Source organism: Legionella brunensis (assembly GCF_001467025.1).
Taxonomy (GTDB): domain Bacteria; phylum Pseudomonadota; class Gammaproteobacteria; order Legionellales; family Legionellaceae; genus Tatlockia; species Tatlockia brunensis.
In genome coordinates, this window is the sequence record NZ_LNXV01000005.1 from 1 (window position 1) to 115,343 (window position 115,343).

The window sequence follows — 115,343 nt, forward strand, 5'->3', positions numbered from 1 at the left end:
GCGTCTCAGCTTCATATTTATTTTGAAGACCGTATGAACCTGAGACTTAGATAATCAATGAGGTGACACAGTTAGATGAACACTCTCAGTTATTCGATTGTTGGACCTCTATCAGAATATTGCCATCGGCCGCTAAACCTTTAAGTAGCATCGAGGTAAAATTTATTTTTCCTTGTTGGATATCAACTAACCTGTTCAAAAGCTCTTTATATTTACCAGGCATCAACTCATAGTGTTTATGTGTTTCAGAACATTTTTCCATTGATTTAATGAAAATTTCCTGTATCACCCAAAAAGGCTTTTTTTCCTCCAACCCTTGACTTGCTTTTTGCAAACACCAAGCCAGATGATTGAGCCCCTCCCCGCCTTCGATGGGTTTGGCATATTCTTTTTTGTCTTCATTTGGAAGTTTTAAAGATATTTGTATTTTCGTCATAGTTTTCCTTTTTAGTTAAGGCTGCAGTTTCTTAGGTGAGTTCGTATTTTTAACAAAAAATTATACTCTGAATCTCATTTTTGATGAACTGATTAGACTGATTCATTACTTTTAATTCAAAAAAACAATAAACTGCTCAATATATTACCTAGAGAGCAGAAAGAATAAAGGCCGATTTTCGATAAAAAGATTCAGCTTGTAGGTTCGCTACATCTAAAAGACATTAAAAAACCGATGATGTTTTCAGCTGAATTGCATGCTCTTCTTCTTTATGTTTGCATTTTCTTGCATTAAAAAATTGCGCAAAATTATAGCCTAAAGAAATCATCGGCTGTGGAGAATTAGGAATCGCGCTACCTAATATAGCTTGAAATGCATTATAATATTCAGGAGTAGAACCATACTCAAAAGAAAGGTAAGATTGTCTACCATTGTAGAAATCATCAATAATACTTCTGTTTCCAATAACCACTTGAAAAGGCTTTGGTTCATTTTTACGATTTAGCCAATCATTCATCTCTAATAATTGCGAATTCAATCCTACCCAAGAATCCCATACCCATTTCTTATTATCATTGTCAGTAACCAGTACGGCACTGTGAAACCCCCAGCTTTTATTATCGTCGAAAGCCTGCCAATCTTCATTGTTCCACAGTTTATAAATTTTTACCGAATCAATGCCATAATAAGCCAGCATAGTGCTTACAAAATGCGCTCTTATATGACAATAACCCGCTGTATTTGCGTATTGTGTACTCAGCTTATTCTTGTTGTATTTCCAAAAATTTTTGTACAAATTGCTAAGGAAATCAAAGTCGGGATAAAATTTTGCCTTTAAAATAGGATACTCACCTACCTTTACCTTTATACTACCAACTAATGCCTGACACTCTTGTTGCAAAATATCGTTATGTAATTCCACATTGGTTTTAAATGGAGCTCCTTCTGCTCCTATATCAATACCACCATTATCAATAGTTAACTTAAGACTGTTTATAGCAGACAATGTAGATTGACCATCATAAAATACCAATGGAATTCCTAAGTCAAGAACTCCTGGGGGTAAACTTTCGTCTGATACAGGAAAAAATGGGGAGCAAATCGCAGATAAATTTAAGACTTTACCCGAAAAGAAACGACACATCAAAGCAGATAGATTAACGCTCTCTATTGAAGGCCAAAAATTACCCATGAGAGAAATTGTCATTTTCCCTTTCGGCAAATAAGAGCATTTAATCTCATACGTAGAATTTTGTTGGGGTCGCTCAATTAATGATTTCTTACCCTGCATTTTGTCAATCTTGAAAAACATCATTTCTCTCATTGCTGGCGTGAGACGATCATATCAAATGCTTAATTAATAATCAAAATGCAAATTAAATATCAAATAATTTATTTTAAACAGAAATTCCTAGAAAAATAGGTCATATGATGATAAATAGAAAAGAAATATCCGAGAGAGCTCTTACCTCACTACAAAGCCCTCTCTAGAGAATAGTGCTAAGCATTTTCACGCGAAGCGCTCAACATCCACCGTGCTTTTTCATGCGCAGCAATTCTATCACCTAACAAAGTTGCTGTACCCTCATCTCTTTTTTCTTGGGCAAGGGCAAGAGCCTGATTTAAATCTTTAACCAAAGTATCATGATCATGGGCAAGTTCAGTAACCATCTCATTCGCATTTTTCCTAGAGTCACCATCCTTTATGCGTTTTAAATTTTCAAACTCTTTGAAAGTGGCAGGAGTATGATGACCTAAAGTGCGAATGCGTTCAGCAACGGTATCCACAGCCTCTGCCAATTCTTGATATTGCATCTCAAATAACTCATGCATTGCTTTGAATTGAGGTCCTGTTACATGCCAATGGTAATTTTGAGTCTTTAAGTATAAAGCATAGGTATCAGCCATGAGTATAGATAATTTTTTCATTACATCGTCCATATTTAATGCTCCTATTTTGTTATTTTATATTGTAAACATAGTTAAAAAATCATATTTTATAAAATCAATTAACTCTATAACTTTAATAGATTTATCCGATGAAACTTTGGTGCTGAAATTCTAATCATAGGTAACTTATTGAATGATCTCTATCTTAATTTTTTAAAGTTTTGCGAAAGCTATTACGTTGGATCAAAAATCCCTCTATTAAATTCATCCAATAAAATGGGTTCACGACCAATACCCATAGCATCTCGGATATAGTTAGAAGCAGTTAAAAGCTCTTCAAGATTATATTTTTTCATTTTTACCGCCTGCAGGTAAGCAATAAAAAATTCCGTTTTCAAATTACCAATACCTTTTCCCATACCTGCTAGGGATGTATCAATATATTGAACACCCGCTCGAATTGCAGCAAGTGCATTTGCTTGTGCCAAACCAAGATTATCATGAGCATGAAAACCAAATGGTATTGAATATTGTTGCGTATACTTTTGATAAATAGATTCAATTTTTTCAGGTAATATGCTCCCATTAGAGTCTGCAAAATAAATCATGTTAGGCTCATATTGCACTGCCTCTTGCACAGCTTGATCCAGTTCCAGTTCTTTATAATGAGTCATGTTCGTAAAATTAATAGCTACTTCAAAGCCAAGATCTTTGGCCATTTTCAATATTGTAGAAGCCTGTGTAAGCCTATCTTTAGGAACACAAATTCGAATTAAATTGACACCAAACTCTTTAAGCTCCAAAAGATCAGCATGTGAAACGTTGTTAGGATAAATCATGACAGCTACCTTGGCATGCTTAATCAGAGGATGGCAAAAATGAAGGTAATCTTTTTGACACAATCCCGTTCTCCCTATATTGGCGATAGGCTGTAAAGAACCGTTACGATAACCAATTTCAATGTATTCAATGCCGGAGTTATCGAGTGCAGTTAAAATATGTTGTAATTCATAATCTTCAAAGTGAAAATTGGTTCTATGTCCACCATCTCTTAGGGAGACATCCAATACGCTAATAGTCTTCATAATATTACTTCATTGGTCGCAACAAAATTTAATAATTCGTTCTTTAGATTAATTATAGCTGTCTGCAACAGCTATTCTGATACTTTACGCAACAAAAAATTTTCATGACTTTTAAAAGTATTTTGAATATTGACAAATAAATCGCGAAGTACTTAAGTAATTTTAAGTCATTTAAGACATTAAGGATGAAAGTATGAAACATCGACCCAAAGCAAAGAAAACTGATCAGGCAAATAATTATTTTGCGGATTTTGCAAAAATTACCTCTGATATCGTTGGGAACGTATGGAGCTTCATACTTGCTCTAGCAATCATCATTATTTGGATTATTATGGGGCCTGTGTTCAAATTTTCTGATACTTGGCAACTTCTCATTAATACCGGAACTACCATCATTACTTTTTTGATGGTCTTTTTAATTCAGCATACACAAAATCGCGATACTACCATATTAAATTTAAAATTGGATGAAATAATTAAAGCTACCAAAACAGCAAGTAACACTTCACTCGATTTAAGCAAATTAACAGACGAACAACTGCAGGCATTGGAAAAAGAGTACGAAAAAATATGCAACAAGAGCAATAAGAACGGTAAGTAATTGATTTAAAATGTTTTTATTTAGTGAATATTATTGACATGAAAAAAATTTGATAGGTTATTGGATTTTTTGAAGATCGACTTCTACTATTAAATTTGCTGTATTTGGAAATTCATTAAACTTTAATAAGGATATTATCATGGCCGATAGAAATGAAAAAAAACAAGGTTCTTATGATCAACAAGGACGTCGTTCCAGTGAAGCTCCCAATACAAATCGCGATAAACCTTATCACCGTGGTTCTGATGCCAATCGCCAATCCCAGGATGAACGCCGTCATTTTGACAAAGCTGACAAACACTTTTCAGAAAGATCTAATCATCCACGTACCTCAGAAAACTCACGTGATCACAGAAAATAGTAGAATTTAAAAAAATACCGTCAAAATAAAAATTTTTGACGGTATTTTTATTAGACCTCTTTCAAAACTACTGTTACCGTAGAATTGTAGAATTTCGGAAAAGTCTATTTCAATAGCTTTTGAGTTCGAACCGTCGCTAACGCCGTACCAAGCATAAATTTCGCAAAGCTCTTCACTCTTCCTTCTTTTTTCTCTGCAGCCATCTTCCCTTCTTGCCAACCTGCTATAAATGTAGGGATAAGTAGCGCCAATAAAAGATATCTATTTCGCTCTTTTAATCTCCTGAAATATAGCTGATGTTCTGTTAACCTACCTCTCTCCATTTGAATCTTAACTTCCAACTGATCAATGGATTTTCGTAGTTCTTTTCGCGAGCTCATGACTACCCTCGGACTGTTGATTACTTAATAAGGCCCTTGTTTTTTCAAAGCTCATCTGTTTAATACAAGAACTTAAGCTTATACCAACAAAAAACAAAGCCACGGCATTGAGTAGCAAGACAGTAATCATTGCTAATAAGGGCCCTATTAGAAGGGTGATTAAGTAGCCAATTAGTACCATTACCGTTAGCCATGTTGAGAGACAAAGCGCTATCAAGACTGCCAAACTAGTTAACAAAGGTACAATATTTAACCCAGCAAGTTTGGCTTCCAGCCTAAATAGAGTCAAAACTCCCCTAGCCACAGCTATCTTGCTAACAATTAAGCCTTCTAAATGCTCAATAAAATTAATCATGATCACTTTCTAAAAAGTGATGACAGAATAAAACCGATACCTCCTGCAATAAGAATGGATGTAATTGGATTTTTCTTTACATTGTTCGCGAGTTCATCCCTGTACTCTTTAAGCGTATCCTGGGCCTCTTCAAATCTTTTCTTACTCTCTTCTAGCCACTCATTAGTGCTATCTTTGAGCTGTTGATATTGCTCATCAATTCGCTCTTTTTGCACTTCACGACTTCGTTTCTTGCTAACTCTTGAACTAGGAACAGCAGAAAGACTTTCTTCCTTCTGCGAACGCTTTTCACTATTAGCTGATGATTTAGGAGGGTTTTTATTCATAATATGTCCTTATAAAATTGAATAATTAATTGGGATCTTTTTACAATTCTACTCATAGTATTTATGAATTTTAGCTGCAAATTCAGGAGCAGCAAAATCTGGCCAGTGATCCTTATCAAAACCTGGTGCATTTTTTAGACGTTCTTTATCCAAATCAATCAGAAAACAATCCCCAGTCTTGTCGTATTTAAACAAATGCCAAGGAAGAGCAAAAAATTTATTTCCGAAACCTAAAATGCCCCCGAAGTCGAGTACTAAGTAATTAACTTTCCCAAAAGCTTTGTCTATCACTACTTCACTAATGGTGCCGAGATTTTCTCCATCCATGTTTTTAACATCCACACCAGTAACTTCACTAGCTTTCACTACACTTCGTTGGCTTGTCATAATGAACACTCCTGTGTACAGATATTAGTTACCAGTTGATAATTTGTCTTCTTTGTTATTATTTTAGCCCAACTTCTTACATCTGATAGACATTACGAGCATAAAAAAACCCGCTTTAAAGCGGGTTTTCAAAAGGAAAGTGAGCTAAGGCTTACATCATGCCCATGCCACCCATTCCGCCCATGCCACCCATATCACCAGCACCTACTGCTTCTTCTTTCTTAGGAAGATCAGCGATCATGCACTCAGTGGTTAGCATTAAGCTTGCTACAGAAGCAGCGTTTTGTAAGGCAGTACGAGTAACCTTAGTTGGATCAAGAATACCCATCTCAACCATGTCACCGTATTCACCAGTTGCAGCGTTAAAACCAAAGTTATCTTTGTTTTCAGCAACTTTGTTAACAATTACAGAAGCTTCATAGCCTGCATTGGCAACGATTTGGCGTAATGGAGATTCAATGGCACGACGTAGGATGTTAATACCCATATCTTGATCTGCATTGTCGCCTTTTAGACCATCCAATGCTTTTTGAGCACGAATCAAGGCAACACCACCACCAGCAACAATACCTTCTTCAACCGCAGCGCGGGTTGCATGCAGTGCATCTTCAACACGAGCCTTTTTCTCTTTCATTTCAACTTCAGTTGCAGCACCTACTTTAATAACAGCAACACCGCCTGCTAACTTAGCAACACGCTCTTGTAACTTCTCACGATCATAATCAGAAGATGTTTCTTCCATTTGCGCACGAATTTGAGTAATACGAGCGTTAATTTCAGATTCTTTACCTTCGCCATCAATGATAGTGGTGTTTTCTTTAGTCACTACAACACGTTTTGCAGTACCTAAGTCTTCTAGTGAAGCACTTTCAAGGCTCTTGCCAACTTCTTCAGAGATAACTTGACCATTTGTTAGGATAGCAATATCTTGCAACATTGCTTTACGGCGATCACCGAATCCTGGTGCTTTTACTGCACATACTTTAACAATACCACGCATGTTGTTAACAACTAGAGTTGCTAATGCTTCACCTTCAACATCTTCGGCAACGATCAATAAAGGACGGCCAGACTTAGCAACACCCTCTAACACAGAAAGCATATCGCGAATGTTAGAAATCTTTTTATCAACTAAAAGAATAAATGGATGCTCAAGCTCAGCACTCATGTTTTGTTGGTTGTTGATGAAGTATGGAGAAATATAACCGCGATCAAACTGCATACCTTCAACCACAGATAATTCATTTTCCAAGCTATTGCCATCTTCAACAGTGATAACACCTTCTTTACCCACTTTTTCCATTGCTTCAGCAATGATATCGCCAATCGATTGATCAGAGTTTGCAGAAATGGTACCAACTTGAGCAATTGCTTTGCCATCTTTACAGGGCTTAGACATTGATTGTAAGTGCTTAGTTACTGCAGCAACTGCTTTGTCAATACCACGCTTCAGATCCATTGGGTTCATACCAGCAGCAACTGCCTTGTTACCTTCAACCATAATAGCGCGTGCTAATACGGTAGCAGTTGTAGTGCCATCGCCAGCAGCATCAGAGGTTTTAGAAGCAACTTCTTTAACCATTTGTGCGCCCATATTTTGGAAGCGATCTTCAAGTTCAATTTCTTTAGCAACAGACACACCGTCTTTAGTTACAGTTGGAGCACCAAAAGACTTTTCTAAAACAACATTGCGTCCACGTGGACCCATTGTAACTCGCACAGCATTTGCCAGAATATTCACACCAGCAATCATTTGTTGACGTGCATCATCGCCAGAACGTACTTCTTTAGCCATTATAATAATCTCCTTCAAATCTTTATGTTAGATTACTTCTCAATAACGCCCATGATGTCATCTTCACGCATCACAACCAGTTCTTGACCTGCTACTTTAACTTCTGTACCAGAGTATTTGCCAAAAAGAACAACATCACCAACTTTGACAGCCAAAGCACGAACGTCGCCATTATCTAATACTTTACCAGCACCAATAGCGATAACTTCGCCGCGCATAGGTTTTTCAGTAGCGCTATCTGGAATAACGATGCCTCCAGCTGTAGTGCGTTCTTCTTCCATACGACGAACAACAACACGATCGTGTAAAGGACGAATTTTCATACTTGTTTTCTCCTGGTTTTTTAATTATCACCTATAATTTTCAGAGTAAGCTCTGATTTTTTAGCGTTACACAATGATAAGTACTTCTATGTATCCTACGATTGTACTTCACTGATGACAGCCATATGGGGGCTCAAAAATAGCTTTCAAGGGGTGATGTAAAAAAAAATTTTGGCTTTTTTTAATACTGCTACTACAATGTTTACTATTTGACTGGTTGCAATACACCTATGAAGAAATGGTTACTATTCTCATTACTTTGTTTCGCGTCGTTTATTAACCACGCAAGCCCACTTCCAGCTGCAGAAGTATTTCAGGTTAATGTAAAACCAGTTGATCCTAATACCTTAGCCATTAATTGGCAAGTTAAGCCTGGCTATTTTATCTATGCCGATCGCATTAAATTAACAGAACAGACTAACAGTAATGTTCATTTAGGAGAATTAAGACTCCCTGAATCCTTATTAAAAACAGACAAGCAAGGAAAAAGCTACAACATTTATCGCAATGAATTATCACTTCCTGTTGCTATTTTAGGTGAACAACCAGGTGAAACATTAATTAACTTACGTTTCCAAGGATGTGCCGACGATGGTTTTTGTTATCCTCCTGAAATGCGCCAAATTAAGCTCACTATAGATAACAATTTAGCATTAACTAATGCCAGTATAGAAGAACCTCTGCAAGCAACAACCAATGCACCGTCTGCAACCAATGAAATTGAAGCTGTTTTTGCTAATCATCATTGGGCAATAGTAATTCTAAGCTTTTTTAGCTTTGGTTTATTATTATCTTTTACACCTTGTGTTTTACCAATGATCCCCGTGTTATCCGGAATTATTGTTGGGCACGGTAAAAATCTATCTACTCGAAAGGCTTTCTTCCTTTCCTTAAGTTATGTCTTAAGCATGTCAGCTACCTATGCTTTGGTGGGTGCCGTCGTTGCATCATTAGGTAGCAATCTGCAAATTGCCATGCAATCTCCTTGGGCTATTGGCTTATTTAGCTTACTTTTCGTGTTACTAGCTATTTCAATGTTCGGCTACTATGAATTACGTCTTCCTGTTTCATGGCAAGCAAAATTAGCAGGAGCAAGCCGCAATCAAGCCAGTGGCCATTATTTAGGCGCCGCTGTCATGGGAAGTTTATCAACCCTTATTTTGTCTCCTTGCGTTACAGCTCCTTTAATCGGAGCTCTCAGCTACATTGCCCATAGTCATAATATCATACTCGGCAGCCTGGCTTTATTTTTCTTAGGCTTAGGCATGGGAACCCCCTTATTATTAATTGGTACTTCTGCAGGAAAATGGCTGCCTAAAGCTGGAAAATGGATGAACGGCGTCAAAGCATTTTTCGGTATACTCTTGCTCGTTGTAGCCATCTATCTGTTGAGTCGCATCTTACCAAATATTATTGTCATGCTTTTGTGGGCAAGCTTACTGATTTTTATAGGAATTTATTGCGGCGCACTAACTAAAGCACTCTCTAATCATGCTAAATTCCGACAAGGATTTGGGCTCATCAGCTTAGTTTATGGTTTACTCATCTTAGTGGGTGCGAGTATGGGTAATAGCAATCCCTTGCAACCTCTGGCAGGATTTTCGACCACTGCAAATGCAACTCAAAGTTTTCCAGTTGAAACCGTAAGCACCATCAGTGAGGTGCAACAAGCGATTGCCAAAGCTAAAGGTAAACCTGTTCTATTGGATTTTTACGCTGACTGGTGTACTTCCTGCCAAATTATGGAAGCAACAACATTTAAAGATCCTCAAGTGGAAGCAGCACTAAAAAATTTTGTTGTTCTAAAAGTAGACATCACAGCCAATAATGCTCAAGATAAAGCGCTACTTCAACAATATGGGGTAATTGCTCCACCTACTTTTTTATTTTTCAATAAACAAGGGAATGAGCAAAGCAACTTACGTGTTGTCGGTGAGGCTTCAGCAAGTAAATTTTTAGAGCAGCTCATTCAGGCATCCGCACTCGATTAATTTGACCTTATCAAAATCTGTGGTGGATTAGACAAATTCACTGCGGAAGCGTTATAATTCGCCCACTTTTTTTACAGTTTGCAGATAGAGAATTATGAATCATAAGGTAGGCTTTGTCAGTTTAGGATGCCCTAAAGCATTAGTTGATTCCGAGCGAATCATTACCCAACTGCGTGCCCAAGGATATGATCTGGTTTCCAGTTACCAAGATGCTGGTGTTGTTGTGGTAAATACTTGTGGTTTTATTGATGCCGCGGTGACAGAATCCTTAGATACCATTAAAGAAGCCATGGCTGAAAATGGACGAGTAATCGTTACAGGTTGTTTAGGTGCTAAGGCTGACATTATTCGTGAAGCTTGTCCTGATGTTCTGCATATCAGTGGCGCTCATGCTTACGAAGAAGTTGTTCGAGCTGTACATCGACATCTGCCGCCCCCTGCTGATCCCTTCACTCAGTTGGTTCCTCCACAAGGCATCAAACTAACACCAAGACATTATGCCTACTTAAAAATTTCTGAAGGCTGCAATCAAAAATGTACTTTTTGCATTATTCCAACAATGCGTGGCAAGTTGCAAAGCTATCCTCTTACGCAAGTGCTTTCCGAAGCAAAACGCTTAAAAGATGCAGGCGTACAAGAATTATTAGTCATTTCCCAAGATACTAGTGCTTACGGTGTCGATACACGTTATCAGGCTATTGACTGGAAAGGCAAAACTATTAACACTAAATTTTATGATTTATGCGAACAACTAGGCGAGCTGGGCATTTGGGTACGCTTACATTATGTATATCCTTATCCTCATGTTGATGAAATTATTCCCCTCATGCGTGACGGTTTAATTTTACCTTATTTAGACATTCCTTTGCAGCATGCTAACTCTCGTGTACTGAAAGCAATGAAACGACCAGCAAGCAGTGAGAATACATTAGCAAGAATTGCTCAATGGCGTGATATTTGCCCCGAAATTACCTTACGCTCAACATTTATTGTCGGCTTCCCAGGCGAAACAGAGGATGAATTTGAAGAGTTATTGAGCTTTTTGCAAGAAGCACAGTTGGATCGCGTCGGATGCTTTCAATATTCACCTGTTGAAGGAGCTAAAGCCAATGAGCTTACAGATCCTGTTCCAGAAGACATTAAAGAGGAACGCTATCATCGCTTTATGCAAGTACAAGCAGAAATAAGCCGTAACAAACTAAAAGAAAAAATCGGCTCCATACAAACCGTGTTAATTGATCACATTAATGATGAACAAATTATTGCTCGTGGTAAAAGTGACGCACCCGAAATTGATGGTTTAGTATATTTACCACCTAACAACAAAGCCGTGGTGGGAAGTGTCGTTGATGTTAATATCACCAAGAGTGATGATTATGATTTATATGGAGAGTTTGCAGATTAACCTTGTGAACTGAGAGTTTCTTGATTTGATGGCCGTTAAAATAAACGGCTACCTCTCTCAACTTCCGATCCTCCTCAATAATCGCGAGGAAAGAAGCCAATTTGAGTCTATCCTATTTGCCCCCTATTTATTTATCCAGTTAAATCAGCAAGTTAATTTCCTGTATTTAATATGTCAATAAAAATAACTTAAAGATGACACCCAAGTCAATATGTAGTATTATTGAACTTTTTGCCCTTGAGTTATCCGATGAGTAAAGTATATTTTTGGCATGGTCTGATAGGCGATGTCAGTCAATTTGCCCCCTATCAAGACACGATTAATAAATTGCTGCGTGGCGATTATCAAGCAGCAGACATGGAGAAATTGCACGCTCATCGAATTTATAGTGCACGAATTAATCACAGCGACCGTTTATTGTTTACCACAATTAAGAGAGGGGGAAAGTCCTATCTGTTGTTACTGGATGTGGTATTGAACCATGACTATTACAAATCGCGTTTTCTAAAGCCCTCTGTGCTTAAGAATTATTTGGATACTAATACGGGAGTATTTGAGCACCAGGTCATTGATAAAGACAGCTTTGCGAAATCAATAGAAGAAATATTACCTGAGGAGACAACGGAAGCAATAGAGATAGATTATACCTCGTTGGAATACTACAACCAGATGTACATCGAGCTAAGTGACCAGCAAAAAGCAATACAGAGGACCCGCCTACCTGCGGTAGTCAGTGGTCCACCAGGCTCAGGAAAATCCTGTGTCGCTTTTTCCTTATTGACCCAAGTGGCCGGTCAAACGATTGATAATCTGAAAGCCCCCATTTTATACATAACGCAGTCTTTGGATTTGAAAAAAAGCCTGGAGACAATGTGGAATGAGTCGCCGCTTGCGGCGGAATTTCCTGCGGGTGCGGTACAATTTTGCACTTATCAGGAGCTTTTGGCCCAAGTTGCTCCTGAAACCAGGACACAGAAAATGGTTTCAGAATTAGATTTTCAGAATTGGATTAAAAAGTACATCAAAAAATATAAGTCAATCTACAAAGCTGGCAAAGCAGAAATGCCCGTCAGTGAAGCGTTTTTAGCGCAGCACGAAAGAATCTATCGAGAACTTCGCATACTCGCCGCCTACCAGCCGGAAAAGTACTTAAACTTAGGCGAGAAACAATCTCTCTTTTTTGATCAACAAGAACGAGCATGGCTACTGGCTATGAAGAAAGCTTATGCGGATTTTTTGGCAGCACAAAACAGTGTAGATCCCAGCCTATACCAACCCGAAGTAAAGCCTGGGTACTCATTCATTGTGGTTGACGAATCGCAAGATTTATCCCATCAACAGTTAAAGGTATTGCGTGATTTGGCAATCAACTGCCAGATTTGTTGTTGTATGGATTCTCACCAGAGCTTGAGCGATCCGGAGTCCAAACGCCCCTACCTATTCACACTGCTTGGTGAGGGAGAGCAAAAGGTAGAACATCTAGAATTAACCAAAACATACCGTTGTCCTGCCAAGGTAGTCGCTTTGGCTAATCGGGTGATCGAGATAAAAAACAGTTTGACTGGTGGTATAGCTGATAAGAATGAATTTCTGTCGATTGATTCTGTTTCAGAAGAAACAGGCGAGGGTGACGTACGTTGGATTAATGAAGCCTCTGAACAAGATATTCAAACATTGCGACAAGCAGCAAAATCGACGGGTTTTGCCGTGATTACTCTGCCTGAATTTAAAAAGGATGCTTCAAAACTATTTCAAACCCCCTTGGTGTTTACTGCAGAAGAAATTAAAGGCTTGGAATATCATACGATTGTTGCTTACCGCATATTGGAGACAGACACCTTTAGAAAAGCCAATGATATTTTGCAGCAAACGAGTGATTCAGACTTGCCAGTGCGGAAACACCGCACTAAAGATTCGCGAGGTGATGCTCAATTTGGTCCTCATTTCAATAAATTGTTTACCAGTTTTACACGGGCAAAAAACACCTTAATTGTTTATCAAGAACCTCAGGAAAAATCACAGAAGCACAAATTACAGAGACTTTCTGACTTGCTAGAGCAAGTCATTTCCAAGACAGTAAATCAGCAGATTGCTGTTACTCAAACCAGTGAACAGGATTGGGAAAAAGAAGCACAACGGCAGGTGAAACAGGGTAATTTAGATTTGGCTAAGCGAATCCACGAAGAAAAATTAAGTAAGCAAGAAATTGAGCCTGATCCCGTGGCTTCACAGCTTAAGAATGAAAAAGAAAGGGAAAATACATCTATAAAAAAAGTTGTAACGAGCAACAGTATTAAAGAAAATAATCAACCAGAAACCTCCCTGGCTAAAAAAACTAAAAATGATTCAAAAAGAAAAGATTATGTAGAAAAATTATTAGATAGAGTTTCTCCCACTAATCTCGTTAATCTATTCAATAGTGGAAGCGTTGAAACTTATCTTTATGATGATCTAATGAATGATGGAAGTTGTCTTTTCCTGAAGTTCATTTCAGACAGCACTTATATAGAAGTATTGTATTCTGTTCTCCGAGCCCCCCAATTAGCCAAACGACTCTCAACAATACCCCTGGGGAGAATTTACCCTAAGACTAAATGTTCTCTCTTATATTCCTTGATTAGCTCCCCTACGGGTCTATTAATTCTAGAAGAACTGCTAAAAAATAATCGTAATTTGGCCAAAACAATTTCAGGTGCTGATTTAGGCCGCCCAATGATAGGCGGCCAATATGAGAATGTCTCTGTTTTTTATCTCTTGTCTTGTTCTCAAGAAGGACGAGCAATCCTTATCCAACTACTAAAAATGAATCCTGCACTCGCGCAAACAATTTCAGCAGCAGATTTAGGGCGGTCTCTAATTACACAAGCAGGTATACCCCAAAACACGTCTGCTCTTTATATTTTAGCGATTACTGAAGAAGGACGAGCCATACTGATGTATTTGCTACAAAATAATCCTGGACTCGCACAAACGATTTCAGGAGCAGACTTAGGGCGACCTCATATGGAAATTTCTGCACTTTATTGTTTAACTGTTACGAAAGACGGGCAACGTATACTGTTACGCCTGTTAAAGGATAACCCTACACTCGCAAAAACAATCTCTGGAGCTGATTTGGTCCGGGCTAGAACTGATAAAGGAGGTTCAGAAGAAAATACTTCTGCTCTTTATTTTTTGGCAGCCGATATTCCAGAGGGACATATGATACTGCTTGCGTTTTTACAGCAAAATCCAACACTTGTAGAAACAATTTCCAGAGCTGACTTGGTTCGGGCTCGAACTGCCAAGGCGGGCGAAGCTGAAAATACTTCCCCTCTCTATTATTTGGCAGCTACTCCCAAGGGGCGAGCTATACTGTTACACATGCTACAGAGGAATTCTACACTTGCAGAAACCATGGTCACTGTCGATTTAGGCCAGAAATCTACCAAGAAGGATGATACTTCTGTATTTTGTAATCTAGCAGGTAGCCTTGATGGGCAATTCATCCTTGAGTATTTAATAAAGAAAAACCCTAAAATTATTTCTAACCTCCCTATCGAGTTTTTAACTGGTAGTTTATACGCCAATAAAACAGTTTTAGATGCTTTGTTGGCAACACCAAAAGGAAAGACAATCGTGCAATTGATCCATAAAGAAAATCCTGGTTTACTCACTCAGCATCCATTCTTCGTAAGCTATACTGATACTTTGGCTCAACTGCTCCCCTCAGAGGAAAATAGCGCGCCCACACAGACAGAATCAAAAATACCTCTCAATTGGAGTATCTTTGCCTCAACTGAGACTCAAAGCACTGAAACTTACAGGAAAGACGAGGCAACCAATCAGACAACAATTAACTTTAATTGAAAAAATTTTTGTTAAGTGTCAAAAATAGCTCGTTACAGCTGTGTTAATTGGCTATACGCACAAGGGCTTTCGCAAGCGAATACTCTAGCCTCCCCGTCACGCCAAGAATGGGAGTAAGATGCACGGAAACACTCGCTGCATACAATGGTCATGCCTAAATATTGAAGAAGCTTCATGAATATGGTGTTGATCTTGACCAGACTAGAACAGATGACATGACAATAGCACATATTGCAATTCAAAAAGGTTCTATTAATATTATTCAGTGACTTCTCGATGAAAAGTAAAAATTTAATGCCCGCTTTTTAGTTAACAAAATGATTTGATTAAATTTTTAGAACCCTACCATGATAAAAAATAGACCAGACACGGTCCGCAAATAGAAACTTCACTGCAACTTGGCTTTCTTTAGCTGTTCCACTTTAACTTCATTATACTGTTTCCATAGAGTGAATTTACTGCGTTCTGATTCAGGCATCTTTAATAATGTCGTTTTCATTGCACAGGGTTCTGAAAACAGAGTATCAAGAAAACTCGACCATTCTTTTTCCTGTTCTTTATTTATCCTGACCTGCTCCGTTTTATTCTGACGCTTTTTAAAAAAAGCTTGCAGTTTATTTGCGGCCTGTTCTTGTGCCATTGGTTTATTTCGTTTCAGTAAAGTTATCATTTGATTATAAAGACTATTTAATTGTGCATTTTTTTCTTTTAATGAGATGCAACTCTGGTCTTCCTCGCACAAGGCATCAATTTTTTTGAGAGTTTCTTTAGATTTGTCGGGAGAAATAATCGTAAATTCAGCTATCAATGCCTCAATTTTTGCATGCAAAGCTTTATTTTTGATTTTTCTTGCCTCAAGTAAGCGAGTTTCCAATCTGTCCATTAATTCCATTAATTCATCCAGGTCTCTACTGCAAGTAATGCGCATAAACCCTGACGCCTTTTTCGTACCAAAATAAGACAGCGGGGCAATCATTACTGAATCCTGGAATAAGAGATAATAAGCCAACTCTTCATCTGTACTTACTTTCCCTGTTTTGCCTAATGCTCGCCTGGCCTCTTTAGGTATTTCCAGACCTAACATGTCATTAAAATCAGCTAGTACATAAAAAGTGCCCTCGACTTGATAATCAGGATCAGGCATACAAGCACCCATCTCTTTCAAGCGAGAATTTACATAATCCACTTTCTTTTTATAGAATTGCTTAAGTCTCTCATGTTCCTCACCAACCAAATTTTTCATGGCTTCTGCATAGGCCATTTGCGCAGCACGAGGGGCATGTCCGATAGTGCTAATATTTTTAGCTAATAACTTACTCATCAATACGTCATCAAAGGCTAAAAGGATGGCCATACGTTCACCCGCTGCCGATAGTGCTTTAGTTGCTGAACGCATAATGCACGTTCTGGGCTTTAAATCAGGCGCAATGCTAAGAAAAGAAGGTACTTTTACATGCGACATTTCCGCATAAGCTTCATCAAAAATAATGTGTAGCTCAGGATACCTCCGTAAGACATCAGCAATTTTTTTTAGCTCTGTTTCATCAATAACAGTACCCAAAGGATTATTAGGATTGCAAAGAAGAACAGCAGCTGGAGGCTTACCATCCACCTTTGACAGTTTATAAGCTTCAAGAATGCTTTTCTCGAGAGCTTCTGCCGTAAGTTTGTATCCTTTTTCTTTCATTACATCAATAGGATGCAAAAGATGATTGGGATTAGCATACAAACTATAATGAGGGAACGGCGTAATCACACGATAACCAGAAGTATCTTTATGGAGATCGCTCAATGTTTCAAAAAGAACATTTAGAGCCCCAGCGCCCCCCCCTGTATATAAAATATGTTCTGGCTTGATTTCAATGTCATACCAAGATGACATTGCTGTAGCCATAACGGTTCTTGCCTCCTCATCCCCCTGTGGATGACCATAATCAATCGCAGCCCCTTCTTTAATTTTATCAAGATTGGTAATCGCTTCTTTAACCAACTCTTCCATTTTTTTCCAATAAGCCAAATAATAGCGTATTGTATGTATATTAATTGGGTAAGTCGGCTGCCCCATACCTGCAGTAATTATTTTTTTTAACTGTTCAACGGATTGCGACAGCTTGGCGTTTTCTTTGCGTAAGGTTTTAGCCCACATAGAGAGCAGCATGATTTTGTCCAATTTATCAGCGGATTGGCCATCTGGAGTTAACATGGTTAAATTCCTTGTTTAATGAACAAATATTAAGTTGTTTGCTAATATTTTAATTATACCCTTGTTATAGAAAGCATGACAATGCAAGAAAAAAAAACTAAATTTCAATTAACACTTGATGACGTGGGCAATTTTTTAGCCAAACTTTCTGAGCATAGCGATCAGGTCTATTGGATAAGTAGCCCTGATTTCAAGAAAATTCAATATATTAGTCCCTCTTATGAGCGGATTTGGGGGCGCTCGCGAGAAGAACTCTATGCCAATCCTGAGATTTGGATTGATTTCTTACACCCAGATGACATCGCGAACCATCATCCAATCCATCACATGGCAGAGCAAATTAAGCTTTTAGGGGAAAAGGCACGCTACTCAGAAAAGTATCGCATTATAAGACCCAATGGTGAAATTCGCTGGATAACAGATAATGGCTTCCCTCTCATTGATCATAAGGGAAACTGCTATGGTGTCACGGGTGTGGCTACTGATGTAACGGAAGAGCGTAAGCAAACTGAGGATTTACAGAAAGCAAAAGAAGCAGCCGAAATTGCTAACAAAGCTAAAACCGAGTTCATTGCTAATATGAGCCATGATATCCGAACTCCCTTAAGCGGCATCGTCGGCATTTCTAAATTATTGGAGATAGAAGCCCTAACAGAAATGGAAAAAGAATATGCTCGCTGGATCAATCAAAGTGGCGAGCAGTTGTTAGATCTACTGAACAACGTTCTGGAATTGATTGCCTTAGAGAACTTAAAAGAATTAGAACTTAAGCCAGGCTATTTTGATTTAAGACAAGAGATTTTGACTATATGTAAACTTGAATTACCGGCAATTAAAATGAAAAATCTTCAATTTAAAGTCGAAGTAGATGAGTTAATTCCAAGATTCATACAAAGTGATCATACCAAAATTCATCAAATCTTATTAAATTTATTAGGAAATGCGATCAAATTTACTGAAAAAGGGCATATAATTCTGTCCGTAAAACAAATTTCTTTTGACAAAGACAAAATTGAATTAGAGTTTAGTGTTGAAGATACAGGCATTGGTATTGCAGATGAGCAACAAATGAAAGTATTCGATCGTTTTTTTCGTATTACTCCTTCTTACCAGGGGGTTTATAAAGGGTATGGGTTAGGATTACATATTGTACAAAAATATGTTGCTCTGTTAGGTGGTGAAATAAGGTTAACAAGTATGGTTGGCAAGGGAAGTACCTTCTCCTTTAGGTTATCTGCAAAAGCAGACACAGGAAATTTATCGAAAATTCCATTTGATCTTGACAAATTAGTGAGTGAGAATACTCACGAGGATTCTTTGGTTCCTAATAAACAATTTCTAAGCGAGGATCAAATTCTTAAGCATGGAACACAGCTACCCCATCTGCTTCTAATTGAAGATAATACCATTGCCTTACGATTGCTTGAGTCTGTAACTAAACAGGTTGGATGCCAATTTACATCAACAATGGATGCTGAGGAAGCATTTGATTTAGTCAAACAAAAGCATTTTGATTTAATTATCACGGATATTGGTTTACCGGGCATGTCTGGAATCGAATTAACTATTTACATTCGTCATTGGGAACAAGCCTTAAATAAAAAACCCATCCCTATTGTGGGTTTGACAGCACATTCTCTTGGTAGCTCCGTCGATGAATGTTTGGAAGCGGGTATGAACAAAGTTTTAGCGAAACCCATCAACTTCGCTACAATGAAAGATATTGTTACTACACTCATTCCTAGTAGCAAGCTAGAAACAGTGGAAAACCTATTCGAGCAAGATACCCCGACTAACGAAGAAGAGCTTTTCACCTTACAAAAATTTCCCCTGCTCGACATACAACAAGGGCTTGGTAATCTTGGTAGTGTAGACCTATTAAGAGAACTATTAACCCTAATGAGTGCTGAGGATATTCCCAAAGATAAAGCTAAAATTCAGCAAGCTTATGAATCAAAAGATTGGCCAACCGTAGAAAAGCTTGCGCTTAAAATGAAGAGTAGTGCACTTTATTGTGGGACAACGCGACTACGATATGCTTGCCAATATCTAGAGGGTTATTATCAAAAAACGGAAGATAACCATCTTCTAGAGAAATTGTACTCTCAATTAATCCGAGTACTGGAAGAAACTAAATTTGCGATTATTGATTGGTTACAACAGCAATAATGCAGAATACTTTAAATAGCATTGTAAATTTGTTTACTGACTTCTATAACATTCTTTTGTTGAGTTTGCACCTCATCCGTTCCCGGCTTAAGTAAATTTTGATGCAGCAATTGATGATAATGTTTATAAGCTTTAGCAAGTTTTTCAAACTGATCCCGTTCAATCACCTGCTCAGAAAATAACTTTCGTAAAAGACTGAGAGTATTTGTATAAAGATAAAAATCTTTATGGGAATGTGTAAGGACTAAAAACTGCACCAAGAATTCCAAATCAATTAAACCTCCTGCTCCATACTTAACTTCATCGCCTTGAGCGTGTTTATCAATTTTTTTACGCATTCCAAGAACCTCATCGCGAATAACAGAAAGAGTTCTGGGTATTTTGAATACTGATTTTTTTAATTGTTTAAAGGATAAAAATAGACGCTTATCACCTACCAAAACCCTTGCTCGTATTAAGGCTTGATGCTCCCAAGTCCAGGCTTGATGCAGTTGATACTCTATAAACGCATCAATATGGCTCACTAGCAAACCAGCTTCGCCAGAAGGTCGTAAGCGTGTATCAACTGAATATAAAACGCCAGATTGCGAGCGGGTAGTCAGCATATGCAGGATTTTCTGCGTTAAACGGGTAACCAAAGCCTCTTCTTCCGTAGTCGCAGCATGGATAAAAACCAAATCTAAATCAGAATTGTAATTCATCTCTCGACTACCCAATTTACCATAAGCCACAATCGCAAAATGAGATTTAATCTTAGCCATTTGTTGGTAACGTTGACCTAATTGCTCGCTGGCCAGAGTAAATACCTTAGCCACAATAATTTCAGCCACATCAGCAAGGAAAGCACTTATACGTACGGCATGGTAGCGTCCATATATTTCTGCCCGTGCCGCTGAAAGCCAATTAATTAATTTAAACTGCCTTAAGATTTCCCCTTGGTGTTCTACCTCAGAGCAATGGGACAACCGCTCTTCCAGAGTTTTCTCTAATTCTTTATGAGTAGGAAGACGCCAATTTTGCTCTTGATCGAGCAATACTTCTAACAAAAAAGGCTGATTAACAATTAAAGTAGTAATGAAAGGGCTATACGCGAACCAATGCAATAATTCTTTTAATACTTGGGGATTTTCAGTAATTAACGCCAGATAAGAACTACGACCCACGATATTTTCTAATAACTGTAATACTTGTGACAATACTGCATCGGTGTCTGTAACATTTATCAACTCACTGAGTAATAACACCATAAAGCGGTCAAGACGCATTCTTGCTCCTTGCGACAAACGCCTACAGCGAGGTGAATGACGAAATGAATGAATCATCTGATAACAACGTTCTGCTTGTTGAAAACCTAAGCTTGCTAATAAATTAATGGCCATTGTATTTTCAACATGTCCTTGCCATAAGCTCGTCAATTGATTCGCAAGTAGACGCTTCTCATCTTCATACGGATCCGCTTTTGCAAGAACTGCCCGAAAAATGGCGCTGATAATTCGCTGGTATTGATGCAATTTTTTTAGTAAGTCTTGCCAATTGCTATAGCCCATCGCAAAGGCTATCTGCATTTGCTTAACTTCATTCTGTGGTAAGGCATGAGTTTGTTGATCATTTTGACTTTGCAGAGTATTTTCTAATTTTCTTAAGAAAAGGTAAGCTTGTTTCAAAGCTGCTGTATGTGAAAGTAATTTTTCTTGCTTTAAGACATTAAGTGCTGCCAATGTATTTTGTTTTTGTAAATTTGGTAAACGGCCGCCACGAATCAATTGCATATTTTGGATAATAAACTCCACTTCACGAATGCCACCAAATCCTCGTTTGATGTCATTTAACATAGGATTTAGCTGCACCTCACGCTCTATCATCGCTTTCATACTACGCAAAGACTCAATCACACTAAAATCAACATAGCGCCTATAAACAAAAGGAGTTATTAAACGATGGAACCAATGATTTGCAACCTCTGTATTTTCACCTATTAAGCGAGCCTTCACCATGGCATAGCGTTCCCAATCACGCCCTTGTTCTTGATAATAAGTTTCCATTGCGGCCAAACTTGAAACTAAGGCTCCACTTTCACCATTAGGACGTAAACGCAAATCAACACGAAATACAAACCCATCTGCCGTGATGTTTTGTAAAAGCTGCATAAACAATTGCACCACTTTGGTATAATATTGCTGGTTCGATATTTGCTCAGTACCATTGGTATAACCTGCCGCTGAAAAAGCACAAATTACATCAATATCAGAAGAATAATTAAGCTCGCGTCCCCCTAGTTTACCCATTGCTAATATATACAATTTAGTAGGTTTGCCCTGTTCATCACAAGCATCCCCATAGCGAACGGCTAATTCCTTTTCACAAAATTGAATAGCTCTTAAAACGATGGCATCAGCACAATCTGACCATTCTGTCATGATGTCTTCAGTAGTAGCTAGTCCCTCTAATTCTCTGAGTAATAAGCGCAACAAATGAGTATGTCTAAATTGACGCAATGCATGGGCAAAAAGATTAAAAGGCTGGTGCTCCAAATTCTGTAGCAAGCCCGAATAGTCCTCTAAAGCTAGAGCCTTGCCATAGCCTTCGGTGATTAACTGCTTTAACAGATCAATATGGCGACATGCATAATCACTAACGAGTAATAGTTTTTTTACCGCCTCACATGGCTCAACTTCTGTAAAATTTTTTAAATATAAAGCCATTTTAGGCTGTAATAGAGATGGGATTTCCATCACTGCATCTTTAATAAAAAGGAAGATACGTAAGCCTATCGAAGGGTAATCAAAAACTCAATTAGAAAAAATATTAACTTTTAAAAAAGATAATCAGGCTATATGCTATAGATATTGCAATTGAATAGTTGGTTTAACCTTAATGAAACGACTGTTATCTTTTGTTTTATATCTTTCAGCCTTGCTTTCTTGGCCACTTCATGCCCAAAATGAACCTCTACGAGTCGGTGTTGATACCTTTACACCCCCTTTTATTATGGAGGGAGCAAATTCTCAGTTATTTGGTTTTGATATCTCGATGATGAAATATATTTGTAACTCTATTCATCGTAGCTGCGTTTTTGTACCAACCGATTTTGACAAAATCTTTGACTCCCTTGAAGCAAGACAAATCGACGTTGCAGTCAGTGCTATTACTATTACCCCAGAACGGGCTACCAGGGTTAATTTTTCTATACCTTATTTACTCAGTCATTCCAGATTCATAGGGCCTAGTAAACTGGCAAAAGAACATTTCAGTTTGCAACTTTTAAATGATCATACTATTGGCGTTGAACAAGGTACTATTTTCCCAGCAGTGATTAACGCTATGGGGGTGAGGAATCCCACGATTGAGACATTTAAAGATGCTCCTACTTTAATCGATGCTCTTCAAAACGGGGATGTCGATATAGCTCTCATGGACGATCCTTCTGCCATGTATTGGCAATCACAATCCTCAGGCCTGCTCAGTGTGTTAGGTGAGCCATTTAGTACTGGTTTTGGATTGGGAATTGCTATCAATCGTAATGAAGTTGATTTATTAACAACCATTAATCAAGCTATTGTGCAATACCAGGATAGCGCTAATTTTAAGCAAGATTTTGACAAATATATCGCCCATTTCTAATGAAATCAGCACTCTATCCTTAGACTTCTCGCTTCGCTGCAAAGCCAAAGCGAGAAGTCTAATTAATACATAAGTAACATAATTACTCTTTGAAATAGAGTTTCAGAAAGATCCTAATGAAGCGTTTCGTTTTTGGTAATGCAACGGCTGATCACTTGTCTTGTAATGAAATCACCTTGACTTGCACCGTAAAGGGATTTGAAGTGCTCCGCTAAAATTACAACCCAAGAAGATAGGCGAAAATCCATTCTTTTCTCTTCTTGATTAACAACAAGTTCAAATAATCCTAAAGAATCTGTATTTTGTTCTTTGGCATATTCTTCCATGATCCGCTGTGCGGTTGACATGTCTTTATCCCTTGTAGGCCAATCTTTATTCATTCACTATCCCCCTACTTCACTACGGGCCGTTTGCAACATCATGATAATCACATTGGGTCAAAGAATAAAATTGCAAGGCTTGAATTTAAGAAAAATTTGTCACTAGAAAACAGTCTTCACCCTATTAATGGTTTAACACTGCCTTGGGGTTCTTGCCAAAGAGTTACGAACAAGACCATAATTATTGGCCCAACAAATAATCCTAATAAGCCTAAAGTTTCTACCCCACCTAAAATACCAAAAAGCACAGCAAGAAATGGTAATTCAATTGCCCCACCAATTAAAACGGGCTTAATAAAATGATCAGCCACGAACATAACAAAAGTTCCCCAAATTACGACAAAAATTGCGCCAATCATTGAGCCTGAAGATAGCAAAATAAGTGCAACTATCGTAAACACAATAGGTACAACGAAAGGAATCATCGCTGCAAAAGCAGTAATGAAACCTGTTAATGTAGGTGCAGGAAAACCTACTAATAGGTAACAAATGCCCATCAGGAATCCCACACCTAACCCTACAACGATGGTGCCATTAACTGTAGCACGCAAAGCTGAAGGTAACCTGTCTGCATAACGAAACCATCGTTGGCCTAAACAAAACTCACCAATATGATTGACCTGTTGAATTAATTTGTCACCATCTCGATAAAAGAAAAACAATGCCAATAATGTAAACCCAAGCTGGAATCCTCGATGCGCCAAATTAACGCCTACCTGCTTGATGTAATAACTCGCAGGTGTCAATGACAAGTGTAAATTGGATAGTAAATTTCTGACTTTTCCCGGTTGCCCAATATTAGTGTCCCAATAATCAACTAGATCGCTGCCAATGATAGGGAACTGTTGAAAAAAAGAAGGAGCTTGACCACCTTGGCGATTTATTAGTTGTAAGTAATTGATAAATAACTGTAATTCTTTCACTAAAATACTGACAAGCCAACTTAAGGGAAGCAAAAATAACAAGGCCAGAATAAAGGTAAACAATAGAGCAGATAGATTATGATAATTACCCAGAAAACCACGCCAACGAAGATATAAGGGATACGTCGCGATACCTATAATACTCGCCCAGATCATTGAGGGGATAAAACGGTGAACAATAAATACGGCAAGTCCAATAATGCCTACGGTAACTGCAATACTGATTAATTCTTTATGGTTTTCATTCATGCTAAACCCCAGGCTAGCAATTGTAATATTAGCCAGGCTGGTATAGCAGCCAAAACATCATCTAGCATAATTCCTATACCACCTTTGACATGACGATCGATTAAACGTATAGGCTCTGGTTTCCATATATCAAAAATACGAAACAGGATAAAACCAATAACTATCCATATTATCCCTGCAGGAGCCATGGTCATGGTTAATAAATATCCAACAACCTCATCCCAAACAATCCCTGAGTAGTCGTGAACCCCTAAATCACGAGACACCTTATCACTCACCCAGACCCCTAAGATGAATGCTACAACAGTCACTGCCAAATAAAATACTAGCGATTGCCCTGAAACCAACAGATAAATAGGGATGGCGGCAAGAGTGCCCCAAGTTCCTGGCGCTTTTGGCAACAAACCACTGCCAAAACCAAATGCGATAAAATAAACAGGATCCTGCCAGACTCTTTCTTTTAATTTCACTGCGTTCATCTTATTCTCCAAAGCACAGGTAGGATTATGCTTTAAAAATGGCTATAGCCTCGTGGAGGAAATGTCTTTAGTTTGCCATTTATTTGTTTTAGCCTTAATCCTGTTTTCTCTTCAATAGTACCAATTGGATAACAGTTTAACCCATGCTTTGCCAGAGAAGCCAATAGCTCCTCTTCTTTCTGTGGAGGTACCGTAAAACATAACTCATAATCATCACCACCGCTAAGAGCAAAATTGGTTGCTTTCGTTTGTTGATATTGTTTTACCAAAGGATGCACTGGAATCGCTTCCTCAATTAAAAAAGCCCCTCTTTGACTGGCTACACAGATGTGATTTAAGTCGGCACTCAAACCATCCGAAATATCAATTGCAGCAGAAGCATATTCTTGCAAGATTGGTCCTAAATCAACTCGCGGCTGCGGATGTTGCAATTTTTGCATTAAAATCCGCTTATCTCTGCTATCAATATCATTACGTTTTAAAAAATGAACTGCAAGTGCAGCTGCACCTAATTCACCACTAACATAAATCCTATCACCAGGTTCAGCACCATTACGTCGTATCGATCTGCCAGTAGGAACCAAACCATGAATCGTGAGGGTCATGCTTAAAGGTCCACGCGTGGTATCACCGCCGATCAGTGCCATATTAAACCGCGCTAGAGACTCATGCAGACCTTGCGAAAAGCGTTGTAACCAGGTGGTATTTAATTCGGGCAAAGTAAGAGCCAAACTAACCCAGCAAGGTGTAGCCCCCATTGCGGCCATATCACTGACATTAACCATGACTGCCTTACAAGCAATATCGTAGGCATCCCAAGAACTTAAAAAATGAACCTCAGCTACAAGTGTGTCAGTACTGATCAGGAGCTGGTAATCATGTGGGACTACTACACAAGCAGCATCGTCCCCTATTCCATAAATCACATCTCTACGATGACGCGCCGGTTGTTTAAAAAAAACATCAATGAGAGAAAATTCATCCATTGTCGATTTCAACTTTTCTAGTCTGTTGAGCTAGATTATTTAACACACCATTAACATAACGATAACCATCTTGTGAGCCAAATTCTTTTGTTAAAGAAATTGCTTCATCCAAGACAACACGATAAGGGATTTCCAGACAATAGAGCAGTTCAAAAGCCCCCAGACGTAATACCGTTAACTCGATGGGATTTAATCCTTCAATTGGCCTATCTAGGAAAGGTTTGAGGTTTTCTTCTAACTGCCCTAAATACTTAGGAACACCATGAAGAAGACGACAAAAATACTCACTATCTACTTTCGTCATATTATTGTTTACGCGAAATTGTGCCTCAATTTCGTATAACTCATGGCCAGACATATACCATTGATAAAGTGCTTGTAATGCTAACTTTCTAGCACGTCTTTTGCCGCTAATTGCTTGTTTTTCCACAAATTACCTCATGAATTTCTGTCATCTTTCATTTCATCAATAGCTTGTCTAAAATCACTAACGTCTTTAAATCGTTTATATACTGAGGCAAATCGTACATAAGCCACATGATCAAGGCGGTATAATTGCTTCATAACCAATTCCCCCACCTCGCGAGAATCGATTTCACGCTCCCCTCGACGACGGATTTCTTGCATGATGGTTACAATAGCCTCTTCCAGTGCATCAACACTAACAGGCCTTTTTTCTAAAGCACGTAACATCCCTGCTCGTAAATTTTTAATATTAAATGGCTCTCTTCGACCGTCTCGTTTGATAATTGAAGGCATAATCAATTCAGCCGTTTCAAATGTTGTAAAACGCTCATGACAAAGAAGACATTGTCTTCTTCTGCGTACCTGAGCACCCTCAGCAACAAGCCGAGAATCTACAACCTTGGTTTCTTCAGTGTGACAAAATGGACAATGCATGATTAGCGATATACCGGAAATTCATGGCATAATTGCAACACTTGCGCCTTGACTCTCGCAATGGTAGCTTCGTTGTTCACGTCATCCAACACATCGGCTATCCATTCGCTCAATTGATTTACTTCTCTTTCTCTAAAGCCTCGCGTAGTAATTGCTGGCGTTCCTAAACGCAGACCACTCGTTACAAAAGGAGAGCGAGGATCATTAGGCACTGTATTCTTGTTCACAGTGATATGAGCCCGCCCTAACGCAGCATCAGCTTCCTTACCAGTGATATTTTTTGAAATTAGATTCACTAGTAGTAAATGATTTTCAGTCCCCCCAGAAACAATAGGATATCCTCGTCCTTTTAGTGTTTCTGCCATTACTTTTGCATTGAGTAAAACTTGTTGCTGATATTGTTTGAATTCAGGTTGTAGTGCTTCAGCAAATGCAACAGCTTTTGCAGCAATCACATGCATAAGAGGCCCACCCTGCATCCCAGGAAATACTGATGAATTTAATTTTTTCTCTATTTCTTCATTCGCACGAGCAAGAATCAAACCACCTCGCGGACCACGTAAAGTTTTATGGGTAGTGGACGTGACCACATCGGCATAAGGCACAGGAGAAGGATATAAACCTGTCGCAATCAACCCAGCAACATGAGCTATATCCGCCATCAAATAAGCCCCTACACTATCAGCAATGGTTCTAAATCGCTGCCAATCAAGAACCTGGGAATAGGCTGAAAACCCGGCAATGATCATCTTGGGTCGATGCTTTAATGCTAACTCTTCCAAAATATCATAATCAATCAATCCCGTATCGGCATTGACTCCATATTCTATCGCTTGATAAAGCTTACCGGAGAAATTTACTTTTGAACCATGGGTTAAGTGTCCCCCATGCGGTAATGCCATCCCTAAAATAAGGTCACCAGGAGAGAGCAAAGCCATCATTACCGCTGCGTTGGCTTGAGAGCCGGAATGAGGTTGCACGTTGACGTAATCAGCAGCAAATAATTTTTTAGCTCTAGCAATGGCTAAAGATTCTGCCACATCGACATACTCACAGCCGCCATAGTAGCGTTTACCTGGATAGCCTTCGGCATATTTATTGGTAAGAACAGAGCCTTGGGCTTCAAGTACTCGAGGGCTTGCATAATTTTCTGAAGCAATGAGCTCAATATGATCTTCTTGACGCACACGCTCAGCTTGCATGGCTTGCCAAAGTTCCTCATCAAAATCTGCAATCGTGTAGTTTTTATCAAACATTTGCAATCCTCACCCTGTCAATAATTGAACAATTATCTAGAAAAGCAGTTGAGTCCGTAACGAGCAAGCTTAATGTGCTGAAAATTCTGCATTTTTTTGAATTTTTTCGCGAAAGCAGTAGTCACCACTACAGTGAGTGAAAAAATTCAAAAAAATACGGAAGATTCAGTGCATTAAGCTTGCGTAGTAGGGTTCAACTGCTTTTTCTAGGATTATAGTACTGCTCATTAGATACTGTCACGCAAACATTTAAGATAATTAATCCCTACAGCAACATTCGCAGAACAGACATAAAATGCCCAAAACAATTATCCTAAAAAACTGCTGTTGCATTCTACTAACAATGCGCAAGCAAGTATATCAATTCATCAGAATTTTCAAACTTGGATATAGGGTTGAACAGAAATGACCGCTATCAGCGATGGTTAAGGATAATTTCATTTGACAATGAGAGCATTCCGAACATGTCCTACACCATCTACATTTCCAGCAATAATGCCTGCACGCTGCTTAACAACAGAACTGTTAACAAAACCACTCAATTGTACTTCATGTTTATAAGTATTCACTTTAATTGCGAAACCTTGAGCACCTAGTTTATCTACCAATTCCGCCTTAACTTTGGCAGTGATTGCAGAACTATCAAGATATTGACCTGTGCTTTCGCTGGTAGGTGACGCAGCACAAGCAATGATTATTGATGCTAGTAAACTCATCACAAATAACTGGATCATTCTTAACATTCTATTTTCCTTAACGGGGGCGTGTCAGAAGACTTCCTCAATGCCACCAGGAATGTAACACGCCCTAAATCAAAGAAGATACCACACTGTTATTTGCTAGTCATGACCATGAAGGTTATTTGCTACCTGATTATCATGTCCGTGAGACTTGGCATTTTGTTTATCGTGGCCGTGAGTCGCTGTATTGTTTCTATGTTCATGTGCCCCCACATCCGTGTTCGCATGCCCATGCGTATTCAAGTCTTTGCGCTGAATACGGTTTCTATGGCGTGGCACTACATGTCTATGTCCGTGCTGTGAAAAATGGCTGTAGACCACAGGTCTCTCACTGCCATGATAGTGCGTTTGTGGTGCTGACCGATAGGAATAGCCATAGGGAACTTCAACTCGTGCACGTGGTGGTGGCCGATAGTAGTAGCCATTATCGTAATAATCATTTTCAAGCGTGCATGAAGTCAGAAGGGATAATAAGAATAATAAAGCAAGCATGCGTTTCATATACAACCTCTAGAATTAAATCCCAGATAAAAGAAAGGCACGATAATCTCGTGCCTTTGGATAATGATCTAATCATCAAATACTTATTTAGCAGTGATTTCTACCTTTACTTTGTTAGTGAGGTAGGGAACAACATGAACTGTACTACCAACGCTAGTATAACCGCCATAAACTCGATAACCACTGAATGTGTCAATGTATAAGTTCATTCCAGCATGGCAATAGCCATAATAAAATAAGTCAACGTAATGAGGTCCTTCATAACGATAAATATTGAATGGAACTAAGCTAGAACCATCGTCAAAAATACCGTAAACACGTATGTTATCATAGCTGCTGTTAATAATTTCAATTTCACAATAGCCAGGGTACTTAGCACCTTTCGCCGCTGTTGATTTAGCGTCGGCAGCCTTGGCATTAGGATTGTTTGCCTGAGGGTGAAAATGACGGCTATCAGCAAACGCTGATGTTAACAACCCAAGACAGCAAACAAAAAGCAGTGACTTAAGTTTCATTATAATAAACCCCTAAAATTAGTGGAAAGCAAATGTTAACAAAGCTTTGTATTTAGTCAACAGGTTTTTTTTGTGCCCACGGTATCGTCCTAGGAAGTTTCTAACCTTTCTCATTCACAACATTAGGAATTGTTTACATTTCGCTAGCTTGAGCCATCAAGTATTTATGCTATAGTAAACGCCGTTTAATTGATCGCTCTCAATCTCTTTAGAGGACTAGAAATGAAAAAACGCATGACCATCATGATAATTGCTCTAGGGGTTGTATTTGGAGGGATCATTGCGTTTAACCTCTTTAAAAGCTTTATGATTAAGCGATTTTTTGCAACCTACGAACCACCTGCAGTTACTGTATCTTCTGTCACAGCGGTTAAAAAGAATTGGGAGCCGCGCATTTCAGCTGTAGGCAATTTTATGGCAATTAATGGTGTTGATGTTAACTCCCAAGCTGCTGGAAATGTGGTAAAAATTCATTTTGAATCTGGGCAATACCTCGAAAAAGACCAACCTTTGATAGACATTGATGATAGTGTCGATCAAGCTACTCTTAAGTTTAATAAAGCAGACTTGGCACTAAAACAACTCAGCTACCAGCGACAAGCCGATTTATTTAAACGTGGCGCAACTTCCAGTTCTAATGTCGATGAAGCAACCGCAAACCTACAACAAGCCCAAGCCAATGTTGAAAAAACACAAGCAGAAATTAGACAAAAACACATCTTAGCTCCGTTTTCAGGTCGTCTAGGTATTCGTCAGGTGAACTTAGGTCAATACATTACTCCTGGACAAACGTCCATTGTAACCCTACAGTCCATGGACCCTCTATTCCTTGAGTTTTATTTACCTGAGCAAATGCTAAAACGTCTGCATATCAATCAGGAAATTCAATTTAGCGTTGAAGGAATCCCCCATACCCTATTCGAAGGAAAAATAACTGCCCTCAATGCCAAGGTAGACACCAATACTCATAATATTTTAGTGCAAGCGACTGTTCCTAATTGTCCGACAACAAAAGACTCAAAATTGGTAACAGTCAACAAACAAAAGGATGGAGAGAAAATGCTTGTTACTTGCGACAGCAACTTGAACGCAAAAAATAAGCTCTCACAATTTGCATTTATTCCCGGTATGTTTGCTTCCATTTCTGTGGAACAACCCGCAGTTCCAAATGTTGTTGTCTTACCCTCAACAGCCATTTCCTACAGTCTGTATGGCAATTCAGTATTTGTCATAGAAAAAGATAAAGACGGTAAAAAAGATAGTGAAGGCAAAGACATATTACGTGTGAAACGTGTTTTTGTGAGCACTGGTGAGCAAGAAGGTAATTTTACTGTTATTAAAAAAGGAGTTGAAGCAGGCCAGCAAGTAGTGAGCTCAGGAGAGTTGAAATTACAAAACGGTACAAGAGTAGTCATTAACAACAGTGTGGAATTAAACAATGTTGCTAATCCAGATCAATTAGGTGAGTAAGCACCCCTCATCTTAAGGTGTTGATCAGGCATAAGCCCGATCTCCAATCCTCTTAGATCCTGTGAGTCATTTTAGCCATACTCGGGTTATTAAGAATTAAGTTTTGTCAGGATAATCATGAAATTTACAGATATATTTATCAAACGCCCCGTTCTTGCCACTGTAGTAAGTCTTCTAATTTTTTTATTTGGTTTGAACTCCATCCTGACTATGCAAATACGTCAGTATCCTCGTATGGATAATACGGTAATCACCATAACTACAGCCTATCCTGGCGCCGATGCCGATCTAATAGCAGGTTTTATTACTACCCCCCTTGAGGCTGCTGTCGCCAGCGCAGAAGGGATTGATTACATGACTTCCTCAAGTACGCAAGGTCTAAGCACCATTACTCTGACCATTAAACTTAACTTCGACCCTCAAGTTGCTTTTACTGATGTGATGAGTAAAGTTCAACAAGTCATTAATCAATTACCACCTGAAGCACAACAACCTGTGATTGTGAAAAGCTCAGATACTGCAACGCCACTTATGTATATCAGTCTTGACAGTACAGATATGACGCCGCAACAGATCACTGACTATGCAACCCGCGTTGTACAACCACAATTGCAAACTGTAGATGGCGTCGCAAAAGCAGAAATTTTAGGTGGTGCAACTTATTCAATGAGGATTTTTCTCGATCCCATTAAGATGGCAGCATTAAATGTTTCTCCTGCCGATGTTTCCAATGTGCTAGCACGCAATAACTTCCTAACCGCGGCCGGTAACACTAAGGGTGAGTATGTTGCTATCAATATGACTGCAAAGACAGATCTCAATAATGCTGAAGAATTCAGTCAATTAATTGTCCGCTCCAATAAAAACTCTATTATTCGTCTTCGTGATATCGCCAAGATTGAATTAGGCTCACAAGATTACAATACCTCTGTACGCTTTGACGGTAAAAAAGCTGTCTTCCTTGCCATTACCCCAACTCCAACAGCAAACCCTCTCACGGTAATTAATGATGCGCGCAAAATGATGCCTTCGATTCAGCGCGAGTTTCCTCCGTCTTTGAAAGGAACTATTGTTTATGATGCCACCGATTTTATTCGTGCCTCCATTGAGGAAGTAGTACAAACCATTCTTGAAGCAGCCCTCATCGTGATTGTGGTAATTTTCCTGTTTTTGGGTTCCATACGCTCAGTAATTATTCCAGTAGTGACGATACCTTTATCACTGATTGGTGTATGTACCTTCATGCTTTTCTTAGGTTACTCCATTAATTTACTGACTTTGCTTGCTTTTGTTCTGGCAATTGGACTTGTTGTTGATGATGCCATTGTTGTTGTTGAGAATGTACATCGACATATTGAGGAAGGTCGCACACCCTTGCAGGCAGCAATCGTTGGCGCACGTGAAATTGCTACACCTGTTATTGCAATGACTATCACCCTAGCTGCTGTTTATGCTCCCATCGGTTTTATGGGGGGCTTAACGGGCGCCTTATTTAAAGAATTCGCATTTACATTGGCCAGTGCAGTTGTTATTTCAGGAATTATTGCGTTGACCTTAACTCCTATGATGTGTTCTAAAATTCTTACCTCAGACATTAGTAGTGGACGTTTTGTACATTTTCTTGATGATAAATTTAATAAACTGAAAATTCGCTATCAACGCACTCTGCATAGTCTTTTGAATACAAGATCCATTATGCTGGTGTTTGCTGCAGTTGTCTTACTAGTTCTTCCTTATTTATATACGCATACCCCCGAAGAGACAGCTCCCGAAGAAGATCAAGGCTTTTTCTTTGTAGTAGGAACCGCACCTCAATATGCAACAATTAACTACATTGAGGCATTCACCAAACCTTTTGATGCAATTTATAAGAGCTTTCCTGAAACAGAACATTATTTTACGGTCAATATGAGCGCGCCGGTTTCTGGTATGGTACTTAAAGCCTGGGACAGACGCGATCGTACACAATTTCAATTAAAAGAACCTCTGCAGCAAAAACTAGATGAAGTTGCAGGGTTAAAATCATTCGCCGTAATCCCCCCCCCTCTACCAGGAGGTGGTAGCGGTACACCCATTCAGTTTGTTATCAAAACAACTAATGATTTCCAAACCTTGTTTGATGTTTCTAATAAATTATTAGAGAAAGCACAAAAAAGTGGTCTTTTTATTTATTTGGATAACAGCCTTAAATTTAATCAACCTGAAATGGAATTCCAAATTAATCGTTCAAAAGCTTCCGATTTAGGCCTGGATATGCAGGCAATTGGTAGCAGTTTAACCAGCGCGTTATCAGGCAATTATGTGAATTACTTCAATTTACAAGGCAGAAGTTACCAAGTAATCCCCCAATTGGATAGGAAATATCGCCTCACGCCCGAACAACTAGGAAAAATTTATGTTCGTACCGCTGATGGAGCCATGGTTCCTCTATCCACTGTCGTCACTGCTAAAGAAAAGGTACAACCCAATGCGGTGTCGCACTTCCAACAACTTAACTCCGCGACCATTCAAGGAGTTATGATGCCAGGCACAACTTTGGGACAAGGACTAACTTTCCTCGCTGAACAAGCGAAAGACGTTTTGCCTAAAGGATTCACTTTTGATTATGGTGGACAGTCAAGACAATTTGTGCAGGAAGGTAGCGCTCTTATCCTTGCTTTCTTCTTAGCAATTATTGTTATTTTTCTCGTACTCTCAGCACAATATGAAAGCTTCAGGGACCCCTTAATTATTCTTATTAGTGTTCCCATGTCGATTTGTGGAGCCTTAATACCTCTAAACCTAGGTGCTGCAAGTATCAATATTTATACTCAGGTTGGCTTAATTACTTTAATTGGTCTGATAAGTAAGCATGGAATTTTAATTGTTGACTTTGCCAATCAATTACAACGAGAAAAGCAACTTGACCGCAGAGCAGCCGTTGAAGAAGCAGCTGGCATTCGCTTGCGTCCTATCTTGATGACTACTGCGGCGATGGTGTTTGGTGTTATTCCTTTATTAGTTGCTACAGGCGCTGGTGCCGTAAGTCGATTTGATATTGGTTTAGTTATTGCGATGGGTCTTTTAGTAGGTACTAGCTTTACCCTCTTTGTTGTCCCAACCATGTATACTTATCTTGCCGCTGACCACCGTCATGACTTGGAAAAAGAAAAAAAGGCAACCATAAGCCAAGATTCTTCGGAATTTAACCCTCCTAAGTCGGAGTAACCACTAATGACCTCTTACAGAATAAAGAGGTCTATTCTTGGTTTTGCGTCTACCTAGACTTAACGATGATTTCTCCCTGCAGGATATGCTAATATAACCATCGGAAACGAAAACGCTGGATTAGTATGATTAAATTTGTATGAACAAAAATTTAATCGCACAAATTCAGTATCTTCAGTATATTCGCAACTTTCATCTGTACAGGTTAAAACATGGATAAGACTTATTCCCCACATACAATTGAACAAGCTTGCTATGAAAAGTGGGAAAGCCACCATTATTTTGCACCACATGGTGATAGCAAAAGCTATTGCATCATGTTACCCCCACCCAATGTTACCGGCAGCCTCCATATGGGCCATGGCTTCCAACACACGTTGATGGATGCTTTAATCCGGTATCATCGCATGCAAGGAGCCAGAACGCTCTGGCAGCCCGGCACTGACCACGCAGGTATATCGACCCAATTGGTTGTTGAGCGTCAACTTGAGGCCGAAGGTCTTTCGCGCAGAGATATGACGCGTGAACAATTTTTAGAACGTGTTTGGCAATGGAAAGAAGAATCCGGCAATCAAATTACCAAACAAATGCGTCGAATCGGTTCTTCCGTAGATTGGTCGCGTGAGCGTTTCACTATGGATGAGGGTTTATCAGCAGCTGTACAAAAAGTGTTTGTCCAACTGTATGATGAAGGTTTAATTTATCGTGGCACGCGTTTAGTCAATTGGGATCCTAAATTAGGAACTGCAGTGTCCGATCTTGAAGTTCTTTCTGAAGAAGAAGACGGCTTTCTATGGCATATCCGTTATCCTTTAGTTGATTCCAATGAATCGTTGGTTATTGCTACCACACGACCAGAAACCATGTTAGGTGACACTGCTGTTGCCGTAAATCCCAATGATGAACGTTATAAACACTTAATTGGCAAACAAATTCAACTACCTCTTAGCAACCGAATTATCCCCATTATTGCTGATGAGTATGTCGAGCAAGATTTTGGCAGTGGTTGTGTCAAGATAACACCTGCTCATGATTTTAATGATCATGAAATTGGCAAGCGTCATGAATTGCCATTAATTAATATCTTGACCAAGAAAGGAACCATTAATAAAAATGCTCCTGTGAATTATCAAGGCATGGATCGCTTTGTAGCCCGCGAGCAAATTATTCAAGACCTGGATAAAGCAGGTCTTTTGGTTAAAACAGAACCTCATAAATTAAAAGTCCCACGAGGTGAAAAATCGGGCGTCATTATTGAGCCTCTTTTGACTGACCAATGGTATGTCAAAATCAAACCTTTAGCTGGTCCTGCTATTGACGCTGTTGAGAAAGGAGAAATTCGTTTTATCCCTGAAAACTGGACCAAAACTTACTTTCAGTGGATGGAAAATATTGAAGATTGGTGTATCAGCAGACAATTATGGTGGGGACATCGTATTCCCGCTTGGTATGATAGTCATGGTCATGTCTATGTCGGTTATAGTGAAAATGATGTTCGCTTTAAATATAAATTGGATGAGTCAATACCGTTAAAACAAGATGAAGATGTGCTGGATACCTGGTTTTCTTCTGCCTTATGGCCTTTTTCAACATTAGGTTGGCCAGAACGGACACCTGAATTCGAGCAATTTTATCCAACTTCTGTTCTACTCACAGGTTTTGACATTATTTTCTTCTGGGTTGCTCGTATGATTATGATGGGCCTTAAATTCACGGGAAAGGTACCCTTCAAAGAAGTCATTATCACAGGACTCATTCGCGATAGCGAAGGGCACAAGATGTCTAAATCAAAAGGAAATGTGCTCGATCCTATAGACATCATTGATGGTATTGATATAGAAAGTCTAGTGGCTAAAAGAACCTCTAATTTAATGTTAACCTCTGTACGTAACAAAATTGCCAAAGCCACTCGCAAAGAATTTCCTGAAGGCATCACCGCTTTTGGCACGGATGCTTTGCGCTTTACTTTTTGTTCTTTAGCATCAACCGGTCGCAATGTGCGCTTTGATATGGGACGTGTTGAAGGTTACAGGAACTTCTGCAATAAATTATGGAATGCTTCTCGTTATGTCTTACTAAACACTGACGAAGAGCAAATTGATTTTGGCGATGGTGCTTTCCAATACAGCCCAGCAGATCAATGGATTCTCTCACGTCTGCAGAATACGATTGCTCAATGCCATCATTATTTTGCAACTTATCGCTTTGATTTATTGGCCAGCACACTTTATGAATTTATTTGGCACGAGTATTGTGACTGGTATCTCGAGCTTTCTAAATCTGTTCTCTATGATGCCCAGGCTTTAGGGGCAATGAAAAGAGGCACTCGTCGTACTTTAATCCATGTTTTAGATCAAATTTTAAAACTATTGCATCCTATTATGCCATTTATTACTGAAGAAATTTGGCAGCGCACGAGTAAATTAACCAGCATGAATGGTGAAACCATCATGTTAAGCCCTTATCCAGAAATTAATAAGGGTTTTATCAACCCTGAAGTTGAAGAAGAAATTATTTGGCTTAAGGCCGTGATTCAATCTGTGCGAACAATTCGTAGTGAAATGACTATTTCCCCTGCTAAACTCATTCCTTTATATATAAAGAATGTAACTCCTACGATTAAAGAGCGAATAGAGAAATACCATACCACACTGCTCGCCTTAAGTAAGTTGACTCACATTCATTGTATGGAAGAAGATGAGCAAACCCCTGTTTCTGCCTCAGCAATAATTGGCGAATTGGAGTTACTCATCCCAATGGCTGGACTTATTGATAAAGATGCTGAATTATCACGTCTTCTCAAAGAACTTGCCAAACTTGAGAAAGATATCTCCCTTGCTGAAGGTAAACTAAGTAATCCCAAATTTACCGACAATGCACCTGCAGAAATTATAGCGAAGGAACAAGAAAAACTTGCACAAGCACTACTGACCAGGGATAAATTATTGCATCACAAAAAAACTGTTGAATCTCTTTAATTAAGAAGCATTTGATGTTGGCTTAAACCCACCATCAAATGCTTCTACCCATAACAAAAGGTACACAATCACTTCAAAAAGTCCTTCTTCTTGGGTTCATCGCTTGGCAAATCCGCCTCGGATTTCATCTCATCTGAGCTTATCGAATCTTGAAAAGCCTCTTCACCCAACACCGGAAATTCTGTTTTAGAAGTAGGGAGTGTTGATAGGGAATCTATTGTTTTAAAAAACAATGGATTTTTAGCACAAAGCACAGCCACGTCCTTAATGCCTCGATACAGAGAATACCTTAAAGGATGAAACTCGAATTTTTTTGCAAGATTAGACTCAGACAGCTCTTGTATCATTGATTCAACAATAAGACCAAATATTAATTTATTATGGGCCGCCATTACTTTTTTATCACAGCCAGGAAATGGCAATCTTTCATACCTTAACTCGCTTTCTTTTATTTTTACTTTATAGACGATATGTAGATTCACATTAATATTGGGTTTTATTCTGGTTCCTGAAAGAAATTCAGTCTCACCAAATCGTGTAATTATATCTTCTTCATGTTGATGATGATAAGCCCGTAAAAAATTTGAATTCTGATCATAAGTCATCAAACTTGCATGGGCGTCCATTTCTTTGCCGATACCCGGTGCACCTAAAGCGTATAGTGTAATTCCTTCTATTTTTTTTAGCTGTTTGTTATTACAGAATTTTTCTTTATCTTGCTCAAGATTTCTTTCTAACACAATAAGTTCTTGTTGATGCTGATGTGAGTCAGAATACTGACTGCTAATTCTTTTAATAATCTCACCAGGCTCTCTATCTTGAACCGCAATGCCTCGTTGTACAGTGTGTGTAAAGGCCTTTGCCAACGCGCCCCCTAAACTATGTCCTGCAATTCTTAATCTAAATGTTTGTCCTGGATGGATAAGCGATATCTGCTCCATTAAAAAATTAACTTGTTCAAGTAATTTTTCTTCATGTTTTTTTATTAACTCTTGTCCAGGCCCGCCTTCGTCAAGAGCAACACTTTTAGAGGCAAAATCAATAGTACCAAAAAAATTGATTTGAATTTCAAGGGGATTTTCTATCTTATTAGGAATACTTGCAGTACACCTAAAGGCGGGCTCATTCATTAACAAACAAACTTGATAAGTAGATTCCGTATTTGATGCCCCTGTATTATTAACCCTTTTTAACACACTTTCCCTGCTTAAGTTTACCTCAACATTTTTAGACTTTTTATTGTAATGCCTGTATTCATAGGTAAACTCATACAGTTCGCGCTGATACCAGCCAGATATAACATGTTCTTTCTCTGTTGCTACCCTTAAGTGATTTTCTGTTTGAGTCATTTTGGTAATAAGGTTTTCAATTACCACTTTTTCAGACGCTTTAGCAAACGTTAATTTTTTTAGATCGTTTAAAGCACCAGCAATTTCTGAATGACATTCTTCAAGAACAAAACCTATTTTGGGAGGATGAATTTCATCAGCTAATCTAATAACTGCTCTCATCACTTTCTTTTGACAAGATTGTATTAGTTCTTTATTTTGTAATTCATCACCTTGAGAAGTATTTTTTGAAAAATCTAACATGAGAGAGGATAAAGATTTTAGTTGAGTGTTTATTTCCTTTAGTTCTTTAATTAACTCTTGGTTTTTAAATCCATCCTCATCTCTACGTTCAATTTGTTTAAATTTTTCTTCTATTTCTTTTTCTTGAAAGTTACTCCTGTTTCTTTCGCAAATCTTTTCGACTTTATTACCAACAGATAAGCTATTTATAAATGGAACATAAAACTGGACCAGAGCAGAACTTTTACTCATCTCTTTGAGCATTTCCGAAAGAGCTTGTCTAACCTCGACATTCGATTCCAAATTTTTTATTATTTCCGGTGAAGAAAACCTGCCGTTTATTTCTATCAATATTTTTTTATCAGTTGGATTTGCTTTAAATAGTCTAGTAAACGCTCTAATTAAGATAATACAATCATCAACACTATCTATCTTATGATCTTCAATCAATAATTTTTCGAGCGATTTATTTTGAAGTACTTGGATTAACGCTACACATTCTAAAATGTTGGCAGTGGACTCTACCCATATGAATTTAAGCCCACTCTCACTGCTTTCTTTAAGTGCGCTCGCAATCTGCTCTATCGCTTTTTCATTTGATACCCAATTATTAATTTTAAAACGAATAAAGTTGTGATTCATGGCTAAAGCTTGAGCAAGCTCACCATAGCCAGACTCATCCATTATAGCTTTAAGAGTTAATGTATCATCTAAAAAAGGAGATGACTCTTTTATCTTTTGAATGATTGTTTTTTGCTCGACTGTAAGTGGCATATTGGCTACTCAACAAACTATTCCAAGATATCCAGCTCTTTGAGGTTAAAAAATAATATATTTAATATTAGCACAATATGTATATTTTAAACCCCCGATAGACATTAAATAGACACTCATGTAATGATCCAATTGAAGAAATTGTCCAGTAAAGAAGTTTATCTTAAGCCTTTTCCTATTGTTGACTCTAACGAGAAAGAAAGCCCAAGAACACTGAATCGGGATCAAGTAATGGCTAATAGTCCAAATCGGGTGATCCACGGGTTTTGACAATGCTAACCGCTCTGCAGCGTTACTTCCCTATGTGACACAGTTAAATAAACACTCTCTTATAGATTGACTTGAGTTTTAAGACTTTCTTCCTGAATAAGATTGTCAACTTCCTCAGGGGTTTGGGGACTCAGTTTATTTGCCCTACGTAGAGATTCATCACAACATTTTTGAAATCTTTCAGTTAACCCAGGATCTTTTTTTGCTGTAATATATTTATTAATTTTATCGAAATCTTTATCACTCAAAGTAATTACTTTATTGGGGTTATTTTCTAATTCAATTTCAAAATCTACCAGAATATCCAATGGCTTTTTGTGACTCGATAATTCTTTTGACTGTTCCTGTACCTTACCTGCAACTTTCTTATCAACTAAACCAGCCATCATTGAATGATAGCTTGCTTTGTCCTCTTGTGGTCGATCTTTTTTTGCGGAAGGAAGCGGAGTAGTAATTTGATCGTCTAAAGTTGGAGAAGGATCTTTTTTTGATATCCAGGTGGCCAGAGCTTGAAAAGGTTTTGCAATTTTTTTTATACCTTGTTCGACTAAAGCAAAAGGAGATAAAATAGCCAAAGGTAGCGCACTTATTAGCCCTACCGCCCCCTTTAATGCAACCGAGTCGGCATGTTTTGCAACCGTTGAAACTCCTGAAATTATATTTCCCATTGATTCTGTTGGGTTAAGGAAAGCTTTAACCATAACGCCAGGGAGTCTTGCAAGAGCAACAAGTAAGAGCATACCTCCTGCCAAGCCTTTATCTCTTCTGGAAGCATTTGGATCCATAATGGTACTAATGTACTCTCCCATGGCTTTTTGTAAGAAATTGCTATTTACTATTCTAGTTAGAAGTGTATTTTCCTCATTATTAACAATGATATCTTTAGCTCTTTGAGCATTAACAATAACTTGCTGTGGCGTACCAAAAAAGCCTAGCGCCTCTTCACTTAAAGTTCGCTTAAGTAGTGGGTCATGTTCAGCCCCAGCAGTTAAGATATCAGTCGATGTTTTTGAGCAATTTTTGGTATGCAAGTTAAAACCTGGTGCATCGGGTTCAGTTAACTCACGCATTTTCTTAAGCATAGCTTCTGGCGACAAACCTCGTCTTCCCTCATCTACATAAGGTAACGTTACTACATGATCTGGAGGCACTCCCTTAGTAACATAATCAACCTCTAACTCATTTTCTTCATCTTCCTCCAGTGCGCGTAATTCTTCTATTAAGGCTTCTCTTTCCTTTTTAAGTTCTGCCATATGTTGTTTGGCATTTTCCAGAAAAAACTCCTTGAATTTCTCAATATCTACTTCTCCAGGATTTTTTTCTAGGTAATCTTTTACTAAATCATCGCTTTTTAACCCAATATTATTACATATTAATTTTAAACTACCTTCAACCTTAGGTCTTTTCATTGTTTTGACTTTATCCATTAACAAGTCGTGAACTTCTAAACGTTCTTTTAATCTCTCTATTTGTAGTTCAATATCAACTTTTTTTAATTCAGTATCCGACAAATCTCTTTGGTGAACTATCGACGAGGGAGCATAGGTCATCACTTGGCCACCAAATTTTCCAGTATGCCTTCTCTGTTCAGGTTGCAAATACTCTTTTGCTTTTTCACTGTACTCAAGGTGTTTACCTTTACGCTCATCCTTCATATCTTGTTCTGTATTGGATAAGAAAAAAGTATCACCACGCCACCAACTAAACTCTATTTTAAAATATTCAGTTTCAGATGCTACTTCGTCTGTTTTAACAAGTTTACCTTCGTCGTTGTATTTTGCTGAATGGGTGGTATCTTTTTTTTGAGTCGTTGGTATTCTTTGTTTAGCATTTTTCAAATATTCTTCAAAAGACAAATTGTTGCATTTCAAATATTCTTCAGAAGTCAAAGGATTGTCTTCCCAATACTCCATCTCTCTCATCATCCTCTAAGGTATCTTTATGTTTTTCATACCTCTCATATAAAATTTCTCTGTAGTTTTCATATTGCTCTAAAGTCGACTTGCCTTTTTTTTGCAAATATTTTTTAAAAGTTAAACCCTCTCTCTCCTTCTCTCTATCTATATCTCTCTCTTCTTCTTCTTCGTCCTCTTCTAAATATTCTTTATACTCTTCATATTCCTCATATAAAACTTCTCTTGCTTCTTCATATCCTTCTATATCTTCCTCATATTCTTTTACATCTTCCTCAAATCCTTTACGCGCGTATTCTTCAAAAGTTTCTTCATAACAATACGTTTCAATCCATTTTTTAGTTTCTTCATTGATTGGAAGCGACATAACTATAGAAGCATGACCAACATTCCCTCCAAATAACTCCTGCTCAACAAAATTATCCATTCCATTGCTTGTCTTATTTTTTGTCCCCCAAGTCAATACTTCAACATTATGTATTGAAGGATTATATTTAGGCATGAACTTCCCCAAAACTTACTGGATACTACAATTATAGATTATTTAATCTATTTGATTTATTTTTTTTCAATTTGATTGTCATAAATAATTGCTCCCTTCTCAGTAGAAGGGATGAGCCAGTGAAAAAATCTTTCTGGGATCCTAAAAAAGACAAAATTGGATCAGAGATTGAGCGGCTGGGGTAAAGAACATCCTAGAGTATTTGAACTGGAATCAATCTTTTTGCAAATTCTTTCGTTTCAAGTAGGTTTCACAACCTTCTACGGTCAGCGGTCGAGAATAATAATACCCTTGAATGCCATCAATCCCTTGTGCTTGCAGAATCTTAAGTTGTGTTTCATTTTCCACACCTTCAGCAATCACCTGGATATTTAGTTTGTGAGCCATTGTGGTAATAGCACTAATAATTGTTTGATCTGAATAGTCATTTTCACAATCTTCAATGAATATTTTATCAATTTTGATTTTATGAATTGGTAAATGTTTTAGATAAGATAAGCCAGAGTAACCTGTACCAAAGTCATCCATCACTAAATTTATCCCTTGTTCCCGCAGTGCCTCAATCTCTTTATAAAACTCTTCGTTATAATCAATAAAAACTGTTTCGGTAATTTCTAACTCGATTGATTCTGAGCTTAATTGTGTTTCAGCCAAAGTCTTTGACACCAAATCGCTTACAGAATGACGGAGAAATTGTATTGCTGACACATTAATAGCAATAGCGCCTGAAAAAATTTTTTTATCTTGCCAAATTTTTGCTTGCGTGCAAGCGGTCTTAAAAACCCACTCGCTGACAGCAATAATTAAAGGGCTTTTTTCCAGAGTAGAAATAAAATCCTTAGCCTCCAAGATGCCTTTTTCCGGGTGGTTCCACCGCAGCAGGGTTTCAAGCCCCACTATTTCTCCAGTATGAATGTTGTAAACGGGTTGATACATGAGGAAAAATTCTTTATTTTCATACGCTTGCTGCAATTCCTTGTCTAAACCATGAACTTTCTGATATTCCTCGTGTAGCTCTGTTGAGTAATAATGAAATTGATTTCGACCCTTTTCTTTAGCTTGGTACAATGCCGTATCAGCAAGTTTCAGTAATGTTTGAATATCGTGACCATCCTTAGGAAAGATACTAATCCCCATACTGGCTGTAATTTGCAATAAATGTGCATCGATTTGACAGGGTTTAGACATTTCATGAAATAATCGCTCAATGATGACTGTAATTTGCTTAGGAGACACAATATTTGCGAGCATAACAGCAAATTCATCTCCACCAATACGCGCAGCAATATCACCTTCACGTAACGTTGCAGTTAAAGTTTTTGCAATATGTACCAGTAACTTATCGCCATTATCGTGACCTAAGGTATCATTGATAACTTTAAAATAATCCAAATCTAAAAATAGCAAGGCCACCTTGCCATGGGAGCGAGCCAATTGTTTCGTGGTTTGTTGAAATATTTCATACAACATATTTCTATTTGCTAAACCCGTTAATGGGTCATGAGTAGCTTGATAATAAAGCTTGGCATTTTCCAGTGAAGTCATTGCTTGTGAAGATAATAATTGCAGACTATCTAAATGATTTGCCGTAAAGGTATAGCTACTACTCTTATTTTCTAAATATAAAATACGACATAATTGTCCCTGGTAAAATAACGGCATCATGAGAAGCGATCGGGGATTTTCTTGCTGTATATAAGGATCATTAAAGTAAAATTCAGACTGGATTGCATCATTTACAATAATCGACTTTTGCGTCCGTTGAACATAATTCAATATAGAAAGAGGATATTTTGACGATTCTTCAGCTCTTTCATGATTATTCAGGTAAACGACTTGTTGTTCCAAATTTCCCTCTGCTTCAATGACCCATTGATCATTAACTTTACTTAAAATTATGCTGCGCTGTGCCCCTGCATTCTCCAATACAATTACCATAAATTTCTGCAGTAGTTTATCTAGACGAATTTCACTAGAGATCAGTTGAGTAAATTTTAACATAGCCAGCATATCTAAATTTTGGGGAGCTTGATGAGGATAGGTATTTGCTAATGCCAGATTATCTTTGGCAAGGTTTAAGTCTGGATAAGTTTCTTCCATAAGTTTAATTTTGGTAATTACGCCCCACTCTTTAAAATAGCGATAGGCATTTTGTAAATATAATTTCGCAATCCGCTCGACTTTTGTAGACATGCAAAGACGACCAGCATTTTCATTTGCAATAGCAGCAATTAAGATTAACCCACGAGAAAGAGCTATTTCTATGGTTTGCTCGTAAAGAACAAGAGCCTGCTGATACTCAGCTTTTATGTGAGCAAATTCTGCGGCAATAAGTGAGGCATGAGCTTTATAATTCTTAGGACACCAAGACGCATATTTTTCGATAAGCAGAGCCAGATTTTTTAATTTTTTAAAATAACATTTCTGTTTAGTTTTTGGTTGGTGAGGAAAATCATTAAACAGCGCGAGTGCATAAAAAAACTTGGCATCCAAATGGCTAACTAATCCTTGATCATAATCTGCATAAGTCTCATAATTTTTTCCTGTATTAATCGCCTCTTCAATATTACCCAATAGAAAATGAAATCGCGTCATTGAACTATAAAAAAAACTGGATTCAGTCTTATTTTGTCCTTTGATAATAGTTTCTTCAAAAAAAGCTGATTGCTCAAGCCTGGCAAGCTCAGGATTCTCTAAACACTCGATGGAATAATCCCAAAACTTTGCGACAGTGCTAAAATCAGAGATGTTAACTCGAGACATAAATGACAATGCAGATTGAATATTTTTTTTAACCTCACTCAGTGTTTTTCCTGCTGAAAGTGCGTGTAATACAAGTAGCAAGTTGCTGTAGTTACTATAAACTAAATCGCCCACCTCACAACAAAGCCTAAATGCCTTGCTCACCGTTTTATTTGAAGCATTAATAGATAATTGATAAGGTTCGATAAAACTACCTAGAACAAATTGATTTTTGCCTTCAAAGTTCGAAGCCCCATATTTTTGTTTTAAGTTGTTATAGAGTTTTACAAAAGAAATTGCCTCATCATACAAGTTCATTGAATGCATAATTACAAAGGCATAAACCGGAATACACATTGACGTGCATTCCGTATACCCAAACTTCAGACTCAAACTAATATTTTTGCAGATAAGAAGAACGAATAGCTGCTGATTAGTAATAAAAGCACTGTTTAGTAATTGGGTAATTAAATCAGCTATTGCCCTTTGTTTTAAATCTAACATCGGTGGCAAATCAATCTCTTCTAGTTTAGAATTTCTTAGTTGAAATTTTATTTTATAAATAGCAGTTAATATATTGATTTTACTTGGATTATTGGGGATTTTTATACCAAAGTCCCGCAATGCCTGTAAACCAATTTCCAGCGCTTGCCCATGCTTTGCCAAAGTGGATAGCATTTCAATTTTTAGACGATAAATTTCAAGATTATCAAGTGCATCCTGTCCCTGTAGTAACAATTCAGAGAAATATTTATCTGCCGCAACAAAATCACCAATGAGATATTTGCATACTGCTAATTCTTTATAAATTTGAAATACCAGCTTATAGTTTTTTTCCCAATCCTCAGGTTTTAGCAATGCCGCTGCAGCAGAGAAATATTCATTAGCGGTGTAATACGCTGATGCCAGTTTCGCCCTTTGTCCGGTCCATAGATTATATTGAGCCAATTGTAATCTTTCATGAACATCGGTAATTAAGGTTATGCAATGATTGAAATGTTTCATTACATCAAATAAGCGCTCATCATCCTCTTCCAGTGATTTCTCTTGTAACAATAATCTACCTATCTGCAAGTGAATGTGTGGTCTATTTCTCTCATCTATTAGTTCATAAATCGCCTGCTGAACTTTGTCATGAATAAATCTATAGTGTAAGGTTCTCAAGTCGGTATTACAGATAACATCTTCTAGTCCAACCAAACCCAATGTTTTATAAGTCTCTTCAAGCGGATAAATTAAATCGGATTTAATGGCCTGTGCTAATTTTTCCGCCGTTTGACTCACTTTATCCCCACTAATTGTCAGTAAGGTTTTGAGATCAAATTCATAGCCGACACAAGCAGCCAACTTTAAAATTTCTTGAGTTGCTGTGGGAAGGAGATGAATTTTATTACTCAGCAGTTCGATAACATTCTCTGTTGCACTTTGCTGTCTAATCCTTTTTAGATCCCATTCCCAAATGTTCTCTTTATAAGAAAAAATTAATATTTTTTCTTGATGAAGAATTTTAATAAATTGATTAATAAAAAAAGGGTTACCCTGAGTTTTATCGAAAATACATTTTGCCAATTGGTTAATTTTTTCTTCTGTCCCAGACAAAGTATCGTGCAACAACTGTTGAATGTCTTTTAATTGTAAGGGCTTAAGAGTTAATGTATTAAATTCGACTTTATTCTTGTCTAAATTATCAATAGTCAGTTGTAAAGGATGATTAGCATCAATTTCATTATCACGATAAGCGCCAATAATTAACAGGTAATTTGTTTCCTGATCCTGTAGTAAATTTTCAATAAAACTAAGGGAGGAATTATCCGCCCACTGCAAATCATCTAAAAAAACAACAAGAGGGTGAGTAGCCTGGGCAAATACTCGCACAAAATTTTGAAATACTAAGTTAAACCTTATTTGCGCATCTGTAGGATTCAGTTTATGAATTGGCGGCTGGGGTCCAATAATTAATTCAACTTCGGGAATCACATCAATCACAACTTGTCCAATATTACCCAAAGCGGCTATAAGATGAGTCTTAAGTTCTTGCAATTTTACCTCACTTTCTGCAAGAACTTGTTTCATCAAATTTTGGAAGGCTACAACAATAGCGCTGTAGGGTATATTCTGTTGTAACTGATCAAATTTTCCCTGAATATAATAGCCCCTATTCTGAATAATTGGCTTATGGATTTCCTTAACTAAAGACGTTTTACCAACCCCAGAATAACCGGCAATAAACACCATCTCTTTAGCGCCACTGCTCACTCGATTATAGATTTCAAGCAATTGACCAACTTCTTGCTCACGACCATAGAGATTGTGAGAAATACTTAAATGTTCCTTTGTATCATTTAACCCTAGCAAAAATTGAGTGATAGAGCCCTTATTTTCCCATTGCTTCTGACACTCTTGAAGATCTGATTTCAAACCCATGATACTTGAGTAACGTTCTTCAGGCATTTTCTGCAGTAATTTATCAATTATTGCCGCTATCATGCTGGGAATATTTGGCCTTGTTTCTAATACGTTTGGTGGTTGTTTTGCAATGTGGCAATGCACTAACTCCAACGGATCAATTGCTTGAAACGGCAATTGATTAGTGAGCATCTGATATAACGTAATACCAAGCGAATAGAAATCTGTCCGATAATCAACGGGACGGTTTATACGTCCTGTTTGCTCAGGTGAAATATAAGCCAAACCCTCCTCAAAACTATTTAAAACCAAGTAATCAAATGTTTCTTCAGAAAGTCCTGTAGAAGCACTAAGATCTATTAATTTAAGAGTTAGCTTTTCGGGATCTATAATGATGTTAGATGGCTTAATTTCCTTATGGATAATCTTTAGTTGATGTAATTCTCCTATAATATCAACAAGCTGCAATGATAATCTGAAAAAATCACTGATCTCTAATGGATGTGTATTCAAATATGTTCTTAGTAACATCCCCTCTACCCCTTCCAGAATCAAAACCGGAACGGGTGTATTTTTCAAAAAATCATAAGCTTTAATAATTGTAGGAGCATTAATTTTCTTCAACAAGCGAAATTCATGTTGCAAAATTGCCAAATTTTCAGTGGAAGAAAGATGATTATTAGGTATTTTCAATAGGACTTTACACTTATCTTTTTGCCGCAAGGCATAATAAGTGTCAATATTGCGATTATGACGCATTTTTTCTTGAATTGCATAACCTGATACTGCAATCATTTCAGCCCTTTCTCATGACTTATTCCAAAATTCGCAATAGATGGAACATTAAATTTCACTCAATGACTAATCATTTGTAAATTTAAGGCGTATTTATAATTATATGACAATTGTAGACATTCGCCATTTGCGCTGTTTTGGTGAGACTTTCTTGAAAAAATTACTCAATAAATTTAACGGCTTACTTCCTGGTAATTATTCTTTACTGATGAGTTTAAGGCCTAAGTTTGAAAGCATCATTGCGCACACAGAAGAGCATAAGCAGAGAAACGCAAGAATCAAGGAAAGAGTTCATTTTAGCTGAGTTAGCTAACAAGCCCAGAGATAAAAGAGTCCTTTAGTTCTAATATTCTTCTAGCAACTTTAAATTGGCCTTCAAATCGCCTAATTGCATCCTTGCGCATTTTATTGGCATGCGTTTCTACATAATTATGGTAAGCATCATAATCTTTTAGATAATAAGCCACTGTAATCTTTTTGATTCCCTCCGTCTTATCATCGTTTTCAAATAGCAAATCGGCTTTTATAAAACCATCTATAGCCAACAGCTCTTTAATGTGTGGCTTTAACCAACCGATGTATTCCTCGAAAACGGCCATATCAATCTCTATATTGACCTCATAAATAATCATGCCACATCTTGCCTCATGCTTTACCGCAAACACGATGTCCTATCCAACCAGCAAGCATCATGGTAGATAAAACTCCTAATATTATCCCGTAGTTATACCAGCCAGCACCAACTAAAGCTAAAGCATCGGGGGTATGGAAAATGGAAAATGGGATCGCCAACAAAACATCGACCAAAGCAGAACCAGCAACAAGACCACAGGCAATTAAAACCCCTTTTTGTCGGCGTTGCTGTTTTTCTTCCTCTTCGAGAGAGTACTTGTTTAATCGTCGTCTTACAAATAGAGCTATCATTCCTCCTAAAAATAATGGGAAAGATGAAGCTAATGGCAAGTACATCCCAATAGCAACACCAAGAATAGACAGCCTTAGAAACCGAGCTAAATTAAACAAACGATTGCAAATAATAATGACCAATATAATCCCTGCGCCTATGAACATCATCGTCCATGGCAAGGTATTGCGAAAAACTGCTTCAGTAATAGCAGCCATTAATGCTGCTGTCGGAGCAGGCAGAGATTGACTAGCATCCATTCCTTCATGCGGCATCACTCCTGCTATTCCATAGACATCAAACAAAAGTTGCATCACAGGCGGAATAACTAAAGATGAAATGACGACACCTAACAAAAGCATTACCTGTTGTTTCCAGGGTGTAGCACCTACAAGCTGTCCAACTTTCAAATCTTGCGTATTGTCATTAGCAATCGCTGCAATGCCCGTCACTACAGAACCAATAATGATGGTAATCGCTTCTGCAGCTCTGATTTGATGATTCGTAAGAGGTAACGAAAAAATATGGTTCATTGCCGTTAATAACATCCAGGCAGCAAATAACATTCCCGCAATCACTACTGAGCTGCCTGGACTTGCTGTAACCCCAACCATACCCGAAAAATAAGCAGTGATTACAGAAAATAAAAAACCAATGATTAAAATGTATAAAACAGCACCAAAGACTAAAGTAGGTGCGTAATCTCCATCAAGACCAGCTTCTTCCAAAGGAAAGATAAATTGAAAGAATAAGAACAATATCGCTGCCATGATAAGTATGCCAATTAAAATAAAAGGCATTGGTATGTCTTTGTCAGTCCGTGGTATTTCTGCTTCCATACGCCCTTTGGTCATAAAAGCGCCAAATGAAGCCCGCATGCTTTTCACTAAAGGCCTTATTAATTTTAGAAAAGTCCAGGTACCGGCAAAAAGCATAGCACCAATTCCTAGGTACCTCATTTCACTATTCCACAAAAAGCCTGCGGCTTGATCAGCAGAATATTGCTCAAGAAATTGAGGGTAAAATTGACTCACAACAGGCATTGCAACCAGCCAGGAAATGATGGCGCCTAAGAAAATACTGATAGCCATCTCGTGACCAACCAAATAACCCGCCCCTATCATGGTTGCTGAAAAGCCTGCACCAAAGCCAAACAAAGAGCGCCTAGCAACAAACCAATAGCTCCAGTTATTGGCAACGATTTTAAATCCCGTCTGTAACAACTCAAGTAGACCACCTGCAGCACCACCTAAAAAGATATCTTGAATCCCCGCTTTCTCTGCTGAGGATTTTAAGACCTCAGCAATAGCACGACCTTCAGGGAATTTTAAAGCAGGCTCATTTACTAAAATCCGACGCAAAGGAATAGAAAACAAGACACCGAGAATACCGCCCGTTACTGCAATAAAAAAATTGGTGAGATAATCAAACCCATTCCAATACTGAATAATGATGAGGGCTGGGATAGTATATACAATTCCCCCTGCAACGGCTTCGCCAGCAGATGCGGCAGTTTGTACTGCATTATTCTCAAGAATCGTAGCATCTTTAAAAAACCGCAAAACTCCCATTGAAATAATTGCCGCAGGAATGGATGCAGAAGTCAAAATGCCTAACTTTAACGCCAGATACGCATTTGATAGTGCTAATAACACCGTTAGAATAACGGCAAGAACAATTGTGCGAAGTGTTAATTCTGCAATTTTTTTATCCGCTGCAATGAACGGAGCAGATTTACTCATTGATTACCCCATAACGCTTTGGCTACTTCTGGTCGTAGCCAATTGATAAGTTTTGACTTAGTGATAGTCACTGTTTGTGGCCCGTAAACATAAGCTGCAACTTGATAGGTATCAAAAACTATCGCCAAGCCATCAGCAGTAAAATACCAGTTCCGATAGTTTTCTTGAGTTGGATTTGTCCCAGTGACGACCCAATTCTCCTCGGAGATTTTTTTCTCAAGAATAGCAGCACGGCTTAGTTTAGCTATTTCAGGTAGATAATTGCTTCCTGGCTTAAACAGATCATCTAAAGTAACTTCTCTGCCATCAATAAAATTGAAAGATTTTACTACATTATTAGGGTGAGCCGCACCACGACTATAAGACGAAATTGAGAATAATAGACTTAGGGCATTTTTATTTTGGAATTCGATTTTATAATCAATGTATAAGCTATTTTTTCCCTGTGCATTAGGAATATCATTTGCATCTGGATTCGCATCAGCACTTTGAGTTTTATCGATGAATGCCTTCACAACCTCGTCAACATTTTTATTTGTAAAACCTTGAGGGTATTTAATATCCAAATCAAACGTAGATGTTTCCTTTTTTACGGTGATCGTTTTCGGTACATCTGCCCAAACAATATTAATTGTCAAAGAAAGCACTAAAACAAAACCCCAAATCAGTCTTAGCATGATTCTGCTCCTTACATTAAACACTTAACCAATTACCAGCTATCATTGTGCTATGGTCTATGGGATAACCAAAATGGTAACAAAGGGCCGCACTGTCATTCACCGACCAGCGCACCAAATCCGCATTTAATCCAACTGCAATAGCACCAACTTTTTGTTCAAGCCCTAGTGCTTTTGCAGCGTAATAGGTTACTCCCGCCCAAGCTTCAGCGACAGTAAGATTAAAAAATTGACAAGCCATATTCAACATCAAGGGCAAAGACGTTGTTGGCGAGGAGCCTGGATTTGAATCTGTCGCGATAGCCATACCGACCTTCATTTTACGCAAGCTATCTACTGGCGGCTTCGTATTTTCGCGTAAAAAATAATAAGCACCTGGTAATAAAACTGCTACTGTTCCAGAACGAGCCATAGCGGCAACACCCATGGCATCTAAATACTCTAAATGATCACAAGATAAAGCCCCTAAATCTGCTGCTAATTCGGTTGCCCCAAGATTCGATAATTGTTCCGCATGACATTTAATGGGTAACGATAACTCTATTGCTTTCCTGAAAAGCTGTTCAGATTGAGCTAAAGTAAAGCCTATTGACTCACAAAAAACATCAACGGCGTCGGCCAAACCTTCCGCTACCACCACAGGCAATATGTCTGAACATAAAAAATCAACATAAGTTTGAGCGTTATTTTTGAATTCTGGCGGAACAGCGTGAGCTCCTAGAAAGGTTGTTCTTACGCGAATACCACTTAATACGCCTAACTGCCTGGCAACCCTAAGCATCTTCAATTCATTCTTTAAATCAAGCCCGTATCCTGATTTAATTTCTACAGTGGTAACCCCTTCTGCTCGCATTGCTAAAATTCTTGGTAAAGACTGCTCCAATAGCTCTTCTTCGGAAGCAGCCCTCGTCTTTCTTACTGTTGACAAAATTCCGCCACCATCTCGTGCAATTTCAGCATAAGTTTTGCCCTCAAGTCGCTGTTTGAATTCATCTGCACGATTACCAGCATAGACTAAATGAGTATGACAATCGATAAGCCCCGGGGTTACCAATTGACCATCACACTCATGAATAGCTATAGCATGATGCTTGTAATCATGGGGTAGCTTATCCATATCACCACACCAAGCAATCAAACCATTTTCGATAGCAATCGCTTGCATTTGCAGTTGTTGTCCGTCGGTATCGATTGTTGTTGCATTTAGCAGTAAGCGCTCACAGCTTGCCATTGCCTACTCCCATTCAGGAACTTTATGGGGGGGACTGAGCCAAAATTGATGGTGGCTTTTATCATAGATATCCCATTCCTTAGAAATAAATTGTTCTTTGTCCAACTCAAGAAGCAACCAATTCAAAAAAAGAGCAACAGTTTCCGTAGTTAACAAACGGCCTTCTGCTTTAAGAACATGGAAAAAATGACGCTTTTCTTCATCCATAAATTGAGCACCACGAATGAGTGCTTGCATATCGGTATCAATAATACCAGGCATCACACTAGCAAAAGCGACATTAGGGCTTTCTAGTTGCCAACAACGAGTTAGCATTGATAGGGCTGCTTTTGAAACACAATAAGCAGCCCACCCTGTAACAGGGAAATAAGCAGCACCAGAACCTATATGCAAAACTCGGCCATGTTTTAATTTAGAAAGTAATAGCTGTGTTAAGAATAAAGGGGCATTAAGATTAGTTGCTAACGTTTGTTGCCAGGATGATTCATCAATATTTGCAATAGGAGCTATCGGTTCGATTGTACCGGCATTATGAATTAATCCCTCTATAGAAATAGCCGGTTGCAGCAAAGTTGCAAGCTTTTGCCTCCCTTCATCCGTTGAAATATCCGCACAAAAAAAAGAAATAAGAGGGGAAAAAGCTGCTGTTTCCTTTAGAAGCTCTTCGCGCCTGCCAACGACCAAAACTTTTTTACCTCGCTTGGCCAAAACTTGAGCCAATGCTCGACCTATTCCGCTGCCACCACCAGTGACTACAAACACAGTTACTCTCCTAGATAATTAGCAAGCTTAATTTATCGACAGTCCTAACCTGAAAACTAGAAAAGCTATGGAACAAATCAAAGCAAATCAAGTTTTATTTACTAGGGTTTAAATTTTTTGCGCCGATAATAACAGACATTCGCTTGAATTGGCACAATTTAGATAGCGTTAATTCTACGCAAAAGAGACAAAAATGCCATTTGCATATCACCAAACAATCCGCAAAGCATGCCCCTGTGAGAACAGAGATATGAGCTATAAAGCGCTTTATCCATTATTCCCACAACACAAACAATCAAAGGCGTGATTTAATGTAACCTGTACAATAATTTTTATCTTAAAATAACCCTCTGTTTTTTTAGGTTTTTTTTCTATAAAATCTATAGCTAAAACTACAGCATCTCGCTTCTAGCTATAGTATTTCTCTATGGAAGATTTTCATGCTAGCTGATATTTTAAACTATGAGCCTACCATTCCATCACTCTGGCAAGGGCGTAAAGACAGTTTGCCAGGTGAGCGTTTTTTTCAGCGAGTTAATTTTATAGACATTCGATCCCAAACTGCTTTAGAAAATCCTCAACAAAAGATAGCTATTCTTGGCTTTTGTTGCGATGAAGGAATCAAGCGAAATGAAGGCAGAATTGGGGCTCAAACAGGCCCTATAAAGCTTCGAGAGCAATTAGCGAAGTTGCCCTATCACGCTCAAAAACATTTGGTTGATGTGGGTAATATTGTTTGTAAAGACGGTAACTTGGAAGAGGCTCAGTCACAATTAGCAAGGCTTGTCAGCTATTTGCAGGAACAAGGGTACAAAACCGTTGTTTTGGGAGGAGGACACGAGATCGCATGGGGACATTTTTCAGGCTTAAATTCAAGATATCAGAAATTAGGTATCATTAATTTCGATGCGCACTTTGATTTACGCCCATTGAAAGACAATCAACTAGGAACGTCTGGTACCCCCTTTCGCCAAATAGCTCAACATTGTATGGAGAATCATCAGCCTTTTAGTTATTGCTGTCTTGGTATTCAAGCCCTGGGTAATACTCGAAGTCTTTTTTCAACAGCGGATGACTTAAAAGTTTCCTATCTTACTGCCGAGCAAATTAATACAGAAAGTTTGGCGTGGCAAATTGCTTTTCTTGATGACTTTTTGCTCAGCCATGATGACATTTATCTTACGATTTGCCTTGACGTGTTTGCCGAATGTTTCGCGCCTGGTGTTAGCGCTCCTCAAGCCATGGGATTAACACCTTGGCAAGCATTGCCCCTGTTGAAATACATCTTACAAACTGGCAAAGTTGTAAGTTTTGATGTAGCTGAACTTTCACCTCCGCTGGATGAGGCGCAAAAAACGACCCGTCTTGCTGCGAGCCTAGTGGCAGAATTATTGGATTACTATTAATGTAAGGAGTGTTTCAATGAAAAAATCCATGCTGTGTGCAGGATTAATGAGCGTTTTGTGTGTTCCTACCTATGCAGAAAATAATGATAAAACTTTGGATAAAGTTATCACTGCAATGCAGGCTACTTCCAATTCACAATTAGAAACAACTTCTAAAGAAGTAGAGAATATACAACACCATCAACTCTTGGCTTCGGCTTCACAAACAGTAACTCCTAAATCTAATAATGTTCAACTACCTGCCTCTCAAGGCCAACAAGTCCCAACTCCTCAAGGGCAGCAAGTTCCCACTCCACAAGATTCAGGACAAACAACTACGCAGACTACAACCTCCCAAGGCGTATCAACAACGACTACTCAGGGAGCTTCCGGGCAGACTTCACCAGGAGCAACCGTTAATCCCCAACCGCAGCCTACAGTAAACCAAAGTACAACCCCTACCGCCACTCCACAGCCTACAACACCAAATACGGCAACGACAGTAGTAACTCAACCAGTAACTCCTCCAAAACCAATCGACTGTAATTATCATATCCCTGCATCAACAACAAAAATCGATCAAGCGCTGGTGATGAAATGGGCTGAAAAAGCAACTGCACAGTCTTTCGATTTTGATTATACAACAATGGATACACAACTTGCTGCACTTAAAGCTTGTTATACCGATCTTGGTTGGCAAGGTTTTACTGATGCATTGCAGAAATCCGGTAACCTCAACGCGATTAAATCCCAGCAACTAATGGTAAGTAGTATGATTAACGGCGCAGGGCAAATTTCTGAAGTAAAGGATAATCAATGGAAAATCAGCCTTCCTTTGCAAGTGGTCTACCAAAACAATAAGGAAAAATTAACCCAATCGCTTACAATAAATCTGGTGATCGGACGTAAAATTTCTGGTGACTTGGGAATTATGCAAATGATTGCCATTCCTCGTACCAATACAACACCGGCATCGAGCACTAGCTCAACATCAGCTACTCCTGCTCAAACTCAATAAATTTACATTATATTGGTGCAAGTATGAAATCTTATACTTGCATCCCTACTAAATAGAATAATTATGCGCTATTCACTTGCAATTTTCTTAAGCTTAACTAGCATCAGTAGCCATGCAAATGTCCTGCAATATTTTACAGGAATAACTTACAGCAATCCTGCTGAGCTTTTTAAGGTAAAAAAGAATGATTTTTTAATCGGCGCCACAGGATTTTATGCCGACGTCCGATTTGCGGGCAGTGTTTTAAATTTTAATACATTTCAATACGACAATGGCGTTAGTGCTTCACGCAGATTCAGCTTATTACCTTATGGTCGTATTGCCACTCGAGTAAACGACAAACTTGTCATAGGTGTTGATGTTACACAACCTTTTCACTCTAACCTAATTTATGGTGATGATGCCTTTACACGTTATGCCGTTACAGACACATTAATGACTGACGTTGATATAAGCCCTCGCTTTTCTTTTAATGCCTTTCCCAAATTAAATGTTGGAGCTGGCCTAAACTTCAATTTCCTAAAAGATAACGAAACTAACTGGGCTTTACCTATTAGTCAAACTGCTTATACCAAGTTTGTCAATCGTACCTCAGGCTTTGGTGTTGGTTATGATTTAGGCGCTTATTACATGGCGAATTCCAGTAATTTCTTTGGCGCTACCTACTACTCCTCAATCAAACAAAAAACGAGAGGAGAAAGTATATTTAATACTAGTGTAAGCAATGACCTAGTCTTCAATTTTCGTATGCCAACAACGACTGTGCTTAATTATGTTCATCTTTTTAATCCAAAATGGCTAGCCAGTTTTCAAGTATTTTGTTCGCAATGGAATGCGAATCAGTATGCTCGAATTCGCAATACAGCCGCGCCACCACCTTTTGGGCCAAATTTTACATTTACGATGAAGTATAATGCCTCATGGGCTTATGCTGCCGCCGTGCGGAAGCAACAAAGTGAAAATTTAGGCCTTACCTTAATTGGCCTTATTGATGATGGCCCCGAACGCGATCATCTTCGTACGCTTAATTTTCCATCAGATACGCAGTATTTTTTGGCTTTAGGGGCTGATTATCATCTTAGCAAAACCGCAACGATGGAAATGCTTTATGGTCATGTTATTTCAAACACAACGATTAATAATTTTTTACCTCTCAATGGCCAACAGACTCCTTTCACTACAGGTCGGGTACGCATTAATGCTGATGTGTTTGAGCTTCGGTTCAAACTTCAAACTTAGGTTTTCAATTGTTGATTTAACTGGCACTATGGTAATTTCGTGGTGCCCTTAAATAGATAGACTACCTCCCAGAGAGAATTGCAAAGAAACCGAAGCACAGAACTGTGTATGTATAACATGTGCTTTAATGCAGCAATATTTGTGGTTTATCATGCTTAATAGGCGGTTTCACAGGATTTGTAGTGCGTAATTTCTTCATCCAACCATGAATATTAGCCATCAAAATTTTTTTATTGTAAGAATAATCATGATTAGCTCCAGGTAATTGTCGATAAAGATAACGATCATTCTTGATGGACAAGTGACGAGCTGCTGCCTGTGCTAATACAGGCTCATAATCAAATTGCCCAATAATATCTAACAAAGGAAAAGGTATTTTGTGTATTAAATTAGGGATTTCTTTGTTTTCCGGTTGGTCAAAAGCAGAAAGGAAGATCATGCCATTAACTTGTTTAGACTGAAGCTTAGTAAAATAATTTACCGAACCCTCCAACTGAGAGCCATAGTGGATAACAATCATTCTTGGGTTATTTTTTTGTCGTAAGGCTGATAATGCTTCAGGTAATTGCTCAATCCAAGGTACTGAATTAATCTGTAGGCTAGTATTCAATAAGGCTATAGACCAACCATGCTTGGCAAGCTCCGTACCCAGGTTATCGACGAGTTCTGAACCTTCATTATTTTGCTCACCATTAATTATGACCACTCCTCCTCGTTGCTTTTTACCCTTAAAAAGCAAATACGGCAAAACAACTTTTTGTTGCTTTACAAGAATCTCTAAACTTGCCGCACGCACTTCCGCAAAATTTAGAAAAAACAACAAGCAAAAACCGAAGAGTAATCGCATAGCCCTTATCCTGTTGTTTGAGGTTCGGTAAACTAAGCAATTTTCCTGCCTATTTAAACTTTATTAGGAGTCATGAAATTCAGTGTTGCACTCTCAGTTTGCAGAAACTGCGAAATGTCCTGGGCGATGAGCAAACACCACCCAGATAATGTTTATTTAGCTGATAAACTCTACACCTTGAGAGTCTAAGAATGCTTTGGCTTGTTCAGCCATGATTTGATGAGCAGGAGCAGTTGGATGTACAGGGTCAAAAAATAAATAGCCTTCACAAGCATCCATTTCATTTTTAGGTTTAATTTTGGCAGCCATATGGAGAACAGCTCGATTTGAAAGCTTGTCCACTACAACATCATAGCAAGTATCAGTAATGTTACTAAACCCATATTTTTCTGGGGAAACAACTAAATCATGCAATGTTTTATTAACATCAAAATAGAGCCATTGAATTTCAGGATAATCCTGTTGAAGATTTTTGAGGCTTGATTCCAAGAGTTCATTATGTTGATTAGCTAGATAAGTCAATTTTTCTTGGGAATCAAAAGCATTAGCAATCGGTGTTTTGCCTAAATCAGGTAAATTTACGATTAAAACATGTTTAGCTCCGGCATCTGCCAAACGCTCTAATTGATGAGTAAGACCCAGATTAACGTCACTCAACGTTTTTTCGGTGTCGTCAGGAACTCCCAAATAATTATTTGCACCTATCCAAATAACGAATAAACTGTCTTCATCAGCTTTGTCCTGATGCGCAAGAAAATAAGTATCAATTTCTTTCTTTAAGGTAAACAAAACATCTTCATCGGGATCTTCTGAAATACCTGCACCACCAAAAGCATAGTCAAATAAATGCGCGGAAGGTGCAGTCGGAAAATACGCCGCTACCAAATTCTCAACCCACACTGGACCATTAGTAAAGCGTCCATGGTAATAGGGAGGCGATTGAGGCAATTTTTGATGCATGTATTCATAAAGATTGCCGTTGTCCGATAAACTGTCACCAAATACAACTATATCATTTAAAGGTTTTGCAGTTAGCAATCCTGAAAAAAGCAGGAGGAACCCGGTAAATAAAATTTTCATCCGCCACCTAATCAGTTGATTTTCCATAGAAAAACGTCGAATTATATAGGTAAAAGGTAAGTTGATCAATTTTTTCTATAAAGCGTTACGATTAAAATCAAGTATTGATATAAATTCAACCCACCCTAACTTCTTGAACTTAGGCTAAGCTTAAAGTTGGATATTCATTTTAAAACGTCTGCATTTTGAGATAGATATGACGCAAGAAACCGAGACCGCCAAGGTTAAAAACCAACATATTGTCGATCTTTTGGTTCAGATTGAAACCCTTCCTCATCCTGTCATTATAGAAATATTAAATTACCTTACACCTGAAGAAATTAAAGCTGCGATACCCTATCTTCCTGAAGAAGGTAGCAAGATTTTCAAGCTATTTAAGGAGGATGGTTTTTGGCTTTTAAAATGCCAAAAACATTTCCCAAATACCCAATTAATGCGCAAAGCAGGACAAACTGAATTTGATTTTTTTTGGGAAAATTACCAGGAAGAATATAAAGATTACCCCGAAAAAAGTATCAACTTATTTTCCTTAGCAAAAGAAAATAAACTGTCCATCCAGGAGATTCAGGATATTAATGATTTATATAGAGTCGATAAGAGAAATCTTACTCTTCTGGATTGGATTACTTTAAATTGCAATCAAGGTCTTTTGAATCAAATCTATCAGCAATTTACTCCCACTTTGACGTCACCTCTTGATTGGGCTATCACTTGCCTACAACCTTTGGATGTTATAAACAATCTGACGCATACCTCAATAGATTCAACATATGAAGCAATTTTTATAAAAGCAGCTTCTTGCGGTCATTTAGAACTCGTTAGAGACCTATACGAAAAAGTTATTAAAGATAGATATATGGGAGAAGCACATACAGAGATAATTCGTGGAGCATTATTGGGGGCTACTCAAAAAGATAGATTAGAAATGGTTGAATACCTAATAAGCTCTATTTTAAAAGATAGGCCGGATCAGTATCTTGCGAGTTGGGGCATTGTGCTTGAAACAGCTGCTTTTCATGGAAATACCAATCTTGTTAAGTTTGCTATTGATAAGGATACACAACCAGTACTTGACGAACAAAGTGAGAATCAGCATTTTTATCAAGGATGGGTTAATGCTGCTTCAGAGGGGCACTTATCTATTACTGAATTACTAATAGATAATAGCAACCTAAAGAAAGTAGATATCAGTGAGGCTTTAATAATCGCTACTGATAAGAAACAATGGAGAACTGTTGAATATTTATGTGAATTAACTACCGACAACAAACCTTGGCAAGCAAGCATAAGTCGCACATTAACTAGGGCAGCTGAACATGGAGAGTGGCGACTCGTTCAGAAATTATGTCAACTACAAAGTGACAATCGCCCTAGCCTAAATGACCTACGCGAAATTTTTCTATTCTCAGCCCAAGATAACCGATATAAAGAACCTGCTATGCAAACATTTGAGAGCTTATTGCCCTTAGTCAGAGCCAATAATTTTGCAGAAGATCTAACCAATGTCTTCATTGGCTTAGTTAATTTTGGGAAATTTGATCTCGCTACTAAACTTTATAATGCCTCTCCCATCAATAATAAACCCAAAGTAGGTGAAGTCCAATTACGTACTCTAATTTGTAATGACCAATATTCTTTGTACAGAATCATTTTTAAACGAACCCACAAAGAAATGAATAAAAAGCAGTTAAGAGAGCATTTACGACTTGCCTCATTCAGTACAGTATCTGACGAATTTAAGTTTTGGTTAAAAAATGCTGCCTCTCCCGAATCCTATGACAATTTAACTAGTTCGCATGAAAATAAAATTGATAAAATCTGTGCCCTATTGGAAGATTATACGAAAAAAAACTCATCTTTTAGCCGGTTTTTTCATGGTCATTGGAATAGGCATCATACTGAAGAAATTGCGTCTATCGTAGACAAAATAAAGAATAAAACCATTGAACTTCCAGACGTTGTTTCCCAATTAAAAACGATACAACCTGCTAATAAAGAAGGCTCTATTGCTCGTCGAATTCAATACATACTAGATAGGATTACTGTAGAAGACGAAATATCACTCGAAGAGACAATCAGAGTAGAAAATACGTTTAATTGAATCATTTTAAAACCACAGTTTTCAATTTCATTTAGAGTAGACGCCTAGATTTAAGAATTAGATCAAGACGCTGATTATAATTTTGTCTTTGCAGCCAATGCGAATAACTATAGCAATAACGAGCCTACCACAATAAAAATGATTGAGGAAACAGGAGCAACAAATGTTGGCCTATTTTTTGAAAATTATGAATCATCCAGTCTTCCGACAATTGGTAGTATTCAAAAACTAAATATGGAAATGGAGTTTAATAATGGTGGACCTAACGTGGATAATGTAGCTGAACTTAATTTTCTGAAGGAACTTATTCTTTTAATGCGACAGCCATTGAGTATGGATTAATTGCAGCTCTTATTGCCACAGCCATCCTTACAGGGGCACTCAATACGCGACAACAGATGCTTTAGCAAGCCTTGGAGAAAAAGCATATGGCTCTGATCATGATGTATTGGATTTAAGCGGCCTTTCTATGATTACACTGTTTATTGAAAAGTGCTTCTCGAAATGAGAGCGCTTTTTCTTTTTTTATAATTTAAACTACACAGGTTAAAAAATTTAATTTTTTTATAATCATGACTCTATTTAAAAAGGATTTTTACATGAAGAGCAAACAATTTATCACCATTTTTTATCAAAAATTATTAGCTATCCTAAATAATCAGAAACAATTGCAAGACACACAAATTTATTTTCAGCAAGAAGATAGAAATAACGAACGTTATTTCTGTCGGGCAACTTTCGGTCTATACGGTTGGAATCCAGAGGATGCTAGTAAATTTAGTGCAGCCGTGGCAGAAGCCTTAAGAGAGACAACACTTCTTTTTTTTACTACAGACGATGCTAAATTAAGATTAATTCAAGATTGCAGTGAAACAATCAAGACAAAACTAATTCCGCAATTAACTCTAAATTTAAATCACCAGAATCCCTTTGAAGAACTTAAACAAAAGATTGAGAAAGAATTAAAACAACTTTCTCAAGAAGAACTCTCTTTTAAAAATCCTTATGTTTTATTTGCAAGTGTATCAGCTGTAGCTGTTGTTGCAACCGCCGTTGCTTGGAATTTGGCACAACCTAATCCATAGATTAACCTTGTAGGTTGGTTTGTAAAATTCCAACCTACATTAGAACAAATATCTCTAATTATGCGTTACCTAGTGAAGTGAGTTTTAACTGGCGTCCACAAACCCAGGCACCATTTAAATCCTGGAATATCTTTTTTGACATGCCTTGAGGCAACCGAACGGTAGAATGATCTTCATGAATTTTAAGACCAGTAATAAAACGGCTTTCTAATCCGGCTTCGTTTGCTATAGCGCCAACAATATTTCCAGGTTTAACACCATGTACTCGTCCTACGTCAAGACGGAATAACTCTTGTGGGTAATCATCACGAAATTGCTTCCTACTGCTACCTCTCTCCGCTTTGGAACTACGACCAGATTTAAAATCATGGCCCCTATCTTGCGAACGAGCTTGAGATTCTTTCGGTGCACGAGGAAGTTTAGGTAATTCACGTTTCCAAGGTTTATCTTGATTGAGTAAAAGAGCCAGTGCTGCAGCAACATCAAGAGGTGAAGCCTGATTTTGTTTAAGAAATTCTTCAATAATATGACGATAATCGGACAAATTTTCATGCTGCAAACGCGCGCTGATATTTGCCATAAAACGTGCTTGCCTTGCAGTTTGAATCATGTAGTCATTAGGGACAATAATCTTTTCAATACGCTGACGAGTATGACGTTCGATAGTGTTTAATATGCGCGACTCTTTCGGCGTAACAAATAAAATGGTGACACCACTACGACCTGCCCTTCCAGTCCGCCCGATTCGGTGGACATAAGTTTCACAATCATAAGGAACATCATAGTTAATGACATGAGTGACTCGCTCTACATCCAAGCCTCGTGCTGCAACATCAGTTGCAACTAAAATATCAATCGCTCCCTGTCTAAATTGAGCAATCACTTTTTCGCGCAGAGCTTGTGTGATATCACCATGAATTGCCATAGCGCGATGACCTTGCTGCTGCAATAACTGGGCAACTTCTTCCGTGCTACTTTTAGTGCGAACAAAGACAATAACACCCTGAGAGTCCTCAACTGCCAAAACTCGTAGCAATGCATCTGGTTTTTGCGCCCCAGAGGCAAAAAGAAAACGCTGCTCAATTGTTTTAACCGTGGCAGTCTCTGCACGAATTTCAACAGAGGCGGGGTTATTTAAATAGCTATTCGCTATTTGACGAATACGGTAAGGCATTGTTGCTGAGAATAAGGCAATTTGTTTTTCTGCAGGTAATTTAGCTAGGATAGCTTCTACATCTTCAATGAAGCCCATACGTAACATTTCATCCGCTTCATCAAGGACAAAGGTGGTTAAATTACCAAGTTGTAGAGTTCCACGATCAATATGATCAAGTATGCGACCAGGCGTTCCTACGACAACTTGTGCACCATCCTTTAATTGCTTTAATTGGCGTCGATAATCTTGACCACCACAAAGAACGGAAACAGAGACATTCGTATGGGCACTTAATAGCTCGAATTGCTCACCGACTTGGATCGCTAATTCACGAGTGGGGGCCAAAATTAATGCCTGCGTAGCCTGCGATTTGGTAGATAATCGTTGCAAAATGGGTAATGCGAATGCCGCCGTTTTACCTGTACCAGTTTGTGCTTGAGCAATAACATCTCGACCTTCTAGTAATAAGGGAATGGTTTGCACCTGCACTGGTGATGGCATTTTAAACTTCATGTCCTCAAGTGCTTTTAATAGAGCCTCTGATAAATTGAGGGCAGTGAAGTTTAGTAATTCTTGTGTCATAAAAAATCCAAAAAAATCGTAGAAATCCCAGTGGGTTAACTAATGTAAAAAATGCGCAGTATAATAACAAAATAAACAGGAAAATGCACGAAATTTATTCTTCTTTAAGAAACTGCATTTGTTCGATTAAAAAATTCGCAATCAGACTTATAGGTGACTCGAATTGCATTATGATAGCAAGATTTTGTCTAATTTTCAATATTTTTGTAAAAATTAAGCACAATTATGTATAATTTATAATAGGATACTTGAATTCTAGTTCAGGAATGAATAATGACTTATGAGTGATCATGTAAGTAAAAAGCCAATCGTGGTTGTCCGTAATGCTAAAATCGGTGATATTCCCCGCATCCGCACTTTAGTGGCACGCGCCTATCCTACTCATATGGATACATATAACCCTGATGCGCTGCGTGGGCAAATTCACCATTTTCCTCAAGGTCAATTTGTTGTGGAATATGAACAACAAATCGTAGGCTATTGTGCCACCTTTAAAATCAGTGGAGATATTGCTCTCCAACCTCATACCTGGGATGAAATTACTGGAGGTGGTTATGCTTCTCGTCATGATCCTAACGGTGATTTTCTTTATGGCATGGAAGTTTGTGTTCATCCCGAATATCGTGGTTTACGGATTGGTAATCGCTTATATAGCGTCCGTAAAAAATTATGCTTGGCAGAAGGTCTAAAAGGCATTGTCTTTGGTGGTCGCATCCCTCGCTATCATAGGCAATATAAAAAATACCCTAACGTCAATGATTATATTAACGCTGTAATCACAAAAGAGGTTAAGGATCCTGTCTTGTCTTTTCAGTTACGTAATGATTTTCAACTGATTGGGGTATTATCGAACTATCTCCCAATTGATAAACAATCATTAGGTTTTGCTGCTCATTTAGTTTGGTATACCCCCCTTGCCATGATTTCCGAAAAAACCGAGTCTAAAAAATCTTTGCCTGAACAAATAGCGGATAAGGTTCGATTAAGTGTTGTGCAATACATGCAACGTCGAGTTCATTCTTTTGAAGAATTTTCCCAGCATGTGGAATATTTCATTGATGTAGTTGCTGATTATTATGCCGACTTTGTTCTTTTCCCTGAATTATTCACGTTACAACTACTTTCTATTGAAAATGAAAACTTAAGCCCCGAACAATCGATTTTAAAATTGACTGAATATACTGAATCTTATTTGGAGTTAATGTCATCATTAGCAGTGAAATACAATATAAATATTATTGGTGGCAGCCATCCTACCAAAACCAATGACACTATCTACAACATTGCCTATGTATTTCTACGGGATGGGCAAATACATGAACAATACAAGATTCACCCAACCCCTAATGAGAAATATTGGTGGAATATCCATGGCGGCAATCAATTGACCACAATTATGACAGACTGTGGCCCCATCGCTGTTCTTATTTGCTATGATTGTGAATTTCCTGAATTAGCCAGACATGTCATTAACCAAGGCGCTAAAATATTGTTTGTCCCTTTTTGTACAGATGAAAGACAAAGTTACATGCGCGTGCGTTATTGTGCCCAGGCTAGAGCTATAGAAAATCAATGTTACGTGGTTATGGCCGGCAATGTGGGCAACCTACCCGGCGTTACCAATATGGCTATTCAATACGCGCAAAGCAGTATTTTTACTCCTTGTGATTTTCCTTTTGCGCGAGACGGCATTGCAGCCGATACAACGCCTAATGTAGAAATGGTTTGTTTTGCTGACCTTAGTATGCATAACCTGGAGGTCGTACGTAATCAAGGCACTGTTCTTAATCTGAAAGACAGACGCCACGATTTATATTCGGTACGATGGAAACACAAATAATGCATTATTTTGTTTCAATTTTTTGTCCAGGGCAAAGATTGTACTCCTTTAATGCCTTGACGACATTAAAGCTGATTTCACTGGAGATATTTTGTTTTAAGTCAATGTCCTTAATGTAATACCACAAATCAACAATCACATGTAAACTATCTTTAGCGGGAACCAGCTCATAAGAAACAGTGGCATTATAAGGTGGTTCTTGAACGATATGGGGATTCTTTTTTACCACATTTAATAATACACGTTCAGCAAGTTCAAGATCACTACTACTATCTAAAATTACCTGGCTATTGATACGGCAGATTTTATTGTCGCGATAAGTGTAATTAGTAACCGATTTATTAATTAAATGAGAATTAGGAATGATAACATCCGCATGAGATAACGTTGTGATTTGCGTTGATAACAAACGTATTTTTTTAATATAACCTTCGGTGTTATCAATAACGACTCTATCACCTGGAGTTACAGGTTTGTGAATTAGCAAGATAATACCGCTGACAAAGTCACTCGCAAGATATTGCAAACCAAAGCCAATACCAATCGATAAGGCTCCCGCAATCACTGCAAGACTTGTAAAGTTTATGCCGGCAATTAATAAAGCGATGACTAAAGCAATACTAAACGCCGAATAATTAATCAGGGTACCAACATTATCCTGCCTATATTTCTCTCCCTTAAAAGCACTATGCCGCGCCGCATACGTTGCAAGCGCCCTACCCAGCATAAGTAACAAACAAAATGCTATGGCTGCCCGTACGATCCTCATTGGCCAAATATATAGGCCATAGACATAGCCACCTTTGAAATACCATGTTCTTAGATAATCAATATAGTATTGGGAAACACCCCATATTTTCATTAGTACAAACATAGAAAATATAATGAAGCCTATGTTTAGAATGATGCGTATCGTGAAGAGTTCAATAAGGGGTTGGTTTGATTTAAGTCCTAACCAGGTATGAATTTTTTCTGAGGCAGGATTTCCTGGGTTATCAAACAATGAAAATAACTTGCCGAGAAGATGACTAACTTTCCATATAATGGCAAAAATAAGCAATGTAATAATAATATTGGGAATAAAATAAACGGCAAAATTACTATACCCTAACCAAGCCATTACAATTGTAAAAGCATAAACACCAATTAATAAAAATTTGATAATTTGCAATACGATACCGGGTATTACTTTAAAAAAATCCAAGCGAAAAATAAGCCAACTCAACCACGCAAAAGACAGAATCAGTAAGGTAGAAAACAACAAAAAACGAAACCCTAAAAGAACCGGATGAATCCATTGTTCTTGTATTACAATAGCAGCGAGGTGACCGAGAAATAAGAGCGTAATAAATAGAGTGGCCCGTATATTTATATCATCTATTAAACGCTCACTTACATGCGACACATATTGACGCAATAATGCCAAAGAAAATCGCATGACCGTAATTATTAATGCATAGGATAACAATGCATCAAATAGTAAAAGCAAACTAGGCCGGGGAAGAGCATTAGTGAACACACCATGCAAGTAAATATCAGCAAGCAGCAAGGCTAAAAATAAAAATAACCCACTTTGCGAAACCGCTATCAGCAGTTTAGAAGTAAATTTTCCCTTTCTATTTTTTATAGAGCGCTTATAAATGCTATTAAAGACAAGAGAAAAAAGCAGCCCCACCCCGAAAATCAAGCCAATGATTATTAAATCATTTTTATTTAATCTTGAGATACCGCTTGCTTGATACAATTTATCTTTTTGAATAGCAATAGTGAAGAATTGTTTTGGATCAAGTTTATCCCAGATGGGTGGTGATTTTATTAATAAGCTAAACATACGCGTGTTAGCCATTCTGGTATTAATTTCGTTTAATAACTCCTGTGCCTGATAATTAAAGAAAACGCATTCAGCCGTTTCTTTTACCTTAATATTTTTATCATGAAGCAATTCTTGATAGCGCAAATCATTTTGCTTCATTAGCATCGAAGATATTTCATTACTACTGAGTAATTCATTAATTTTCTTTAATTGTATTTTTCCATTTTCAACACAGTTGTTGGCTTGCTCTTGTAGCGAGTGGATTATTTTTACTGCTGAATAGAGCTGCTCGTAATTAACATTCTTTGTTGATAGTTGATGATGGATGGCTTCCAGTTGTAAAGTCGCTTTAGGGACATCAAAATCACTATAATCTTGCGACTGTAAAGCAGCAAAGATAACTTTAAAAAAGAATAATAAAATAATGAAGGCAGCTGATTGTCTAATTCTCTTCATCACCTGTTCCTGAATTGCGTTTTAGCTACAACTGCTTGGGTATAAAAGAAAATCCTACTGTTAATAATAGCATCTTGATAGCAAAAAATAGTTTGCCAACATATTTAAGAAAAGCAGTCAATCTGGAGATCAAAGGGGCTGAATTTACTCGTTTAAATTAATACCCGTAAGGATTTCGTTTTGCACCATGCGCTCGTTTTTCAAAATGTTGGTAATCTTGCACATCGTACCAGTTGCCTCCCCAATCCCAGCCATTTTGTGTGAAAAGCTTATAAATGAAACTATCTTTTGTAATTTTGCCAGGATAGTTTTTTTTACGGTCAACAAATTTAGTGCTACTGCGCGGCGTCACCCGTTTTCCAGACACATAAGGGTTAATTTTAGGATTGATATCAATAGCACGACCATAGCTGTGCTGTGAGAAAATACCTGGATGACCTGTTACAGGCCGACAATTAAAAGCGCTGGTATTATTTGCTGCCATAGCGACATCATCATTTCCTTTAAATGCGTCCATTGTCTGCATTTGTTCGATAGGGAAATGCTGTAAATAAAGTGACTTGAAAATCTGCACAACTTCTTTAGCAAGCGATTTATTAACGATTAATACTCCGAAGTGGGTTTTTTTATCAAACCCCCAATAAGACAATTTAATATAACGTAGGTCCTTTAATGGCAAAGGACAGTCTTTATGCCAGGTATACATTTTTATGCGTTTTTGAACGGCAGGGGGGATTAATGAAACATGGCTTTCAAAACCTTGTTTTGCTGTTTCATGCGCATAAATCAACACGGGGAAAAAAACCATAAATAAAGCAAAATGAATTAGGGTCTGTTTATAATTCGCTAGCTTGAGTCGAAAAGCCTTGATTTTCAAGCATCGTAGCGCAGTATATAGAAAGTATCTGAGCAACGAAGCACAGAAAATCAAGGCTTTTCCAACTAAAATAGTAGAATTATAAACAAACCCTATTCTCATTCTTTCTAGTGATGACTTAGTTTCAAACCTATAATGGCAAACTACCTCAAAAAGACCCGCTAATATTAAGAGCAACCATGCCATGATTCATCCATCAGAAAAAGAAAAACAGGTTTAGGCTCACTCAGCGTACCCCAAGCGAACCGTGCCTCATTGATTATAAAATTGCAGCCAAGCGACAGGCTTGATCAATGGCATGGCGTGCATCCAATTCTAACGCTTTGAAAGCTCCGCCAATTAAATGAACAGATTGACCTGCTTGTTTTAACCCCTCATAAAGCTCACGTAACTCCTTTTGTCCTGCACAAACAACGATAGAATCCACCTTGAGTAATTCATTTTTCTCATGAACATTAATGTGCAAGCCTTCATCATCAATACGCTCATATTGCACTCCTGAAATCATCTTAACCTGTCTATGCTTCAAGCTTAATCGATGAATCCATCCAGTCGTTTTCCCCAGATTTTTACCGTGTTTTTCCTTTTTACGCTGTAGTAAATAAACTTGACGAGAATTTTGTACTACTTCTGGTTTTTTTACGCCACCGCGGTGATCCATATTAAGATCAATACCCCACTCGTTATAAAATTGCTGCTCATGTCCATTATGCTTATGTGTTAACCACTCAGCGACATCAAAACCAATGCCACCCGCCCCAATAATTGCGACATGTTCTCCAGCAGCTTTTCGCTCTTGAATTAAATCGACATAACTGATCACCTTTTCATGATCGATGCCGTTAATTTCAGGGATACGCGGCGTAATACCCGTTGCCAATACGACCTCATCATATCCTTGCAATGTTTCTATGTCTGCTTGTGTTTTCAAGCGAATATCAACCTGAAAATTTTCCAACTGATGCGTAAAATAATTAATAGTATGTTGAAATTCCTCTTTACCAGGGATTTTCTTAGCTAAATTAAATTGTCCGCCTAATACTTCACTTTTTTCAAATAAAGTAATTTTATGACCTCGTTCCGCAGCAACAGATGCGAAAGCCAAACCGGCAGGCCCGGCCCCCACAACAGCGATTTTTTTGGGGCGCGCCACACTTTCATAAACCAATTCTGTTTCATTACAGGCACGTGGATTAACAAGACACGACGCAGTCTTGTTAACAAAGACGCGATCTAAACACGCCTGGTTGCAAGCTATACAGACATTAATGGCTTTGGTATCCCCTGCTTTGGCTTTTTTAGGAAACAACGGATCGGCTAGAAAAGGTCTGGCCATAGAAATCATATCAGCTACTCCTTCTTCAAGCAGACTACTTGCAAGTTCCGGGGTATTTATTCGATTTGAAGTGATAATAGGGATACTAATTTCTGGTTTTAGCTTTTTCGTGATTTGGGTAAAAGCAGCCGCCGGCACCATTGTCGCAATGGTTGGAATCCGTGCCTCATGCCAACCTATCCCAGTATTAATTAAGCTTGCCCCTGCTTTTTCAATTGCCTTAGCCAACTGCACTATTTCTTCCCAGCTACTCCCTTCACTGATCAAGTCCAGCATTGATAAGCGATAAATAATAATGAAATCTTTACCGACTGCTTCACGCACACTTCGTACAACCTCGACCGGAAAGCGCATGCGATTGCTAAAAGCTCCTCCCCATTCATCAGTACGCTGGTTAGTATGGGCAACAATAAATTGATTAATCAGATAGCCTTCGCTGCCCATAATTTCCACACCATCATAACCTGCCTGCTTGGCAAGACGTGCGCAACGGGCAAAGTGGTGGATCGTTTTTACAACGCGGCGTTTACTCATCGCCCATGGTTTAAAAGGGCTAATAGGGGATTTCAAATTACTTGGGGCCACTATAAAGGGATGATAACCGTAGCGACCAGCGTGCAAAATTTGCAGGGCAATTTTACCACCTGCATCATGAACTGTGTGCGTTATTAATTCGTGGCGCTGTTGTTCTTTAGACGAGGTTAGTTTCGCTGCAAAAGGAGCTAGACGACCAGCACGATTAGGGGCAAACCCACCCGTAACAATTAAACCAGCACCCCCTAATGCTCTCTCTTTATAGAAAGTCGCCAAACGTAATAAATTTTCTTTATCTTCTTCTAAACCAGTATGCATCGACCCCATTAGCAGACGGTTCTTTAGTTGCGTAAACCCCAGATCTAATGGCTGGAATAATGCTTTGAAGGGGGTATTATCAATTTTCAATTCCATTGAATAACTCACAAAGACTAAAACATTAAGTATAATGCTTTTATCACCGATTCGCACAGTGTGAGCTCTGATCTCTTAAGAAATTTTGTTTTTAAACCAAGTCCATATTTATACAACGAACTTTTGATTGAGAACGGTTTGCAATGATGCGCCACTTAAAGCAAGCAATGACGAAATTTACATTCCCCCGTGAACAGTTACTATATAATTGTCATATTATTTTTATTGGGCAAATCTTTCTCTAGATTGGCTGGTAACGCTTTTATAGCATCCATTGTGAGACCATTTTTAGCCCAAGGGGAGATGCTATAAACTACCTCGCCCATGTTTTCACTAGCCCAATTACGAGTGTGTTCTTTAAACCCCGCATTTTTTAATAAGGCATTAAGGTCACTCTTCTCATCTACAACAATTAAAATACCACCATCCTCTGGATTGCCTAAATCATGAATCCCAAACTGGCTTATTGATTGCGAATCAGAACAATATATTTGACTGCCACGCGTAGGATGATAAACGTATATCTGACTAGCTTCTTGCGTGAATCCCTTGTCTTCAAAAACTTTTTTTAGTTCATCCGCAACTTGCGTACAAGCATTAAATTCTTCATTAATCTCTTTCTCAGCTCTCTTAGCTGTTTCTACTTTACCTTAGGACATTTTAAAGGCCCCTCATCAGAAGTCTATTTTAGTTCTATTATAGTACAGTTACATTGTGTTATTAATAAATCAAAAAAAAACACATAAAATGCGCTATGTATATAAAAATACATCATGCGATGATCCCCGGTTGCAACGAACTAGGCAAGAGTTGTGCAATATCTTTTCTAAACTCGGATAATTGACATTCAAACCCTTTCAATTTATCTCGTAGAAAATCTAACCCATACTTAAAAAAGCTTATTCGAGGTCGGTATTGTTTTTGATAGTAGTCCACTTAATTAGCTGTGAATTGGCTTGCCACTCTCCTGTTTTGTGAGCCCAAGCAAGATGACCATAAAGCGAGTATTTTTTCTAATCGTTTAAGATAAGTAACTTGTGTAGATTCTGACTACTGTATCTTGTTTAATTCTCATGTAGAACGGAAGATGGTTTGCTTGCAACCAGGATATAAAGGTTTTATTGGGAAACTCTCCTACTTCCATCTGAAAGAAATTAAATTTTAATTAAATCTCTTTATTTGCCCGTTTTGTTTTTAGATGAGACACTGGCATTAAGCCCATAATAAAACTGGCCATACCAGCAGAAACATTCACTTCACCATAATTTAAAGAAATATTGTAAACACCAATCCCAGCTACCCAATCAACAATAGCTGCAACCGGTCTTTCCGTAACATTGTTTTTTTATTAGAGAGTCTTGCGTAGATAAGTGCCATACAAAAAGAGGTCATGAGAAATCGTAACAAAGCCAAGGAGCCAGGCGAATAAGCAGTGAGACCTATGCGTATTCCGACAAATGCCGATGTCCAAAGAGTAATGTCAAAATAAGTACGCAATTAACTTTTATGGGAGCCCATATTCGATCCATTGCAAAAAGATATATCAATAATTGAACAGATATTCGGTGATAAACTCAAACATCCTTTTAAAAATTAATATCAATACCCGTGTAGATTGCATATCTACTTGTAACCTGTGTCCCATTAAATTTCTCTGACACAGGAATGCCTATGCCAAGATAACAGGAAATCTTTTCCTCGATGTTCATCCTGACCCCTGGATTTAAATAGATACTATTTCCACCACTGTTAGGATCTTTTATCCCATCGACTTTATCTTTAGCAGCGTATTCACCCGTTAATTCCAACATTCCTTCAAGGTTATAATTCAATTTGCCTTTATGCTCTAATAGAGGATAATCGGCAGCGAAATTATAATCAAAATAACTACCTAAAATCGTATCTTGGGAGCCTTTTGTTGTTTGAGTATAAATAAAATTACTACTTATTGATAAGTCGCCCCACTTTTTAGAAAAAATAAGCCCCCCCAATGGTACCCAGGCTCCGGTTCCAGGCTGATCTGATGCTGAAAATAATTCACCTTGTCGTGACCTTGCCGTAGTTTTTCCAGTTGGTAGGTTCATTCCAAAAAGCAAGGCCATTGCCATAGGCAACTTACCTTCACTTTCATCCCCTATTCGCCAAAGCCCAAAAAGTGAGGAATCTGCCGCCCCGGATATATCACCAAGATTATTGACGCTTGGAAATAAATTATCCTCAGCATCAGTAGCTGCCCGAAGATTATAGGTATGTTGAATAGGTAAATTTGCTCCTACGGTTAAGTTATCCAGTAGACCATAGCTCATCATAAAATAATTGATTAGAAGCGCTTTTTCACTTTCACTGGTTGAAAACTCTAATAGAGTCGCATCGGAAAGTGGATTCATACGGTAATATTCTGTTCGCTGGTTTATAGACCAGCCTCCTTTATCCATTGTATCTGCAGTTGCCGTAACAATGGGAGCTCCAAGACCCACAGAATAATTATTGATACTATGCTGGGGCGTACTCGAGTAACTCACACCGACGTAGCCGCAACCGATCACCAATAAATAAAAAAATTTTTTAATATTAAGTTCCAAGTAAAATTCCTGGCTTTAAGTGGATCCGACCATCTTGTTGCATAACAAAAGAGAGAACATTCCCCAACCCTCGAGCCAGTTTGATGGCCAGTCGTATCTGAAATAATGCAGGCATGGGATGCAGTAAATCAGGTCATACGCTCACTAGATTAACCTACTAATCCCATGCCTATCAACGATATGAAGCAATTTAAGAAATTGCTCTATCAGCCCACACTTAACTCGTTAGGTTAGCAAAAATATTTGATAATTATTCTCAAGGCGATAAGTCCAAGAAACAAATATGGTGGAGAAAAATTCTCATGATTAAAACTTCTCTTCTGACTCGCGTTTTAGGAAAAAAAATTTTATTCCGATTTCTTCTAATTATTCCTAAAGTTAATTTCAAGAATGCTGTTCACTTGGATTTTGACCCATTTACAATCCGATAAATGCCCTCTATGATTTGATTATTGTCACAAAAATCATAACAATGAGGCTGTATGAGTCGTGGTGGAAAAAGATATGGTGCAGGGCGTCCAGCGGGGAGTAACCGATATGGTGAGGCAACTAAAACTCTTCGTGTTCCCATTTCCCGTATTGAGGAAATTAAAGAATACTTACTAGACCAACCCAGAGGAACTCCTCTTTATAGCTCTAAGGTTCGAGCAGGCTTTCCCTCCCCTGCCGATGATTATATCGAATCCTATCTTGATTTAAATGAACATTTAATCAAACACCCTGCTTCTACATTTTTTTTAATTGCCGCAGGTGATTCCATGACCGGTGCAAGCATCCAGCCAGGCGATATGCTCATTGTTGATAAAAGTATTGAAGCAACTCATGGCAAAATTGTGATTGCCGCCATTGATGGCGAACTCACAGTAAAAAGGCTTTCAAAAACTACGAAAGGCGTACAATTGCTCCCAGAAAATAAAAATTATAACCCCATCGATATCACGGATTCCCAGGATTTAGTCATTTGGGGTGTTGTTACTCACATCATTCATCAGGCGGTGTAATGATGTTTGCCCTTATTGATTGCAATAATTTTTATGCAAGCTGTGAGCGCTTATTTCGTCCAGATTTAGCAACAACCCCCATTGTTGTTTTAAGTAATAATGATGGTTGTGTAATAGCTCGCTCTAATGAAGCCAAAGCATTGGGCATTCAAATGGGCGTCCCTTTTTTTAAAGTCAAAGGGCTTTGCAAACAGCATAATGTGCAGGTATTCTCCTCCAACTATACCCTCTACGGTAATCTATCCCATCGTGTGATGACTGTGATCGAAGAAAATTGGCCTGATACCGAAATTTACTCCATTGATGAAGCTTTCTTAAATTTAAAAACCCTACCCGAAGGCAAAATTGATGCCTTCTGCTGGGATTTACAAAAAAAGATTTTTAGAAATACTGGTATCCCTATATCCATTGGGGTTGGGCGAACAAAAACATTGGCGAAGGTGGCTAATCACGTCGCTAAAAAGAAACTAAACACTCCAGTGTTCAATGTCACACATCAAGAAGAGCGTTGGCTGCCTCATTTAGAAGTAGATGATATATGGGGCATTAGACATCAATGGCATAAAAAGCTTGTAAGCCTTGGCGTCACTAATGCCTATGAGCTCTCAAAATTGAATCCACGATTCGTAAAAGACCACTTCAATGTGGTATTACAACGAACCGTATTGGAGTTATCAGGAACCTCCTGTCTTGAATTAGAGGCAATTGCTCCTAAAAAAACCATCATGTCATCCTGCTCATTCGGTGAATTACAATCTGATTTTGGTTTTATTCAAGAAGCCATCAGCCATCACTGTGGGACTGCCTGGGACAAAATGAGACGACAAGGTTTAATTGCCCAACATTTGTCAGTCTTTATTCGCTCAAACCCATTTCGAGAAGACCTTGCTCAATACTCCAATTCGATTGGCTTTCGCCTAGTTAATCCAACCGATGATGTCAGATATTTAACAACCGCAGCTAAACTATGTATTAAGCGTATTTATCGCAAAGGGATCCAATACCATAAATGTGGCGTTTTACTCGCTGATTTAATCGATAGGCAATATCGACAAATGGATTTATTCCATCAACCTAGTGATGAAAAATTTTTTGAAACCGAAAAGGTCATGAGTTTAATTAACGAGATTAATCAGAAATATGGTCCCAGAACCATTCGACTTGCAGCAGAAGGTTTTCAAAAATCCTGGTCTATGAAACGACAATTGAAATCACCGCATTATACAAGTCGCTGGTCAGAATTACCTTTGGTTTTTTTGAGATAGTACCCACCCCTATTTCTGGTTTGTATATTCTTCCAATACGTTAATTAAGTACTGTTGACTCCTGATACTGTCTTTAGATTATTAAAATCTTAAAAAGATTGTTAGAAAATTTTTAATTGATTACTATTCCACTCTACTTGAAAATATTGCATGGAGCCCTATGAATAAATTATCTGCCTTGTTGTTATCCTCTCTTTTCTGCGCAAGTAGCTATGCGGCACAGATCACAGCCACTATTTATATGACAGAAGGAGAGAAAAAAGAAATTGGTAAGGTTCTTTTTTCAGATACAGAATTTGGATTGCTGATTGTACCCACGCTTTCTTCCTTACCTGCAGGATTGCGTGGTTTTCATCTGCATCAGCATCCTGATTGCGCTGATAAAGGCATGCATGCAGGCAGCCACTATGATCCTAAAAATACCAATAGCCATCAGGGCCCTTATGGGAAAGGACATTTGGGTGACTTGCCAGTCTTGTATGTCGATAGTGATGGCAACGCAAATACACCTACACTAGCACCACGATTAACAACCAAAGATCTTGCTGGATTAGCTGTCATGATCCACGCAGGTGGTGACAACTATAGCAATAAACCAGAACTCGGTGGCGGCGGTGCGAGAATTGCTTGCGGACCTATCAAGCAATAAGAGCATCGCAAAGATTTTTTGACGCGGATTGATTATAGCTCACTCAACCCCGAATTCCCGCGGCCTCGACCGCGGGGGTCCAAACATAATCTCACACCAAATTTATATCTTGCTAGGCGCCCAAGGGCAGCAAGCCTATAACCCAAGTGTCACATGCGTGCTATGAATCACCGCGCTAATACGCCCAATCCTTGCAATCGCCTGTGCTGTCAGACCATGTTCTTGTAGTTGATGAGTGTGTGCACTAATACAGGATCCACAACCATTTAATATTGATACCGCCAGAGACATTATTTCGAAAGTGATGCGATCAATACCTGGATTCATCATCCCCTGCATCCGAAGGCCTGCCGGAACCTGAGCCAACTCGGCATGTTCACTTAAATGAACAAAACGATAATAGATATTAGTCATTGCCATCAAACTCGCAGCCAACTTGGCAGCCTCCTGAAGCTCCTTTGTATAAGGTAATATGAGCAATTCATTAATAAGTAACTTGTTTCCCAAATGATAGCTCACTGCCAAGGCAGCCCCCGCAATTTGCTGCTCGCTTAAATCATTGGTTTGAGCTAAATCAAGTATCTTACCCAGATTTATCCGCACATCTGTTGCGAAATCTGGCAATTGTTGTTTAATATTATCTAGCATGGATTTATCCTTTTTATATTTATTGCTACGACCTTGGTGGCATCTCACCACCAAGGTATTTATAGTCAACAAGGCTATTCAACATGGATAGTCTCTCCACCCTTTTTCCAATTACAAGGACAAAGTTCATCCGTCTGTAAGGCATCTAAAACTCGCAAAACCTCTTCTGGATTTCTTCCTACATTCAAATCAGTCACCATAACAAAGCGTGTAATACCTTTAGGGTCGACAATGAAAGTAGCCCTTTGCGCAACACCTTCATGCTCATCAAGAATTCCTAACTCTTGACTCAGCTCCCGTTTAATGTCCGCTAACATCGGGAAAGGTAAATTATGCAAATCAGGATGTTGTTTTCTCCATGCCAAATGCACAAACTCACTATCCACACTAGCGCCTAAAACTTGGGCATCCCTGTCATTAAACTCGCCATTGAGCTTGCCAAATTCAGCAATTTCAGTCGGGCAAACAAAAGTAAAATCTTTCGGCCAGAAAAAAACGACTAACCATTTCCCTTGATAAGTTTCATGGGAAACCTCTTTAAAAGCCTCATTGATTTCATTACTTACAGTTGCTTTTAAATGAAACTCCGGAAATTTATGACCTACACTAATCATTCGCTTCTCCTCAATAAATTATTTGGCTTTCGATGTAACTGTAGGCAAATACAATTAATGAGTAAAATCGAATATTTTTATTAATTTGATAGAAAAAAACTATTAAAAAGATTTTTAATGCTCCTGCGCGATACCGTTTGTATATTTTTAGGCGATACTATGATAAAATAAGGCAGTTTTTTACCCGTTAATTAGGAGATGGTAAGTGAGTCCAATTGTTTTTTTTACAGACCCAGGTAAAGATGGCGATGATCTTATTGCAACAATTCATGTCATTTTACAAGCAAAAGCAGCAGGTATTATTCCCGCTGACACCCCAATAAAATTAGTAACCACAGATGAAATACCCTGTGATGAAAAAGGAATACAAAATCCTGAAGGTCAATATGGCTTGCGTGCTCTTTACCTAAATATGCAGCTTGCCAAATTAAAACAGCAATTCCCTACACTCGCTAACGCTCTCCCCGAAATTATCGCGGGCCCCCAAACGACTTATTACCAATATAATCCTGAAAAAAATGCTTTTTATAATGAAGACTCAAAAAGTCTTGCATTTTACCCAGCTGAAGAAGTAAATAAATATTACGCAGAACAAGCGTGTGACAAGCCTTCTTGTTTGCTAAGCCCCAAAGAAAACGCTGCTGCATGGATAGAAAAACTGCAAGAATCAACAAAGGAAGGCGCAAAACTTGTCAGTATTGCCGCTTTTGATGCAGTCAATGATTTTATTGTGCAAATCCCTGTAGAAGATCTCAATAAATTTAGTGTTATCACTATGGGATACAACAAGCCTTACTCAAAAAGTGAGTACGAACAAAAAATTAACGACCTCAACTCACTTCCTTACAATGCACGCAGCACTAATCCGAATAACGCATTGGAAATCATTAAGAACCTGATAAAAATGCGCAACACGAACATTGTCTCTGGAACCACACGCAGCTTGCCCAAATATGACAAGAACAGCTGGTTAGCAAGTTTCATGGAAATTATTAGCCGCGCTTACCCTATCTATACTGAACAATTTTCTGGGACAATTGCAGAAGAAAATCTTAATACACCTACTCTGCTGTCTGGGATGGTTGAATTTATCAAACACTCAAAATACCAAGCTTTTTGGCCACATGATGTGGTTGCATCCTTAATGCTGATGATTGAGCTAGGACAATGGGAAAAATTTGACTTGGGTCAGCTTAAGACGGAAATGCTGTTTACTGGGATCGAAAAAATACCCGCCAATCAATTGCGTCTGCGGTTGGTAGAGGGTAAGACTGGCGTTTTAATTGACTCTTCTGTCGCGAATGAAGACAAAGATGTAGTCATTGGGACAGAAACTCAGTCCTTTGTCTTCGGTAAAGAGTTGGATGCTATTTTCTTTACGTCTCTTCTTCATTTCTTAGCGATTGAAGCGTTGCCTAAAGAGCAAAAAGAACAAGCTGCAGCATTACAAGCTCAATATAAAAAAATCTTAACTTTAAAAGCACAATTGTTTGAGATGAAACAAGATGCCAAAGAAGAGTCAGTCGAAGTACTAAAGTTGGAACAACAAATTAAATCCGCTTGGGCCGTTACAAGCCTTATGGAGTTGCAAAAGCAATTAGCCTTACTCGCCGCTGAAGATAAACTTCTTAGTGATGACACTCTATATATACTCGGCGAAGAAAATCCTAACTTCTCCCTAACAGGCTTCACTGTCAAACAAGCCCAAGGTTTTCAGAAACTAATTGATGGACTAGTTAGCTGGAGTGAAACATGTGATCCCTCCCTTCTTGATGAAAATCTGTTGAAATGGATTAGAGATCTTGCCGAATCCATGCAACAAATGAAGTTCGAGTTAACGGATTCCATGGTTGACAACTTGGTAAAAACACTCGCACAAGTTTCATCTGAGAAACAATTAACACCACTCACTACAACCTTAATGAGTGAACTAAGAAAAACCGCATTATTTACTGCAAGAGGCAGCAAATTACTCGAAGAAAACGGCAAATTAGGTATTGAATTTAAACGTACTGGAAACAGTATGCTTTATGCAATTGCAGTCCTTAGTGGCCATTTATCCAATCCGTTTCCAACAGGTATTTTAGGAATGACGGAGCAATATAAAGCGCTAATAAGCTTAAAAGATCAATCACCTGCTTATCAGCAAGCTTTTCTCTACCATCTTGCCATCCATGACGCAGGAAAAGGCGACACTATCAAAGAAGCAGTTAAAGTTAATGAAGAAGGAATTTATTTCATTCTAATCGATAAGAATTATTATCGACTGGATACTACCGCTAAAACAATTAGCCAAACAGGCAAAGAAGAGTTTAATCTCGCAAAAGCACATGTTGATCATGATAATGCCCTGGAAGCATACAGTATCGTTGGTGCGAAGATAATGAATTGCTCTCCCACTGAATTTTTATTATGGGGTGGGGTTCCGACTGAAGCAGTTGATAAACAAGCTATTGAACTATGTGATGAGCTAATTACTTTATGTAACGAAATCAATATTGCGCAAATCGTTCAAGGGGAAATTCCTTTTATCGTCGTTAAGAAAGGATTGGATTTATTCTTTGAAGCCTATAAGAAAGACCCTAAAAAAGCTGAGCTTGTCTTTGCTCACCACTGTTATGATATTTTTGGTGGGGTTCCACGCGATTCTTTCGCAAGTATCAACGCAGGTCGCAGTCCAGAAATCCATTTAAAAATAAATTTGCTCTACGAAACACTTATCGCAGTAGCAGAAGAAAACATTGGTTCTCTTTCCAGTAGAGAAGCTTATCATCGTTATCGTCAAAAATTAGCAACAGCTATTCCTGAGATAACTCAAGCTGCTGAAAAACAATCGAAAGAAGAAACTCTTGCCAAGACTCGTCTTGCCCAAATGCTTCGTTGTCATTTATTCAAAACTGTGACTAATCCAGAAACCAAACAGCTTACAATTGCTGAAGGTGGAAACTATGACGCAAGAACTCTCTTGTTTGTTAAAAGTATTGAAACAGCTTTTGCTCAGCTATCTAAACCTGAGCAAGAGAAATTAGTTGAGCTACTCAATAGAAATGTGGGCGTAACAGGTAAACCTGCTATTATGGTCATGTATGCTCCGAAATTGCTGTTGACTGCAACTACAGGTAGTGAATTAGCTGCTAAGGATCCGGTTGATCAGCAAGTTATAGCGGATTGCTTAACACCAATACTAGATTTGTATGCGAAGTTATATGCGTTGCAAGCTAGCAAGTCAGCTACTTATGGTGTGATTGATGTAAATAACTTAGCGCAGATCATTGAAAAGGTCTTCCTTTGGTATCAAAAAACAGACATTACTCAGAAAAAAGCTTTCGCTAATCTGTTGTTTACGCTGCAAGAAAAAGGCTTAGACAAAGACTTCTTGGCTAAACTTGGAGATGCAAAAGCTCTGAAAGATGAAACTCTGCAATTGGCTAAGCTAAAAGAAGTACTAGAAACAACTGATCTTCCATTTGAAGTTTCAGCTGAGTCTGGATTTATCGCAAAAGCTGAGACATCAACAAAAACTGTTGATGAGAAGTCAACTTCAGAAGAAACTAAGTCTGGACTTGATACAAAAGAGAAAACCCTAGCACTAATAACTGTTGAACCGCCTAAACCAACCGCTGTTGAGCAAATCATTGCTGCGGTTACCCAGGGTCAGGACAAGCGTGAGAAGAATGACATTTTAGTCAGCAAGCTCAAAGAAGAAAGTAAGCTAACTGTTAATGAACTTATTGAACTTTACAATGAAGTCCAGAAAATAAAAGGCTTAAATGAGCATAGAAATCCGCGCCTGGATACTTTTTTTGGCCTCAACAATACCACGACATGGCGACATACTTTACAAGAGTTTAGAACAATAGCTCTAGACGCTTTGTTCAAAGAAGTAGAGTCTCATGAAGACCTTGATGAGAAGTTGGCTATTCTGGAAAATGCTAAGGGTCTACCTTTATTTAAAGATCACCGTAATAATTTCGTTATTACTGGAGCTTGGGGTAGAACGACAGCTGTTAGAATGATAGACGAGAAAATAGCTGATTTAAATTCTCTCAAACCGGCTTTAGCCTAAGATATTAAGGACTCGGTGCCAAAAACACCGAGTCTAATAATATTGGTTGATTCCTGGCTATTATGGTGTTCAAATACCCTAACTCTTCCAATTTGGAGATTACAAATGTCTAAAGAAGAAATGATATGCCGTATTGTGCGCCAAATAACGAAACAATCTTGGCAGAAAACCTGCTGCAGATGAATTTACCATTACTCTCGGAATTACTTGCTTACGAAAATAAGCAAGTAGTTCATTATTTTTGTCATCATCATCCTCATTTCTCTCATGAACAAAGCCAACAATTTTTCAATGATTTCTTAGGTTGGCTGTGGTTAAATGTTTATCGTAAAACATCTCATCGTCATACCTATTTGTTTGGTCCCATATTGATTTTAGATAAGGTCTGGCATACTTTTATATTGCACACAGAAGATTATGTAAATTTTTGTAATCGTTACTTTGGTGAATATGTCCACCACCATATTGAACCTATTGGCAGCGAACATGAACTAAGCCCTGAAGAGCTCGCCGACTTTCTCGATGATGCCTTTGAGCTCCTTGGTAAAGAATGGATTGAACGATATTTTATGACGCTGCTTAGTGAAACTGAATACTCCCTATAGTTCGCAGCATCAATAAGGACTGAGAAACCGCATGAATATCTTCATTGTAAGGATTCTAACTTTGCAGTCGTGAAAGCAATTGTCAACCGCCCCTAGATAACGTATTATCTTTAACTCAAAACATTAGCTTTGAGTAAGTAGTAGCTACTGAGTGTTTATACCAAGTCATGCTCGATTTGATATAGAAAAGAAGTTACAAGTTATTAATATTTTGGAGTGAAGCCATGACAGCCGAACGCTTTTCGGCCTCTCTTGTGAACCGACTGTCATTATCCGGCACCCAACAAATGCCCCAAGGCTATTATCGCTCTAAATTATTTATTGCTCCTTTTACGACCAATCCGCTAGTAGCTGCAGCAGGCCCCTTATTATCCTTACTCGAGCGTCTATATGTTACCCCTTCGTTACCGCCAATAAACGGTATCCGAGAAAATATTGAACACGAATTACATGCTTTTCATAGTCGATTAGGCAATAAAACATATTCAGAAGAATTAGATGCCATCGCCCACTACTTATTATGTGCCACAATCGATGAGTTATTAGGGAAAAACTATATTCGTCTTTACGGCAAAATAGCTGAATTTAAAGCCTTCACCCCCTCTTCTCATGATGGAGTGGGACCAGAGCAACGCTTTTTTGACATTATTAAGTATATTAAAGAAAGGCCCAACCAATACTTGGATCTAATTGAGTTAGCCTATTATTGTTTGATTACAGGTTTTGAAGGTGAACAACATGGGCGCAGTGATGGAAGACAAGTATTAGATAACTTAATTGAAGAATTGTATCAATTAATTAATCAGCATCGTGTTAATAAGTCCCATCAATTATTCAAAGAACAGAAAAACGTAGATGACTTCCCCAAAAACTATAAGCCGCTAATAATCAGTTCTGTTCTTGCTGTAATAATATTGGCAGGAGGCTATCTTATTAGCCATATTCTATTAGAAAATCAGGCTAAAATTGTCCAGTTTGGACATACAGTGACAGCTAAACTGGACGACTGATGGATAAATCATTAACTACACTATGTGAAGCATTAAAAAGAATTCTTGGTTTTTTAAAACCACAAAATAATGCCATTTCTTTCTTACTCTTAACTGGCAAAATTAATCAAGGCAAAACTACTCTTCTGCGCCAAAGCACTTTAACACATTACCCAGTGGATACAGAAAATAGCGCTAACTTTTTTTATAATCAGCATGGCGTTATTTTAGAATTAGGGGAGTCATGGCTTAACCAGAGTAAAAATCTACTTGCCTACACCTTGAAGCAATTAAATCGTTGTCATAGCAGTGTCAGAATTACAGGGATGATTTTATGCGTAGATAGTAGTGAATTATTATTAGCCGAACCTGTACAACTTTTAGAGCAATGTAAATCCCATGCGCAATTACTTGCGCGCTTTGGTCATAGCTTAGGTTACAGCGTCGATACAGCAATTATTTTTACTAAATTGGATGCTCTTGCTGGATTTTGTGATTTTTTCCAATCCGACCATATCAGCGAATTAACCAAACCTCTTGGTTTTTCATTAAACGCTAACAAGCAAAGAAAGAATTTACTCGAGCATTACAGAAAGCAATTTGATCAAATGATCGAAGTTTTAGGACAGCAAATTATTAATAAATTGCACCCCGCACGCTCTAGTGTCAAGCGAACTTTAGTTAGAGAGTTCCCCTTGCAGCTGGCTAGTTTGCGAGTCCCTGTGCAATCGCTAATACAAAATTTACCGATGCAACTCTTTCGCTTACAGGCAATCTACTTTGTTAGCGCCGAGCAAGGCGGTTTAAGTGTCGACCGCTTAAACAAAAAAATTCAGCACGAGTATGCATTGACTATCCAAGATAAATATCCCCAATCCAATAATTACCGAGCTTATTTTATAGAGGGTACCATTAGGGCATTTCAAGAGCAGACAAAACGTTACACCGCCCAAATGAATGCGACGCAAAAATGGTTAATCGGTTTAGGAGCCGGTATCGTCAGCCTATCGCTCGTGTGGCTTGTACAGCAACATTTTAAAACTTCTCGCTTATTAGATGAAGCGAGTAAAGAATTAATTGCTTATGAAACTTTCCTTGGCCAGGCAAATGATAAAACCTCAGCGCTTTACCACTTATCACTGGCAGCAGCAAAATTACAACAAATACCTACTAATCTCTTATCTGTTTCGGGAGTCGAGCAATTAAAAAATCAACTTCATTCAAATGCCAAACATCATCTGCATGATGATTTTCTACCGGAACTAATTGCGGGAATTGAACACATTATTTTAGACCCGACTCAAACTCAAATAGCACGTTATCAGGCTTTAAAGATATATCTGATGTTAGGTGAGCCAGAACATTATTCAGAAGCAGAAGTTAAGAATTGGTTTAGTGAGTACTGGAAAGCGAATAACCAGCAAAACACTTTACATAAAAAATTAACTCTACTTCAGCATGCTTTAAGACAGCCTATGCAGCCAGTAGCTATTAACCGACAATTAGTCAGTGATGTTCGCAATTACCTCAATGCGTTACCAGCAACCTACCTATACTACACTTTAGCAAAAAATAATTTCCCTTCCTCCACTCAAAATATTGCGATTGAAGGATTTGAATTACCTAGTAAAGAGCTGCCTTACTACTACACAAAAGCAGGATTTAAAGAAATTATTGCGGTTTTACCTAAGGTTTCAGCACAGTTACAACGTGAAAACTGGGTTCTTGCTCGCCAAGATCTGAATAATTTACACGCCCAACTAGAACAAGCTTATTGCTTTGAATACGTGACTTGGTGGCAAAATTTTATACGTCGAACAAAACCTTTCCATTATCAAGATTATCAGCAAGCAAGACAGCTTACACAAACACTGTATCGCACGAATGCGATGACTAAGCTTATTCAACTTATTCAGCAACAAACTGCTCCTGAGCCTAATGAAAACTCAGCGTTATTTAATCAAAAAATAGCGAATGAATTTACCAGTTTAAACTTAATGAGCGACTCGGCTGCTACTGAACTTACGCAAAATATTAATGAATTAGAAAAATTCTTGACTACTCTTTCTTTAGTCAATGACAGAGGGCGAACAGCCTTTGAGTTAACAAAAGCTCGCTTCCAAGGAGGCACTTCGGCTGATCCACTGAGTACATTATACAATAGAGCGAGGCAACTACCTGAGCCTGTTGCCACATGGACAAAGCAAATTGGTGATGATACCTGGTACATTTTTATTAGTGAGAGCAAAAATTATCTCAATCAACAATGGCAGCAAATGGTTTATAATGAATATCAATTGACTATTGCCAGTCGCTATCCCCTCGATCCGCTACAAACCACTGAGGTCTCTTTAGCAGATTTTGATCGATTCTTTTCCCCTCATGGGACTCTAAATACATTTGTAGGTAATTATCTTAAGCCATTTCTGGATACGTCTTCACCGCAATGGCAACCTAAGGAAGTCAATGGTTATGTCATGCCTATTTCCAGCGACATTACCAATGAATTGATTCGTGCCAATGTGATTACAAATATGTTTTTCTCTCCCGACAATGAGAAAAGTAAAATTGAATTTAGCCTGCAAAAAATTAATCTGGATCCTGTGGTTGCCAATCTTCAATTAACTATTGGCAACAAAACTCTGACAGATAATCAAGGTAGCGACTCTTTCACTCAATTCAGCTGGCCTCAGAGCGATGCAAAACTTAGTTTGGATTCCATCGAGGGTAACCACTATGAACTCGAGGAAATTGGCCCTTGGGCATTCTTTAAAATGTTACAAAAAGTAAATGTGCTAGTAGACAGTGAGGATAGTGCCAGCTTGCAGATTTTATTTGAAGTCAATGGTAATTCCGGTCGCTATTTATTAAAAACACAGAATCAGATTAATCCATTTAGTCCTGGCATCTTAACCGGGTTTACTTTAAAACAAGAGATCACCTAACATTAATGACTTGTTAGGCCTACCCTCAAGTAAATCATTGGGAGCGTAACCTGCCCGTATTAACATGAAATACGGGCTTTCAATTTAAGTTGCTGAATGAAGTTGTTTTAATAACACAATCAACGCATTTTTATCAATATACCCCACAGCGTTTAGCCTGGTCAGCTGCTCTCCCTTTGCGTTAAAGAAAAGCATGGTAGGTGTACCGTAAATAGCAAAGAGCCGTTTAATTTTACTGACTTCCTGACTGTCACTCTCACTAATGTTCACCTTGATATTTACTAATCCTGCCATTGCCTTAGCTACTTCAGGCTGATTAAAAACCTTGCTATCCATTTCCTGACAATCACTGCACCAAGTCGCATAAAATTCAAGAAAAACTGCCTTATTTTCTTTTTTGGCAACCAGTAGTTTTTCTTGTATAGCCTGCAAGTTATTAACATGAATAAATGATTCTGCTTCTGATGCAATAACTTTGTTATTTGTCATCAGTGTAGGCACTGCTGAATAAGCAATAATTCCTCCTGAAATAAGCGCAATAACCCCTACTCCTTGAAACAAGCGCCCTAATCCAGTCGATTTAGTTCGCAGACTACCTAAGCTGATACTACCGACAATCAATAATATTGCCCATAAAAGTTTAACGACTTCTTCAGGTAAAATTCGCGCCAACATCCAAATAGCCATGGCGATCATAATGATACCGAAAAATTGCTTGATTTTTATCATCCATGGCCCTGTTTTAGGTAGCAATGAACCGTGACCTGCTCCTACCAAAATCAAAGGTATACCCATCCCTAAAGCCATAACAAAAAGAATCAGCCCCCCCATTCCAGCCTGACCACTTTGGCCAATATAAGTCAGAACACCAATTAATGGCGCAGTGACACATGGCGAAACAATTAAAGTCGAAATAACTCCCATAATCGCGACAGAGGCTAAATTGGTCCTGCCATTTTTCTGGCTAAAAGATGTCAGTTTGGCACTGATTTTCGAAGGCATGCGTAACTCAAATAGACCAAACATGGACAAAGCCATTAGCACAAAGATCAAACTAAAAGCAATGATTACCAAGGGGCGTTGCATTAAAGTTTGTAGGGTACTTCCCATTAAACCTGCAACCATACCAGCAGCAGCATACGTTATCGCCATGCCAAGGACATAACTAAGTGAAAGTTTAAGAGCCTTAGCCGTCGATAAAGAACGTTGCCCCACAATAATACCTGATAAAATAGGGATCATCGGTAGAACGCAAGGGGTAAACGCTAGCAAAATACCAAGACCAAAAAATGCACTTAAATAAACTAAAGCACTATTTCCTTGAATAAAATGCATGATTGTCGTTGGATTGGAACTTTCAAATCCGGGTGAAAATGACCAGACTACATGCGAAATAAGCATGAGCGTCAAGACACTCATAAGGCGTTTGAAATTTTTCATTTTTATTCCTATTAATCAAATTAATAAAGTAATACTGAAGCATTTGATGTATTAGACCTCTTCCAAACTTGCTGAGGAGAGCGAAGTACAAGGAGACGCACAGCGGAGAACCGGAGTGTACATGCCAGCACTGCATCCATGAAGCAATTCGCCCCAGTAGAGTTTGGGAAGAGGTCTATTGATTAATGGGATAAGATAGGTGGTTTAAATAACCTCGAATGCGGTGAAGTAGATTTTAACTGCCGATAGTTATAACAAAGTAAGCCGGCTAGAATAAATAAATATAAATTCTTGGTGATTTGTTCTTCAGTTATGGTGTAAAAAATTGACATTTGACAAGCAGACACTGTGGTCGTTCCACTTGAGCATTTACTGTGAGTAGTCGTGTATTGAATAGGAAAAGGCTGTTTTGATTGTTCATAGGACAGCAATGGCTTTATAGTAAATAAAACCAGACTAACTATAATGATATAATGAAACAATGTAGTCATTACTTTCATGCAGATTATCATAGCAGGCTTGCGTTATTGTGTAAAGATTAATCAAAAATTTTGAACCTCAATCATGCATCAGAAACAATCAAGTCAGTCGATGGTTTCAATGGAATCGAGCAAATGATTGATGTTCCGCCCATGGGCGAATGTCCAAGGTGGATCTTACCACCGTGAGCTTCGATAATAGCCCCTGCAATAGCAACTTCCAAGTCAATACGAAAATCATGTTTAAAATGCGCTATAGCTTTTGCTTGCCCTGCAGAAAGTGTCAACGCTTTATCGTAGATATTAATGCATAAATTATCTTGACTAATTGCGGCCTCCAAAATAATGCTCGTACCCTTGGGGGTATATTTACAAGCCCTTTCTAACAGGGTAGAAAGTACTTTTTCCATTAGAACAGCATCTAAATAAATGAGTGGTAAGTCCTCTTCGAGCAGAGTATCTATTGGATGAGTAGTTATTTTGGCATTAATAACACGCATGGCATTAACAATAATTTCTTCAAAATGACGCCATTGAAGATTTAATTTTAATTCACCGCTTTTTATACGCGCCATCTCCAGTAAATTATTAATTAACCTTTCCATGTGCAGTATTTCTTCTTTTAAAGATTGAGCTAGCTTTTTTTGTAGGGGAGTTAAAGCTGAGTCGGACTTCACTAAAGATTTCGACAAATTGAGCATGGAGGCCATAGGAGTCTTTAAATCATGGGATAATCCGGCTAATAAGGCGTTTCGTATTCGCTCTGACTCCATATGCACAAGAGCGTCTTGAGCAACTTGAATGAAATGAACGCGCTCGAGTGCTAGTGCTGCAAGAGCAGCAAATGTATCAAGTTGCTGCCGCTCTTCTGGTGTTTTCATCCAATGTCGATTTTTGGGTTTAATGATTAATAAGCCTCGTGTACGCATTGGTGCTACAAGAGGCAAATAAAAAAAACTATTCCCAGGCAAAGTGTCGGTGCCATATCCCGCAGCCTCCTTATGATCAAAAGCCCATTGAGCAATGCCCATATCAAAATCTTGCATATTAGAGTTGCTAGACAGTGGTTTTAGACGATCGGCATCATCCGGTAATAATAACCAGGCTCGTGCATTAAACGCATGTAGAATGTACATTCTGGTCGTTTCTAATATGGGCTCTGTTTGCAGCGCACTTAATAATTCGCGCGAAAATTGATACAACCTATGCGTTTGAGATTCTCTCTGCCCCGCTGCAAATATTTGATAACGTAGATTTGATGTTAAATAACCAGTCGTGACTACAATAATAAACATCAATATCAGCATAATCAGATATTGCCTATCTGCAATCAGAGAAGAATAGCGAGGGGTTACAAAAAAGAAATCCAAACCACAAACTGCCACCAGTGAAGCAACAACTGAAGGACCTCGGCCAAAACGAATCGCTATTAACAACAGCATTAATAAGAACAAAAGACCGATATTGACCATGTTAAGTAATGACTCGAACAACTTGACCACTAGAATGGTAAGTAAACTCAACCCAATAACCATCAAATAGTGCTGATAGCCCTTTTTTTGCTTTTGAACTTCATAGTCTACTTCTTTTACTTTTCCTGTCTCAGTATCTTTTATGTTGCCAACAACTAATAAATCCAAATCGGGTGCAAAATTAGCCATCCGTGACAATAGCGAACGACGCCAGAACCGAAAAGAATGGCTCCTTCGACCAAAAACAATTTTCGAAAAATTTTGGTTGCGGGCATAGTCAACTATAGTCAGCAATATGTCCTCACCGGTTAAAATTGATGTCGTCGCACCTAATTCCTCAGCAAGTTTTAATGCCTTTAACGCATACTGACGCTTTGAAAATGGTAAATGCATTAATTGATGCGTTTCAACATAAATAGCATGCCAATCAGCATTTAATTGATTAGCCAGTCTTGCTGTATTGCGGATAACATATTCAGCTCCAGGACGCTCTCCAACACAAGCAAGCAACGCCGTATCAGTTTTCCAAACTTCATTAATCGATTGTTCTACACGATAAGCTTGAACATCTTCTTCGATACGCTCAGCAGTACGCCGTAATGCCAATTCCCGCAAAGCAATTAAATTCCCCTTACGAAAAAAATTTTTTGCAGCTAATTCGCCCTGGGCTCCTTGATAGACTTTTCCTTCCTTTAAGCGCAATAACAAATCATCCGCCGTAATATCCACTATAACCACTTCATCGGCTTTATCAAAAATAGTATCTGGAACTGTTTCAGAAATATGAATATTGGTAATGTCACCTATAACGTCATTTAAACTTTCCAGATGCTGTACGTTGAGCGTGGTAAAAACATCTATATCTGCTTCAAGTAACTCTTCAATGTCTTGCCAACGTTTTGGGTGGCGGGTGCCAGGAATATTAGAATGGGCTAATTCATCCACCAAGATTAGGTCGGGTTTTCTTGCTAATGCAGCATCGATGTCAAATTCAAAAATTTCTTTACCGCGATAATGGATAGCTTTACGGGTAAGGATAGGTAAATCTAATAAAAGGGCATCGGTTTCTTTGCGACCATGGGTTTCCACAAGGCCCACGACGACATCATAGCCCTCTAACTTAAGTTTTCTCGCCTCTGTGAGCATTGCATAGGTTTTTCCCACTCCCGCTGAGGCACCGAAATAAATTCTTAATCTACCCTGAGAAGCTAGTTTCTCTTGGCTTTGCACTTTCGCCAGTAAAATATCAGGGTCGGGTCGCTGGTCATCTATCCCAACCATGGGTTAACTCCCTTGCTTGCCTTTAAAACCATCCCTTTGAAAAACACAATCTATATTTTGTAGCTACCGTTACCAATTGCTACTCAGAAAAATTCCTGCAGCTTGATTTAGAGACATGCTTTTAGCGTTTCCTCTTCCTCAAGGTCGGTATTTTGCTCATGGATTTTCCCTACTTCTTCTTTAAATTTAGCCAAGTGAGACTGTAAAGTGTGCTCGAAATGAGCTTTTTCTTTACTCCGCGGTTTAAATCGCTCCCCTTCATCAATCTTGATCATCAATTGATCGTAGTTTTCTGGATCCTCTTTATATGCTTCAAAAGTATCTTTTAAATCTTGTAGGTACTCTTGTCTTTCCTGAGCTTCAGTTTTATACCCAAAACATCCCAATGCAAATGCAGCAACAGAGCTCATTAAATCACGAAACCAGAATGTTTGAGCCCGCTCTTGCAGATACTCACCAAAAAAGCCCCCCAAGGATGTCTCATCACTAGCTTGTTCACCAAAATATTCTTTTTCAAGGCAAACTCTCGCCTCATTATATTGTTCCTTGTATTGCTCTTCGCTATTTTCGTCTCCAAAAAGCTTTTTCGCATCTTCAGACTGAGGTGCATTGACTTGTTGGAACAAGAACATTTTTGTTTGCTCTTTTTTAATTAATGCTAGTTTTTCCTGCTCAGCTTCCCCTAAAATTTGATTAGATATTCGCGTTACCTCGGTGAATACACTATCCAAAAACGCAATCTCTTTATAGAGTTGCCTCTTATCTTTCTGATAATAACGAGGCAGCATAGAGCGAGGTTTATTGTCTTCTTCTCCATGCTTATATTGAGGCTCCAAAACCTTACGTTTCTCGTTCAAAGCTTGATAAGCTTCATGGATTTCTGTCAGTACGTCTAATGGATTGTTACTCCAAGCTTCCGCACACTTCTCTTTTACAGGACTAATCTTCGCCTTAACTTCCTCAATAAAGGCAAGCTTTTTACTGACTAAAGGATGATTATCAACGGTGTCTAATGCAGACAACTGCTTATCCAATTCTTTGGCTTTTACAAGTAGTGCAAACGAAGGAATAAACTTAGTATCAGACAAGGATCTGACTTCATTTGCTAAGTCACTATAACCTGTATGAATAGTATCCAACCGATTAAGGATGGGAACAATGGTCCTCCTTGCATGCAGTTCAACCATTTGCGATTGGGTTACTGCTAATTTTGTTCGAACCTCTTCAACCTCACTTTGACTGCAATCTTCGATGATTGCAGTTATTTTTTCCTCAAACTGCGCAATGCTTTGTGCTACTATTTTTCTGGCTTCTGAACCAACAGATAAAAAGTCACCAGTTTTCTCATTTAAACTCATAATTTCAGAGTCTATGCCCGTTAGCAGCTCTATTTGAAGTTTTGTCTTAACCTCAGCAAGCTCTCTAAGCATTTTATTGGTAGTAGTTAATTTTTGTTTAACATCAGAATCATTGTTCCCCTCAAAACTCCTGATGCTAACTTTTACCTTGGCTTCCATTTTACTAATATCTATCAGTAAAGTTTCTTTAGCTTTATCGTCAGTAGCAGTTTCCCTTCTCTTTAGTAAATCAGAGAGCTCTTGTTGAATCTCAGCCAATTCGATTAGGGACGCTATAACTGCTTTTCTAGCCTCAATTTGACCAACTATTGCATTAGGTTTTTGATCAAGCTTTATTTTTTGTTGCTTTAGAACTTGAAAGCGCATTCTTGCATCCGTTTCTAATTTTTCCAGCTCTACAGGAATCTCTATTAGTTCCATTTTCGTTTCTTTAATCGAACCTTCTTCGCCCCATTCTTTTTCTTTATACTTAAGCGAACCATCAATTTCTTTACTTACAGTTACTCCAGATGGCTCCTTATAGCTTTTCGCCGTAGAAAATGCACCATGAATATCAATAGCTGCGACTTCATTTTTTACATGCTCCCAATACTCTAAAGCTTGAGCACCGTTCATGGTAACTAGGGAGCGGGTTACTTCATCCAGGAGGTGATTGGCACTATCTTGTAGATCACTAAGCCCACAATCAAGTCTGAAAATACGTTCTTGGATGATAGCTTGCTCATGAACCACGGTAACTAACTGATTACTAAGCTGCGCCTGCAAATGGTCTTGCACATAGGGTTTCCTTTTTTCATTCCACGCAGCTATCTCTTTCGCTTTTGCTTCTTCTAATTGTTTAATTTCTGGAGACTGGTGATATTGTTGTTGTAATGCGTACAAATTATTATCTGCCATGTTTTGATGAGTTGGCAGGACATCTTTTTCACGAATGTTAACCACCAACTCTGCTTCTATTTGCTCAAGTTTTTTGTTGATATCTTGTATAAGATAATAATTGTCTAAATCAAAACCGCTGGCTCCTAATGGATTATAGTGAGAGGCATAGTTGGAAACATTTGTCCAAAAGCCCCTCCACCCACTCGCATCCTTGATTTGCTTATATAAACCATCAATCCATTCTGATTCTTTTGGATTGCCACCTATTTCCAAATATTTTTTCAATTCTTCTTGAGGAACTTGTTTCTCAGGGATGTAAATATCAGTACTTTCGGTTAAAGCTTTTTTATATTGTAACAACGCTTCTTGCGCCTCTCTAAGAAAAACACGACGCTCTTCAGCCCTAGTGTCAAATTTTTTCTCAATTTCATTGAATTGAGGTTCATATCTTTTCTCAATTTCATCTCTAGCCGGCCAATACTGGTCATGGGTAAATCGCTCGAGTCCTACTTTCGCTTGAATCTCTTTTGCACTGGCAGCCTTTGTGCTTTTATAAAGTTCTCCAATATCCCTACCCATTTCACGCAACTTTTCACTCCTAACCTTCGCCGAAAGAGTATTCAACTTTTCTTGCAGGCTTATAATATAATTCTTTATCTCTCCAATGTGTTGTTCTTGTATACTCAATAATTGCCCTTTTGCTTCTTTGAGGGCACGTCCATAGGATTTTCTATCCAGCGTACTGAGCTCCTCTGGGCATGGATTGTTTACTTCAAAATCCCTATAAGTAACCCCTGCTTTTTCCTCAAACTCCTCCAAATAAGCCTTTACCTCCCTAAGTGTCTTCTCACAAGCGTCAGCATCATTAGGAATTTGACCAGGCTGGTAGGAAGCAGGAGGAATTGCCACAGCAAAGCCGGCCGCGATAGCTCCCTGAAGCTGCGCTAGGAAAGTTGGGACAGTTTGTGCAAAAAATTGCTCTTCCGCTATCGCTTTCTGTTTTTGAAGATATTCTTCTAACCGTTGTGAGTTAGAGGCATCTTTCATTTTTTGATAAGTCTTATCCAGTGATGTCTTGATAGGTTCTTCAGAGTATTTTACTTGTTCTGGATCATTAAAAACTTGTACCCACTCATCAATCACCTCATCGTCACTTACCAGTTTGTTTTTGCCTAATCGTGAGAAGAGAGGAGAAGAAACTTTAATAGATGCCGGCAAACTTTGCTTAATACCATTAATCTCAAATTCGCCCTGATTTTCAGCTTGCCATTGCTCAGTCTGCTCCACAAATACTCTGCGGGCCTCTCGAAGCTCATGTAATTTTTGAGGTAGAGACTCAATGATTTCTTTCAACTCTTGGGAAGATACAGGAGGTTTTTTTAAACGGCCTTCAATTGAGAGAACATAATCACCTATCTCTCTCTCCTTTTTTTCAAACTCTTTTTCTTTTTTCCATATCGTATTCTCACGCTCCTTCACAAAAGAGAAAAAAGCTTTGACTTCAGCAACTTTCTCTGGGGAGTGCATTTCATAGGCCTCTAATCGCGGATTCAAAACCTTCAGCATATCAAGCATCTGTTGTTTAGCTGGCTCCCGTATTGGTACGAGAAGAAAACTCTCATAAATATTTTCCATAACTTCAGGGCTAAGAGCATCATTCAAAAATTTTTGCAAAGCTTTCCCTACTTCATAGGTTCTTTGATCAACGATTTTTGGCACCCACTCACGTGAATCTAAAAAATTGAGGGCTCGTGTAATCGTTCCCCCATTCTTCATAGCTAAAGCATAACCATCGGCAGCACTTTGAGTAATAATTAAAGCTGCCTGGAGTGCATTAAACGAATATTCCTCTAATTTCTTTTTATTGTCCTCAACAAACTCAGTAATGCTTACAGATTTCTCTTCTGAAAGGGCTATTCGAAGTCCATACGAGTCAGGGGATTTGGGGAGTAAGCTAGGATCGACAAAGAAAGTGCGCGCTAATTCCTTATTATCTAAAACTGCACTATCTTTCGGAGAAGGAGTCTTATTATTTATTTTTATAAGTGCTTGCTGAAATTCTTTAATTTTTTCAAATATATCAGTCATTTATTCACCTTAAATTTTCAGCAATTCATGCTTACTAAGCCTATGCTACTGGCTTCATTATAATTCCCTTTTATGAACTAAATATTAACAGTTTAGATAACAGAGGGGCTTTTTGTAAAGAATTGAATTTTTTATACAAGCTAAATAATAATTTTTATATATTTCACCAGATTAGTTAGAAAGCTTAATTTCATCCAACGCTAGATTCAGCCTTAATACATTGACTCGGGGTTCTCCAAAAATCCCTCCATATCGCGGTTGAGTGTATTGTATGATTAAAGCATGAAGTTCATTGATAGTCATTTGCCGCTCACGCGCGATTCGCGATACTTGATAGAATGCAGCCGCCAAGCTGATATCAGGATCCAGGCCACTAGCAGAAGCCGTCACCAAATCAATAGGAATAAGTAAGGTATTTTGAGGATCAGCTGCTTTTAAAGCCGCAATTCTTGTTTTTATAATAGCAATTTTTTCTGGATTAGTAGGTCCTAGATTTGACCCGTTTGATGATGCTGCATTGTTTGGTATTGGCGTAGTAGCCGAAGGACGCCCCCAAAAATAGTGATTCGCAGAAAAAGATTGACCAATTAGAGAGGAACCGACAAGTTGGCCATTATGGATTAAAAGACTTCCTTCTGCTTGTGTAGGGAAAACAATTCGTCCTATCAAAGTGATCACTGCGGGATAAAATACTGTACAAATCAAAGAGAGTAAGAGAAAGAGAACTAGTGCAGGTCGGAAGTTAGTACTCATCATCACTCCTAAATAAAATGCAACAAGGCTAACAACATATCAATTAATTTGATACCTACAAACGGCACAATAATGCCGCCTAAACCGTATATGAGGAGGTTGCGGCGCAAAAGTGAAACAGCACCTATGGAACGATAGCGCACGCCTTTTAATGCCAAAGGAATAAGAGCAATAATAATCAATGCGTTAAAAATAACCGCCGACAAAATAGCAGAAGAAGGGCTATTTAAATGCATAATGTTCAAGGCGCTTAATTGAGGATAAGTGCTCACAAAAGCAGCGGGAATGATTGCAAAATATTTTGCAATATCATTGGCAATGGAAAAAGTCGTTAATGAACCACGAGTAATTAACATTTGTTTGCCAATCTCAACAATTTCTAACAGTTTGGTGGGGTTCGAATCCAAATCTACCATATTTCCCGCTTCTTTTGCGGCCTGTGTCCCAGAATTCATAACAACAGCCACATCAGCTTGTGCTAATGCTGGTGCATCATTGGTACCATCCCCAGTCATAGCTACCAACCGCCCTTCTGCTTGATATTGACGAATTAACTTTAATTTTTGTTCCGGGGTTGCCTCAGAAAGAAAATCATCTACTCCAGCCTCAGCTGCAATAGCAGCAGCTGTCAGTTGATTATCTCCTGTAATCATCACTGTTTTGATACCCATACGACGCAATTTGGCAAAGCGCTCTCTGATCCCGCCCTTAACAATATCTTTAAGCTCAACAATCCCCATAACTTGACCATCATCGACTACAACTAAGGGGGTACTACCTCGTTTTGCCGTTTCTTCTACTTTTTGTGCCACTTCTCTAGGGTACATTTTTCCCAGTGACTCGACATATTCTTTGATTGCATCGGCAGCACCTTTGCGAATGGTACGGCTATCAAAATCAACCCCGCTCATTCTTGTTTGTGCAGAAAAGGGGATAAAAGTTGCATTATGAGTAGCAATGGTGCGCTCGCGAAGGTTAAAACGCTTTTTAGCCAGTATCGCAATACTTCGCCCTTCAGGCGTTTCGTCAGGGAGTGAGGCTAGTTGAGCAATATCAGCTAGTTGTTGTTCCGTTATCCCTGGCGCGGGAATAAACGATGCTGCTTCGCGATTTCCTAAAGTAATTGTTCCTGTTTTATCGAGCAATAAAACATCAACATCACCAGCAGCTTCAATAGCCCGCCCGGAAATCGCAACGACATTCGCTTGCATCATACGGCTCATTCCAGCCACACCAATTGCAGAAAGCAAGCCTCCTATTGTAGTGGGAATTAAGCACACGAGAAGGGCAATTAATGCAGTCATCGATATAGGTGTGCCTGTGGCCGCAATTTCCACCGAAAACAAAGAGAAGGGCAATAGAGAGGCTGTCACGACTAGAAAAATAATAGTCAAAGCTATTAATAAGATATTTAATGCAATTTCATTAGGGGTTTTACGCCGTTTTGCTCCTTCTACCATAGCGATCATTTGATCAATAAATGTTTCGCCAGGATTTGCTAATACTTCCACGACTAACCAATCGGATAATAGCCGCGTTCCCCCTGTCACAGTAGAAAAATCACCACCAGACTCACGAATTACAGGAGCAGACTCTCCTGTAATCGCACTTTCATCAACAGTTGCCACTCCATCAATCACTTGACCATCAGCAGGAATAATATCGCCCGCTTCAACCAATACAGTCATTCCCCTGCGTAAATTTGTAGCGACATTTGGTGACCATTTAGCACCATACTTAGGCTTAGCTAACCTTTTTGCTGTAACCGTTTTCTTTAATGCCCTTAAAGAATCAGCCTGAGCTTTACTACGACTTTCAGCCAGAGATTCAGCAAAATTGGCAAATAATACGGTGAACCATAGCCATACTGAGATAGCCAAAATAAAGTCAGGGCTTGCTTCACCTTGTCCCAATATCGCTTGAATAAATAATATAAAAGTAAAGATACTGCCAATGTAAACAACAAACATAACAGGGCTTCGCCACTGAATGCGAGGATCTAATTTTTTAAATGCGCCCCAAATAGCCTTACCTAATAATTTAGAATCAAAAAATACCACACGTTTAGACGACATACAGGCTTCCCTACCTGGTTAAAAACTGTAGTTGCTCAATGATGGGGGCCAATGCAAGAGCAGGTATATAATTTAAAATCCCTAGAAGAATGACAGTTCCTATCAATAATAAAATGAATAAAGGGCCATGAGTTGGCATAGTTCCCACATTTATTGAGATTCGTTTTTTGCGAGCCAGAGAACCTGCAATAGCCAAAACAGGGACGATCATTCCAAACCGTCCAAACCAAATTACAATAGCTAATAATGTATTATAAAATGGGGTATTCGTTAATAATCCAGCGAAAGCACTACCATTATTGTTACCTGCTGAAGTAAATGCGTAGAGTATCTCAGAGAATCCATGAGGTCCGGGATTCGCTACTCCGACTTTACCAGCCTGAAAACTCACCGCAATCGCGGTTCCTACTAAGACCAAAATTGGTGTTATGAGTACGGTTATTGACGCCATTTTCATCTCGTAGGCTTGGATTTTTTTTCCTAAATATTCTGGAGTGCGGCCAATCATTAAACCAGAAATAAAAACGGCTAAAATAGCAAAAATAAGCATACTATACAGTCCAGCCCCTACTCCCCCAAATATTACTTCACCCAATTGCATAAATACCAACGGTATCATACCCCCAATGGGATAATAAGAATCATGCATGGAATTGACCGCTCCACAAGAAGCACTTGTGGTTAACGAGGCAAATAAGGTCGAAGCACTGATTCCAAAACGGGTTTCTTTACCCTCCATATTGCCACCTGATTGTAAAGGGGTATAGGATTGATCTAGACCCAATGCTGTCAAACCAGGATCTTCTTGTTGCTCTGCATGAAATATACTCATGACAAGTACTACAAAAATTAAGAGCATCGCACCCAATATTGCCCAACTCTGTCTTCTATCTCCAACCATCACTCCAAAAGTAAAACAAAGACCTACAGGTATAATAAAAATCGCTAACATCTGTAAAAAATTACTCAATGGCGCTGGATTCTCATAAGGATGGGCAGAGTTTGTATTAAAGAAGCCCCCTCCATTAGTCCCCAAAAGTTTAATTGCCTCTTGCGACGCTACAGGCCCCATTGCCAAAGTTTGACTTTCAATATTATAGCTTTCTGCGACCAGATTACCCTCTATAGCTTGCTTCATTTGCGTATAATGGATAGGGTCTATTAGTTGAGCTTGCTTATAAGGTGAGAAATTTTGAATCACACCTTGACTCATGAGAGCAATGGCCAAAACAGTCGATAAAGGGATTAATACGTAGAGTATGGAGCGCGTCAGATCTACCCAAAAATTACCAATTGTCTCCATCGAATGCGATCTGAACCCACGAATCAAAGCGAATAATACTGCCATTCCCGTAGCGGCTGAAAAGAAATTTTGTCCCGTTAAAGCAACCATCTGAGTCAAATAGCTCATAGTTTCTTCACCACTATAGCTCTGCCAATTAGTATTTGTAACAAAGCTAATAGCGGTATTAAACGCTAAGTCAGGGTTTATGCTGGGAAAATTTTGCGGATTAAGTGGCAGCCAGTTTTGAAGACGTTGAAAACCATAAACGGCAAAAACCCCAATCACGTTAAAGATCAATAACGACATTGCATAAGTTTTCCAACTCATCACCACATCTTGAGAGGTAGCTGCTAATCGATAAAACCATTTTTCAAATCGTATAAGCCAACCAAAGCCATAAATGATTTTTCCCTCAGCAACTTTTACCATGTATAGGCCGAGAGGATAAGCAAAAAGGAATAGCACTATAAGAAATACAATCAATAGCAGCAGTGATTGAAATGCCATCAGAGTACCTCAGCCTTTAATAAGGCAATAATCAGGTAAACCAATAAGGCGACTGCAACAACTCCTCCAATCCAATAGAAAAGACTCATTAATCTTCTCCAAGCTTATCGCAACCGATAATAAGTGCTGCAGTTAGTAATAAACACAGAAGGAGACTTGCCAGGTAAATAACATCCATATTTATCCCTATTCAACCTAAAAATTCTTGCGTTCAATTTTAGCGTTAACTAGGGTCTGTTTACAATTCGCTAGCTTGAGCCGAAAGTCTTGATTTTCGAACATTATAGCGCAGCATACTTGAAGGGCATGAGCAACGAAGCACAGAAAATCAAAACTTTTCAGCCAAGATAGTAGAGTTGTAAACAGAGCCTAAATAACAGAATTCATTTGTGAAGTATCAATACCTAGTAATCTATCAATGGGAGGCCTTAGGCAATATTTTTATATCTGGGTCTTTTGCATAAGCATTAAGAATATCTGTGACCAATTGCTCAACCACGGATGCTTTAGCATCCTCTTCAATCAGGCCAGTCTGTTCTCTCATCGATGCTAAACGTACTTCAATTTCTCTCGCGACTGAACCATTGGGAAATAGATTAGCGAGCAACCTTCGTGCCTCCGCAGGACCTAAATGACGATAAAGTTGATTACGAACCGTCGCATCTTCTGCGGTGGTGCTAAATGCCCATAATTCCACGGGGCCTAAGGTGAGAGTAAGTAACTGCACGTTAACACCACTTTTTGTTGCGTATTGTACAAGAAACGTCGCTCCTCCCATACGAGGCCCATGAACCCGAGTACGCAGTGCCGTTTTAGCAGTATTAGACAATCCAAAAATTTGACTTGTTTTTTCCACTGCCTGTGAAGGGCCAGCATCCATCACGTAAATTGCTGTACTGAAATCAATCATAATGGCATCGAAATCATCAACAGATTGCGACAGCAAGGCAATTTGTACTTTCCATTTACGACCTTCCCGCATATCAATAATCACTTGATCACGCACAGCAGAAGATTTTGAAGTGCGATGGAATTCATCATAGACAATGCGTTTAGGATCTTCTCTAATTTCCAGAACTCTTTCCTTATGATATTCCTGGTATTGCTCTGGAATATTATTCAAACTTTCTTCTGTTAGATAATAATGACGTGCCAACACATAACGAGCTAACATATACATTACCGATGTTTGTCTGTCTGCAGCATCCCCCCCACTTTTAGCCACCTCGTCCAAATCAAGAGAAACAACACGCGCATCACCAATATCAAAACTAGTCACTCTCGACAAAATAGGATATTCGCGAACTGCACCAGAGATCATACGAGAAAAAGCATTAATCAATGATTCGCCGGTAGGCGCCGTTACTTTTTCATACAAATCTTCAATAGATGGAGTACGGCAAATGGACGCAGCGTCTGCAAGAAGGGGCATGGCGTAACGCTGAGCAAGCATTGCTTCATGAACAAAGCCCGCTGAATAAAGAGAGTCTGTTACTTCCCACCAGGTTGATTTGGAATCTTTAACAAAACCAATTTCTTCTAAAATACTATCAATAAACTCTTCTACGCCGGAAGCATAGGGAGTGGGATTGAACTCGTCAGCGAGGCTCTTATAAAGCTCATCAACCACCATCCCAGCCAAATCTGCCATACCATCATAAGGCTTTGCCGCTCCGAGTGGTGTTGTTAGCAACGTTAAAAAATTTACCAAAAATGCACGTTCCAAAGCTGTAGGATAGCGACAACCCAACTGAGTATCAAAAGGATTAATTGAGTAGTCAGGAGTCATTCGTAAGCGATGGTAGGCTACTAAATGTCGTTGAGACGCAGGAAGAGCTTCTCTCAGCAAAGAAATTAAGCCACTACTGGAAGGTCCGATATCGATAATTGCAATACGAGGTAAACGGGTTAATCCACCTGAGAGACAAAGTGCTAAATTAAGTGCATTTGATAAAACAGACTTACCCGATCCTGGACGCGCATAAACCAAATCAATCCATGTTGTTTGTTGTGTAGAGCCTGGCTGGAATGGCCAAGGCTTACCATCTGGCGTACGAAATAATAACGCACCAGTTTCCCATAGAGATGCCGGCCTCGTAATTGGCAGCATAGAAATGACATGAGATAAGGGAGCGACAGAAGGAACTGCTGCACTTTTCAATGTGGTTGCTAACATACTGGAAACAAATCCAGCAAAGGGATCGCCACAAATCTCTGAAACATCTGTAGAACCCCAACCTTGAATAGCTTTAACCAATTCCGAACTTCGTCTTCTTAATAACGGTAATTGATCCTCAGGAGCCCAAGTAGTTGCTACCACCCGTAAGCGAACGATTGCATCATCCGTGTTAAGCTGCAAATACTTTAATAGGTTAACAGAGTCACTAATTAATCGGTTTTGTGCAGAAGAGAAACTTAAAATTGCGGACAACAACCCTTTAAGCTTCAACGTATTTAATCCTTCACTTTCGATTAAAAAAGAAATGCGCCAAGGAATATGTGAAGGCAAAATACGTGCAAATAAACTAATAAAAGGCCGAATGTCCTTAGGAAAAAGATCGATAAATACAGACGAATATAATTTGTTTCCGACTTTGACCGTTCTTAAATCCAAAGACTCAACATCACGAGGAATGACTTGCTTTGCGAGAGACGGCCATAGCAGATCAGAAGGGTCGCCATCAAACCCGTTAATTTCACGAGGTAATATTTTGTCACCCGGCAAAGCGGCCTGCCAATCATCAGCAGTAAAATCAGGGTCCGCCGTCATACGGATAGCATGCACAGCCTCATGCACATCCATTAATCTTGCAATGATATTTAATGCATCCAAGTCATTCATAATAGCGCGCACATACGCTTCATGGGTATCTCGTAACTCAGGTATAGCTGCGTAAATAGTTTGCGTATTCTTAAACGGTGGCGCTTTTAAATCTCTAAGCATCTTCATCTTCGCTTTAGATGCTGTTTTTAACTGCTCTTGAGGCAGATTATAAGGGCGGGTGTATAGCACAAAATATACACGCTCTTCGGCACAATATTGCGCCAAAAAATTGACCCGCTCAGTAAATAAATCATCGAGCGATAACTCTAATCTTTTGGCAGTCGCCTCAGCAGGCGCATAAACATCTTGTATAACCTTTTTTATATTCTGTTTATCATGGCTAAAATATACTTGCAAAGAATGACCAGGACGCCCCATTGCTGCCTGGAAAGCATTGCTTAAACCCTCTACCAAACGTTCAAACTCTTCCGCACCTGCAAGTGCAGTAATACCTTCAACTTTAAGAATCGATAACAAACTACCATCATGATTCACCAAAACAGTCGGACTATCTGCTGTTTCTAAATCACAATAGGCCTCAGTCGTTTGTTTCAATGATGTACTTAGCCAGGCAAAAAAGGTATCAACACCTTCAAAAAATGACTCTGCCCATTTCCCCATGTCATTTCCTATTATTAACTAATCAATTTAGTAACCCTTTTGGGTACAACTTAGAAGTCACTCACTCTTTATTTATTCTCTGTAATTTCTTCCAATGCACTAGCAGCCCAACGCTCAATTTGCTTGCGAAATTTGGCTCGAGAAGGTAGTAACCGAATATTTTTAAATAAATTCTCAGCTACATCTGGAGTAACAGCTGAATCAATAATCAACTGTCCAAAAATTGCAGGGTCACTAGTACCTTCTCCATATTTTTCTTCAACAATTTGAGAACGAAATTTAAAACTTCTATAAATATTTTGAGCACTACTTTTATAACCTGTATCATTGGTGATAGCACAAAATAATACATGGCATAAGCTATTTAATTCTGCCTGGCTAAGTTCTGGAAGATAAACTAGAGTTCCTCCGCCATATCCCCCGACACCAACGGACTCAATAAAAAAACATTGGGCACAAAAACAACAAGCCGTTGCCAAATTTGATAATCGATTGTTAGTGAAATCGTAATCAACATTCACTATTTCTTGAAAGAGTTTGGCTTGGAACCCACAGAACTGACAAGTGTAGCGATCGCGCTGAAAAACTTTCAATTCGAAAGCTTTAAAACGCTCATCAGCCTTCCTGGCAGAATATAAACGCCAAGAACCCGCACTCGCTGTAAGTTTCAAATTACCACGTTCTTGGTGACCTGCCATTTAATACTCACAATAGCAAAACTATAAATAAAAAATTTAGTAAAAAAAATCAGGAAGACAAGTACTTGTCTTCCTGATTCTACATTTACTCTTAACCGCCAGAACCAGTGAAGATAGTTCCAGTAGGACCTGCCACAGACCCTGCTTCACCAAACATAGTTTGACCTGTAACACCTAGAATAGAAGGTAGGAACAATAAAGCTGCTGCGATAAATACAAGTGCAATAGGAGTACCAATCGGTATTTGCGTTGGGTTATCTTTGTGCTGTTTAAATTTCATAATCGCACCAATAGAAAAACCAAGACCCGCCAAATACGAACCTGCAGTAATCAACTTAGCAACACTAGTGAACGAACCTGTAATACTAGATGCCATATTCCCCAAAGTTTTACTACTCGCAGCTACCTCACCTGCAAAGACCATTAAACCAAGGCAAGCAGTAAATATAAGCAGCTGTTTCAAATTGTGCTTTAAATTTAATGGCTTATTCACTTAATTTCTCCTTCTAAAAACAGTTAACTAGTACCATAAATTGTATTATTAATGATTTGAAGCGTCGCCACAATGTTCATTGCTAAAATACCGCCAAAAACATGTACTAACCCCTTTCCTGTTCCACCTGGTGGCTGTCCCTGTGAAGCAGAACGAGCGATAAGAACCCATCCTCTCACAAAAGCAATCACACCTAGTGTTTGAATTATTATTGCTATAGGTCTACCTATTGTGCTTCCAGTACCAAATACTGCTGTTATTGCCTGATTGTCGCTATTTACAGGAGCGTATTGTAAAATACTGGATGAACCAAAAGTAGTTTGCAATAAAATTGCCAATCCTGTAGGGAAATAAATAAATATCCCAGCCACTAACAGATAAGCTAAAGGCTCTTTTATACTAGTACTGGTGGACATCATGGTTCTTGATTCACCGTATGCTTTTAAACTATATATTGCTTTAAATGCAAATGCCAGACCTATTAAATAAGCAGCTCCAGTAACCAAGCGCTCAACTGGTAACAAATTATTAGCAATATTATTCAATATATCGGCTTGATTATTTAACCAATTAATAACTGAATTACCAGTATTATTTCCACTAGACATAAATTGCCTCAACTATCTTGCTGGCTAAACCTTATCACTCTACCAGAACTTGTTACGACCCTTCCCTGTCTAGAATCAACCATTTTTACAACACCATAACCTGCTATTTGTGTTCCTTCTCTTACCGTAATTGTAGACCCATTTTGCGCAATTAACCACGCTCTTCCTGGTATTATAGCCTGAATAAAATAAGTAGGTGGCGGTGGTGCTTTTACTACTATACGTTTTAAAGTTTTTGGCTTTGTTCGTAATGTTATTATAGCCATTTCTTTGGATTGTTCCTCGACCCTAGCTACAATAACAGTTAATGCCTGATTCAATTGAGCTATCTTAGTAGCCAGTGCATTAAGGTTTGTATTAATCGTTGCCAACTGACTATTCACTGCATCCATTTCAGAACGGAGATTTTGCTGACTTACTTCAAGAGCTGATAATCTTTGATTAATTTGGGAGTTATCTTCACTTGGGGGCGGCTGCACTACTGGCGTTGTAGTTTGCGCAGTTGGTGGCGGCTCAGTAGGCGTTACAACAGGCTGTTCCTGTGGCTGAGGTTGTGGTGTTATCTGTTGCGAAGTAGTCGCTGCAATAGGCGGTACATCAGACGTTTGTGGTTTCTTTGTAAAAAGAGGTCCTAAGAATTTATAAGCAAGCATAACAACAACTATTATGACCACTGCCACTAGAGCATTACGTCTAATATTCGTACTACCCTCCCCTTTTTTTGCAGCGGGAGTCTGAGTAGCCGCATCCTCTTCTGCTGCATCTGGACTAATAACATCCAGATCCGAAAATTGATACTCATCACCATATTCATTTTTTTCTTCTTTGTCATCATCTACCATGTCTTACCTACTCATTCAAGTTAAAGTGAGGTTACATCCTGAGTAAACAGTACACCCACGCCAGTCCCTGAATAGACCTCTACCGTTACAGGAGTACTAAATTGCTGCTGCGCCACCTGCCCCCAGCTTTTACCCACGGTTGCCAAACCAATTACCGCATTCTCTAAGGCAGAGCGGCCAATACCATTTTGTACAGTGATATTATCTCCACCACCTGTGCCACCGATCGTAACTGTAGTGTTCGCAGATTGGAAAGCATTACCAAATCCTTCAATGAAGGAAGAGGCAAATAATGAACCGTAGCGTAATAGGTAATGATGGTCCACTTTGCTAGCTAGTGCGGTTCTTGCAGTATTTGGATCAATAGCAAATGCGCTGATTGAAATTGTTTTCGCAGCCCCAGGTATAGACATCGTATTAAAGCTAATGACCATTTTATCGGCGTTACTTGGTAAATTGAAACTTCCAATTAGTTTGGCACCTTTAAACTTACCAGAAACAATTGTCGCTAAAATTGGGCCTGGTTCATCACTGTTTACCGAGGTATCTAATACGGCAAAAAGAATATCACCCGTTCTAATAATAGCTTTTTGATTCGTATTAAATCCACCACCTTGGCTAGTAGTTTGTGTTTGGCTGATTGTTTGTCCAGTCGCAGAAGTAGCCGTTTCAGCCGCAGTTTTTGCAGTATCCCCTTCCGATGTAGCATTGTATGACTGAACCGAAATTTTCTGCCAAGCTTGTAAAGATTGGTTCGCTGTACCAAGCATCTGAGCCATACGTTGCTGAATTTTTTGCTGAAAGCGTTGGTCAGCCAATTGCCGATTCTGTCTGTCTAAAATTGCTTGCAATTGTCTGGAATTAGAAGCGTCTGCAGCAGCCAATGACTGCCCGTCTGCCGCACCTGGTACCCCCGGAAGACCCGGAACAGTTGAAGGAGCCCCTTCTTGAGTCACTCCTTGTAAACCGGCAACTTGAGAGCCTGGAAAACCTGCATTTTGCAATTCTGCATCACTAAAGCCTGCATCTTTCAATTCATCAGCAGTAAAACCCGCATCCTTGAGATCCTTGGCTGAATACCCTGCATTTCGCAAGTCTGCTGCGCTAAATCCTGCATCTTTCAGATCCTTCGCACTAAATCCGGCTGCTTTAAGCTGACTCGCGGAAAATCCGGCATTCTTCAAATCGGCTGCACTAAAACCTGCATCTTTTAATTCGCTAGCAGAAAACCCAGCATTTTTTAGATCAGCTGCACTAAAACCAGCTGCTCGTAACTCTCTAGCAGAAAAACCAGCGTTTTTAAGATCAGCTGCACTGAAACCAGCATTCTTTAATTCTGCAGCAGTAAAACCAGCTGCTCTTAATTCGGCAGCTGTATATCCTGCAGCTTTCATCGCAGCAGCACTACAACCTAACGTTTGTCTAATGGTAGTTGCAGAAACGCCAGCGGCTCTGGCAGCTTTTAAAGAAGCGACACTGCAATCAGCCGTTCTACCAGCAGCAACTACAGCTGCAGTGCCAACGCCAGCCTGTCTTAGCTGTTCTGGAGTAAAACCGGCAGCCAAAAGTTCTGCTGGGGTAAAGCCTGCATTAGACAAGGCTTTAGCATCATAGCCTGCCGCCTTCAGAGCCTCAGCACTACAACCATTTAAATCCCGTATTCGTTTTGCCGAGACTCCTTGGCTAAACAAATATTTTAATTTGGCGGGATCGCAACCTGCCGAACGAATCGTAGCATCAGAAAGTCCAGTGGCAGCGCCTACTTGATCGGGAGTAAATCCTGCAGCCAACAATTGCTGGGGAGTGAACCCTGCTGCCGCTAACTCTTTGGCATCAAAACCAGCTGCTTTCAAGGCATCAAGACTACAACCATTCAAATCACGAATTCTCTTAGCAGATACCCCCTGTACTAAAAGAGCCCTTAATTTAGTAGGATCGCATCCTGCTGCACGAATGGTATTATCATCTACTGGACTTGCGGCAGCAATTTGGGCAGGAGTAAAGCCTGCATTTGCCAAATCTGTATCAGTAAATCCTGCATCCTTTAAGGCTTTGGCATCATAGCCGGCTGCCTTTAAAGCATCGGCAGTACAACCATTTAACGTGCGGATCCTTTTGGCAGATACACCCTTACTGAGTAAAACCTTCAATTTATCCGGGTCGCACCCAGCAGCACGAATGGTATCGTCATCCACAGGTCCTGCAGCAGCAATTTGTGCTGGGGTAAAACCTGCATTTGCTAGATCAGCATCAGTAAATCCCGCTGCCTTCAAAGCTTGAGCACTACATCCAGCATATTGTCTAATGAGCTTAGCACTTACCCCTGCAAGACGTTCTTTCTTAAGAGTTTCTATATCACAGCCTGCGCTTTTAATATCTGCAGGGGTAATTCCTGGTGGTAATTCAGATTCAGCAGCAGCTATTTCGCCGGGAGTATAGCCCGCATTTCTTAAATCATCTGGAGTAAAACCTGCATTGAGCAGATCTCTTGCACCAAATCCTGCTTGTCTTAATTGCGCCGGAGTAAACCCAGCATTCTTTAAATCAGCGGCACTAAAGCCTGCATTCCTCAAATCGGCAGCCGTGTATCCTGCAGCTTTTAATTGTGCTGCACTACAACCATTAATGCGACGAATTGCTGATGCTGTCACACCTGCAGCCCGTAAACGTTTTAAAGCATCCACTTGACAGTCTGCATTACGCACATCTGCTAATGTGATACCGTCTGGTAAACCACTTGCCTTTGCTATGTCATTATCAGAAAAGCCAGCACCTTTTAATTCACCATCAGTAAATCCCCCGTCTTTCATTTCTTGGGCTGTAAAGCCGGCATTTCTTAATTCGCAAGCATCAAAGCCGCAAAGCCTGAGACGCCCAGCATCAAAACCAGCATCTTTCAATTGTCGTGCATTAAATCCAGCAGCTCTTAGCTCTTTACATGAGCAAGTCTGCTCCAGATCTTTAATTTGAAATCCATTATCTCTTAATTGTGTACAAGTACAAGCCGCTTTCAGGTCAGCAATTGTAGCCCCCTGATTCATTACATTAGTGACAGTTGCTTTACTACAACTGCTATTTTGTAAAGATTGAATCCATAAGCTGCGCTGTGCACCCGCTTCATCCTCACGCGCAAGGGTAGCAAATCCAACGCCTCCTTCCCCTTGTTGAGGACCTATCACCTGAACACCTTCGCCCAGTGCCTGAGAACGGATAATGGTTGGAATAGCACTTCCACCTGTTTGCATCGCCTGCACAGCTTGAGAAACATTTTGTTCTTGCTGCAATTTTGCGTATTGCACAGTTGGGTCAATTGCTCCAGGAATAGATTGAATGCCAGGAACATTAGTGACTGCGGAAACACCAGAAGCAACATCTCCAGTACTTCTTAGCTTGATTACTCCTACGGCAACAGCTATTAGTAGCAAGATTGCAGTAAAAATAATAATTACTCGTGAGCGAGTATTAGTGAAGAGCGCCTTAAGATTTTCTTTTTTACCTGCCATTTATTATAACCCTTCTACCTTAAGTTGCATGACTTTACCATGCCAGGAAACAAGCAATACTGGAGATTTCTGCATTTCATAAGCACGCATCCCATCTGCGCTGGTCATACTAGCTATCCAACCAGGAGATAAGATTGTAAGATTTGTTCTCACATACATTTTTTCATCCAAAAGCCACGCTCTGGCATCCCCACCGCTTACTGTCAAACGCTGACTACCCGGAGGAGGAACTCCATCCAATACATGCAATAGAATATCATTGGCACTAGGAGGAATACCCTCTTCCATGGGTATTGCTTTCGCATTAGGACCAATGCCTTGTACTCGTAAATCCACGCGATAATCCACTGCTTTTTGACCTGGAATTAATGTCAACATGACTGGGGTATTAAGACCACGCAGTCTAACTGCCAAGTTACCATAGGTATATAGTTTTAATGATTGAATCATTAAGGTGTTACCTGATTTGTCCCATTGGATATTAAAAGAAGCAGGGTCTCCCAAATCGTATGCGCTAATAGGCCACGGCGACCCAGTTGAATCCAGGAAAACTAATGAGGAAACAAATCCTTGGGATAAACGAATAACCGGTGGTGTGGAACCTGGAGACAAATTGACAAATTGTGAGGTAGCCGTTGGTTTGGGCGGCGTGCCAGCCGTTGCAGCTTGTGCATATTCAGAACTATTGTATATTTGCTTTAACCTAACAATTTGCTCTGGAGTTAGTGGGAACAATTGTCGTGTCACTCCTTCAAATGCCTGACTATCAATAAGTTCATTATCAGCCTCAGGTGTAGAGGGAGTATTATCTTGTTGTGTCTGTGCTTGAGGTCCCTGTACTTGCGGAGCCTGCGTTTGCGGGCCTGCAGGTTGATTGGGAGGTGTCGTTGTACCAGTTTGTTGCTGTGTCGCCTGACCTTGTGTTGGTTGTGCACCCTGTCCTTGTGTTGGCTGCGCCCCCTGCCCTTGCGTAGGCTGTCCTGGTTGAAATTGCGTCCCTGTTTGCGAAAGTTTTTGTTGCAAAAGACGCAATTGTTGCAATGCTTGTTGAGCTGAGTCCGACTGATCCGCTGAATATCCTAAATGCATGGAATCGAGAAGAAGGATAGCAGCTACCCCAACATATTGAAAAATTGATTTTTTCTTATTATTCATTGACTTAATCCACCAGTAGCTGGCCCCACAACAAACTGAGATATACCAATACCACGTGGAGAATTCAATGTTGAAACTCTTGTTATTAACATAGTCACCACGTTATTTTGCTGGGAAAACTCACTAGCACTCTGATAGGTTACTAAAATTGGCATTTGTACACGCCAGGAGTATCTTCCATTTAAAATTCCCTTTTGCAGAATGATAGGCGCACGGGTTGCAACCGCTGAAACAATTAATTTTTTTGCTTTTACAGCATCAAGGTTATTTGATTCTTGCAGTGCGTTTAAAAATTGCGACCACCCATCTGCAGTGAAAAATCCGGAAGAAGCTTGCAACTCTTCACGGTAATTTACGAAATTATAAGTAAATGCCGCAATTGCTGCTTGATTTGCCCATTGCAATACTGCTGAATCCGATTGATTGGGCTCATTTAATGGGTATAAAGGGGTTATTCTTCCATTGATACTGGTAGCAAAATATTTAGGTGCAGGAGGATGAGTCAATAAATAAAAAAGCAAAGAGCCTAAAATGCAATTGATAAGCACGGAAATCAAAAGTACAACCATGATTTTACGTTGACTGTCGCGGTAAAAAGTATTTCTCATTGCAACTGTTGTTAAAGCATCTTCAGCCATAATGTCCTCGGTTATTGCGGTATGACCCTTGTTTCATCATCATTAATAGGATCAGGCTCCAGTAAGGGTGTGTTTGAGTAATTCGGCGTCTTTAGTGGAGTTAGCATTATAGGAGGCGTAATTCCACTCGTTGCATAAAAATCAGGGTCGGGCTGATTAAAATGAACATAATAAATTGCAAGACTTAACAGTAAATTTATAAGCAGGGATACAATAACAAATGTTGCACCTTTACGATAGGTACGAATATAAAATGCTTTAGAATTTTTTATCGTATCCCAAGTCTCTCGCCCCATCCTATCACCGTCTAAATGATTGCATCTCTGAAAGTAATCTCAACGCGCGAATTGGGCGATTTATCACCACCCTGAGTGTAAGCCATGATAGGTTTATCACTACCCGCCCCAACTGTAAAGATAAATCGACTGTCTACCCCTTGTGACCACAAATAATCAGCTATTGCTCTTGATCTCGTTAATGTTAAAGCATGTTCACGTTTTGGAGAAACATACTTACTACTATAGCTTGTAACGGTAATAGCAACTTTACGGAATTGCTTTAAAAAGCTGACGACGTTATTCAATAAACCATACGATTCCCAAGTCAATCGTGGGGACTGATCAGCAAATAATGCTGCAGAAGGAATACTTATCATATAGTCCGAACCAATAGTCACTACTTTCACACCGCATTTAGTCAATCTCTTTTGTAGCCGTATGACTTCCTTATCAGAAGTACCCTCAACTTTTCTAGGTAATCTTGGACCATCAAAGGGTGGTATCCACGTTGCTCTGTTGCAACCGAGCAATAATAGAGAGGCTAGCAAAGCGGCATGCCATGTTGAAAAATAACATACGCCAACACGCAATCGTTTCACTTCATACCCTCTTAATTATTAGATTTTCTCATTAGATCAAATAAAAACATACAAATCATTGCGTTACAAGCAATTCTTAAAATTAAAGTAGAATTTAGGATTGATTGTTAACATTCTAATTTTATAGAACGAATTTCTAGAAATGCAAACTCTATTTAACAAGATGCAAAATAATTGATGAATCCCAGCAGCTATCAGGTGTTTGACATTCAATTAGCGCGCTATTCAAACTTAGATCTTAAACAATGCCTTACAATAATCCCTATACTTGCTTGATTTTTTCAAGCAAGTCTAAAGAATCAACATTAGTTACGATATTTTAAGGTTTTGTCAAAAACACTCTTTGAGAATAGATCTTACAGTTCTTCTGAAGCCTTAGCATTCGCTTTTTCACGCTCGCTAACTATTTTTTCGGAAAGCATATTGACCAATTGAGACAAGTCAGAAGCGCTAATTTCATCACGCTCTTGTGGTGGGTAGCCAGTTGCCATCTGGAAGTCTTTGATAAGTTCATTCGCCACAGTACCGGCATATTTATCCTTTGCCCCACTGATGCGTTCAATGATAGACAAGTAGTTTCTTGTCTCATTAATTGCAATTAATGGTTGCGAAAATTGTTCAACGTCCTTAGCAAGAATTGGTAAGGCATTGGCCGAACGACGAAGCCTACTGAAGATGGTTAGTACGCCTTCTTCTTCTTCCTCTATCAACTCTTCAGCCGGAGGAGGTTCATTATGGCCATGAAATGCTAATAAAGCCGCTACTCCTCGCTCAATTGGCTCACTAATCTTAGACTCATGGAGAGCTTTAGTAATTAGAGTGATTTCTTCCGTTTCGACCATTTTATTGATACTTAGATCACCACTTTCCAATATTTTTTGAAATCCTGAGAGCTGCTTTTGTAACTTCATTAAATATTCATCTGGTGGTGGCTCTACCTTCAGGAATTGGTTAAGTTTTAATTGTTTTACCGGTTTAGGATTGGCATAAAACATACGAGCACGAACAATTTTTGATTTAAAGAAAATATGAGCTTCACCCTCAGTTTGCTCTTTTAAATCTAGTAGGTCGATACGGGCTCGTTTTTCAAAAGAAGAACTTTTAGTATCCATATAGCTATTAGCCATGCTGGTCTCTTTAGTCTGGAAAGAGTCCACTTTGGTGACATAGGCTTCACCAGCTGTTTTTGTAAAGAAGTCCCATGTTTCGGTAGGGTCTTCAAGCTTCATACAAATCTTAATGTTAGTGTTAGCACCGATTGATGCAGCTTCTTCTTTAGAAGCTTTTTGGAATGCTGGCAAGTCTTGCCCTGCAAAAATTGCTGAAAATCCGAGTGAACGCGCTTGAGCTGGTACAACAGCAAAACCTTGTACTGCGTAATACCCATACTCATCCAAAATACACATATACGGCGTGGGTGAATTAGTTGGTTTTCTTTCAATTACATCCCGATAATCCCCTTCTACCTGGTCCCCCAAACCCGCAGCCATCATTGCTTTTAGTGAAGAAACAATAACTTTACCAAGGTTAGACAATTCGTCCGGGGATTTCTCTAAAGCCGGGAGTAGCACTACTAAAATCCTTCGATTAAGAACGACGTCTTTGAAATCTACCTCTGCAAGGTTAGTTCGAATAATATGACCATAAGTATCTGCCAGTGAAGAAAACACACGAACTAACTGCATGGTAATAAAACCATGTTGCTCTAATACTTGTGAGACCTGCTTACCTTTTTTCTCTTTGTTATAACCAGGAAGGTTATAGACATAGTTACGCAATGGGTCGGTAATTAATTTCGGAACAGACTCTATATTGACGCTTTCTTGTTCATCACGGGGGAAAACCTTATCGATAACAATCGACTCAAGGCGTGTTAAATCAAAATAGTTTCGAATCGTATTCGCATCAAGTAAAATTGCTCCCTCATCACGCATGTAAACTAACAGTTTCATCAGCGCTTCAACGAAACTGATAGCACGACCTTTCCACATATCCCCATCGGATGATTGGCCTGAAGAGCCCATCAAACTTACCACAAGCTGGGTTAACATACTTGAGGAGCCTTGGCAAAAAGGGTTGAGAGTATTTGACAAGCGTCTTTCCTGCGGACCAACAATATCACGAGCACCTGTCATGAAGTTAATCAACAATAAATCATCTTCACGCCCCATGCTACGTACCATGGAGAAAACTTTAGCGTAAAGAGAGTTATCCCCTTTACCGTCCACATAAATAAAACCACTTGCTTGTACTAGTGCATTATAAGCCAGTGAAACCAAGGTTTCCGTTT

85 protein-coding genes (1 of these 85 running past the window's edge) are annotated in these 115,343 nt (G+C 38.8%); 26 read left to right on the plus strand and 59 right to left on the minus strand.

Features of this window, described 5'->3' with window-relative positions:
• Window positions 1-85: 85 nt before the first annotated feature.
• The 4 genes from Lbru_RS03835 to Lbru_RS03850 form a co-directional block, all read right to left on the minus strand.
• Complete coding sequence (locus Lbru_RS03835) at window positions 86-436, minus strand: hypothetical protein (RefSeq protein ID WP_058440873.1); 351 nt, start codon at window positions 434-436, stop codon at window positions 86-88.
• A 223-nt stretch (window positions 437-659) separates the two neighbouring features.
• Entirely contained in the window at window positions 660-1,469 is an 810-nt protein-coding gene (locus Lbru_RS03840) for a hypothetical protein (RefSeq protein WP_131793539.1), read from the minus strand.
• A gap of 467 nt (window positions 1,470-1,936) precedes the next feature.
• Window positions 1,937-2,377: a Dps family protein gene (locus tag Lbru_RS03845; RefSeq protein WP_058440875.1), complete on the minus strand. Its 441-nt coding sequence runs from the start codon at window positions 2,375-2,377 to the stop codon at window positions 1,937-1,939.
• Window positions 2,378-2,559: 182 nt separating this feature from the next.
• Window positions 2,560-3,411 carry a beta/alpha barrel domain-containing protein gene (locus Lbru_RS03850; protein ID WP_058440876.1) on the minus strand — a complete coding sequence of 284 codons (852 nt, stop codon included), beginning with the start codon at window positions 3,409-3,411 and terminating at the stop codon, window positions 2,560-2,562.
• A 193-nt stretch (window positions 3,412-3,604) separates the two neighbouring features.
• Here Lbru_RS03850 and Lbru_RS03855 point away from each other — a divergent pair, with 193 nt between their 5' ends.
• Both Lbru_RS03855 and Lbru_RS03860 read left to right on the plus strand, forming a co-directional pair.
• Window positions 3,605-4,012, plus strand: a complete 408-nt coding sequence (locus Lbru_RS03855) for a low affinity iron permease family protein (RefSeq protein ID WP_058440877.1) — start codon at window positions 3,605-3,607, stop codon at window positions 4,010-4,012.
• Between the two features lie 139 nt (window positions 4,013-4,151).
• A complete protein-coding gene (locus tag Lbru_RS03860) occupies window positions 4,152-4,373 on the plus strand; it encodes a hypothetical protein (RefSeq protein ID WP_058440878.1) in 222 nt (73 codons plus the stop codon).
• A gap of 104 nt (window positions 4,374-4,477) precedes the next feature.
• Here Lbru_RS03860 and Lbru_RS03865 read toward each other — a convergent pair whose 3' ends face one another.
• From Lbru_RS03865 to groES, 6 genes are all read right to left on the minus strand, one after another.
• The gene (locus tag Lbru_RS03865; protein WP_131793538.1) at window positions 4,478-4,753 is read right to left on the minus strand and encodes a hypothetical protein; all 276 of its coding nucleotides are present in this window, start codon (window positions 4,751-4,753) and stop codon (window positions 4,478-4,480) included.
• Window positions 4,719-5,108, minus strand: a complete 390-nt coding sequence (locus Lbru_RS03870; protein ID WP_058440880.1) for a hypothetical protein — start codon at window positions 5,106-5,108, stop codon at window positions 4,719-4,721. The genes Lbru_RS03865 and Lbru_RS03870 overlap by 35 nt, the downstream gene beginning before the upstream one ends.
• A gap of 2 nt (window positions 5,109-5,110) precedes the next feature.
• Window positions 5,111-5,434 carry a hypothetical protein gene (locus Lbru_RS03875; RefSeq protein ID WP_058440881.1) on the minus strand — a complete coding sequence of 108 codons (324 nt, stop codon included), beginning with the start codon at window positions 5,432-5,434 and terminating at the stop codon, window positions 5,111-5,113.
• 48 nt (window positions 5,435-5,482) lie between these two features.
• The gene (locus Lbru_RS03880) at window positions 5,483-5,821 is read right to left on the minus strand and encodes a PRC-barrel domain-containing protein (protein ID WP_058440882.1); all 339 of its coding nucleotides are present in this window, start codon (window positions 5,819-5,821) and stop codon (window positions 5,483-5,485) included.
• 151 nt (window positions 5,822-5,972) lie between these two features.
• Complete coding sequence (gene groL, locus Lbru_RS03885) at window positions 5,973-7,616, minus strand: chaperonin GroEL (protein ID WP_058440883.1); 1,644 nt, start codon at window positions 7,614-7,616, stop codon at window positions 5,973-5,975.
• A 32-nt stretch (window positions 7,617-7,648) separates the two neighbouring features.
• Window positions 7,649-7,939, minus strand: a complete 291-nt coding sequence (gene groES, locus Lbru_RS03890) for a co-chaperone GroES (RefSeq protein WP_058440884.1) — start codon at window positions 7,937-7,939, stop codon at window positions 7,649-7,651.
• Window positions 7,940-8,169: 230 nt separating this feature from the next.
• On the opposite strand from groES, the gene dsbD (Lbru_RS03895) reads away from it, so the two are divergent.
• From dsbD (Lbru_RS03895) to Lbru_RS18005, 4 genes are all read left to right on the plus strand, one after another.
• On the plus strand, window positions 8,170-9,930 hold the full coding sequence (gene dsbD, locus Lbru_RS03895; RefSeq protein WP_058440885.1) for a protein-disulfide reductase DsbD: 1,761 nt from the start codon (window positions 8,170-8,172) through the stop codon (window positions 9,928-9,930).
• Between the two features lie 94 nt (window positions 9,931-10,024).
• Window positions 10,025-11,335: a 30S ribosomal protein S12 methylthiotransferase RimO gene (gene rimO, locus Lbru_RS03900; RefSeq protein ID WP_058440886.1), complete on the plus strand. Its 1,311-nt coding sequence runs from the start codon at window positions 10,025-10,027 to the stop codon at window positions 11,333-11,335.
• A gap of 249 nt (window positions 11,336-11,584) precedes the next feature.
• Window positions 11,585-15,184 carry a helicase domain-containing protein gene (locus Lbru_RS03905; protein WP_058440887.1) on the plus strand — a complete coding sequence of 1,200 codons (3,600 nt, stop codon included), beginning with the start codon at window positions 11,585-11,587 and terminating at the stop codon, window positions 15,182-15,184.
• 161 nt (window positions 15,185-15,345) lie between these two features.
• A complete protein-coding gene (locus Lbru_RS18005) occupies window positions 15,346-15,453 on the plus strand; it encodes an ankyrin repeat domain-containing protein (RefSeq protein WP_420795304.1) in 108 nt (35 codons plus the stop codon).
• A 119-nt stretch (window positions 15,454-15,572) separates the two neighbouring features.
• Here the strand turns inward: Lbru_RS18005 and Lbru_RS03910 are convergent, their stop codons facing one another.
• On the minus strand, window positions 15,573-17,387 hold the full coding sequence (locus tag Lbru_RS03910) for a pyridoxal phosphate-dependent aminotransferase (RefSeq protein WP_065235423.1): 1,815 nt from the start codon (window positions 17,385-17,387) through the stop codon (window positions 15,573-15,575).
• An 81-nt stretch (window positions 17,388-17,468) separates the two neighbouring features.
• Here Lbru_RS03910 and Lbru_RS03915 point away from each other — a divergent pair, with 81 nt between their 5' ends.
• On the plus strand, window positions 17,469-19,556 hold the full coding sequence (locus tag Lbru_RS03915) for a PAS domain-containing hybrid sensor histidine kinase/response regulator (RefSeq protein WP_058440888.1): 2,088 nt from the start codon (window positions 17,469-17,471) through the stop codon (window positions 19,554-19,556).
• Between the two features lie 11 nt (window positions 19,557-19,567).
• On the opposite strand, the gene glnE is transcribed toward Lbru_RS03915, so the two are convergent.
• Window positions 19,568-22,258, minus strand: a complete 2,691-nt coding sequence (gene glnE / locus Lbru_RS03920; protein WP_238583818.1) for a bifunctional [glutamate--ammonia ligase]-adenylyl-L-tyrosine phosphorylase/[glutamate--ammonia-ligase] adenylyltransferase — start codon at window positions 22,256-22,258, stop codon at window positions 19,568-19,570.
• Between the two features lie 172 nt (window positions 22,259-22,430).
• Here glnE and Lbru_RS03925 point away from each other — a divergent pair, with 172 nt between their 5' ends.
• Entirely contained in the window at window positions 22,431-23,177 is a 747-nt protein-coding gene (locus tag Lbru_RS03925) for a transporter substrate-binding domain-containing protein (protein WP_058440890.1), read from the plus strand.
• A gap of 113 nt (window positions 23,178-23,290) precedes the next feature.
• Here the strand turns inward: Lbru_RS03925 and Lbru_RS03930 are convergent, their stop codons facing one another.
• The 10 genes from Lbru_RS03930 to Lbru_RS03975 all read right to left on the minus strand — a co-directional run bounded on the left by Lbru_RS03930 (window position 23,291) and on the right by Lbru_RS03975 (window position 30,106).
• Entirely contained in the window at window positions 23,291-23,557 is a 267-nt protein-coding gene (locus Lbru_RS03930) for a hypothetical protein (protein ID WP_058440891.1), read from the minus strand.
• A gap of 116 nt (window positions 23,558-23,673) precedes the next feature.
• Window positions 23,674-24,729: an AI-2E family transporter gene (locus Lbru_RS03935; RefSeq protein WP_058440892.1), complete on the minus strand. Its 1,056-nt coding sequence runs from the start codon at window positions 24,727-24,729 to the stop codon at window positions 23,674-23,676.
• Window positions 24,726-25,208: a phosphatidylglycerophosphatase A family protein gene (locus Lbru_RS03940; protein WP_058440893.1), complete on the minus strand. Its 483-nt coding sequence runs from the start codon at window positions 25,206-25,208 to the stop codon at window positions 24,726-24,728. The genes Lbru_RS03935 and Lbru_RS03940 overlap by 4 nt, the downstream gene beginning before the upstream one ends.
• Before the next feature lie 32 nt (window positions 25,209-25,240).
• Window positions 25,241-26,194 carry a thiamine-phosphate kinase gene (thiL, locus tag Lbru_RS03945; protein ID WP_058440894.1) on the minus strand — a complete coding sequence of 318 codons (954 nt, stop codon included), beginning with the start codon at window positions 26,192-26,194 and terminating at the stop codon, window positions 25,241-25,243.
• Complete coding sequence (gene nusB / locus Lbru_RS03950; protein ID WP_058440895.1) at window positions 26,187-26,624, minus strand: transcription antitermination factor NusB; 438 nt, start codon at window positions 26,622-26,624, stop codon at window positions 26,187-26,189. Before nusB ends, thiL begins: the two co-directional genes overlap by 8 nt.
• An 8-nt stretch (window positions 26,625-26,632) precedes the next feature.
• A complete protein-coding gene (nrdR, locus tag Lbru_RS03955) occupies window positions 26,633-27,094 on the minus strand; it encodes a transcriptional regulator NrdR (protein ID WP_058440896.1) in 462 nt (153 codons plus the stop codon).
• Between the two features lie 2 nt (window positions 27,095-27,096).
• Window positions 27,097-28,350, minus strand: coding sequence for a serine hydroxymethyltransferase (gene glyA, locus Lbru_RS03960; protein ID WP_058440897.1), 1,254 nt, complete (start codon window positions 28,348-28,350; stop codon window positions 27,097-27,099).
• A 437-nt stretch (window positions 28,351-28,787) separates the two neighbouring features.
• A complete protein-coding gene (locus tag Lbru_RS03965; RefSeq protein WP_058440898.1) occupies window positions 28,788-29,093 on the minus strand; it encodes a BON domain-containing protein in 306 nt (101 codons plus the stop codon).
• 96 nt (window positions 29,094-29,189) lie between these two features.
• A complete protein-coding gene (locus Lbru_RS03970) occupies window positions 29,190-29,591 on the minus strand; it encodes a hypothetical protein (protein ID WP_058440899.1) in 402 nt (133 codons plus the stop codon).
• Window positions 29,592-29,674: 83 nt separating this feature from the next.
• On the minus strand, window positions 29,675-30,106 hold the full coding sequence (locus Lbru_RS03975; protein WP_058440900.1) for a hypothetical protein: 432 nt from the start codon (window positions 30,104-30,106) through the stop codon (window positions 29,675-29,677).
• Window positions 30,107-30,328: 222 nt separating this feature from the next.
• Here Lbru_RS03975 and Lbru_RS03980 point away from each other — a divergent pair, with 222 nt between their 5' ends.
• The 3 genes from Lbru_RS03980 to Lbru_RS03990 all read left to right on the plus strand — a co-directional run bounded on the left by Lbru_RS03980 (window position 30,329) and on the right by Lbru_RS03990 (window position 37,761).
• Window positions 30,329-31,576: an efflux RND transporter periplasmic adaptor subunit gene (locus Lbru_RS03980; protein WP_058440901.1), complete on the plus strand. Its 1,248-nt coding sequence runs from the start codon at window positions 30,329-30,331 to the stop codon at window positions 31,574-31,576.
• Window positions 31,577-31,693: 117 nt separating this feature from the next.
• Window positions 31,694-34,783, plus strand: a complete 3,090-nt coding sequence (locus tag Lbru_RS03985) for an efflux RND transporter permease subunit (RefSeq protein WP_058440902.1) — start codon at window positions 31,694-31,696, stop codon at window positions 34,781-34,783.
• A gap of 212 nt (window positions 34,784-34,995) precedes the next feature.
• Entirely contained in the window at window positions 34,996-37,761 is a 2,766-nt protein-coding gene (locus tag Lbru_RS03990; protein WP_058440903.1) for a valine--tRNA ligase, read from the plus strand.
• 68 nt (window positions 37,762-37,829) lie between these two features.
• Here Lbru_RS03990 and Lbru_RS03995 read toward each other — a convergent pair whose 3' ends face one another.
• The 9 genes from Lbru_RS03995 to Lbru_RS04040 all read right to left on the minus strand — a co-directional run bounded on the left by Lbru_RS03995 (window position 37,830) and on the right by Lbru_RS04040 (window position 54,050).
• Complete coding sequence (locus Lbru_RS03995) at window positions 37,830-40,106, minus strand: alpha/beta hydrolase family protein (protein WP_058440904.1); 2,277 nt, start codon at window positions 40,104-40,106, stop codon at window positions 37,830-37,832.
• Between the two features lie 329 nt (window positions 40,107-40,435).
• Window positions 40,436-42,301, minus strand: coding sequence for a hypothetical protein (locus tag Lbru_RS04000; protein WP_131793537.1), 1,866 nt, complete (start codon window positions 42,299-42,301; stop codon window positions 40,436-40,438).
• The gene (locus tag Lbru_RS04005) at window positions 42,255-42,791 is read right to left on the minus strand and encodes a hypothetical protein (protein WP_058440906.1); all 537 of its coding nucleotides are present in this window, start codon (window positions 42,789-42,791) and stop codon (window positions 42,255-42,257) included. The genes Lbru_RS04000 and Lbru_RS04005 overlap by 47 nt, the downstream gene beginning before the upstream one ends.
• A gap of 213 nt (window positions 42,792-43,004) precedes the next feature.
• Window positions 43,005-48,734, minus strand: a complete 5,730-nt coding sequence (locus Lbru_RS04010) for an EAL domain-containing protein (protein WP_058440907.1) — start codon at window positions 48,732-48,734, stop codon at window positions 43,005-43,007.
• Window positions 48,735-49,039: 305 nt separating this feature from the next.
• On the minus strand, window positions 49,040-49,399 hold the full coding sequence (locus Lbru_RS04020) for a DUF4286 family protein (protein WP_058440909.1): 360 nt from the start codon (window positions 49,397-49,399) through the stop codon (window positions 49,040-49,042).
• The gene (locus Lbru_RS04025) at window positions 49,380-51,380 is read right to left on the minus strand and encodes an OPT family oligopeptide transporter (RefSeq protein ID WP_058440910.1); all 2,001 of its coding nucleotides are present in this window, start codon (window positions 51,378-51,380) and stop codon (window positions 49,380-49,382) included. Before Lbru_RS04025 ends, Lbru_RS04020 begins: the two co-directional genes overlap by 20 nt.
• Window positions 51,377-52,057: a DUF3298 and DUF4163 domain-containing protein gene (locus tag Lbru_RS04030; RefSeq protein WP_058440911.1), complete on the minus strand. Its 681-nt coding sequence runs from the start codon at window positions 52,055-52,057 to the stop codon at window positions 51,377-51,379. The genes Lbru_RS04025 and Lbru_RS04030 overlap by 4 nt, the downstream gene beginning before the upstream one ends.
• A gap of 16 nt (window positions 52,058-52,073) precedes the next feature.
• Window positions 52,074-53,288 carry an imidazolonepropionase gene (gene hutI, locus Lbru_RS04035; RefSeq protein WP_058440912.1) on the minus strand — a complete coding sequence of 405 codons (1,215 nt, stop codon included), beginning with the start codon at window positions 53,286-53,288 and terminating at the stop codon, window positions 52,074-52,076.
• Window positions 53,289-53,291: 3 nt separating this feature from the next.
• Entirely contained in the window at window positions 53,292-54,050 is a 759-nt protein-coding gene (locus Lbru_RS04040; RefSeq protein WP_058440913.1) for an SDR family NAD(P)-dependent oxidoreductase, read from the minus strand.
• A gap of 440 nt (window positions 54,051-54,490) precedes the next feature.
• Here Lbru_RS04040 and hutG point away from each other — a divergent pair, with 440 nt between their 5' ends.
• The 3 genes from hutG (at window position 54,491) to Lbru_RS04055 (ending at window position 57,692) form a co-directional block, all read left to right on the plus strand.
• A complete protein-coding gene (gene hutG, locus Lbru_RS04045) occupies window positions 54,491-55,456 on the plus strand; it encodes a formimidoylglutamase (RefSeq protein ID WP_058440914.1) in 966 nt (321 codons plus the stop codon).
• 16 nt (window positions 55,457-55,472) lie between these two features.
• A complete protein-coding gene (locus tag Lbru_RS04050; protein ID WP_058440915.1) occupies window positions 55,473-56,453 on the plus strand; it encodes a DotI/IcmL family type IV secretion protein in 981 nt (326 codons plus the stop codon).
• A 63-nt stretch (window positions 56,454-56,516) separates the two neighbouring features.
• On the plus strand, window positions 56,517-57,692 hold the full coding sequence (locus Lbru_RS04055; protein ID WP_058440916.1) for an OmpP1/FadL family transporter: 1,176 nt from the start codon (window positions 56,517-56,519) through the stop codon (window positions 57,690-57,692).
• A gap of 124 nt (window positions 57,693-57,816) precedes the next feature.
• Here Lbru_RS04055 and Lbru_RS04060 read toward each other — a convergent pair whose 3' ends face one another.
• The gene (locus Lbru_RS04060) at window positions 57,817-58,539 is read right to left on the minus strand and encodes a type 1 periplasmic-binding domain-containing protein (RefSeq protein WP_058440917.1); all 723 of its coding nucleotides are present in this window, start codon (window positions 58,537-58,539) and stop codon (window positions 57,817-57,819) included.
• 156 nt (window positions 58,540-58,695) lie between these two features.
• Window positions 58,696-59,619, minus strand: a complete 924-nt coding sequence (plaA, locus tag Lbru_RS04065) for a GDSL family lysophospholipase PlaA (protein WP_058440918.1) — start codon at window positions 59,617-59,619, stop codon at window positions 58,696-58,698.
• Window positions 59,620-59,815: 196 nt separating this feature from the next.
• Here plaA and Lbru_RS04070 point away from each other — a divergent pair, with 196 nt between their 5' ends.
• The 4 genes from Lbru_RS04070 (at window position 59,816) to Lbru_RS04080 (ending at window position 62,805) form a co-directional block, all read left to right on the plus strand.
• Entirely contained in the window at window positions 59,816-61,720 is a 1,905-nt protein-coding gene (locus tag Lbru_RS04070) for a DUF5617 domain-containing protein (protein ID WP_058440919.1), read from the plus strand.
• A gap of 138 nt (window positions 61,721-61,858) precedes the next feature.
• Complete coding sequence (locus Lbru_RS04075) at window positions 61,859-62,062, plus strand: hypothetical protein (RefSeq protein ID WP_058440920.1); 204 nt, start codon at window positions 61,859-61,861, stop codon at window positions 62,060-62,062.
• Window positions 62,062-62,127 carry a hypothetical protein gene (locus Lbru_RS18010; protein ID WP_420795306.1) on the plus strand — a complete coding sequence of 22 codons (66 nt, stop codon included), beginning with the start codon at window positions 62,062-62,064 and terminating at the stop codon, window positions 62,125-62,127. Before Lbru_RS04075 ends, Lbru_RS18010 begins: the two co-directional genes overlap by 1 nt.
• Before the next feature lie 192 nt (window positions 62,128-62,319).
• Window positions 62,320-62,805, plus strand: a complete 486-nt coding sequence (locus tag Lbru_RS04080; RefSeq protein ID WP_058440921.1) for a hypothetical protein — start codon at window positions 62,320-62,322, stop codon at window positions 62,803-62,805.
• 58 nt (window positions 62,806-62,863) lie between these two features.
• On the opposite strand, the gene Lbru_RS04085 is transcribed toward Lbru_RS04080, so the two are convergent.
• Window positions 62,864-64,543: a DEAD/DEAH box helicase gene (locus Lbru_RS04085; protein WP_058440922.1), complete on the minus strand. Its 1,680-nt coding sequence runs from the start codon at window positions 64,541-64,543 to the stop codon at window positions 62,864-62,866.
• Window positions 64,544-64,823: 280 nt separating this feature from the next.
• On the opposite strand from Lbru_RS04085, the gene Lbru_RS04090 reads away from it, so the two are divergent.
• Window positions 64,824-66,383 carry a bifunctional GNAT family N-acetyltransferase/carbon-nitrogen hydrolase family protein gene (locus tag Lbru_RS04090; RefSeq protein WP_058440923.1) on the plus strand — a complete coding sequence of 520 codons (1,560 nt, stop codon included), beginning with the start codon at window positions 64,824-64,826 and terminating at the stop codon, window positions 66,381-66,383.
• 4 nt (window positions 66,384-66,387) lie between these two features.
• Here Lbru_RS04090 and Lbru_RS04095 read toward each other — a convergent pair whose 3' ends face one another.
• The 4 genes from Lbru_RS04095 to Lbru_RS04110 form a co-directional block, all read right to left on the minus strand.
• The gene (locus Lbru_RS04095; protein WP_058440924.1) at window positions 66,388-68,652 is read right to left on the minus strand and encodes a mechanosensitive ion channel family protein; all 2,265 of its coding nucleotides are present in this window, start codon (window positions 68,650-68,652) and stop codon (window positions 66,388-66,390) included.
• 157 nt (window positions 68,653-68,809) lie between these two features.
• Window positions 68,810-69,445, minus strand: a complete 636-nt coding sequence (locus tag Lbru_RS04100; RefSeq protein WP_162262386.1) for a M15 family metallopeptidase — start codon at window positions 69,443-69,445, stop codon at window positions 68,810-68,812.
• Between the two features lie 343 nt (window positions 69,446-69,788).
• Window positions 69,789-71,813 (minus strand): oxidoreductase, encoded by a 2,025-nt coding sequence (locus tag Lbru_RS04105; protein ID WP_058440964.1) that lies wholly within the window; start codon window positions 71,811-71,813, stop codon window positions 69,789-69,791.
• A gap of 1,586 nt (window positions 71,814-73,399) precedes the next feature.
• A complete protein-coding gene (locus Lbru_RS04110; RefSeq protein ID WP_058440926.1) occupies window positions 73,400-74,395 on the minus strand; it encodes a transporter family protein in 996 nt (331 codons plus the stop codon).
• A 482-nt stretch (window positions 74,396-74,877) separates the two neighbouring features.
• On the opposite strand from Lbru_RS04110, the gene Lbru_RS04115 reads away from it, so the two are divergent.
• The 3 genes from Lbru_RS04115 to Lbru_RS04125 all read left to right on the plus strand — a co-directional run bounded on the left by Lbru_RS04115 (window position 74,878) and on the right by Lbru_RS04125 (window position 77,310).
• The gene (locus Lbru_RS04115) at window positions 74,878-75,396 is read left to right on the plus strand and encodes a LexA family protein (RefSeq protein WP_058440927.1); all 519 of its coding nucleotides are present in this window, start codon (window positions 74,878-74,880) and stop codon (window positions 75,394-75,396) included.
• A gap of 2 nt (window positions 75,397-75,398) precedes the next feature.
• On the plus strand, window positions 75,399-76,661 hold the full coding sequence (locus tag Lbru_RS04120) for a Y-family DNA polymerase (protein WP_058440965.1): 1,263 nt from the start codon (window positions 75,399-75,401) through the stop codon (window positions 76,659-76,661).
• A 160-nt stretch (window positions 76,662-76,821) separates the two neighbouring features.
• Window positions 76,822-77,310 (plus strand): superoxide dismutase family protein, encoded by a 489-nt coding sequence (locus tag Lbru_RS04125; RefSeq protein ID WP_058440928.1) that lies wholly within the window; start codon window positions 76,822-76,824, stop codon window positions 77,308-77,310.
• A gap of 135 nt (window positions 77,311-77,445) precedes the next feature.
• On the opposite strand, the gene Lbru_RS04130 is transcribed toward Lbru_RS04125, so the two are convergent.
• On the minus strand, window positions 77,446-77,958 hold the full coding sequence (locus tag Lbru_RS04130; protein WP_058440929.1) for a carboxymuconolactone decarboxylase family protein: 513 nt from the start codon (window positions 77,956-77,958) through the stop codon (window positions 77,446-77,448).
• Between the two features lie 74 nt (window positions 77,959-78,032).
• The gene (locus Lbru_RS04135) at window positions 78,033-78,572 is read right to left on the minus strand and encodes a peroxiredoxin (protein ID WP_058440930.1); all 540 of its coding nucleotides are present in this window, start codon (window positions 78,570-78,572) and stop codon (window positions 78,033-78,035) included.
• Between the two features lie 205 nt (window positions 78,573-78,777).
• Here Lbru_RS04135 and Lbru_RS04140 point away from each other — a divergent pair, with 205 nt between their 5' ends.
• The 4 genes from Lbru_RS04140 (at window position 78,778) to icmF (ending at window position 87,177) form a co-directional block, all read left to right on the plus strand.
• Window positions 78,778-82,638 carry a hypothetical protein gene (locus tag Lbru_RS04140; RefSeq protein ID WP_058440931.1) on the plus strand — a complete coding sequence of 1,287 codons (3,861 nt, stop codon included), beginning with the start codon at window positions 78,778-78,780 and terminating at the stop codon, window positions 82,636-82,638.
• 125 nt (window positions 82,639-82,763) lie between these two features.
• Window positions 82,764-83,243: a glycine-rich domain-containing protein gene (locus Lbru_RS04145; RefSeq protein WP_338011170.1), complete on the plus strand. Its 480-nt coding sequence runs from the start codon at window positions 82,764-82,766 to the stop codon at window positions 83,241-83,243.
• 224 nt (window positions 83,244-83,467) lie between these two features.
• Window positions 83,468-84,253, plus strand: coding sequence for a type IVB secretion system protein IcmH/DotU (gene icmH, locus Lbru_RS04150; RefSeq protein WP_058440932.1), 786 nt, complete (start codon window positions 83,468-83,470; stop codon window positions 84,251-84,253).
• Window positions 84,253-87,177 (plus strand): type IVB secretion system protein IcmF, encoded by a 2,925-nt coding sequence (gene icmF / locus Lbru_RS04155; protein ID WP_058440933.1) that lies wholly within the window; start codon window positions 84,253-84,255, stop codon window positions 87,175-87,177. Before icmH ends, icmF begins: the two co-directional genes overlap by 1 nt.
• 84 nt (window positions 87,178-87,261) lie before the next feature.
• On the opposite strand, the gene dsbD (Lbru_RS04160) is transcribed toward icmF, so the two are convergent.
• The 19 genes from dsbD (Lbru_RS04160) to Lbru_RS04245 all read right to left on the minus strand — a co-directional run.
• Window positions 87,262-88,617 carry a protein-disulfide reductase DsbD gene (gene dsbD / locus Lbru_RS04160; RefSeq protein WP_058440934.1) on the minus strand — a complete coding sequence of 452 codons (1,356 nt, stop codon included), beginning with the start codon at window positions 88,615-88,617 and terminating at the stop codon, window positions 87,262-87,264.
• A gap of 182 nt (window positions 88,618-88,799) precedes the next feature.
• Entirely contained in the window at window positions 88,800-89,129 is a 330-nt protein-coding gene (locus tag Lbru_RS18120; RefSeq protein ID WP_476630052.1) for a lpg1681 family protein, read from the minus strand.
• 50 nt (window positions 89,130-89,179) lie between these two features.
• Window positions 89,180-91,849 carry a DUF4118 domain-containing protein gene (locus Lbru_RS04165; protein WP_058440935.1) on the minus strand — a complete coding sequence of 890 codons (2,670 nt, stop codon included), beginning with the start codon at window positions 91,847-91,849 and terminating at the stop codon, window positions 89,180-89,182.
• Between the two features lie 107 nt (window positions 91,850-91,956).
• The gene (locus tag Lbru_RS04170; protein ID WP_058440936.1) at window positions 91,957-96,174 is read right to left on the minus strand and encodes a hypothetical protein; all 4,218 of its coding nucleotides are present in this window, start codon (window positions 96,172-96,174) and stop codon (window positions 91,957-91,959) included.
• 171 nt (window positions 96,175-96,345) lie between these two features.
• Window positions 96,346-96,927, minus strand: coding sequence for a potassium-transporting ATPase subunit KdpC (gene kdpC, locus Lbru_RS04175; protein ID WP_058440937.1), 582 nt, complete (start codon window positions 96,925-96,927; stop codon window positions 96,346-96,348).
• 8 nt (window positions 96,928-96,935) lie between these two features.
• The gene (gene kdpB, locus Lbru_RS04180) at window positions 96,936-99,002 is read right to left on the minus strand and encodes a potassium-transporting ATPase subunit KdpB (protein WP_058440938.1); all 2,067 of its coding nucleotides are present in this window, start codon (window positions 99,000-99,002) and stop codon (window positions 96,936-96,938) included.
• 10 nt (window positions 99,003-99,012) lie between these two features.
• On the minus strand, window positions 99,013-100,794 hold the full coding sequence (kdpA, locus tag Lbru_RS04185; RefSeq protein ID WP_058440939.1) for a potassium-transporting ATPase subunit KdpA: 1,782 nt from the start codon (window positions 100,792-100,794) through the stop codon (window positions 99,013-99,015).
• On the minus strand, window positions 100,794-100,883 hold the full coding sequence (kdpF, locus tag Lbru_RS04190; protein WP_058440940.1) for a K(+)-transporting ATPase subunit F: 90 nt from the start codon (window positions 100,881-100,883) through the stop codon (window positions 100,794-100,796). The genes kdpA and kdpF overlap by 1 nt, the downstream gene beginning before the upstream one ends.
• Before the next feature lie 326 nt (window positions 100,884-101,209).
• Complete coding sequence (locus Lbru_RS04195; protein ID WP_058440941.1) at window positions 101,210-104,239, minus strand: type IV secretion protein IcmB; 3,030 nt, start codon at window positions 104,237-104,239, stop codon at window positions 101,210-101,212.
• A gap of 68 nt (window positions 104,240-104,307) precedes the next feature.
• Window positions 104,308-104,937 (minus strand): type IVB secretion system protein IcmJDotN, encoded by a 630-nt coding sequence (icmJ, locus tag Lbru_RS04200; protein WP_058440942.1) that lies wholly within the window; start codon window positions 104,935-104,937, stop codon window positions 104,308-104,310.
• A gap of 91 nt (window positions 104,938-105,028) precedes the next feature.
• Window positions 105,029-105,361, minus strand: coding sequence for a type IV secretion protein IcmD (locus Lbru_RS04205; protein ID WP_083500819.1), 333 nt, complete (start codon window positions 105,359-105,361; stop codon window positions 105,029-105,031).
• A gap of 92 nt (window positions 105,362-105,453) precedes the next feature.
• Window positions 105,454-106,038: a hypothetical protein gene (locus Lbru_RS04210; RefSeq protein ID WP_058440944.1), complete on the minus strand. Its 585-nt coding sequence runs from the start codon at window positions 106,036-106,038 to the stop codon at window positions 105,454-105,456.
• A gap of 8 nt (window positions 106,039-106,046) precedes the next feature.
• A complete protein-coding gene (gene icmG, locus Lbru_RS04215) occupies window positions 106,047-106,880 on the minus strand; it encodes a type IVB secretion system protein IcmG/DotF (protein WP_058440945.1) in 834 nt (277 codons plus the stop codon).
• A gap of 20 nt (window positions 106,881-106,900) precedes the next feature.
• A complete protein-coding gene (gene dotG, locus Lbru_RS04220) occupies window positions 106,901-110,383 on the minus strand; it encodes a type IVB secretion system protein DotG/IcmE (RefSeq protein ID WP_058440946.1) in 3,483 nt (1,160 codons plus the stop codon).
• Window positions 110,384-110,386: 3 nt separating this feature from the next.
• Window positions 110,387-111,538 carry a DotH/IcmK family type IV secretion protein gene (locus Lbru_RS04225; protein ID WP_083500814.1) on the minus strand — a complete coding sequence of 384 codons (1,152 nt, stop codon included), beginning with the start codon at window positions 111,536-111,538 and terminating at the stop codon, window positions 110,387-110,389.
• Complete coding sequence (locus Lbru_RS04230) at window positions 111,535-112,176, minus strand: type IVB secretion system apparatus protein IcmL/DotI (RefSeq protein ID WP_058440947.1); 642 nt, start codon at window positions 112,174-112,176, stop codon at window positions 111,535-111,537. Before Lbru_RS04230 ends, Lbru_RS04225 begins: the two co-directional genes overlap by 4 nt.
• 11 nt (window positions 112,177-112,187) lie before the next feature.
• The gene (gene icmM / locus Lbru_RS04235; protein ID WP_058440948.1) at window positions 112,188-112,472 is read right to left on the minus strand and encodes a type IVB secretion system protein IcmM/DotJ; all 285 of its coding nucleotides are present in this window, start codon (window positions 112,470-112,472) and stop codon (window positions 112,188-112,190) included.
• A gap of 11 nt (window positions 112,473-112,483) precedes the next feature.
• On the minus strand, window positions 112,484-113,053 hold the full coding sequence (gene icmN / locus Lbru_RS04240) for a type IVB secretion system protein IcmN/DotK (protein WP_083500815.1): 570 nt from the start codon (window positions 113,051-113,053) through the stop codon (window positions 112,484-112,486).
• A 356-nt stretch (window positions 113,054-113,409) separates the two neighbouring features.
• Window positions 113,410-115,343: the 3' portion of a TraM recognition domain-containing protein gene (locus Lbru_RS04245; protein ID WP_058440949.1), read on the minus strand. Its footprint extends 415 nt past the window's final position; 1,934 of the gene's 2,349 nt are visible here — the last part of the coding sequence; its start codon lies beyond the right edge, outside the window; it ends in the stop codon at window positions 113,410-113,412.

What these genes read in the sequence shown, in the direction of transcription:
- Lbru_RS03835 (WP_058440873.1), bottom strand. Translation starts at nt 436, where the DNA reads ATGACGAAAATACAAATATCTTTAAAACTTCCAAATGAAGACAAAAAA.
- Lbru_RS03845 (WP_058440875.1), bottom strand. Translation starts at nt 2,377, where the DNA reads ATGGACGATGTAATGAAAAAATTATCTATACTCATGGCTGATACCTAT.
- Lbru_RS03850 (WP_058440876.1), bottom strand. Translation starts at nt 3,411, where the DNA reads ATGAAGACTATTAGCGTATTGGATGTCTCCCTAAGAGATGGTGGACAT.
- Lbru_RS03855 (WP_058440877.1), top strand. Translation starts at nt 3,605, where the DNA reads ATGAAACATCGACCCAAAGCAAAGAAAACTGATCAGGCAAATAATTAT.
- Lbru_RS03860 (WP_058440878.1), top strand. Translation starts at nt 4,152, where the DNA reads ATGGCCGATAGAAATGAAAAAAAACAAGGTTCTTATGATCAACAAGGA.
- Lbru_RS03865 (WP_131793538.1), bottom strand. Translation starts at nt 4,753, where the DNA reads ATGAGCTCGCGAAAAGAACTACGAAAATCCATTGATCAGTTGGAAGTT.
- Lbru_RS03870 (WP_058440880.1), bottom strand. Translation starts at nt 5,108, where the DNA reads ATGATTAATTTTATTGAGCATTTAGAAGGCTTAATTGTTAGCAAGATA.
- Lbru_RS03875 (WP_058440881.1), bottom strand. Translation starts at nt 5,434, where the DNA reads ATGAATAAAAACCCTCCTAAATCATCAGCTAATAGTGAAAAGCGTTCG.
- Lbru_RS03880 (WP_058440882.1), bottom strand. Translation starts at nt 5,821, where the DNA reads ATGACAAGCCAACGAAGTGTAGTGAAAGCTAGTGAAGTTACTGGTGTG.
- groL (WP_058440883.1), bottom strand. Translation starts at nt 7,616, where the DNA reads ATGGCTAAAGAAGTACGTTCTGGCGATGATGCACGTCAACAAATGATT.
- groES (WP_058440884.1), bottom strand. Translation starts at nt 7,939, where the DNA reads ATGAAAATTCGTCCTTTACACGATCGTGTTGTTGTTCGTCGTATGGAA.
- dsbD (WP_058440885.1), top strand. Translation starts at nt 8,170, where the DNA reads ATGAAGAAATGGTTACTATTCTCATTACTTTGTTTCGCGTCGTTTATT.
- rimO (WP_058440886.1), top strand. Translation starts at nt 10,025, where the DNA reads ATGAATCATAAGGTAGGCTTTGTCAGTTTAGGATGCCCTAAAGCATTA.
- Lbru_RS03905 (WP_058440887.1), top strand. Translation starts at nt 11,585, where the DNA reads ATGAGTAAAGTATATTTTTGGCATGGTCTGATAGGCGATGTCAGTCAA.
- Lbru_RS03910 (WP_065235423.1), bottom strand. Translation starts at nt 17,387, where the DNA reads ATGTTAACTCCAGATGGCCAATCCGCTGATAAATTGGACAAAATCATG.
- Lbru_RS03915 (WP_058440888.1), top strand. Translation starts at nt 17,469, where the DNA reads ATGCAAGAAAAAAAAACTAAATTTCAATTAACACTTGATGACGTGGGC.
- glnE (WP_238583818.1), bottom strand. Translation starts at nt 22,258, where the DNA reads ATGGCTTTATATTTAAAAAATTTTACAGAAGTTGAGCCATGTGAGGCG.
- Lbru_RS03925 (WP_058440890.1), top strand. Translation starts at nt 22,431, where the DNA reads ATGAAACGACTGTTATCTTTTGTTTTATATCTTTCAGCCTTGCTTTCT.
- Lbru_RS03930 (WP_058440891.1), bottom strand. Translation starts at nt 23,557, where the DNA reads ATGAATAAAGATTGGCCTACAAGGGATAAAGACATGTCAACCGCACAG.
- Lbru_RS03935 (WP_058440892.1), bottom strand. Translation starts at nt 24,729, where the DNA reads ATGAATGAAAACCATAAAGAATTAATCAGTATTGCAGTTACCGTAGGC.
- Lbru_RS03940 (WP_058440893.1), bottom strand. Translation starts at nt 25,208, where the DNA reads ATGAACGCAGTGAAATTAAAAGAAAGAGTCTGGCAGGATCCTGTTTAT.
- thiL (WP_058440894.1), bottom strand. Translation starts at nt 26,194, where the DNA reads ATGGATGAATTTTCTCTCATTGATGTTTTTTTTAAACAACCGGCGCGT.
- nrdR (WP_058440896.1), bottom strand. Translation starts at nt 27,094, where the DNA reads ATGCATTGTCCATTTTGTCACACTGAAGAAACCAAGGTTGTAGATTCT.
- glyA (WP_058440897.1), bottom strand. Translation starts at nt 28,350, where the DNA reads ATGTTTGATAAAAACTACACGATTGCAGATTTTGATGAGGAACTTTGG.
- Lbru_RS03965 (WP_058440898.1), bottom strand. Translation starts at nt 29,093, where the DNA reads ATGTTAAGAATGATCCAGTTATTTGTGATGAGTTTACTAGCATCAATA.
- Lbru_RS03970 (WP_058440899.1), bottom strand. Translation starts at nt 29,591, where the DNA reads ATGAAACGCATGCTTGCTTTATTATTCTTATTATCCCTTCTGACTTCA.
- Lbru_RS03975 (WP_058440900.1), bottom strand. Translation starts at nt 30,106, where the DNA reads ATGAAACTTAAGTCACTGCTTTTTGTTTGCTGTCTTGGGTTGTTAACA.
- Lbru_RS03980 (WP_058440901.1), top strand. Translation starts at nt 30,329, where the DNA reads ATGAAAAAACGCATGACCATCATGATAATTGCTCTAGGGGTTGTATTT.
- Lbru_RS03985 (WP_058440902.1), top strand. Translation starts at nt 31,694, where the DNA reads ATGAAATTTACAGATATATTTATCAAACGCCCCGTTCTTGCCACTGTA.
- Lbru_RS03990 (WP_058440903.1), top strand. Translation starts at nt 34,996, where the DNA reads ATGGATAAGACTTATTCCCCACATACAATTGAACAAGCTTGCTATGAA.
- Lbru_RS03995 (WP_058440904.1), bottom strand. Translation starts at nt 40,106, where the DNA reads ATGCCACTTACAGTCGAGCAAAAAACAATCATTCAAAAGATAAAAGAG.
- Lbru_RS04000 (WP_131793537.1), bottom strand. Translation starts at nt 42,301, where the DNA reads ATGATGAGAGAGATGGAGTATTGGGAAGACAATCCTTTGACTTCTGAA.
- Lbru_RS04005 (WP_058440906.1), bottom strand. Translation starts at nt 42,791, where the DNA reads ATGCCTAAATATAATCCTTCAATACATAATGTTGAAGTATTGACTTGG.
- Lbru_RS04010 (WP_058440907.1), bottom strand. Translation starts at nt 48,734, where the DNA reads ATGATTGCAGTATCAGGTTATGCAATTCAAGAAAAAATGCGTCATAAT.
- Lbru_RS04025 (WP_058440910.1), bottom strand. Translation starts at nt 51,380, where the DNA reads ATGAGTAAATCTGCTCCGTTCATTGCAGCGGATAAAAAAATTGCAGAA.
- Lbru_RS04030 (WP_058440911.1), bottom strand. Translation starts at nt 52,057, where the DNA reads ATGCTAAGACTGATTTGGGGTTTTGTTTTAGTGCTTTCTTTGACAATT.
- hutI (WP_058440912.1), bottom strand. Translation starts at nt 53,288, where the DNA reads ATGGCAAGCTGTGAGCGCTTACTGCTAAATGCAACAACAATCGATACC.
- hutG (WP_058440914.1), top strand. Translation starts at nt 54,491, where the DNA reads ATGCTAGCTGATATTTTAAACTATGAGCCTACCATTCCATCACTCTGG.
- Lbru_RS04050 (WP_058440915.1), top strand. Translation starts at nt 55,473, where the DNA reads ATGAAAAAATCCATGCTGTGTGCAGGATTAATGAGCGTTTTGTGTGTT.
- Lbru_RS04055 (WP_058440916.1), top strand. Translation starts at nt 56,517, where the DNA reads ATGCGCTATTCACTTGCAATTTTCTTAAGCTTAACTAGCATCAGTAGC.
- Lbru_RS04060 (WP_058440917.1), bottom strand. Translation starts at nt 58,539, where the DNA reads ATGCGATTACTCTTCGGTTTTTGCTTGTTGTTTTTTCTAAATTTTGCG.
- plaA (WP_058440918.1), bottom strand. Translation starts at nt 59,619, where the DNA reads ATGAAAATTTTATTTACCGGGTTCCTCCTGCTTTTTTCAGGATTGCTA.
- Lbru_RS04070 (WP_058440919.1), top strand. Translation starts at nt 59,816, where the DNA reads ATGACGCAAGAAACCGAGACCGCCAAGGTTAAAAACCAACATATTGTC.
- Lbru_RS04075 (WP_058440920.1), top strand. Translation starts at nt 61,859, where the DNA reads ATGATTGAGGAAACAGGAGCAACAAATGTTGGCCTATTTTTTGAAAAT.
- Lbru_RS04080 (WP_058440921.1), top strand. Translation starts at nt 62,320, where the DNA reads ATGAAGAGCAAACAATTTATCACCATTTTTTATCAAAAATTATTAGCT.
- Lbru_RS04085 (WP_058440922.1), bottom strand. Translation starts at nt 64,543, where the DNA reads ATGACACAAGAATTACTAAACTTCACTGCCCTCAATTTATCAGAGGCT.
- Lbru_RS04090 (WP_058440923.1), top strand. Translation starts at nt 64,824, where the DNA reads ATGAGTGATCATGTAAGTAAAAAGCCAATCGTGGTTGTCCGTAATGCT.
- Lbru_RS04095 (WP_058440924.1), bottom strand. Translation starts at nt 68,652, where the DNA reads ATGAAGAGAATTAGACAATCAGCTGCCTTCATTATTTTATTATTCTTT.
- Lbru_RS04105 (WP_058440964.1), bottom strand. Translation starts at nt 71,813, where the DNA reads ATGGAATTGAAAATTGATAATACCCCCTTCAAAGCATTATTCCAGCCA.
- Lbru_RS04115 (WP_058440927.1), top strand. Translation starts at nt 74,878, where the DNA reads ATGAGTCGTGGTGGAAAAAGATATGGTGCAGGGCGTCCAGCGGGGAGT.
- Lbru_RS04120 (WP_058440965.1), top strand. Translation starts at nt 75,399, where the DNA reads ATGTTTGCCCTTATTGATTGCAATAATTTTTATGCAAGCTGTGAGCGC.
- Lbru_RS04125 (WP_058440928.1), top strand. Translation starts at nt 76,822, where the DNA reads ATGAATAAATTATCTGCCTTGTTGTTATCCTCTCTTTTCTGCGCAAGT.
- Lbru_RS04130 (WP_058440929.1), bottom strand. Translation starts at nt 77,958, where the DNA reads ATGCTAGATAATATTAAACAACAATTGCCAGATTTCGCAACAGATGTG.
- Lbru_RS04135 (WP_058440930.1), bottom strand. Translation starts at nt 78,572, where the DNA reads ATGATTAGTGTAGGTCATAAATTTCCGGAGTTTCATTTAAAAGCAACT.
- Lbru_RS04145 (WP_338011170.1), top strand. Translation starts at nt 82,764, where the DNA reads ATGCCGTATTGTGCGCCAAATAACGAAACAATCTTGGCAGAAAACCTG.
- icmH (WP_058440932.1), top strand. Translation starts at nt 83,468, where the DNA reads ATGACAGCCGAACGCTTTTCGGCCTCTCTTGTGAACCGACTGTCATTA.
- icmF (WP_058440933.1), top strand. Translation starts at nt 84,253, where the DNA reads ATGGATAAATCATTAACTACACTATGTGAAGCATTAAAAAGAATTCTT.
- dsbD (WP_058440934.1), bottom strand. Translation starts at nt 88,617, where the DNA reads ATGAAAAATTTCAAACGCCTTATGAGTGTCTTGACGCTCATGCTTATT.
- Lbru_RS18120 (WP_476630052.1), bottom strand. Translation starts at nt 89,129, where the DNA reads ATGATAATCTGCATGAAAGTAATGACTACATTGTTTCATTATATCATT.
- Lbru_RS04165 (WP_058440935.1), bottom strand. Translation starts at nt 91,849, where the DNA reads ATGGTTGGGATAGATGACCAGCGACCCGACCCTGATATTTTACTGGCG.
- Lbru_RS04170 (WP_058440936.1), bottom strand. Translation starts at nt 96,174, where the DNA reads ATGACTGATATATTTGAAAAAATTAAAGAATTTCAGCAAGCACTTATA.
- kdpC (WP_058440937.1), bottom strand. Translation starts at nt 96,927, where the DNA reads ATGAGTACTAACTTCCGACCTGCACTAGTTCTCTTTCTCTTACTCTCT.
- kdpB (WP_058440938.1), bottom strand. Translation starts at nt 99,002, where the DNA reads ATGTCGTCTAAACGTGTGGTATTTTTTGATTCTAAATTATTAGGTAAG.
- kdpA (WP_058440939.1), bottom strand. Translation starts at nt 100,794, where the DNA reads ATGGCATTTCAATCACTGCTGCTATTGATTGTATTTCTTATAGTGCTA.
- kdpF (WP_058440940.1), bottom strand. Translation starts at nt 100,883, where the DNA reads ATGAGTCTTTTCTATTGGATTGGAGGAGTTGTTGCAGTCGCCTTATTG.
- Lbru_RS04195 (WP_058440941.1), bottom strand. Translation starts at nt 104,239, where the DNA reads ATGGGGAAATGGGCAGAGTCATTTTTTGAAGGTGTTGATACCTTTTTT.
- icmJ (WP_058440942.1), bottom strand. Translation starts at nt 104,937, where the DNA reads ATGGCAGGTCACCAAGAACGTGGTAATTTGAAACTTACAGCGAGTGCG.
- Lbru_RS04205 (WP_083500819.1), bottom strand. Translation starts at nt 105,361, where the DNA reads ATGGTCTTTGCAGGTGAGGTAGCTGCGAGTAGTAAAACTTTGGGGAAT.
- Lbru_RS04210 (WP_058440944.1), bottom strand. Translation starts at nt 106,038, where the DNA reads ATGTCTAGTGGAAATAATACTGGTAATTCAGTTATTAATTGGTTAAAT.
- icmG (WP_058440945.1), bottom strand. Translation starts at nt 106,880, where the DNA reads ATGGTAGATGATGACAAAGAAGAAAAAAATGAATATGGTGATGAGTAT.
- dotG (WP_058440946.1), bottom strand. Translation starts at nt 110,383, where the DNA reads ATGGCAGGTAAAAAAGAAAATCTTAAGGCGCTCTTCACTAATACTCGC.
- Lbru_RS04225 (WP_083500814.1), bottom strand. Translation starts at nt 111,538, where the DNA reads ATGAATAATAAGAAAAAATCAATTTTTCAATATGTTGGGGTAGCTGCT.
- Lbru_RS04230 (WP_058440947.1), bottom strand. Translation starts at nt 112,176, where the DNA reads ATGGCTGAAGATGCTTTAACAACAGTTGCAATGAGAAATACTTTTTAC.
- icmM (WP_058440948.1), bottom strand. Translation starts at nt 112,472, where the DNA reads ATGGGGCGAGAGACTTGGGATACGATAAAAAATTCTAAAGCATTTTAT.